Origin of the sequence: Paraburkholderia sp. UCT31 (assembly GCF_014397655.1) — a bacterium.
Taxonomy (GTDB): domain Bacteria; phylum Pseudomonadota; class Gammaproteobacteria; order Burkholderiales; family Burkholderiaceae; genus Paraburkholderia; species Paraburkholderia tuberum.
Map to the genome: position 1 here is coordinate 56,770 of NZ_VZQP01000013.1, position 111,818 is coordinate 168,587.

The following is a 111,818-nucleotide window of genomic DNA, read 5'->3' on the forward strand; positions in this document are numbered from 1 at the left end:
CGGCTTCGACCTGATGGACCGCAAGCTGCTCGAAGCGATCCTGTACAAGTTCGACGGCGGCCCGGTTGGTGTCGACAATCTCGCGGCGGCAATCGGCGAGGAGCGCGACACGATCGAAGACGTGCTCGAGCCGTATCTGATCCAGCAGGGCTTCCTGCAGCGCACGCCGCGCGGCCGCATCGCCACGCTGCTCACGTACCGGCATTTCGGACTGGCCGCGCCGGATTCGGCGAGCGCGCGGCCGGGTCTGTGGGATTCCACGAACTGAGTCACGCGACGAGGCCGACCAGGATGTCAGACCAGACCCAGCAACCCGGCCCTTCCAATCGTTCACCTGTCAATCCCGCCGGCGACCCGTCCGGCAATTTCACGCAGCGCCTCACCCACCGCCTGCGCTCGAAGCTCGCCTCCGGCGTCACGCATCTGACGACCGGCAGCGGACCGGTGCTCGACTACTCGTCGCCGCCGGGCGACCCCGGTCTGTTCGGGCCGGACTCCGTCTGCTGGAAGGTCCACGCCGACTTCACGTCGATGATGACCGGCGGCATCAGCGCGCTGCTGCTTCAGGCGCTGCATCCGCTCGCGCTCGCGGGCGTCTGGGATCACTCGAGCTTTCGCACCGACATCCTGGGCCGGCTGCGTCGCACGGCGACGTTCATCGCCGGCACGACGTACGGCAGCAAGAACGATGCGCTCGCGCTGATCGAGCGCGTGAAGCGCATTCATCTCGACGTGACCGGCGTCGCACCGGACGGCCAGTCGTATCGCGCGAGCGAGCCCGCGCTGCTGACGTGGGTGCACGTCGCGGAAGTGTCGAGCTTCATGACCGCGCACCTGCGCTATGTGAATCCGGTGCTGTCCGTCGCGGCGCAGGATCAATACTTCGCGGAAACCGCGCGCATCGCGGAAATGCTCGGCGCCGTCGATATTCCGCGCTCGCGCGCCGAGATCGAGGCGTACCTGCTCGCGATGCGGCCCGCGCTCGTCGCGAGCGAGCGCACGCGCGAAGTCGTGAGGATTCTGATGAACGCGCCGGCACCGAGCTTCGCGATGCGACCCGCCGGCACGCTGATGCTCAACGCGGGGGTCGATCTGTTGCCCGACTGGGCGCAGACGATGCTCGGCTTGAATCGCCACGCGGCGCTGCGTCGAATCTTCGCGCGGCCTGCCGTGCGGGTCGTCGCGCCGGTGATCCGCTGGGCGCTGGTCAATGGAGTATCGAAGCGGGCTCGGCGGCGCGCGGCGGCGGCGGTGCGGGAGCAGGATTGATTGCGCCACGCGTCTCGGGCCATTGCCCGCCTTTGCTTACCGCCCCGGTCCCTTCCTGAAACCATCATCGTCGGCGCTGCCCCCGTCGAGATGCGTTACGTCCGCCCACGACACGATCGTCGCGCGACCGTCCCCGTAATCGACGACGTTCAGGCTGGTGTTCAGCAGCGGGTAGTCGCGCGGTGCGTCGAGCCGCATGCCGGTTGCAAAGCGGCGCACGCAGTCGAGCACGCCACCATGCGTGACACAGGCGATGCGCCCACCCGGATGCGCGGCGACGAGCGGCTCGATCGCATGCACGATGCGGTGGTAGAACACGCGGTGCGACTCGCCCTCGGGCGGCGCAAAGCCGGGATCGCGGGTTTGCCACTGCGCGTATTCGTCGGGGAAACGCAGCGCGATCTCGTCGCTGTCATGGCCCTGGAACGCGCCGTACGAGCGCTCGCGCAAGTTCTCGCGCGACTGCAGCGGCAGGCCAAGCGCCTCGCCGATCGGCTGCGCGGTCTGCTGCGCGCGCTGCAAGTCGCTCGAATAGATCGCGTCGAGCCGCGCGCCCTGCTTCGCCTCGTCGGCGAGGCGCTGCGCGAGACGTCGCGCCTGCGCGACGCCGGTCGTCGCAAGCGGAATGTCGATGTGGCCTTGAATGCGCTTGATGCGGTTCCAGTCGGTCTCGCCGTGCCGGATAAACAGGATCTGCGTCGTCATGAGAGAGGTGCCGTTCGCGGTTGTGTCGAGCGACTATTGTCGCAAAAAGCAGCGGCACGGCTCGCCTGCGGCGACGGCATGCTCGAACGTTTGCGTTCTTTTACGCGTTGGTCTGCAACCAGAACGTGACCGGCCCGTCGTTGACGAGCGACACCTGCATATCCGCGCCGAACTCGCCAGTCTCGACGATCGGATGCTTCGCGCGCGCGGCCGCGACGAAGTAGTCGAACAGGCGCTTGCCCTCGTCGGGCGGCGCGGCTGGCGTGAAGCTCGGGCGCAGGCCGCTGTTGGTATCGGCCGCGAGCGTGAACTGCGACACGAGCAGCAGGCCGCCCGCGCGTCCGGCGCCGTCGATATTCTGCACCGACAGGTTCATCTTGCCGGCCGCGTCGCTGAACACGCGGTAACCGAGCACCTTGGCGAGCAGCTTGTCGGCCGTGGCCTCGGTGTCGCCGCGCTCCGCGCAGATGAGCGCGAGCAGGCCCGCGTCGATCGCGCCGGTCACGCGATCGGCGACGCGCACTTCGGCGCGCCGCACGCGTTGGATCAGCGCGATCACGCCGTCAGCGTCACGCGCGCGAAACGGCGCTTGCCGACCTGCACGACGTACTCGCCCGCTTCGACCTTCAGGCCCTTGTCGGACACCGCGGTGCCGTCGATCTTCACGCCGCCTTGCTCGATGTTGCGCAGCGCCTCGCTCGTCGACGGTACGAGGTTCGCCTGCTTCAGCAACTGGCCGATCGCGAGCGGTGCGCCCGCGAGCGTCACGGCCGGGATGTCGTCGGGCACGCCGCCCTTCGCGCGATGGTTGAAGTCCTCGAGCGCGCGTTCGGCGTCCGCCTGCGAGTGGAAACGCGCGACGATTTCCTGGCCGAGCATCACCTTGAAATCGCGCGGATTACGGCCCGCGTCGGCCTCGCGCCTGAAGCCGGCGATTTCGTCCATCGGACGGAACGACAGCAGTTCGAAGTACCGCCACATCAGCGTGTCGGAGATGCTCATCAGCTTGCCGAACATGTCGGTCGGCTTTTCGCTGATGCCGATGTAGTTGTTCTTCGACTTCGACATCTTCTCGACGCCGTCGAGCCCTTCGAGCAGCGGCATCGTCAGGATGCACTGCTGCTCCTGGCCGTACTGCTTCTGCAACTCGCGACCAACCAGCAGGTTGAACTTCTGATCCGTGCCGCCGAGCTCCAGGTCCGCGTTCAGCGCGACCGAGTCGTAGCCCTGCATCAGCGGGTACAGGAATTCGTGGATCGAGATCGGCACGCCGCCCTGGAAGCGCTTCGTGAAGTCCTCGCGCTCGAGAATGCGAGCGACCGTGTAGCGCGACGCAAGCTTGATCATGCCGTCGGCGCCTAGCGGCATCGACCATTCACTGTTGTAGCGAATCTCGGTCTTGTCGCGATCGAGCACGAGCGCGGCTTGCTCGAAATAGGTCTTCGCGTTCGATTCGATCTGCTCGCGCGTGAGCGGCGGGCGGGTCGCGTTGCGCCCGGACGGGTCGCCGATCAGCGACGTGAAGTCGCCGATCAGGAAAATCACCGTGTGGCCGAGGTCCTGCAACTGGCGCATCTTGTTCAGCACGACCGTGTGGCCGATGTGGATGTCGGGTGCAGTCGGATCGAGCCCGAGCTTGATGCGCAGCGGCTTGGCCGTCGCCGCGCTGCGCGCGAGCTTTTGCGCGAATTCGTCTTCGATCAGCAGTTCGTCGACGCCGCGCCTGGTCACGGCGAGCGCGTGACGGACTTCGTCGGTGATCGGGAAGGCGGAAGCGGGATTGGGCTGGGTGGACTCGGTGCTCATGCTGGAAACGTGAAGTCGCGAAAAAACAGGATTGTCCCATAGATGCGCGCCGCCGCGCCCACTCACGCGCCCCGCACGGCCCCGCGACGGGCCAATTCGTTGCGGCTCGCGTCACCTTCGCCGTTTGCGCCGATAATCTGCTACAACGAATCGGAATGAACATCGACAGGAGCAGCGACGTGGCGCAAGATCCCGCAGACGGCATCTATTTCGGACTGATGTCGGGAACCAGCATGGACGGTGTGGACGGCGTGGCCGTCCGGTTTGCCAATGGGAAGCCGCCCGAGGTGCTGGCCGAGGCGTTCGTCGGCTTTTCGGCCGGCATCCGCGAAGCGCTGTTCGCGCTGCAACAGCCGGGGGACAACGAGATCGAGCGCGAGGCGCTCGCCGCCAACGCGCTCGCGACGCGCTACACGGTGTGCTGCCACGATCTGCTGCGCGACAGCCGCGTATCGGCCGATGACGTCCGTGCGATCGGCGTGCATGGGCAGACCGTGCGGCATCGGCCGGAAAAGGGGTATACGCGACAGATCAACAACCCGGCGCTGCTCGCGGAAATGCTCCATATCGACGTGGTCGCCGATTTCCGCAGCCGCGACGTCGCGGCAGGCGGCCAGGGCGCGCCGCTCGTGCCCGCTTTTCACGCGACGATCTTCGGTGCGAAGGACGAAACGCGCGTCGTCTGCAATCTTGGCGGAATCAGCAACATCACGATCCTGAACGCGACCGGCGGCGTACGCGGCTTCGACTGCGGGCCGGCGAACGCGCTGCTCGACGCGTGGGCCGAGCGCCAGCTCGGCAAGCCATTCGACGAAAACGGTCATTTCGCGGCGACTGGCCAGGTCGATCGCAAGCTGCTGAACGCGTTGCTCGACGAACCATTCTTCGCGGAGCAGCCGCCCAAGAGCACCGGCCGCGATCTGTTCAACACCGCATGGCTCGATGCGAAGCTCGAGCCGTTCTCCGCGCTCGCACCAGCCGACGTACAGGCGACGCTCGTCGCGCTGACCGCGGTGACGGTCGCGCGCGAGATTGAGCGGCATGCATCCGATGCGCGGGCCGTGTACGTGTGCGGCGGCGGCGCGCGCAATCCGGAGATCATGAAGGCGTTGCAGCAGGCGCTCGAAGACAGCGGCGTAAGCGGCGTGCCCGTGATGACGACCGACGCGCTCGGCGTGCCGCCGAGCCAGGTCGAGCCGCTCGCGTTCGCGTGGCTCGCGATGCGCTGCATCGCGCGTCTGCCGGGCAGTCTGCCAAGCGTGACGGGGGCATCCGCGGAGCGGGTGTTGGGGGCTATTTATCCGCGCTGAGAAAAGGCAGATGCGAACAAACCCACGCCTCTTGATGTCGCGGGTTGCCTCTGCGGCGCGAAAACAATAAAAAAACGGCGCCGAGGCACCGTTTTCACTGTGGCACGAAGAGCCTGTCCGCTCAGACCGAGAACGACGAACCGCAACCGCAGGTCGTGCTCGCGTTCGGGTTTTTGATGACGAACTGCGCGCCGTTGATGTCGTCCTTGTAGTCGATCTCTGCGCCGACCAGGTACTGGTAGCTCATCGAGTCGATCAGCAGCTGGACGCCGCTCTTGTTCATCACGGTGTCGTCTTCGTTGATCGCTTCATCAAACGTGAAGCCGTACTGGAAGCCCGAGCAGCCGCCGCCCTGCACGAACACGCGCAGCTTGAGCTCCGGGTTGCCTTCCTCATCGATCAGTTGCTTGACCTTGTCAGCCGCTGCGTCGGTGAAGACGAAGGGGGCCGGCATCTCGGTCACGGGGGTGTCGGTGACTGCGTTCATTCGAACTCTCCAAATAGCTTTAGCCGATATTGTAGGGCTGTTCCGGATATCGTGCTGAAGCCCACAAAATCAATGGGTTCTTGCTGCAAGGTCGATGCAAGGCGAGCCGATGCCGCTTGGGCGAACGAGATCGGCCCGCGAACCCCGGCGAACCATAAAAAAAGCCGCCTTCGCGCGTGGCGTTGGCGGCTTTTGCTGCAAACCGGCGTGAAGGCCGGTTCGCGCCCGAAACGATTAACGCTTCGAGAATTGCTTGCGGCGACGCGCCTTGTGGAAGCCGACCTTCTTACGTTCGACTTCACGAGCGTCACGCGTGACGAAGCCAGCCTTCGACAGTTGCGGCTTCAGCGTTGCGTCGTAGTCCATCAGCGCGCGGGTGATGCCGTGGCGAACCGCACCGGCTTGCCCCGTTTCACCGCCGCCGGTCACGTTGACCTTGATGTCGAACGTGACACCGTGGTTCGTGAGCTCCAGCGGTTGACGCACGATCATCAGCGACGTTTCGCGCGAGAAGTAGTCGGCGATGGGCTTGCCGTTCACAACGATGTCGCCCTTGCCTGCCTTGATGAACACGCGAGCGACGGCGCTCTTGCGGCGGCCCGTGCCGTAATTCCAGTTACCGATCATGTGGGCTCCCCTTAGATCTCGAGCGCCTTCGGCTGTTGTGCCGAATGCGGATGCGTTGCGTCAGCGTAGACCTTCAGCTTCTTGATCATCGCGTAGCCGAGCGGACCCTTCGGCAGCATGCCCTTGACCGCTTTCTCGAGCGCACGGCCCGGGAAGCGTTCCTGCATCTTGCCGAACGTCGTTTCATAGATACCGCCCGGGTAGCCCGAGTGACGGTAGTACTTCTTGTCGGTAACCTTGTTGCCCGTGACCTTCAGCTTGCCGGCGTTGATGACGATGATGAAATCACCGGTGTCGACGTGGGGAGTGAATTCAGGCTTGTGCTTGCCGCGAAGACGGTGTGCCACTTCGCTGGCGACACGCCCGAGAACCTTATCCGTCGCGTCAATCACGTACCATTCGCGCGTCACCTCATGGGCTTTTGCGGAAAACGTCTTCATGATCGATCCAAAAAAATTGCTGCGCCCAATGTGTTCTTTCCTGCTTGTAGTGTGCGCATCGAGGCGCGTGCAGGCTCTCCCTGGTTCTTCTTCCGCGGGCGCGGATGCGGAAAAGCCCTGAATTATAAAGGAATTTGTGCTGGCAAGTCAAAACGTGCGATGCGCTCGCCGCGAGCGGCCAGGAAACGGGGCGAAACGCCTGACAAACGGGGGCGAAAAAAACCCGAACGAGCGGCTCGGGTTTAATCCACCAAAGGAGGAGGTGGAGGAGACAGCGGAGGTTGCAGAACTGCTGCAACGATGGAGTAGATTATAAGAGTCACCCTTGTGCAACGCAAGAAGATTTGCATTGTGAAATGAGTTTTCATAATGTGACAGATTCGATGCACGGAGGACATTTGACGAAACTCCTTTTGGATCAAGCACTAAAGGCCAAAGAATTCGAATCGCATCAGGCATGCCCAAGAGTAAGGACCCTAAACTGCCCGAGGAATTCTGGAACCGCCCGCCCATTCCGCACCGCAACAAGAAAGCAATCGCCGTGCATGGACGCGGGATGCGCTCAGCGTGCGCCAATCGTCAGACACCGGGCTACAATGCCGTCTCGACAAAGCGATGCGCGGTGGGAGTGACAGCATGGAATGCAAAGTAAGCTGGATGGGACAAGACGGGATGGCGTTCGCGGCCGAGACGGGCAGCGGTCATCTGGTCGCGATGGACGGCGCACCCGAGGGTGGCGGACGCAACCTCGCGCCGCGCCCGATGGAAATGGTGCTGCTCGGCACCGGCGGCTGCACCGCCTACGACGTCGTGATGATCCTGAAGAAGAGCCGCCAGGAGATCGCCGGCTGCTCGGTGACGCTGAAGGCCGAGCGCGCGAGCGAAGATCCGAAGGTGTTCACGAAGATCCACTTCCACTTCACGGTGACGGGCAAGAATCTGAACCCGGCGACCGTCGAGCGCGCGATCAACCTCTCGCACGACAAATACTGCTCGGCGTCGATCATGATCGCGAAGACCGCCGAGCTCACGCATTCGTTCGACATCGTCGCGCTCTGAGCGCGAAAGCGATGGCGGCGACGGCCGCCACCCCGCCCCAAATGAAAAAGCCGGCGTCCCAACGGACGCCGGCTTTCCTTATTCAGCGGCAAAGCAGGCCGATAAGCCGGATTCTGTGCACGCGCCGCGCCCGAAGACTCGACCCGCGTGGCAGCCATTCCTCTAGGCGCGCCATTACTGACGCGCTCAAGCTTCCTACCCGCAGACGAGACGGGGGCCCCGTCCTGCATCGCGAAGATGCGCGCCTGCCTACTTGGAATTGCTCCGGGTGGAGGTTACCGTGCCGGTCTGCCTTGCGACAGCCGCGGTGCGCTCTTACCGCACCGTTTCACCCTTACCTGATCCCGACTTGCGCCGGGCCATCGGCGGTTTGCTTTCTGTTGCCCTGTTCCGCGTGTCGCCACGGATGGCCGTTAGCCATCACCCTGCCCTGTGGAGTCCGGACTTTCCTCGCCCTCGTTGGCCGAAGCCGTCGAGGCCGCGACTGCCTGGCCTGCTTTGCTGGCGCGAATTTTAACACCGAACTTGGAAGCGCCTAGCGCTTGCGCCGCCCCGTGCGGAACACGGACGTGTCGTCGTAGAACGCCGGCGATTCGTTCTCGGGCCACCAGCCCGGAATGCCGAGCACCGGCAGCGGCGCGAACATGCGGCTCGTCAAAGCGTCGGGGCCGAGCAGCGCCGCGCTGACGGCTTCATCGAGGTATGCGTCGCGCGTCGGGGTGTCCCATTCGAAATACTCTGCCGGAACGTCGACGATCCATGCATGGCCGGTGCAGCCCTTGAACGGCGCGATCAGCTTTTCGAGCAGCGCATGGCCGAAGCACCGCACTTCGCAGCTCCGCCCCCACGCATCGCGCCACGCGACAAACAGCGTCTGCCACTCGAAGCCGCGTAGCGCGGCGCTCAGCGAAGAATCGGCGCAAGCGAACAGCAGCGCGTTTTCGTCGAAGAGGGTCAGCATGTCGCGCACACCGCCACGCGTCGGGCCGACGCCGAGCACGTCGAGTTCCGCCGACTGGCGCGCGTTCAGCGCCGCCTTGATGCGCGGAAACGCGAACCACATCGAACCGTTGAAGAAGTCGTGCAGATTGTGGCGCGTCGGCACGCAACCGGTCGACGCTATATGCCCCTCGTACGCGGCACCCGGTGGCAGGTCGTCCTGCGCGATGAACGCAAGAGGCTGGCCGCGGCCGGTGGTCTGTTGCATCTGGGCGGCGTCGGCGTTCATCGCGGCGAGAAGGTCCGCGTAGCCGGTCAGCGCGGCTTGCTGCCAACGCTGACCGCGTGTGGCGAATTGCGCGAACCACGGCTTCGACCAGTCGATTGCGGCGAAGCACGGTGGCAGAGGCTCGGGTGCCATGCCGCGCGCAGCTTTGGTCGCCGCGGCTTCATGGTCTGCCGCGGAGCCCGCTTTCGCCGCCTTATCAATATTGGCAGCGCGCTGCCCCGCCTCACGCTCCCGCATCTACCGCAGCCTCAAACGAGACGCCAGCCAATCGACTCCCCGCCTCGCAGCGGCACGACCGGCGTATCGCCGGCCGGCAGCTCGGCCGGCAGCGTCCATTCCTCGCGACGCAGCGTGACCTTCTCCGTATTGCGCGGCAGACGGTAGAAGTCCGGACCATGGAAGCTCGCGAAGCCTTCGAGCTTGTCGAGCGCGCCGGCCTTCTCGAATGCTTCGGTATAGAGCTCGAGCGCGTGCAGCGCGGTGTAGCAGCCCGCGCAACCGCACGCGTGTTCCTTCAGCCCCTTCGGATGCGGCGCGCTGTCGGTGCCGAGGAAGAAGCGCGGATCGCCCGAGGTCGCCGCCTCGACCAGCGCGACGCGATGCGTCTCGCGTTTGAGCACCGGCAGGCAGTAGTAATGCGGACGGATGCCGCCCTGGAAAATCGCGTTGCGGTTGTACAGCAGATGGTGCGCGGTGATCGTAGCGCCAAGCAGTTCCGGCGCGACGCCCGCTTCGCGGACGTAGTCGGCCGCGTCCTTCGTCGTGATGTGCTCGAACACGACCTTCAGCGCCGGAAATGCGCGGCGCAGCGGCATCATCACGCGATCGATGAAGACCTTTTCGCGATCGAACAGATCGATGTCCGAATCGGTCACCTCGCCATGCACGAGCAGCGGCATGCCGACTTCCTGCATCACTTCCAGCGTCTTCGCGCACTTCATCAGATCGGTGACGCCCGCGTCGGAGTTCGTCGTCGCGCCCGCCGGGTACAGCTTCACGCCGTGCACGAAGCCGCTCTCGCGCGCGCGGCGGATCTCGTCGGGCGGCGTGTTGTCGGTCAGGTACAGCGTCATCAGCGGCTCGAATTTCGCGCCCTCGGGAATCGCGGCGATGATGCGCTCGCGATATGCCTTCGCCATCGCGGTCGTCGTGACCGGCGGCTTCAGGTTCGGCATGATGATCGCGCGACCGAACTGGCGCGCGGTGTCAGGCAGCACGGCCGCGAGCATCGCGCCGTCGCGCACGTGCAGATGCCAGTCGTCCGGACGGACCAGTGTGACGGAATCGGGGGAAACGTTGGAAGCAGTCATGGCAGGAATACGAGACTTCGCGCGCCTCGCTGATCGACCGGTCAAACCGCGTTGTAGCGGCCCAAACACATGTCAATTTCGCTATTTGGCGTCTCCGGCTCGGTGATATGCTTGGAAGATCATCATTGTAACGGCTCGCTCCGTTCACAGGCTCACCTGCAACATGTGCCAACTTCTCGGAATGAACTGCGCCGCGCCGACGGACGTCACGTTTTCCTTTACCGGCTTTGCGGCGCGTGGCGGCGTCACCGATCACCACGCCGACGGCTGGGGCATCGCTTTCTTTGAAGACAAGGCGTGCCGCTTGTTCATCGATCATCAATCGTCGGCCACGTCGCCGATCGCCGAGATGGTCAAGCGCTATCCGATCAAATCGAAAAACACGATCGCGCACATCCGCAAGGCGACGCAAGGGCACATCCTGCTCGAAAACTGCCACCCGTTCATGCGCGAACTGTGGGGGCGTCACTGGATCTTCGCGCATAACGGCGATCTGCAGGCTTACGCGCCGGAACTGAACGGCGTGTATCAGCCGGTCGGCACGACCGACAGCGAACTCTCGTTCTGCGCGCTGCTGGAAGGTTTGCGTAAGGCTTTTCCGGGCGCGCAGCAGCCGCCGCTTCACGAGCTGTTCGCCGCGCTCGAGACGCTCACGCGTGAAATCACGCAGTACGGCGTGTTCAATTTCCTGATGTCTAACGGCCAGGCCCTGTTCGCGCATTGCTCGACGCATCTGCATTACGTCGTGCGTCGCTGGCCGTTTTCGACCGCGCATCTGGTCGACGCGGACGTGTCGATCGATTTCGCCAAATACACGACACCCGAAGACCGCGTCGCAGTCATCGCGACCAAGCCGCTGACCGACAACGAAGTGTGGACCGCGTTCAAGCCCGGCGATCTGCTGATGTTCCAGCATGGCGACGTGATCGGCCGCGCCAATATCCCGGTGCCGCAGTCGGTGCTCGAAAAGTTGCGCAATCCGGCACTCGACGCATCGGCGTCTGCCACGACGATCGCGGCGTCGAACGGCGCGCACGCGGTGGGCACGAGCGCAACCACGCTTTCACCCGACAGCGAAACCGATCTCGAAGCCGCCGATGACACGGCAGCGTTCGAGTCGTAAGCCGCCGCGTCACCCTACGCGTGCGAAACAAAAAGCCGCTCCACGGAGCGGCTTTTTTTCGTCCCGCGCGAGCCCCGAAACGAGGCCTGCGCACCCACCCTCAGTGCAGAATCTTCGCGAGAAAATCCTTCGCGCGATCCGACTTCGGATTCGCGAAGAAGTCTTCCTTGCGGTCGTCTTCGACGATCAAACCCTTGTCCATGAAAATCACGCGATGCGCGACCTTCTTCGCGAAGCCCATTTCGTGCGTCACGCACATCATCGTCATGCCTTCCTGCGCGAGTTCGACCATCACGTCGAGCACTTCGTTGATCATCTCCGGATCGAGCGCCGAGGTCGGCTCGTCGAACAGCATCGCGATCGGGTCCATGGAGAGCGCACGCGCAATCGCCACGCGCTGCTGCTGACCACCGGACAGCTGCCCCGGATACTTGTCCGCATGTGCGCGCAGACCGACGCGATCGAGCAGCTTCAGGGCCTTCGCGGTCGCCTCGTCGTTCGAGCGGCCGAGCACCTTGACCTGCGCGAGCGTCAGGTTCTGCACGATCGACAGATGCGGAAACAGTTCGAAGTGCTGGAACACCATGCCGACCTTCGAGCGCAGCTTCGACAGATTGGTTTTCTTGTCGGTCAGTGACTGGCCGTTGATGACGATCTCGCCCTTCTGGAACGGCTCGAGTCCGTTGACGGTCTTGATCAGCGTGGACTTGCCCGAACCGGACGGCCCGCACACCACGACCACTTCGCCCTTTTTGACTTCCGTCGTGCAGTCGGTCAGCACCTGGAAATGGCCGTACCACTTCGAAACATTCTTGATAGAGATCATCTTGCGACCTTTTTCTGAAGACCTTTGACGAGGCTCGACGCGATCACGCAGATCACGAAATAACACGCGCCCGCGAACAGTACCATCTCGACGTTCGTGCCGTCACGATCGCCAATATTCGTAGCCGTGCGGAAGAAGTCGGCGAGGCTGATCACGTAGACGAGCGACGTATCCTGAAACAGCACGATACCCTGCGTGAGCAGCAGCGGCACCATCGCGCGGAACGCCTGCGGCAGCACGATCAGGCGCATCGCCTGCCCATAGGTCATGCCGAGCGCGAACGACGCGTTGACCTGACCACGCGGCACCGCCTGAATGCCAGCGCGGATGATCTCCGAATAATACGCGGCCTCGAACAGCGAGAACGCGACCATCGCCGAGGCGAGCCGGATGTCGATGTCGGCCGACAGACCGAGCACGCTTTGCAGCACCTGCGGCACGATCAGGAAGAACCACAGCAGCACCATCACGAGCGGGATCGAACGGAAGAGCGTCACGTAAGCCTGCGCGAACCATCCGAGCGGCTTGATCGGCGACAGTCGAAACATCGCGAGAATGGTGCCCCAGATGATGCCGAATACGATCGCGATCAGCGTGATCTTGAACGTGATGATCGCGCCGGTCCATAGCGTAGGCAGCGCGCCCGGAATACCGCTCCAGTCGAAATGATGCATCACTTTCCTCCGATATAGCCGGGCAGCCGGGCCTTCACTTCGACCCAGCGCATCAGTTGCATCACGATCAGATTGATCAGCATGTATGCGACCGTGACCGCGATGAACGACTCGTAAGTTTGCGACGTGTAGTCGACGAGCTGGCGCGCCTGCGCGGACAGATCGAGCAGACCGATCGTCGAGGCAACCGCGGAGTTCTTGAAGATGTTCAGAAACTCGGAGGTGAGCGGCGGCACGATGATGCGGTACGCGACCGGCAGCAGCACGTAGCGATACGTCTGCCACTGCGTGAAGCCCACCGCCAGACCGGCCGCGCGCTGCCCGCGCGGCAACGCGTTGATGCCCGAGCGCACCTGCTCGCACACGCGCGCGGCGGTGAAGAGGCCCAGACACACGATCGACGACGAGAAGAACTGCGCGCCCGGCGGCAATTGCTTGAACCAGTTGCCGATCGACACGGGCAGCAGCTCGGGTATCACCAGATACCAGATGAAGAACTGCACGATCAGCGGAATGTTACGGAAAATCGCGACGTAGACGGTGCCGACGCCCGACGCCCATTTGTTGGGCACCGTGCGCAGCACACCGAAGAGCGAGCCGACGATCAGCGCGATCACCCATGCCGACAGCGACACGGTGACCGTCACCCACAGCCCTGAGAACAGCCAGCCCAGATAGGTGGTGGGCTCGCCCGTGGAGACGGGACTCAGCAGAATGCCCCAGTTCCAGTGATATGACATGACCAAGACTCCGGCAAAAAGAAACGGAAGAAGCGCGTGGCCCCTTCCGTTCCATTCAGCGTTTCGAAAGTGTCGAAAAAGCAGCTAGGGTTTAGTCGATTGCCTTGTCGTTCGGATTTTTGAACAGCGCACGCATATCGTCGCTCATCGGGAAGTTCAGGTTCAGGCCCTTCGGCGGGATCGGCGATTCGAACCAGCGCTTGTAGATCTGTTCGCCTTCGCCCGACGTTTGCACCTTCGCGATGGCGTCATCGGCGACCTTCTTGAAGTCGGGGTCGTTCTTGCGCAGCATGCAGCCGTACGCCTCCCGCGATTGCGGCGTGCCGACGATCACGAAATCGCCCGGGTTGCTCGACTTCGCGCGCTCGCCGGCGAGCAGCGCGTCGTCCATCATGAACGCGGCGGCACGGCCCGTCGACAGCGTCAGGAACGATTCGCCGTGATCCTTCGCGCTGATGATGTTCATGCCCATGTTCTTCTCCTGGTTCATCTTGCGAAGCAGGCGCTCGGACGTGGTGCCGGCGGTCGTGACGACCGTCTTGCCCTTCAGGTCCGGGAAGTCCTTGATGCCGGAATCTTTCTTGGTCATCAGGCGCGTGCCGATCACGAAGATCGTGTTCGTGAAGGCAGCCTGCTGCTGACGCTCGAGGTTATTCGTGGTGGAGCCGCACTCGATGTCGACCGTGCCGTTCTGCACGAGCGGAATGCGGTTCTGCGACGTGACCGGCACGAGCTTCACCTTCAGGTTCGGCATGTTCAGCTTCTGCTTGACGGCCTCGACGATCTTCATCGCGTAATCCTGCGAGTAGCCGATCACGTTCTGCTTTTCGTCGTAATAGGAGAACGGGATCGACGATTCGCGATGGCCCAGCGAAATGACGCCCGTATCCTTGATCTTTTTCAGCGTGCCCGAGTCTTGCGCATGCGCGCCAACCGTAAACAGTCCGAGAGTCGCGAGCAGCAGCGCAGCTTTTTTAATCTTCATCCTGATCTCCTTGGCAAGAACCGGCGCCAGTGTAACAAAGTAATTTTTCTGAAAGTATCGCAATTAACCATTCTGTTGCGCGCACGCCGCGATGGGCTCGCGGCGCCGCGGCACGGCCGTTTCGCGCATATGAGAAGGCGGGCGGCATCGATAGGATGCCGCCCGCCGGTCAAACACGCCGTCTTGTGGACCGCGTTGATGCACGAAGTTTCGACGGTGTGCGCCTCCCGGCCCGGATACCGGGCCGCGTCACCGCCGTTTCAAACAAGATAGGACACGGTCCATCAGGGATACAAGCCGCGCATCTCGCGCGCCTGCAAAATCCGCTTACACGCGACGATGAACGCAGCCGTGCGCACCGACACGTTCTGCTCGCTCGACACCTGCCACACCGCCGCGAACGCTTCGCGCATCACGCGCTCGAGGCGCTCGTTGATCTCGTCTTCGGTCCAGAAGAAGCTCGAGAAGTCCTGGACCCATTCGAAATATGACACTGTCACACCGCCGGCATTTGCGACCACGTCCGGAATCACGAGGATGCCGCGATCGTGCAGGATGTCGTCCGCCGCCGTGGTGGTCGGGCCGTTCGCGCCCTCGACGATGATCCTGGTCTTGATCTTGCCGGCGTTTTTTTCGGTGATCTGATTTTCCAGCGCCGCCGGAATCAGGATGTCCGACTCGACGGTCCAGAACTCATCACCGGTGATCGCGTCCGCTTCGGGGAAACCGCCGACGCCGCCCGTCTTCGCGACGTAGTCGAGCAGCGCGACCGCGTCGATGCCGGTGGACTTGTACACCGAGCCTGTATGGTCCTGCACCGCGACGACCTTCGCGCCCGCCTCCTGGAACAGACGCGCGGCGATGCCGCCGACGTTGCCGAAGCCCTGCACCGCGATACGCGCGCCTTCGATGTCGAAGCCGATGCGGCGAGCCGCTTCGCAGCCCACCACGAACACGCCGCGGCCGGTCGCCTCGCGACGGCCGAGCGAGCCGCCGAGCGTGATCGGCTTGCCAGTCACGACGCCGGTGGCCGTCTGGCCCTGATTCATCGAGTACGTGTCCATCATCCACGCCATGATCTGCTCGTTCGTGTTCACGTCCGGCGCGGGGATGTCGGTATTCGGTCCGATGATGATGCCGATCTCGCTCGTGTAGCGGCGCGTCACGCGCTCGAGCTCGCCACGCGACAGCGTGCGCGGATCGACGCGGATGCCGCCCTTCGCGCCGCCGTACGGCACGTTCACCGCCGCATTCTTCACCGACATCCACGCGGACAGCGCCATCACTTCGGATAGCGTAACGTCCTGGTGATAACGCACGCCGCCCTTGCCCGGACCGCGCGACACGTTGTGTTGCACGCGATAACCCTCGAAGTGCGCGACCGTGCCGTTGTCGAGTTCGATGGGCACGTCGACGACGAGAATGCGCTTCGGGCGTTTCAGGGTTTCGAGCCAGCGGGACAGCGAACCGAGATACGGCGCGACGCGGTCGACCTGGCGCAGATAGTTGCCCCAAGGGCCGAGGTCTTCCTTATTGAGGTAGGAGGGAACGGCTTGCAACGTTGAGGCGGCTTGTACCGATTCTGCGGCTTGTTGCTGGGATGACATGAACGCTCCGGCGTTTGATCGAGTACGGGCATTGTGGAAAAACGCCGTATCGAAATCCAATGCCGTTTCCTTATCCCGTTATGTCTTTCTTGCATAACGTTCGCAAAGCCGCAAATTCGCGTCGTCGCGACGCAGGTTCGAGTTTGAGTTTTATGCCGCGGCTCAGGCGGCGCTCTGCCGGAGTTCCTCCGACACCACGTCCCACAACTGGCGCACGAGAATCTGGCGCGCGTCGTCGCTTTTCGCGGCGAGCTTGTCGCGATACAGGCGAATCTCCATGCTGAGCGTCAGCTGCCCTTCGGGCGTGCCGCGCGTCGCGCGATCGAGGCGGATCAGCCGGCCTTCGGCCACCGCATCTTCGACCGCGCTATGCGGCAGAAACGCGATGCCGTGACCAGCGAGCGCCATCGCCTTGAGCCCCTCGGCCATGTCGGTTTCGTAGAGCCGGTCGAGGTACAGGCGCTCCGGCGCGTTCGCGAGAATCACCTCGGTCATGCGCCCGAGGTACGCGTTCGGCGTGTACGACAGATACGGCGCGGGCGCATCGGCCGAGCCTGGCAGCGTGTGACGCGGCCGCCCCGCGCGGGCCGGCGCCGAGAACGGGCTGATCGGCTCGTGGCCGAGCGTCAGCATGTCGTAGCGCGCCGGATCGAGCGCGACCGGGTGGCTCGGATGGTGGTAGCCCATCATCAGATCGCAGCCGCCTTCCACCAGCGAGAGCGCCGCGTCGTGCACGTTCAGCGCGCGCAGCCGCGTGTGGATCGGGCCCATCTGCGCCTCGATGCGCTGCAGCCAGCGCGGGAAGTAAGTGAGCGACAGCGTGTGGGGGACCGCGAATTCGATCGTCGCCTGCGGCGTCGCCGTGTGGCCGCGCAGCAGCGCGCGCGCCTCGTGGAATTGCGACAGCATCGCGAGCGCCTGCTCGTTGAACACCTGGCCGGCCGCCGTGAGCCGCGTCGGATAAACAGAACGGTCGATCAGTTCCGTGCCGAGCCACGCTTCGAGCGCCTGGATGCGGCGCGAGAAAGCCGGCTGCGTGATGTGGCGCAACTCGGCCGAGCGGCTGAAGCTGCGCGTTTCCGCGAGCGAAATGAAGTCTTCGAGCCATTTCAGTTCCATGCGCTTGCGCTTGCCGTCGAGAGGGAAGAAGCCTGCATTCTAGCGGCGCGGATTGCGACCGACGCATCCGGGCGGGCCGATCGCGTCACAGTGGTAAAATCCACGGTTCCCTCCGTTCCCGACCCGCTCGCTGAGCGCTCAACCGCTTCAACCCGGTCCTCATCATGTCCGACACCCGCCCCGACACCCTGTTCGCGCTGAACGCGCTTTCCCCGCTCGACGGCCGCTACGCCGCCAAAACCGAAGCCCTGCGCGACTGGCTCTCGGAAGCCGCCTTCATGCGCAATCGCGTGACGGTCGAAATCCACTGGCTGATCGCGCTGTCGCGCGCCGGCTTCGCTGAAGTGCCGCGCTTCTCCGAGGCGTCCGAGCAATTCCTGCTGCAACTGGCCGAACGCTTCACCGCGCACGATGCCGCGCGCATCAAGGAAATCGAGCGCGTGACGAACCACGACGTGAAGGCCGTCGAATACTGGCTGAAGGAATCGGTGAAGGGCCATGAAGAACTGGAGCGCGCGAGCGAGTTCATCCACTTCGCGTGCACGTCGGAAGACATCAACAACACGTCGCACGGACTGATGCTCGCCGGCGCGCGCGAACACGTGATCCTGCCGGCGCTGCGCTCGGTGCATCAACGCCTCGTCGCGCTCGCGCACGCGCAAGCCGCCCAGCCGATGCTGTCGCGCACGCACGGCCAGCCGGCCAGCCCGACCACGCTCGGCAAGGAAATCGCCAACGTCGCCGCGCGGCTCGCGCGTGCGATCGAGCGGGTCGCGAAGGTCGAACTGCTCGGCAAGATGAACGGCGCGGTCGGCAACTTCAACGCGCACCTGTCCGCGTATCCGGAGTTCGACTGGGAAGCATTCTCGAAGGACGTCGTCGAGAACCGCCTGAAGCTCGCGTTCAATCCGTACACGATCCAGATCGAGCCGCACGACTACATGGCCGAGCTGTTCGACGCGATCTCGCGCGCGAACACGATCCTGCTGGATCTGGACCGCGACGTGTGGGGCTACATCTCGCTCGGCTACTTCAAGCAGCGCACGAAGGCCGGCGAAATCGGTTCGTCGACGATGCCGCACAAGGTCAACCCGATCGACTTCGAAAACTCGGAAGGCAACCTCGGCCTCGCGAACGCCACGTTGCGTCACCTCGCCGACAAGCTGCCGGTGTCGCGCTGGCAGCGCGACCTGACCGACTCGACGGTGCTGCGCAACATCGGCGTCGCGTTCGGCTACTCGCTGCTCGCGTACGACTCGCTGATCCGCGGCCTCGACAAGCTCGAAGTGAATGCGCAGCGTCTGAACGAAGACCTCGACAACTGCTGGGAAGTGCTGGCCGAGCCGGTGCAGACCGTGATGCGCCGTTACGGCATCGAGAATCCGTACGAGCAGCTGAAGGAGCTCACGCGCGGCAAGGGCATCACGCGCGAGGCGCTGCAGAGCTTCATTGGCGGCCTGGCGATTGCGCAGGACGCGAAGGACCGCCTGCTCGCGATGACGCCCGGCTCGTACATCGGCCGGGCCGTCGAACTGGCGAAGCGGATCGGCTGATCTGCTGGCCCAGCTTCTTCAATGCATAAAAAAAGCCGCTCCGAGGAGCGGCTTTTTTTTCGTCCCGCGTTCGAAGCTGGAACGCGAAGCAATCAGAGACTCAGCGCGCTTCGACCTGCCTGAGCACCTCGTCGACGATCTGTTCCGGCGTCAGATCGATGCTGACCGTGATCGCTTCGTCGTCACCGGGCTCCTCGAGCGTATCGAGCTGGCTTTGCAGCAGCGACGGATCGAAGAAATGCCCGGTGCGATCCCCGAGACGCTCCGCGAGCACCTCGCGCGAACCCTTCAGGTAGACGAAGCACACGTCCTTGTCGCCGGCACGCAGAATGTCGCGATATGAGCGCTTCAGCGACGAACACGTGAACACCGCCGTCTCGCCCGCTTTCTGCTTTTCCTCGATCGCCGCGCGGATCGTCTTCAGCCACGGCCAGCGGTCTTCGTCGGTGAGCGGAATGCCGTGGTGCATCTTCTCCTTGTTCGCCGCGCTATGGAACGCGTCGCCGTCGGTGAACGCGCAATGCAGGCGCTCGGCCAGCATTTCGCCAATCCTCGTCTTGCCGGCGCCCGACACGCCCATTGCGATCAGAATCATTTGAAACTCCTTACAGGACCGCCGCGAGTGCGAAGGTCAGGCCCAGCCCCATCACCGAAATGATGGTTTCGAGGAGCGACCACGTCTTGAAGGTCTGCACCACCGTCATGCCGAAATATTCCTTGATCAGCCAGAAGCCGCCGTCGTTCACGTGCGAGAAGATCAGCGAGCCCGAGCCGGTCGCGAGCACCATCAGTTCCGGCTTCACCTGCACCGCGCCCGCCGCGGCGATCGGCGCGACGATGCCGCAGGCGGTCGTCATCGCGACGGTGGCCGAGCCGGTCGCGAGACGCATCATCGCCGCGACGAGCCAGCCGAACAGCAGCGGCGACAGATGCACCGCGGTCGCCACGTTGGTGATTTCCTTCGAAATGCCGCTATCCATCAGTACGCGGCCAAAACCGCCGCCCGCACCGACGATCAGTGTAATACCCGCGATCGGCGCCAGACATTCTCCGCAGAACTTCTGAATCTGCTCGCGGTTAAAGCCGCGGCTCGCGCCGAAGGTCCAGAAGCTGACCAGCACGGCCGTCAGCAGCGCGACGTCGGTGTTGCCGAAGAAGCGCAGCAGATCGTTCGGCAGCGTCTTCGGCTCGAAGACCAGGTCGGCCCAGCTGCCGACCAGCATCAGGACCACCGGCAACAGGATCGTGACCAGCGTGATGCCGAAGCCCGGCAGTTCGCGCTTCGGCGCAGCGGCCTTCGCGGCGTTACCACTTTGCACGCCGTTGGCGTCCTTCACGTCGCTGCCCAGAAATTGCGCGGCAAGCGGATTTTCCTTCGGCAACTGGACATGACGGCTCACCAGCAACGCGAACAGCGGACCGGCGACGATCGCGCACGGCACGCCGACGATCAGACCGTAGGCGATCGTCTTGCCGATGTCCGCGTGATACGCCTGCACGGCGAGCAGTGCGGCCGGGTGCGGCGGAATCAGCCCGTGCACGACGGACAGACCCGCGACCATCGGCAGGCCGACCAGCAGCAGCGATTTGTTGGTGCGCTTGGCGACGTTGAACGCGATCGGAATCAGCAGCACGAAGCCGACTTCGAAGAACACCGGCAAGCCGACGATGATCGCGACCACCATCATCGCCCAGTGAATGTGTTTCTCACCGAACCAGTTGATCAGCGTGGTCGCGACGCGCTCGGCGCCGCCCGATTCGGCCATCATCTTGCCGAGCATCGTACCGAGACCGACGACGATGGCAATGTGCCCGAGCGTGTTGCCGTTCCCCGTTTCGAACGATTTGACGATGGTCTGCATCGGCATGCCGGCCACGAGGCCCAGCAGCAACGACACGATGATCAGAACGAGAAACGGATAGACCTTGAAGCGCGTGATCATCAAGATCAGCAGCGCGATCGCGATCAATGCGTAGACCAGCAGCAAGCTGCCGTGGGCAGATTCCATGAAGCCCCTCCTTTGGTTTATTGATTTCAGAGTGCGGATGCGGCCGGCACTTCGTCTCACGGCAACCTGCGCGATGCCTGAAAACCCGGCTAGCCGCGCGGACGCTGAATTTTACTGTTTGTTTCCAGAAAGCGCGTGCAAATCCAGCACGCATATCAAGCAAAAAAAGAGCCTCGGCGCGACAGCCTGATGCGGCTGTATCGACGAGACTCCTGGGCCCGGTTCAGTTGACCGATGCGCTATTGGGTTGTGGGGCTTAGTGCGCGGGTGCCGCCAGCTGGCTCGCGGCGCGCGCGAGGCGCGTGAGCTCGTCCCAGTTCTGCGCGGCGAGCGCGGCCTTCGGCGTGAGCCACGAACCGCCGACACAGACCACGTTCGGCAGCGACAGGAAGTGCGGCGCGCTTTCCGGCGTGATGCCGCCGGTCGGGCAGAACTTCAGCGCCGGGAACGGGCCGTGGAACGCCTGCAGCATCGGCACGCCGCCCGCCTGCTGTGCGGGGAAGAACTTGACGATCTCGTAGCCGAGCTCGAGCGCGAGGATGATGTCCGACGGCGTCATCACGCCGGGCAACAGCGGCAGACCCACATCCTGCGCGGCCTTGTGCATGTCCTTGGTCAGACCCGGCGACACGCCGAACTGCGCGCCCGCCTTCTTCGCCTGGGCGCAATGCTCGGGCTTCGTGATCGTGCCGACACCGACCACGATGTCGTCCGCGAGTTCGCACGCACGCTCGATCGCGCCGAGGCCCGCCGGCGTGCGCAGCGTGATTTCGAGCACCTTCACGCCGCCCGCGTGCAACGCGCGCGACACGTGTTCGCCCTGTTCGACCGTGTCGAACGCGAGCACCGGAATCACCGGGCCGAGGCGCACGATATCGCTTACTGTTTTCGACGTCATAGTCAGACTCCTTGTTTCTGCGGCGCCGCGCCGGCTTGCGCGGTGCTCGTGTGATGGTCGCTGGGTTGATGGCCGTGCTGATGGTCACCGTCGTGGCCGTGCTTGCGATGGCTGCCGGTGCCGTGCTGGCCGTCGACCGTGCCGCCCTCGCCGACCAGCTTGCCGAACACCGACGCGCCCTGCTCCGCCGGCGCCGCCGCCGCACGGAACACGCCGAACAGCTCGCGGCCGAAGCCGACTTCGTTGTCCGCCTGATGCTGCGGCTCGGCGTTCGGACGCGCGGCCCACTCGGCTGCGTCGATTTCGATGTCGAGCACGCCCGCTTCGGCGTCGATCACCAGCATGTCGCCCGTGCGCACTTTGCCGATCGGGCCTTGCAGCAACGCTTCCGGCGACAGATGGATGACCGCCGGCACCTTGCCCGACGCGCCCGACATACGGCCATCGGTCACCAGCGCGACATGGAAACCCTGATCCTGCAGCACACCGAGCAGCGGCGTCAAACGATGCAACTCGGGCATGCCGTTTGCGCGTGCGCCCTGGAAGCGCACCACCGCGATGAAGTCGCGCTTGAGCTCGCCCTTGTCGAACGCTTCCTGCACCGCTTCCTGCGAATCGAACACGATTGCCGGCGCCTTCACCTTGCGATGCTGCGCCGCGACCGCCGAAATCTTGATTACGCCGCGGCCGAGCTTGCCCTGCATCAGACGCAGGCCGCCGTCCGGCTGGAACGGCTCCTTGATGCCGCGCAGCACCGCCGTGTCCGCGCTCGCCTCGACACCTGCAACCCATTGCAGCTTGCCGTCGAGCAGCTTCGGCTCCTCGGTGTAGCGCTTCAGGCCCTTGCCCGCGACCGTGTTCACGTCTTCATGCAGCAGACCGCCTTCGAGCAGATTGCGCACGAGGAACGCGACGCCGCCCGCCGCGTGGAAGTGGTTCACGTCGGCCTTGCCGTTCGGATAGATCTTCGCAAGCAGCGGTACCGCCTGCGACAGCGTGTCGAAGTCGTCCCAGTCGATCACGATGCCGGCCGCGCGCGCGATTGCGACGAGGTGCAGCGTGTGATTGGTCGAGCCGCCGGTCGCCAGCAGCGCGACGATGCCGTTGACGATCGCCTTCTCGTCGACCACATGGCCGATCGGCATGTAGTGGCCGCGCTCGACCGTCAGATCGAGCACGCGGCGCGCGGCCTGCGCGGTCAGCGCGTCGCGCAGCGGCGTGTGCGGATGCACGAAGGCCGAGCCCGGCAGATGCAGGCCCATCACTTCCATCAGCATCTGGTTACTGTTCGCGGTGCCGTAGAACGTGCAGGTGCCGTGGCTGTGATAGGCGGCCGCTTCCGCTTCGAGCAGCGCGTCGCGGCCGCACTGGCCGGTCGCGAACTGCTGACGCGTCCTGGCTTTGTCGTCGTTCGACAGGCCGCTTGCCATCGGGCCGGCCGGCACGAAGATGGTCGGCAAATGGCCGAACTGCAGCGCGCCGATCAGCAGGCCCGGCACGATCTTGTCGCAGATGCCGAGGCACAGCGCCGCGTCGAACATGTTGTGGGTAAGCGCGACGGCCGTGCTCATCGCGATCACTTCGCGCGAGAACAGCGACAGCTCCATGCCCGCGTTGCCCTGCGTGACGCCGTCGCACATCGCCGGCACGCCGCCCGCGAATTGCGCGACGCCGCCGTTTTCGCGCGCGGCCTGCTTGATGATGTCCGGGTAGTTTTTGTACGGCGCGTGCGCCGACAGCATCTCGTTGTACGACGAGACGATGCCGATATTCGGCTCGCGAATCTGCTTGATCACGAGCTTGTCGTTGCCCTCGAGGCCGGCGAAACCGTGAGCGAGGTTCGCGCACGACAACGCGCCGCGCGCCGGAAAGCGCCCCTGCGCATGCTCGATGCGGGCCAGATACGCTTCGCGCGTGGGCTTGCTGCGCTCGATCACGCGTTGCGTGACCTTCAACAATTGCGAATGCGGGGAAACCATCGGAGCTCCTTCGTCGCTGGCGGCAGGCGCACGCATGACACCTGGCGGTATCGCGGGGTTGTGATATCGAACGACGTCATCTTAGTAGAAAAACTACACGATCGCAATGACGAACTCTGTTGCGGCGCCGCACGGCGCGGATCGCCAAGTCGCCCTACTGACGTGCCTCAGCGCTTTACAGCAGAAACCCAGGGAATACACTTACTCGCCGATATGTAGTTTTTGTACCTAGCTTTTGTGCGCCAACGACCAATCGGATATAGTCCACACGTTCTTCAGCATAGTGCGAGTTTTCCGATGATGCTGTCCCAGGTGGAAGAGATGCGCGACCAGCTGCGCCCGTCCGAGCGCAAGCTGGCCGATTACGTGATCGAGGCGCCGCGCGAGGTGCTCGATCTGTCGATGACCGAGGTCGCCGCGCGCGCGGGCGTGAGTCAGCCGACGATCGCGCGCTTCTGTCACGCACTCGGTTTCTCCGGCTTTCGCGAATTCAAGATCCGTCTCGCGCAGGGCATCGCCAGCGAAGTGCCCGCCGTCTATCGCGACGTGCGGCCCGACGAGCCGACGCCGGGCGTCGCCGCGAAGGTGCTCGACCGGACGATCGGCGCGCTGATTCAGGTGCGCAACAATCTGTCGTCGGATAGCGTCGCCGCGGCGATCGACATGCTCGCGCAAGCGAAGCGCATCGAGTTCTACGGGGCGGGCGGCTCAGGCATCGCCGCGCTCGACGTGCAGCACAAGTTCTTTCGGCTCGGCATGCCGAGCGTCGCGTATTCGGACCCGCATACGTTTCTGATGTCGGCCGCGCTACTCGGACCTGGGGACGTGGTCGTCGCGATTTCCAATACGGGCCGCACGCGCGACATCATCGATGCCGCAAAGGCCGCGCTGAACGCGGGCGCGAAGGTGATCGCGATCACGCACGGCAATTCGCCGCTCGCGCGGCTCGCAACCGTGGGCCTCTTTGCGAACGTCGACGAAGACACCGACATCTTCTCCCCGATGACCTCGCGCGTGTCACATCTGGCGATCGGCGACATTCTGGCGGTCGGCGTCGCGCTGACCCGCGGGCCCGAACTGCTGGAGAAGCTCGCGCAAACGAAGGAAGTGATCCACCGGCGGCGGGTGGATTCGCAGGGGTGAACCGCTGCGATGGAATGCGGAACGACGGGATAACGCAAAAGGGCGGTGTGCCATTCAACCGGCATACCGCCCTTTGGTCTTTTCCAGCGCCCTGCTTAACGCCGTCAGCCGCTCAGAACGGCTTGATCACCACCAGCGCGACCGCCGCGAGCATACCGAGCACCGGCAGCTCGTTGAACATCCGATACCACTTGTCCGAGCGGCGATTCTCGCCGCGCTCGAACCTGCGCAACAGCACGCCGCAATACGCGTGATAGATGACGAGGAGCACGACCACGCCGACCTTCGCGTGAATCCAGGCCTGCCCGCTGCCGATGCCGATCACGAGCCACAACCACAGGCCGCACGCGATCGCGGGCACGGCGATGAAGCTCATGAAGCGGAACAGCTTGCGCGCCATCAGCAGAAGACGCGCCGTCGCGGCGGGTTCCGTTTCCATCGCCAGATTGACGAAGATGCGCGGCAGATAGAACAGGCCGGCAAACCAGGAGGCAATCAATACGATGTGAAACGTCTTTACCCAAAGCATCGGCGGGGGTCCTTGTGGTCCTTGTTGTTGAGGCGCTTCGATTCGTGCTTTATTGACGGCCTTCGCCATGACCCAGCACGACGTATTTCAGCGACGTCAGCCCTTCGAGGCCGACCGGGCCGCGCGCGTGCAGCTTGTCGTTCGAAATGCCGATCTCGGCGCCGAGGCCGAACTCGAAGCCGTCCGCGAAACGCGTCGACGCGTTGACCATCACGCTCGCCGAATCGACTTCGCGCAGGAAGCGCATCGCGCGATCGTGGTCTTCGGTGACGATCGCGTCGGTGTGCTGCGAGCTATACGTGTTGATGTGCTCGATCGCCGCGTCGATGCCGTCGACCACCTTGATCGCGAGCACCGGTGCGAGATATTCGGTGCGCCAGTCTTCCTCGCTCGCATCGACGAGCGGACCGACGCCCGCATCGGCCAGCACCGCGCGCGCCGCCGCATCGACGCGCAGCTCGACGTCCTTGCCGCGATACAGCTTGCCCAGCGGCGGCAGCACTTCGGCCGCAATGCCGCGCGCGACCAGCAGCGTCTCCATCGTGTTGCAGGTGCCGTAGCGGTGCGTCTTCGCGTTGTCGCAGACGTTCAGCGCCTTCGGCAGGTCCGCGCGATCGTCGACATAAACGTGGCAGATGCCGTCGAGGTGCTTGATCATCGGCACGCGCGCTTCGTTCATCAAACGCTCGATCAGGCTCTTGCCGCCGCGCGGCACGATCACATCGACGTACTCGGTCATCGTGATGAGCTTGCCGACCGCCGCGCGGTCCGACGTCGCGACCACCTGCACCGCGTCCTGCGGCAGACCGGCCGCTTCGAGGCCCTCGCCGATCAGCTTCGCGAGCGCGGTATTGCATTCGAGCGCTTCCGAGCCGCCGCGCAAAATGGTCGCGTTGCCGGACTTCAGGCACAGCGCGGCCGCGTCGATCGTCACGTTCGGGCGCGATTCGTAGATGATGCCGATCACCCCGAGCGGCACACGCATCTGGCCGACCTGGATGCCGCTCGGCCGGTACTTCAGATTGCTGATCTCGCCGATCGGGTCGGCCAGCGCCGCGACCTGGCGCAGGCCTTCGACCATCGTTTTCAGCGCCTTGTCGGACAGCGTCAACCGGTCGATGAACGCGGCATCGTGGCCCTTGCCGCGGGCGCGTTCGAGGTCGCGCGCGTTGGCGGCCTTCAGCAGATCGGCATCGCGCTCGATCGCCTCGGCAACGGCCGCCAGCGCCGCATTCTTCGCGGCGGTCGACGCCCGCGCCATCGCGCGCGAAGCCTGACGGGCGCGTTGGCCGAGGTCGGTCATGTACTGGTCGATATCCATGGTCATTCTCGTGATGCCCCGCACGTTGGCATGCGGTGGTCGGGCAGGATTAGCGAAAGATCAAACGATTGTAAGTCGGGTACCGGGGCTTTGCTCGCACGCGGGCGGCGGGCGCACTGTGCTGTCGCAGGTTCGCCGATGCGTTTCGTTCGGCGCGTGGCACGCGAAACGCGCTGGTCTGTATGTGTGGAACGACTGGCAGTCGGTACACGATTGCTCGCGTCAGCCACTGCTTCGACGCTCGCGCGAATCAGCTGTGCCGCTTCAGACTGGCCGCCGCGCTGGCGCCGCAGTCGGCACCCGAGGTCGCGGCGGCGGCACTGGCGAAGCTGCCGACGGTTTTGGCGCCGCCACCGTCATCGCGAGTTCGAACAGGCCGTCCCACGGATCGGGCGGCGGATCGTTGCGATGATTACCCCGCGTGCCGCCCGACAGCCCCTTCACCTGCCAGTCGAGCCGCGCCGCCAGCGCGAGTGCCGTCTCGAGCGCCGCTTCGCTGACGCGCGACAGCGCAGGTCCGATCAGCCGTTCGCGCGGACCCCATACGCGGTTCTCGCGCGTGAGCATCGCGAGCGGCTTGCCGGCCGCGACGCCGCGCTTGATCCGCAGCAGCGTGCGCACTTCTTCGACGACCGCCCACAGCACGAGCACCGCGGCCTCGCCTTCACCGCGCAGCCCGTCGAGCATGCGCGCGAGACGGCCGACGTCGCCCGCGAGCATCGCCTCGTTGAGCTTGAACACGTCGTAGCGCGCGACGTTGAGCACCGCGTCCTGAACCTGATCGAAGCTCAGCGAGCCGTTCGGATACAGCAGCCCGAGCTTCTGGATTTCCTGATGCGCGGCGAGCAGATTGCCCTCGACGCGCTCGGCGATGAACGCGAGCGCACGCCGCCCCTCCTCGCCGGCTGCGACGCGCTGACCCTGGGCCGCGAGCCGCTGCCCGACCCAGTTCGGCAGCTGCGCGCGCTCGACCGGATCGATCTTCAGCGCGACGCCGGCGTCGGCGAGCGCGGTGAACCATGCCGACTTTTGCGTGGCCGCATCGAGGCGCGGCAGCGTAATCATCGTCAGCACGTCGTCGTTGACGGTGGATGCGAGCGCCTTCAGCGCATCGGCGCCTTCCTTACCGGGTTTGCCCGACGGAATGCGCAACTCGACCAGCTGACGGTCGCCGAACAGCGACATCGACTGGCTCGCGCCGAGCAGCGAGCTCCAGTCGAAACCGCGCTCGACCGTGAACACCGAGCGGTCGGTGAAGCCGGCCGCGCGCGCCGCCGCGCGGATGCGATCGCACGCTTCCTGCGCGAGCAGATGCTCGTCGCCGTATACGACGTACAGTCCGGCGAGGCCGCGGGCGAGATGCGCTTCGAGCGCGTCAGGTCGCAGTTGCATGGCTGGCGGTTGACGGGATGAATGAGATTCGACGAATCACGAACGGTGCGATGCTCACAGCGGCGGCGGCGGCAGCGGTGCGCGCGGCGCGATGGGCGCCACGGCCTCGGCCGGCGTCGGATGCAGCGAGCGCACCACGCCGAGACGGCGGACCAGCTGATCGACCGCGTCGTTTTCCATGTCGGCGAACAGGATGTCGGACTCGGCGGCCTTCGCCTGCGAGAACTGGTCGCTATAGGTCATCGCCCGGTTCAGCGCGATCACGCTGCCCGGAATCAACACGGTGCCGTCCTTGCCGGTCAGCGTGTAGGTCATCTGCAGATTCAGCTGATACTCGGCGACGACGCCCAGCGAATTCAGCGTCAGCGTGCTGACGTTGCGGTTCTGCGTGATCTGCAGCAGCGCATCGGCATTGGCGGGCGAGCTGACCACCACGGTGTCGCTACCGCCCTGCACGATGCGCGTGAAGCGCGCCATGGCCGCGGGCGAGCCGCCCGCCACATAGAGGCGCTTGAACGCGAAGTCCTGCTGGCCGCGCAACTGGAAGCCGCAGGCCGACAACATCATTACGCTGCAAGCGAGCGTCAAAAACGATCTGCGAGTCACATTCGCTCCCGGTTCGCAGTGGATTCGCGGTGCCGAGGAACGCCGCCGGGCGGGCGGCGCTCCGTCTGCCGGATGAGGGCCTGGAACGTCAAACGACCACGTTCACGAGACGGCCCGGCACCACGATGATCTTCTTAGGCGCCTTGCCTTCGCTGAATTTCGCGACCATTTCGTGCGCGACCGCTTGTTGCTCGATCGCTTCGCGCGACGCGTCCTTCGCGACCGTGATCGCGCCGCGCACCTTACCGTTCACCTGCAGCACGAGTTCGATCTCGGCCTGTTCGAGCGCCTTCTCGTCGACCTTCGGCCACGACGCGTCGAGCAGTGGGCCGAATTCGTCGGCATAGCCGAGCTCCTGCCACAGCTGGAACGTCAGGTGCGGCACGACCGGGTACAGCACGCGCAGCATCACACCGTAGGTTTCACGCAGCACGGCGGTCTGCGCGCCCTTCGCGCCGTCGAGCGCGTTGAGCATCTTCATCGCGGCCGATACCACCGTGTTGTACTGAAGACGCTGATAGTCGAAATCGGCCTGCTTCAGCACGCTATAGATCTCACGACGCAGCGCCTTGTCGGTGTCGTTGAAGCGTGCGGCGTCCAACTGGCCGCCCGCGCGCAGCGCGGCTTCGTTCGTATAGCCGAAGTTCCACACGCGACGCAGGAAGCGGCTCGCGCCTTCGACGCCCGAACCCGACCACTCGAGCTGCTGCTCGGGCGGCGCCGCGAACATCACGAACAGACGCGCGGTGTCCGCGCCGTGCTGATCGATCAGCATCTGCGGGTCGACGCCGTTGTTCTTCGACTTCGACATCTTCTCGACGCCGCCGAGCACGACCGGCTGGCCGTCAGCGTTGAGCACCGCGCCGACCGGGCGGCCCTTGTCGTCGAACGACACGGTCACTTCCGCCGGGTTGTACCAGGTCTTCTTGCCCGCTTCGTTTTCGCGGTAATAGGTTTCGTTGAGCACCATGCCCTGCGTGAGCAGGTTCTTCGCCGGTTCGCCGAACTTCACGAGACCGAGGTCGCGCATCACCTTCGCCCAGAAACGCGAGTACAGCAGGTGCAGGATCGCGTGTTCGATACCGCCGATGTATTGATCCATCGGCGCCCAGTAGTCGGTGCGCTCGTCGACCATCGTCTTCGCATCCGGCGACGCGTAGCGGTAGAAGTACCACGACGAATCGACGAAGGTGTCCATCGTGTCGGTTTCGCGCTTTGCCGCGCCGCCGCAGCTCGGGCACGTGCAGTTCAGGAACGCTTCGGACTTCGCGAGCGGATTGCCCGTGCCGTCCGGCACCAGGTCTTCCGGCAGCACGACCGGCAGGTCTTTTTCCGGCACCGGCACGTCGCCGCACTTCGGGCAGTGGATGATCGGGATCGGCGTGCCCCAGTAACGCTGGCGCGAGACGCCCCAGTCACGCAGACGCCACGTGATCTGCTTGTCGCCGAGGCCCAGTTCCTTGAGATCGGCGGCGATGCGGTCTACGGCTTCGTCGTAGGCGAGGCCGTCGTACTTGCCGCTGTTCACCAGCGTGCCGGTCTTCTCGCCGTACCACTCCGCCCACGCTTCGGTCGAGAATTCCTTGCCCTCGACCGCGACGACCTGCCTGACCGGCAGACCGTACTTCTTCACGAACGCGAAGTCGCGCTCGTCGTGCGCCGGCACGCCCATCACCGCGCCTTCGCCGTAAGTCATCAGCACGTAGTTGCCGATCCACACCTCGACCTTCGCCTGCGTCAGCGGATGCGTGACGTAGAAGCCGGTGGCCATGCCTTTCTTTTCCATCGTCGCGACGTCGGCTTCGGCGACGCCGCCGCGCTTGCATTCGTCGATGAACGGCTGCAGTTCCGGCTTGTCTTGCGCGAGACGCGTGGCGAGCGGATGCTCGGCGGCGATCGCGCAGAACGTGACGCCCATGATCGTGTCGGCGCGCGTCGTGAACACGCGCAGCAGCTTCTGTTCGCCGTCGATTTCATACGGGAAGCCGAAGTTCACGCCGAAGCTCTTGCCGATCCAGTTCTGCTGCATGATCTTCACGCGCTCGGGCCAGCCGAGGCCTTCGAGATCGTTCAGCAGTTCATCCGCGTACTGCGTGATGCGCATGTAGTACATCGGGATTTCGCGCTTTTCGACGAGCGCGCCCGAGCGCCAGCCGCGCCCGTCGATCACCTGCTCGTTCGCGAGCACGGTCTGGTCGACCGGGTCCCAGTTCACGGTGCCGGTTTTCTTGTACGCGATGCCCTTTTCGAGCATCTTCAGGAACAGCCACTGGTTCCACTTGTAGTAGTCAGGGCTGCAGGTCGCGACTTCGCGCGACCAGTCGATCGCGAGGCCCATCGACTGCATCTGCTTCTTCATGTAAGCGATGTTGTCGTAGGTCCACTGCGCGGGCGGCACGTTGTTGGCCATCGCGGCGTTCTCCGCCGGCATGCCGAAGGCGTCCCAACCCATCGGCATCAGCACGTTGTAGCCGTTCATCCGCAGATAGCGGTACATCACGTCGTTGATCGTGTAGTTGCGCACATGCCCCATGTGCAGCTTGCCCGACGGATACGGCAGCATCGAGACGCAGTAGAACTTGGGCTTGTCGGTGGTTTCCGTCGTCTTGTAGGCGTCGATGGCGCGCCATTGCCCTTGCGCGGCGGCTTCGACGTCGGAGGGAACGTATTTTTCGTGCATGGTGTGATGGGATCGCCAGGTTCGGTGCTTTCGCACCGGCCCGGTGCTCTGCAGAATGTCGTTGCGTCGTTTCCCCTTCGGCGGGGAAAGGGCTGATTATACCGTTCGCGGACGGGTGCGCCGCGCGACGTGGCGCGGGACTGGGTATGCCGGATTGGTGAACGCGGTGCGCACCCGGTGGCGCTCAGTGCTGCGCGGCAGGCGGCGGCGGGTCCGTCACGAAGCCGATCCGCTCGAGCCCCGCCTGCTGCGCGGCGCCCATCACCTGCGCGATCACTTCGTAGCGCGTCGAGCGCTCCGCGCGCAACTGGATGTCCGGCTGGTCCGCCCGCTTGCCGGCCTCGGCGAACTGCGCGCGCATCTGCGCGAGCGTGATCGGCTTGCCGTTCCAGTAGAGCTTGCCGGCGCCGTCGATCGAAAGGGAGATGGTTTGCGGGGTCTGGCGCGCGGGCGCCGCCGCGACCTTCGGCAGATCGAGCCGGATCGCGTGCGAGAACAGCGGCGCGGTGATGATGAAAATCACCAGCAGCACCAGCATCACGTCGATCAGCGGCGTCATGTTGATCTCGGCCATCGGCGCGGCCGTCTGCTTCTTCTCGAGTCCGCCGAATGCCATGTCGCCTCCTTGCGTCTGAGCTTGCCCGTGCGATGGGCGGTGTGTCGTGCGAGGAAGATCGCGATGTGCCGAGCCCGCCGCGCGTGACAAGTCAGCGGTGCGCCTCGTGCGCCGCCTGCTGCGCGCGCGGAGGCGTCGGCGCGTGCTCGGTTGGGGAGCACACGTACGCATGCAGATCGTGCGCGAAGCCGTCCAACTCCTCGGACAATTGCCGCACGAGGCGGCCCAGCACGTTGTACGCGAGCACCGCCGGAATCGCCACCACCAGACCGAACGCGGTCATGATCAGCGCCTCGCCCACCGGTCCCGCGACGTTCTCGATCTGCGCCTGCCCGCTCGCCGCGATGCTGCCGAGCGCGTGATAGATACCCCATACGGTGCCGAGCAGACCGACGAACGGCGCGGTGCTGCCAACCGACGCAAGCAGCACCTGACCGAACTCGAGCCGCCGCTGCGACGCATTGAGCGCCTGGCGCAGCGCGCGCAGCACCCGTTCGCTGCGCTCGACGCGCGCGAGCAGGGCGCCCGGAATGTCGACCTCGGCCGCATTGAGCGCCGCTTCGGCGAGCGGCGCGAACACGCGCTCACGATCAGTGCGGCGCAGGATGGCGACGCCTTCGGCGAGCGTCGGCGCCTGCCAGAAGCGCGCGATCGCCCGGTTGGCCTGGCGTTTCGCGCGCGTCAGAATCCAGCTCTTGACGATCAGAAAACACCAGCTCGCAATCGACATGGCCAGCAGCACATAGGCGACGCCATGCGTGATTGCGTCGCTCGTTTGCAGGTAATGGATGATGCCACTGCTGCCTGCCATCTGACCTCGCCTTGGGAAAGTGACTTCGGGAGGGCGCGCTCGGGATGCGCTACTCCGCCTACGCGCAACGGGCTTCGCTCAACGCAGTCCGAGCACGTCCTGCATGTCGAAGAAGCCGTTGTCGTGGCCTTCGAGGAAGCGTACAGCACGAAGCGCGCCTTGTGCATATGACAGGCGGCTTGCCGATTTGTGCGTGATCTCGATGCGCTCGCCGATGCCCGCGAACAGCACCGTATGATCGCCGACGATATCGCCGCCGCGAATCGCCGAGAAGCCGATCGTCGACGGATCGCGCTCGCCGGTCACGCCTTCGCGGCCGTAGATCGCGCAGTCGTCGAGATTGCGGCCGAGCGCGTTGGCGATCACTTCGCCCATCGTCAGCGCGGTGCCGGACGGCGCGTCGACCTTGTGACGATGATGTGCCTCGATGATCTCGATGTCGTAGCCGGTCGAGAAGTGCCGCGCCGCGTATTCGAGCAGCTTCAGCGTGACGTTCACGCCGACGCTCATGTTCGACGCGAACACGACGCCGATCTTCCGCGCCGCCGCTCGCAGCTGCGCTTTTTGCGCGTTGTCGAAGCCGGTCGTGCCGATCACCATTTTCACGTCGTGGCGCTGCGCGGCTTCGAGATGCGCGAGCGTCGCGTCGGGACGCGTGAAGTCGATCAGGTAGTCGGATTCGGCGAACACACGCTCGATGTCGTCGGACAGCAGCACGCCGGTCTCTTTGCCGAGGAACGCGCCGGCGTCCTGGCCAAGCTGCGCAGCGCCCGTGCGGCAGAGCGCGCCGGACAGCGTCGCGTCGGCATCGTTGAGGACGGTTTCGATGAGCATGCGGCCCATTCGGCCCGATGCGCCCGCAATGGCAATTTTCATGACGATGAGGATTCGAAAAGAGTCAACCGGTATGGAGCCCGGCAAACGCGGCCCGGCGAATGCCCGGACCAGTGTGCCGGGGAATGCGCCCGGTCGATATAGGGACATGCGGCGGCAGGGAGCGAAATCGCCCGGCTCGCTGCTGGAGCCAATGGGGGCGGCCGATCGGGACGGCTCGCTCAGGTGACTGACCGATACGGCCCGCTGCGGCGACCCACTGCCGCGGCAACACGTTCATGCGGCCCAAGCGGCGCATTTCCGACCTCGCCTGGTGACGGACAAACACACATCTGGCGGGCGCCGCACATGTGGCGCGCAGCCCGCCTCACAACACCGACGAGCAAATCAGTTGCTCGTTCCCGGCGTCGCCGGCGAAGTGTTCAACGTCGGGCTGCCGCTGCTTTGCGAGCCCGTCGGGCCGACCGGGTTGCTCTCGTTCTCCTGAGCGGGCGGCGGCGGACGCTTGAACTGGAACTGCGGCTGACCGCCGGACGTCGGGCCTTGCGTCGGGATCCCGCCAGCGCCCGCTCTCGGCACGGCCGACCGCACGGACGGCGCGCGGCTCGGCGTCGGCACCGCGCTCGTTGCGCGATTGGCCGCCTGGGCGGCTTCCGCGTTGGCGTCCATGGACGGCGTGGCGGCCTGCTGGGCGCCTTCGACCGACGGCGAGCGCGTCGTATCCACGGTAGCCGGTGCCGCGGCGGCCGCCGCGCTGGCGGCGGCTGCGTCGCTGGCGGCCACGGCGTTGGCGGCCTCGGCCGCGCTCGTCGCGCGCGGCGGCGTCGCGTTCGGGTGGCGGCCACGGCGATCACCGTCGATTTCGGCCAGCAATTCGAGATTGGTCGGCAGATCCTCGCCGCCCGTCCAGTGGGTCACGAGGTCGCCGGAGAAGTACACGACGAAGTCACGCTGCTGCACGATCGACGTCGAGCCGCGCTTGAAATAGAACACGTAATCCCAGCGATTCGCGTGGAACATGTCGGTCAACAGCGGCGTGCCGAGCAACTGACGCACCTGCGCGCGCGTCATGCCGACCTTCATCTGGTCGGCCATTTCCTGCGACACGAAATTACCTTGCACAACCGTAATCCGATACGGCGTAATGCGTTGGGCAATGCGCTGGGTCAGGCTGTCGTATGTGGAACATCCGGCAAGAACCGCGACAGTCGCAACAGCGATCAAGGTACCCCGCATGCGGCTCCCCCGGTAGATCAATTGAGATTTAGAAATCATTTCACTCACCGTGCGGGCCCGCTTGCGGGCCGCGCTCATTCCATCGAAAATGACCAGAACGCCAAAACACATTACTATGAGAGCCCAGCATTGTACTCTAGGGATCCCTTGTCATGACCAATCCAACCGATCTCAAGAATATCGGGCTCAAGGCGACCCTTCCGCGCCTCAAAATCCTTGAGATTTTCCAGCATAGCCCGGTGCGTCACCTGACCGCCGAAGACGTGTACCGCAACCTCCTGCACGAGGAGCTCGATATCGGTCTCGCCACCGTCTATCGTGTGCTGACGCAATTCGAGCAGGCCGGCCTGCTCTCGCGCAGCAATTTCGAATCGGGCAAGGCGGTGTTCGAACTGAACGAGGGGTCGCACCACGACCACCTCGTGTGCCTCGATTGCGGGCTGGTCGAGGAATTTTTCGACCCCGAAATCGAAAGCCGTCAGCAGTCCATCGCCAAGGCACGCGGCTTCAAGCTGCAGGAACACGCGCTGGCACTGTATGGGGCGTGCACGAAGGAGAATTGCCCGCATCGTAAGCACTGATGCGTCGCGGGTCGCCTGCCAACGCGACCTGGCAAGTCAGAAAAAAGACCCGGCCGATGGGCATCGGCCGGGTCTTTTTTATTCAGGCGGCGGCAATCGCCGCTATCCGACCAGTTCCGCGCTCGGCTCGAAGGCGAGCCGCCACCGCTCGGCCAACTGCAATTCGTCGCAATTCGGCGCATCGCCGCCGCGATCGACGACGATGAAGTCGCTGACCTGATCCAGCGCGAGCAGCGGATGGTGCCAGACCCCTTTGGCGTAATTGACGCCCTGCCACGCATCGGTCCAGAACGCGCGCATGCGCGCGGCGTCGAACTCGCCGGCCGGCGCGACCACCATCAGATATCGGCCCGCGCGTAACGGAATGAAAGCCTGGCTGCCGAGCGGATGCCGCTCCATCATCGTGATCTCGACGGGCAGCGCGCGCGGCTGCGCGCGAAACAGACTGACGAGCGGCCGGCCGCCCTGCTCCACCACGTCGACGCGCGCGAGGTCGTGATAGCGCTCGGTGGTACCGCCGTTGATCGGAAAACGACGCGCGCCGTCGAGTTCGATCACGTCGCCGAACGGCGCGAAGGCCGCGCGCGTCAGGCGTTCCATCTGCAGGATCTTCATGCGTGCCGCTCCATGACGTTGCTTGCGTTAAGCGATCTCGCCCCACAGACGCAGGCGCGACACGCCGCCGTCCGGGAAGATGTTGAAGCGCACGTGCGTGAGCGGCCCGAGCGCGGCGAGGTCGTCCGCGAACGCGTGCACATGATCCATTTGCAGTTTCTGTTCGCCGAGCAGCACCGGCCAGAACATCGCCTGCGTGACGAGGGAATCGTCGGTGCCGCCCGTCACCGATGCCGCCTGCAGCGAGCAGCGATCCGGGAAGTTGCCCTTGAAGTGCGCGGTGTCCACTTCGATCTTGCGGATCACGCCGGGCCGCGCGAGCGCGACGATCGCCCAGTCGTTGCCCGGCTCGCGACGCCGCCGCGTTTCCCAGCCGTCGCCCATGTTCACGCCACGGCCCGGCATCAGCATCTGCGAGGCCGGCCCGAAATGCTGGTTGTTCGCGGCGACGAGGTACGCGCCGTTTTCGATCGCGGCGAGATCGAGCAGCGTGCCGCGCTCGACGCGGCTCCAGTCGCGCTGCGGCTGGCCATACACGCGCAGTCGCGCGAGCCCGCCGTCCGGATACAGATTCACGCGCAGATGGGTGACCGGGCGCGCGTCTTTCACCTCGACGTAGTGATGCTGGTTGCCCTGTAGCGTTGTCGCCGGCACGAGCGGCTGCCAGTCGGCGTGCTCGGGCGGCACGTCAGCGTCGCTATGACAGGCATCGATCGACGCCGCCGGCGGGAAATTGCCGGTGAAGTGGCTCGTATCGAGATCGACCCCATGCACGACGCCCGGCCGCGCGAGCTGGATCACGCAATGGTCATGGCCGGTCGTGCGCTTGCGACGCGTCTCCCAGCCGTCCATCCACTTGCCGTGGTCGTCGTATTTGCCGGGGATGAACACCGCCGGCTGCGGGTCGAGCATGCGCTCTTTCGGCGCGAAGAATTCGTCGCTGGCGAACAGCGCCTTCGCGCCGAGGCGCGGATCGGCGAGGTTCATGTAGCGGCGTGTGAAGGCGGGAGCGTTCGGGTCGAGGATCGGGTTGGCCATGATGTCGGTCGGTGTCGAAGAGGTCGGAAACAGCCGGCGGCGCCACGGCAACCGCCGGCTTTGCGAAAAAAGGTCGAGGAGCTGTCTAGGAAGCGATGCCGGTTCGTCTGGTCAGACCAGATACCCGCGCAGCCGTCAGACCGCCGGCGCGGGTTCGGCCGCACCGGGTTCGACGAGCGTGTCGTCGACGACGGGCACGTAGCGCAGCGCCGCGTCGCGATTCAGCACGCGATGCGCGCGCGCCTTGTCGATATCGTTTTCCCACACGGCGACCACCACCGTCGCGACGCAGTTGCCGATCAGGTTGGTGAGCGCCCGGGCGATGCCGACAAACCAGTCGACCGGCAGAATCAGCACGAGACCGAGCACAGGAATCGCGGGAATCGCGGAGAGCGTCGCCGCGAGAATCACGATCGCAGAGCCCGGAATGCCGTGCGCGCCCTTCGACGTCACCAGCGACACCAGCACGACGACGATCAGGTCATGAATAGACAGCGGCGTGTTGGTCGCCTGCGCGATGAACAGCACGGCGAGCGTCAGATAGATCGAGAAGCCGTCGAGGTTGAACGAGTAGCCGGTCGGAATCACGAGACCGACCGTCGAATCCTTGACGCCCATCCATTCGAGCTTGCGCATGATCTGCGGCAGCACGGCGTCGGACGACGCGGTGCCGAGCACGATCGACAGTTCTTCGCGCAGATAGCGGATCAGCTTGAAGATGCTGAAGCCGGCGAGCCGCATCACCGCGCCGAGCACGACCACGACGAACACCGCGCAGCTCGCGTAGAACACCAGCACGAGCATGCCGAGCTGCTTCAGCGACTCGACGCCGTAGGTGCCGGTCGTGAACGCGATCGCGCCGAGCACGCCGAGCGGCGCGAGCTTGATGATGAAGCCCATCACGCGGAAGAACACCTGCGACAGCTCATCGATCAACCCGCTCACGCGCTGCGCGCGCTTGCCGAGCAGCGACAGCGCCGAGCCGAACAGCACCGAGAACACGAGGATCTGCAGAATGTCGCCGGTCGCGAACGCGTTGATCGCCGTGTCGGGGATGATCTTCAGCAGAAAGCCCGCTGTGTCCTTCAGGCTCTTCGCGTGCTCGGTATAGGTCGCGAGCGACGCCGCATCGAGCGACTTCAGGTTCACGTTCATACCTGCACCAGGACGCGTCGCGTAAGCGAGCACCGCGCCGATCACGAGCGCGATCGTCGTCATCGCCTCGAAGTAGATCACCGACTTCAAGCCGACGCGGCCGACCTTGCGCAGATCGCCCGCGTGCGCCATGCCGCTCACCACCACGCAGAACACGATCGGCCCGATCACCATCTTGATCAGCTTCAGAAAGCCGTCGCCAAGCGGCCGCAAGGACTGCGCGAAATGCGGAAACACGGCACCGAGCACGATGCCGACCACGAGCGCTATCACGACCCGGCCAAATAGCGAATTGAAGAATTTCAACACGGCTTCCTCCTGCGGATGGTTGTCTCGGTCACTTCTGTTCAGACTGGTCCGACCAGTGCTGTTATGGCGAATAGTAGGAAGCCGATATACCCGCGTCAAGGACTCATCGAGCAGTGTTTACCCGTTGTTTTTTCGGCGATTTCGGGTCGGATTCGGGATTTCAGACGGCGCGCGGCGCGCCTTCTCGCGCGCAAGGATTAGAATTGCGGTCAGACCACGCTACCGAGCGATCCCTCATGAAAAACGTCCCGCACACCGTCACCGACGCGGCCATCGCGACCATCCGCGAGCGTATCGAGGGGGGCGTCTATCCGGTGGGCAGTCTGCTGCCGGCGCAGCGCCAGCTATCCGATGAACTGTCGATCAGCCGCGCGTCACTGCGCGAAGCGCTTTCCACGCTGGAAGCGCTTGGTCTGCTGGTGATCCGCCCCGGCAAGGGCGTCTACGTGGAAAGCGCGCAGGCGAAAAACGCGCAGGCGTGGCGCTTCGCCGAGCAGTCGTCGCTGCCCGACACGTATCAGATGCGCTACGCGCTCGAAGGCTTCGTCGCGCGCATGGCGGTGCTCGCGGTCACCAACGACGACCTCGCGTGGCTCGAGGAAAACATCACCGCGATGCAAAGCGCGCTCGCCTGCGAGGAACTCGACGAAGCGGCTCGGCTCGACTACGCGTTCCATATGCGCATCGTCAGCATCGCGGGCAATGCGGCGATCGAGTCGATCCTGCGCAGCAGCGCCGAGATCATGCAGGAAAGCCAGCGCATGCCGTTCTACCGGCGCGAGCGGGTGCTGTCCACCTACACCGAACATCGCGCGATTCTCGACGCGTTGAAGGCCCGCGATTCGCTCGCCGCGGGCAAGGCGATCGAGACGCACATCGCGAACGCCGCGCAGCGCGCCGGCGTCTATTTCCCCACGCCGTAGACGGCAAAAATCGCAGACGAAAAAAAACCGCTCCGAAGAGCGGCTTTTTCATGCAGCGTGAAACCCGAAACTTACTTCGCGTTCGCGAGCGCCACAGCCGTGTCCAGCATGCGGTTCGAGAAGCCCCACTCGTTGTCGTACCAGCTCGACACCTTCACGAGACGGCCCGACACCTTGGTCAGCGTCGAGTCGAACGTCGACGAAGCCGGATTGTGGTTGTAGTCGATCGACACGAGCGGTGCGTCGTTGTAACCGAGGACGCCCTTCAGCGCGCCTTCCGATGCTTCCTTCATGATCGCGTTGACTTCCTCGACCGTCGTGTCGCGCGCAGCGATGAACGACAGGTCGACGACCGACACGTTGATCGTCGGGACGCGGATGGCGTAGCCGTCGAGCTTGCCGTTCAGTTCCGGCAGCACGAGGCCGACCGCCGATGCCGCGCCGGTCTTGGTCGGGATCTGGCTATGCGTGGCCGAACGCGCGCGGCGCAGGTCTTCGTGGTACACGTCGGTCAGAACCTGGTCGTTCGTGTACGCGTGGATCGTCGTCATCAGGCCGTTCACGAGGCCGATCTTGTCGTTCAGCGGCTTGACCAGCGGCGCGAGGCAGTTGGTCGTGCACGATGCGTTCGAGATGACCGTGTCCGATGCCTTCAGCACGTTGTGGTTCACGCCGTAGACGACGGTCGCGTCGACGTCCTTACCGCCCGGCGCCGAGATGATGACCTTCTTCGCGCCGCCCTTGATGTGCGCGCTCGCCTTTTCCTTGGTCGTGAAAAAGCCCGTGCACTCCATCACGACGTCGACGCCCAGCTCGCCCCACGGCAGTTCGGCCGGGTTGCGGTTCGCCAGCACGCGGATCTTGTCGCCGTTCACGACGAGGTAGTCGCCGTCCACCGACACGTCGCCCGGGAACTTGCCGTGCGCGGTGTCGTACTGCGTCAGGTGGGCGTTGGTCTTCGCATCGCCCAGATCGTTGATGGCGACGATTTCGATATCGTGCTTCTTGCCGTTTTCATAGAAGGCGCGCAGGGTATTGCGGCCGATCCGGCCGTAGCCGTTGATTGCGACGCGAATCGTCATGATTTATCTCCTGATGGCTAAAAAATCCGTCTATGTTCGCCTGGTCGGACTTCCGGTTCGGTGCGTTGCCGCGCGCAGCCACGAGGGGCGCAACGGCAATGCGACGCAACCATCAGCCGAGCGCGGCCTTGACCGTCGCCACCACGTGCTCGACGGTGAAACCGAAATGCTTGAACAGCACGCCTGCCGGGGCCGATTCGCCGAACGTGTCGATGCCGACCACGCCGCCTTCCAGACCCACGTACTTGCGCCAGAAATCCGACACGCCCGCTTCGATCGCGACGCGACGCACGCCATGCGGCAGCACGCGTTCGCGGTACTCGGCGTCCTGCCTGTCGAACACGGTCGTCGACGGAATCGACACGACGCGGGCGGCGATGCCTTCGCGCGCGAGCGGCTCGACGGCTTTCATCGCGAGTTCGACTTCCGAGCCCGTCGCGATCAGGATGATCTTACGCGCGACGATCTCTTCATCCCAGTCGCGCAGCACGTAGCCGCCCTTCTCGATGTTGGCGATCTGCGCGTCGGTGCGCTCGTTGAACTGCAGGTTCTGGCGACTGAAGATCAGGCACGACGGACCTTCATGCTCGATCGCATGGGTCCAGGCCACCGCGGTTTCGACCGTGTCGGCCGGGCGCCACGTTTGCAGATTCGGGATCAGACGCAGGCTCGCGACGTGTTCGATCGACTGGTGGGTCGGGCCGTCTTCGCCGAGACCGATCGAGTCGTGCGTGAACACGAAGATCGACGGCGACTTCATCAGCGCGGCGACGCGCAGCGCGTTGCGGCTGTAGTCGGAGAACGTCAGGAACGTGCCGCCGAACGCCTTGTAGCCGCCGTGCAGCGCGACGCCGTTGATCGCCGCGCTCATGCCGAATTCGCGCACGCCGTAATTCACGTAGTTGCCGGCGGCACGGCCTTCGGCATTCACGCGCACCGGCTTGGCGGCCTTCCAGTTGGTGAGGTTCGAGCCGGTCAGGTCGGCGGAACCGCCGAGCAGTTCGGGCAACACGGCCGACAGACCTTCGATGGCCTGCTGCGATGCCTTACGCGTCGCCACGGTCTCAGCGCGCTCGTTCGCGCCGGCGATGATCGCTTTCGCCTTATCTTTCCAGTCGGCCGGCAGTTGCTTCGCGCTGCGGCGCTTGAATTCGGCCGCTTCCTGCGGGTACTTCGCCGCGTAGGCAGCGAACGCCTCGTCCCATTCCGCTTCGAAGCGCGCGCCCGCTTCCTTCGCGTCCCATGCCGTGTAGACTTCCTGCGGGATCACGAACGGCTCCCACTTCCAGCCGATCGCTTCGCGCGTCGCCGCGATTTCCTTGTCGCCGAGCGGCGCGCCGTGCGAATCGTGCGAGCCCGCCTTGGTCGGCGCGCCTTCACCGATCACGGTCTTGCAGCAGATCAGCGTCGGCTTGTCCGATAGCTTCGCCTGCCTGATCGCCGCGTCGACCGCGTCGACGTCATGGCCGACCACGTTCGGGATCACGTTCCAGCCGTATGCTTCGAAGCGCTTCGGCGTGTCGTCGTGGAACCAGTGCACCACTTCGCCGTCGATCGAAATGCCGTTGTCGTCGTAGAACGCGATCAGCTTGTTCAGCTTCAGCACGCCCGCGAGCGAGCAGGCTTCGTGCGAGATGCCTTCCATCAGGCAGCCGTCGCCGACGAACACGTACGTGTGGTGATCGACGATCCTGGCGTCGGGCTTGTTGAATTCGGTGGCGAGCAGCGATTCGGCGAGCGCCATGCCGACCGCGTTCGCGAGACCCTGGCCGAGCGGGCCGGTGGTCGTCTCGACGCCCGGCGTGATGCCGTATTCCGGGTGACCCGGCGTCTTCGAATGGAGCTGGCGGAAGTTCTTCAGCTCGTCCATCGGCAGGTCGTAGCCGGTCAGATGCAGCAGCGAGTACAGCAGCATCGAGCCGTGACCGTTCGACAGCACGAAGCGGTCGCGATCGGCCCATTGCGGGTTCTTCGGGTTATGGCGCAGATGACGCGACCACAGGGCGACGCCGATTTCGGCCATGCCCATCGGCATGCCGGGGTGACCGGAGTTCGCCTTTTGAACGGCGTCCATGGCCAACGCGCGGATCGCGTTGGCCATCAGGGAGGTGGGTGCGGGAGACGGGGTCGTCATGTCGAGTCCGGAGACAGAGTCAGAAAGCGGGGGCGCGCTTGAGGCCCGGAAGCTCGGCGGTCACTTCGCTACGGCGCACGATGCGGCGCCAGGAGACGCGAAACGGGCAGAGCAAGCGGACAAGGCTGAAAGCGTCACATTCTAGCAGAAGGTTAACCCCTACCCGGCCGGAAAGCCGCCTGGCCGCGAGGTTCAACGCACACCGCCAGGCGGCGGCATTTACAATTCGAGCAGCTGTGTGCCCGCACTACCGATCGAGCCCGTCCGCCGTGAACGCCCCGCTATTGTTCCAGCCTTGTCCCGACGCCGTCTACGGCTTTCCTCACGCGCGCCTCGTCGAGCGTGTCGAATCCCGTTATCAGACGATCGAGATCTGGGACACGCCGCAGCTCGGCGCGCTGTTCACGCTCGACGGCCGTCCGATGACGTCCGCAGGCGACGAGTTCATCTACCACGAATGCATGGTGCATCCGGCCGCGCTCGCGCATCCGGCGCCGCGCGCGGCGCTGGTGCTCGGCGGCGGCGATGGCGGGGCCGCGAGGCAATTGCTCAGGCATCCGGGCATCGAGCGGATCGTCGTCGCGGAGCTCGATCCCGAGGTCGTGCGGCTCACGCGCGGACATTTGCCGCAGGTGCATGGCGGTGCGTTCGACGATCCGCGCGTCGAGCTGGTGATCGGCGATGCGGCGGACTACGTCGCGGCGGCGGCCCGCGCGACGCAGGGTGCAACGAACGTCGCGGCCGCGCAGTTCGACCTCGTCGTATTCGACCTGACGCCACCCGATTCGCCCGCGGCCGGCCTGTACACGCCGACCTTCTACGCGCAGTTGAAGCGCGTGCTACGTGCTGAGGCGTTGCTGTCGCTCCATCTCGGCTCGCCGTACCACCACGCGCCGCGCATCGCCGCGCTGCTCGGCGATCTGCACGCCGCGTTCGCACAGGTGCGCACGCTAGGCACCTTCGTGCCGCTCTACGGCTCGCTATGGCTGATGGCGATCGCCAGCGACACGCTCGACCCCGCCGCGCTCACCGCCGACACGCTCACCGAGCGTCTCGCCGCGCGCGGCATCGATTCGCTGCGTCATTACGAACCAGCCCTGCACGCGGGGCTATTCTCGGCGGCGCGATCGGCGCGCGATAAACTGAGCCCGTTGACGAAGTCGTCCTTTTGAAGCGCGGACACCTTGCGCGAATCGGTTCGTGTGATGCCGGCGTGCCGCGCCCGACCGAAACCCGCAACCGTGGCCTCGCCGCCTCACGAGATCCGGAGAACTCCATGACCGCCCCCCACCCCGCCGGTGTGCCCTGGCTCACCCCCTATCTGACGGTGCGCGACGCGCGCGCGTCGACGGCATTCTTCTCGGCGGCGTTCGGTTTCGACGTGCGCGACAGCGTGCAGGACGACGGCGTCGTCATGCACGTCGAGATGACCTATCAAGGCCAGCTGATCGTGATGTTCGCGCCTGAAGGCGCGTTCGGCTCGACCGCGAAGACGCCGAAAAGCGCGGGCACGATCGCGCCGCAATCGTTCTATGTCTATGTCGAGGACGTCGACGCCGTGTATGCTCGCGCGCTCGCGGCCGGCGCGAAGTCGCTGAGCGAGCCACAGGACCAGTTCTGGGGCGACCGCTTCGCGCAGGTCGAGGATATCGACGGCTATCGCTGGGCACTCGCCCGCCACCTGTCCTGAATTCAAGAGTCTCCCGTCGATGCCCCGTTTTTTTGTTGATATCCCGCTTTACGCCGACGACGTGGTCGCACTGCCCGACGACGTCGTGCGCCACGTGGCCGTGCTGCGTCTGCAGCCAGGCGATTCCCTGACGTTGTTCAACGGCCAGGGCGGCGAATACGGCGCCGAACTCGTCGAGGTCGAGCGTCGTGCGGCTCGCGTGAAAATCGGCGAATTTCGCGCGATCGAGGTCGAGCCGCCGTATCGGCTGACGCTCGCCCAAGGCATCGCCGGCGGCGACAAGATGGACTGGCTGATCGAGAAGGCGGTCGAACTCGGCGCCTCGGGCTTCGTGCCGCTCGCGACCGCCCGCAGCGTCGTGCGGCTTACCGGCGAGCGCGCGCAGCGGCGGCAGCAGCACTGGCAGGGTGTGGTGCGGGCGTCGTGCGAACAGTGCGGACGTAATCGGCTTCCGGACGTGATGCCGGTGTGCGAGATTGGCGCGTGGCTCGATACGCTGTCGCGCGAGCCGGCGCCTGACGAGCTGCGCCTGCTGTTATCGCCGCGCGCGAGCATCGGCTTTGCGGCGCTGCCTGACGCGCCGCCGCCTGGTGGCGTGACGCTGCTGATCGGCCCCGAAGGCGGCCTTTGCGCCGACGAGGAAGCCGCCGCCGGCGAACAGGGCTTTACCGCGATTGGCTTGGGACCGCGTGTGCTGCGCACAGAGACCGTCGGAATCGCAGTGTTGGCGGGGCTCGCGGCGCGCTGGGGCGGCTGGTGAGCGGGTGCTTGCCCAAGCAGCGCGACAAAAGCAAAGGCCCGCCAATTAGCGGGCCTTTGCCGTTTATGCCGCGACGTTCACTGTCAGACTCAAGCAGCTACGCCTGAACAGGCGAAAATCCGGCGAACTTCAAGCGAACGAGTAGAACACCCGGAACGCGACCTTACGCTCGGCCCAGAATTCGGCCGCTTCACGGAACACGTCGAGCAGCGTCTCGCGCCCTTCCTTGTCGAATTTCTGCGCGATCGGCAGGTGTTCGAGCACGATCACGAAGCCGGGCTGCGCGCCGGCCTTGTGCACGAGGTCGGTCAGGCAGTCGTAGAGCGCGTCGTAGTTCTTGCCGAAATGCTTGGGAAACAGGAACGACGTCGCGATCGTCTCGAGCACTTCCTGCTTCGAGGCGGCGTTCGCGCAGTACGCATACAGAAAGTGCTGGCCGAGCAGGTTGGCCTCGTCGGCGAGATCCTGCACGCGGAACGCGCGGATCGACTGCACGATGTTCGGCCGCACCGTCCTGAAAAGGCTCATGGGCTCCTCGTTCGATGAAACCACCGTGGCAGCCTCGCTTTGATTGTCGCGACCCTGCTCGCCGGCGCGCATCTTCATGACGCGTTGGAACAAATTGCCGTCGCCGGCCGCGAAAAGATCCGTCGCGACTCCGGAATCGTGCGCGTAGATGTTGTCGCTCATGCCGTTCATCCCAATGTCATTCAACAATATGGTTAAAACTGGTGTAATGGTCGTCCGAGTAATAACAATTGTCGGTCCGCTGTAGCGGACCTCCGCAGACGATGCGGCGCGCCCCGCGATTACGCGCGTGAGGCGTGGGGACGGTGTATTCGTGGTAATAGCCGCGCCGATGGGCGGGCAGCACCCGTTCGTAGTTGCCGAATACGATGCCGTCCTTCTGATACGGGTAAGGCCCGCCCGCGGCAATGAGGTTCAACGTATCGACCGCCTCGCGCGGCAATTGCGCCAGCGCGATGGTGCCCACCTGCGCTTCCACCCCAGTTGGCGCCGAGTAATCTCGCGCCAGCGCTTCGGGCGCGGAACTGGACAACGCGCAGAGTGCGGCGGCAGCGATCAGCACGCCTTTCATGCGCAACCAGTTGCGTGCCATGTATCAGGTTTCCCCGCTGTCAGATCACGAGTTTGACGACCATGAAAGTCGTAAGGGTATCGCTAATAGCCTTTGGAATCAACGTTCGACGGCCGATGGCACCCCGCCTCACCCCGCGGAAAAGCCGGTGGCGGGGACTTTGACGACTTTTGACAGAATGTTTAGCTCGATCAGGCTAAACTGAGCTCAATCGTGATCGAATGCAGTGCGGGCGGTGCAAGCGGCCGCTGGCAGAGGCGCTCGATTGCGGTTGTTAGAGCCTGAAACCACTGAGCCGAAAGGCCGTGTCATTGCCATTTTTCGGGGTGGCGATCCCCAGCTTGCCCTGAGGGCGTGCCCATTGCGGGCACGCCTTTTTTTTCAGGTACGCCGGTTGGAAAACCGGCGCCGGGCCCGTCGCGGCCCGATCACGATGCGCAGTTAGCGGGTTGCGCTGACGTCCGCGACCAGCAGTGCCGTCATGTTGACGATCCGGCGCACCGTCGCCGACGGCGTCAGCACGTGCACCGGCTTGGCCGCGCCAAGCAGAATTGGGCCAATCGCAATGTTGTTGCCGGCCGCCGTCTTCAGCAGGTTGTACGAGATATTGGCCGCGTCGATGTTCGGCAGCACCAGCAGGTTCGCGTCGCCTTCGAGCGTCGAATCGGGCAATACCTCACGGCGCAGGTTGGCGTCGAGCGCGACGTCGCCGTGCATTTCGCCGTCAACTTGCAGCCCCGGCGCGCGTTCGCGCAGGATCTCGAGCGTATCGCGCATCTTCTGCGCCGTCGGCGCGTTGCTCGAACCGAAGTTCGAGTGCGACACGAGTGCAACCTTCGGCTCGATGCCGAAACGGCGCACTTCCTCGGCTGCCATGATCGTGATCTCAGCCAGCTCGGCCGGTGTCGGATCGACGTTCACGTGCGTATCGACGAGGAAAATCTGCCGATTCGGCAGCACCAGCGCGTTCATCGCCGCATAGACTTTCGCGCCGGGCTTCTTGCCGATCACCTGATCGATGAAGTGCAGGTGGCGGTGTGTGGTGCTGACCGTACCGCAGATCATGCCGTCCGCCTCGCCCTTGTTGACCATCATCGAGCCAATCAGCGTGGTGCGGCGGCGCATCTCGAGCTTGGCCATCTGCGTCGTGATGCCCTTGCGCGACATCATCTTCGCGTATTCCTGCCAGAACTCGCGGTAACGTTCGTCATGATCGGTGTTGACGACCGTGTAGTCCTGCCCCGCGACGAGCCGCAGGCCATAACGCGCGATCCGCTGCTCGATCACGGCCGGCCGGCCGATCAGGATCGGCTTCGCGAGCTTTTCGTCGACGATGATCTGCATCGCGCGCAGCACACGCTCTTCTTCGCCTTCCGCGAACACGATGCGCTTCTTCTCCGGCTCGACGCTGCGCGCGAGCTGGAAGATCGGCTTCATCGTCGTGCCGCTGTGATAAACGAACTGCTGCAGATGCTGCGCGTACGCGTCCATGTCCTCGATTGGACGCTCGGCGACGCCGCATTCCATCGCGGCCTTCGCCACCGCGGGCGCGACCTTCACGATCAGACGCGGATCGAAGGGTTTCGGAATCAGGTATTCCGGTCCGAACGATAGATCCTGGATGCCGTACGCGGTCGCGACGATGTCGCTCTGCTCCTGGCGCGCCAGCTCGGCGATCGCGTTGACGGCGGCGATTTCCATTTCGCGCGTGACCGTCGTCGCGCCGGCGTCGAGCGCGCCGCGGAACAGAAACGGGAACACGAGCACGTTGTTGACCTGGTTCGGGTAGTCGGTGCGGCCCGTGCACAGCACCGCGTCCGGACGCACTTCGAGCGCGAGTTCCGGCAGGATTTCCGGCGTCGGGTTCGCAAGCGCGAGGATCAGCGGCCTGGCGGCCATCTGCTTGACCATGTCCTGCTTGAGCACGCCGCCAGCCGACAACCCGAGGAACACGTCCGCGCCTTCGATCACCTCGGCAAGCGAGCGCGCGTCGGTTTCACGCGCGAAACGCTCCTTGTCCGGGTCCATCAGTTCGGTGCGGCCCTTGTACACGACGCCCGCGAGGTCGGTCACGGTGATGTTTTCGAGCGGCAGGCCGATGTCGACCAGCAGGTCCAGACACGCGAGCGCCGCCGCGCCCGCGCCCGACGCGACCAGCTTGACTTCCTTGATGTCCTTGCCGACGACCTTCAGGCCGTTCGTGACCGCCGCCGCGACGACGATTGCGGTGCCGTGCTGGTCGTCGTGGAAGACCGGAATCTTCATGCGCTTGCGGCATTCGCGCTCGACGATGAAGCAGTCCGGCGCCTTGATGTCTTCGAGGTTGATGCCGCCGAAGGTCGGTTCGAGCGCGGCGATCACCTCGACCAGCTTGTGCGGATCGCTCTCGTTGATCTCGATATCGAACACGTCGATGCCGGCGAACTTCTTGAACAGGACGGCCTTGCCTTCCATGACCGGCTTCGACGCGAGCGGCCCGATGTTGCCGAGGCCCAGCACCGCGGTCCCGTTCGTGACGACGCCAACGAGGTTGCTGCGCGCGGTGAAGCGCGCGGCGTTCAGCGGGCTCTCGACGATTTCCTCGCACGCGAACGCGACGCCAGGCGAATACGCCAGCGCGAGGTCGCGCTGGTTGATCATCTGCTTGGTCGGGGCGATCGCGATTTTGCCGGGAGTCGGGAACTCGTGGTAATCGAGAGCTGCTTCGCGGAGTTTGGTATTGACGGGATTCGACATAAGGCGGGCTTCGGAGGGCAGATTAGAATAGACGTTCGACGGCATTGTAGCCCCAATTGCCTACGCAATTCCTTCAATACGGGTACAACAGCCGCGACTGAAACAGCGTGAAAGCGCGCGTTGCCCGTTGTCCGGATGGTCCGGCGCTTGCGACGGGGCATCACGCTCAATCACCCTGATCCGCGCCATTTCTCCAATCGTTCTCCGCTCACGGTCCGCCATCATGCTTTCCGAGTTTTCGCTGATCGATCGTTTCTTTGCCCGCCGCGCCGCCGCCGTGCGGCCCGCCAATGCCGAAGGCGGCACGCTCGGCATCGGCGACGATTGCGCGTTGCTGGCGCCGCCTGCCGGCGAAATGCTGGCGATATCGACGGACATGCTGGTCGAAGGCCGTCATTTCTTCGCCGATATCGATCCCGAAGCGCTCGGTCACAAGGCGCTTGCCGTCAATCTGTCTGACCTCGCCGCAATGGGCGCGCAGCCGCGGGCGTTCACGCTGGCCTTCTCGCTGCCGAAAGCCGACGAAGCCTGGCTTGCCGGTTTCAGCGAAGGCCTGTTCGCGCTCGCCGAGCGCTACGGTTGCGAGCTGATCGGCGGCGATACGACAGGCGGGCCGCTCAATCTGTGCATTACGGTATTCGGCAGCGTGCCGCCACGAACAGCCTTGCGCCGCGATGCCGCGCAACCCGGCGACGACATCTGGATCTCCGGCACTCTCGGCGACGCGCGCGCCGGCCTCGGCGCGCAGCGCGGCGAATGGTCCGCCACCCCGAATGACGCCGCGACGTTCCGCCGGGCGCTCGAACGCCCCGAGCCGCGCATCGCGCTCGGCCTCGCGCTGCGCGGCATCGCACACGCGGCGCTCGACCTGTCGGATGGACTCGCCGGCGATCTGCGGCACATCCTCGAACGCTCGTCGGTGGGCGCGAGCGTCGACGTCGATGCGGTGCCGCGCTCGGCCGCGCTACGCCGCCTGCCGCCCGACGTCCAGCAGCGCTGCACGCTCGCCGGCGGCGACGACTACGAGCTGTGCTTCACCGCGCCCGCCGCCGCGCGCGCCGCGGTCGAGGCCGCCGCGCAGAAGGCTGCCGTGCCGGTCACCCGCATCGGTACAATAAGCGCACTGGAGGCGGCCACCGACCGCCCGGCCATCGCGTGGCGCAACGCCAGCGGCGCGCCGCTCACTCTGACCTTGCAAGGTTTCGATCACTTTCATGCAGAATGACCCCCCGCTCGGCCCCGCCGACGACTTCCTCGGCGGCGAGCCGCCCCAGCCGCCTGGACCGCGCGAGCCGAAGCCTGCTCAGCCGCGCCGCGCGACCGCGCGCTTCATGCTGTCGCATCCAGTCCACCTTCTGTCGCTCGGCTTCGGCAGCGGGCTGTCGCCCGTCGCACCGGGCACGATGGGCACGCTGCTCGGGTGGGCCTCGTTCGCGGTGCTGAGTCGTTATCTGACAGTTATCGAATGGGGCGTGCTGATCGGCGTCGGCTTTCTCGGCGGCATCGCGTTGTGCGGCTTTACCGCGAAGCGGCTCGGCGTCGAGGATCCGTCGGCGGTCGTGTGGGACGAAATCGTCGCGTTCTGGCTCGTGCTGCTGATGGTCACGCCTGCCACGCTCGCCGGCCAGGTGGGGGCGTTCCTGATCTTCCGCTTCTTCGACATGGTGAAGCCGCCGCCGATCGGCTACTTCGACCGCCGGCTGAAAGGTGGCTTTGGCATCATGTTCGATGACCTGATCGCCGCATTTTTTACGTTGCTGGTGATTGCGCTGTGGCGGATGTCGGTTTGAGCGCTGCCTGTTCACCGTTCGAGTACCGTTCGACTCTTTTGGTCGCCGCCCGGCCCCTGCCGTTCGCCGCGCCGCCCGGCCGGCTTCGTTTTCCGGATTGACTGACGCCATGCCTACCGATTCCGTCGTTCACCAGCTTGCGATCCGCGTGAGCAACCGTCTGCGCGACGAGCGCCTGATGCTCGTGACCGCCGAGTCCTGCACGGGCGGCATGGTCGCGACCGCGATCACCGACATCTCCGGCAGCAGCGGCTGGTTCGAACGCGGCTTCGTCACGTATTCGAACCAGGCGAAAAGCGAAATGATCGGTGTGCCGGCCGACCTGATCGAAAAGCACGGCGCGGTCAGCGAGCCGGTCGCACGAGCGATGGCCGAAGGCGCGCTGCGCAACAGCCGAGCGCAGGTGTCGCTGTCGATCACCGGCGTCGCCGGCCCCGGCGGCGGCACGGAAACCAAGCCGGTCGGCATGGTGTCGTTCAGTTGGAGCAACCGGCTGCACACATCGGTGGAAACGAAGATTTTCAAGGGCGACCGCGACCAGATCCGCGTGCAGGCCGCGGCGCACGCGCTGCGCGGCCTGCTGGCGCTACTCGACGAACGCGAGCATTGAGCGGCGGCTAACTATCGCCGAGGAGGCGGACAATGCCGGATTCGCGCGCGATCGCAGACGAACTGATCCGCCGCTTCGATCTGAAGCCCCATCCTGAAGGCGGCTTTTTTGCGGAGACCTACCGCTCGGCCGCGCGCGTGCTGCGCGTCGGCGAACCGAGCGAGGTTGGGAACGCCCGTGCGGCGTCGACTGCGATCCATTACTTGCTGTGCGACGGCGCGCATTCGGCGTGGCATCGGATCCGTTCCGATGAAGTCTGGCATTTCTATGCCGGCGAGCCGCTGCTGGTCCACGTGCTCGATGAAAGCGATGCCGGCGGTGCGCTCGTCACGCACCGGCTCGGCAATCCGCTCACGCATCCCGATACGGTCTGTCAGGCCGTCGTGCCGGCCGGCTTGTGGTTCGCGGCCGAGTGCGCCGATCCGGCATCGTTCGCGCTGGTCGGCTGCACGGTCGCGCCGGGTTTCGAATTCAGCGAGTTCGAACTCGCGGAGGTGGACGCGCTGAAGGCGCGGCATCCGCGGCATGCGGGGTTGATCGGGCGGCTCGCACCGGCGCGCTGACGCGCCGCGCCGGCCGCCGCGGGATCGCCCACCGCGGGATCGCCCGCCGCGGGATCGCCCGCCGGTTCAACGAAACGCGTTGATCCGGTCGCGGGTGTCCTTCGCGGCCTGCGCGGCCGCTTGCGGGAAATCGTCGCCCCTGCCCGCGTAGATGATCGCGCGCGAAGAGTTGATCAGCATGCCGGTGCCGTTCGCGGTGCGTCCGGCGCTCACGGTGGCCTGCACGTCGCCGCCTTGCGCGCCGATGCCCGGAATCAGCAGCGGCATGTCGCCGACGATTCCGCGCACCACTTCGATTTCCTTCGGAAACGTCGCGCCGACCACGAGCCCAAGCTGGCCGCTCGCATTCCACTTCTGCGCGGCCAGTTGCGCGACAACCTGATACAACGGCCGACCGCTTGTCTCGAGAAACTGCAGATCCGAGCCACCCGCGTTCGACGTGCGACACAGCACGATCACGCCCTTGCCTGCGTGCTCGAGATACGGCTCGATCGAATCGAAACCCATGTACGGATTGACCGTCACCGCGTCGGCCTGGTAGCGCTCGAAGGCCTCGCGTGCGTATTGCCCGGCCGTGCTGCCGATATCGCCGCGCTTGGCGTCGAGAATCACCGGCAGGCCCGGATGGTTCGCTTGAATGTGGGCGATCAGCTGCTCGAGCTGGTCCTCCGCGCGATGCGCGGCGAAGTAGGCGATCTGCGGCTTGAACGACGACGCGTACGGCGCGGTTGCATCGACGATCGTGCGGCAGAACTCGAAGATCGCGTCGGCGCGGCCCGCGAGCGCGCCGGGAAATTTGCTGGGCTCGGGATCGAGGCCAACGCACAGCAGCGAGTTCGTGCGCTGCCAGGCGTCGTTGAGTGTCTGGATGAAATTGGACATGGTGAGTCTCGCGGCGAGCCGGTAATCGGAGGAGGCGCGTATTTTACCTGTCCCACGAACGCCGTCCGTCGATGGCGGTCACCGCGCGGCCCGCGCCTCATAGGCGATAGCAGCGCCAGGCCGCCCGTTCGTCCGGCCGGCGGCCCGGCGGCTACGACTGCGGCTACTGCCTGCGCCGCGCGCCGCGCCCGCCCGGCATCGAGCGCAGTCCAGTCCGCTCGACCGTGAAGCGGAACGTGCGCGCCAACCGCTCGCCGCGCTTGAGCAGCGTCATGCCGTTTTCGCTTGCGCCGCCCGCCAGGTTCATCGCATTGATCGGATGATCGACCGGTTCGAAGCAGAAGAAGTCTTCGCCGGGCGGCGTGTACAGCACGTAATAGTCGGTGTCGGCGGCGATGTTCAGCGACAGACGGCGCTTCGGCCATACCACTGCCGCCTGGCCGCTCCAGCCGGTGAACGCGTGATTGACGATCGTCTCCGGCAGCGGATACGCGACGCCGAACTGCCACGCGGGGGGCGCCGGCACGTGGCGCACCGGCAGCCAGTCGTCGCCCGAGAGCCACAGGCCGCCGGCCGCCGCCGACAGCTCGGTGTCCGCGTCGCGCACGAAGAACGGATGCACGCCGAGCCCGAACGGCAGCGTCTCGCGGCCAGCGTTTTCGATGTCGAGCGAGACGACCAGCGTTGGGCCGTCCAGCGTGTAGGTTTGTGTCGCGCGGAACGCGTACGGCTTGCCGTCGCTGCGGTCGAGCGCGAGACGCACGTGCTCGCGGCCCGCGTCGAGCACCTGCCATTGCGCGAGCCAGCCGTCGCCATGAATCGGCAGCGGCTCGTCGGCGCGGTTGCGCGGCACCTCGACGCGCCGCCCGGCCACGCTGAAATGGCCGCCGCCGATGCGGTTCGAGTACGGCAAGAGCGGATAGCAGGCCAGCTGGTTCGGTTGCGTATCGCCACCGACGTGACTGCAGCGCCGGAAGATCGGCGTCAGCGCGCCGTCGTCGCGCCAGTCGAAGCGGGTCACGCCGCCGCCGAGCGTCGGCGCGACATCGAGACGCAATTGCGAGTTGGCGAGCGTGATGCACGCGACATCGCCGGCGCTGCCTTCGCCGAGGGCCACCGCCGACGTGCTCGGGCCCGCCAGCACGGGATTGGCGGCCGCGGCGAGTCGCGAGCGTCGCGTTTGAGAGGTTGGGGATGAGGCTGAAACGAGATTCGCAACAGTCATATCTGGCTCCATCGAGAGGCGTGGGACGTTGCCGTCAGGGTTGACGGGAGTGGCGGGCGACTTTTTGTGACCAATTCGCCTCGAGTCCGAACTGCATGTTGCCGATTCGTTGCCGGCCGGTCGCGGGCGTATTGCTCGCGGACCGAAACTGCCACATCGACTTCTGCTTCACCTTCAGGATCGCGGCCCCGGCGTGCGGCCGGGGCTGCGTCATTCTGCGCTAGATAGGCGCGCCCTGGAACAGCGGCTCCGCAACACCGCGCCGCGCGAGCGTCGCGACGAACAGGTCGCCCGCGAGCGTGTCGGCCGCGCGCGCCGTCGCATCGAGCTCGGCGTAGGCGCTCGTGATGTACAGCGTGTCGAGCGCCGGCTCGCCCTGGGCGCTGCCCGTGGTCTGGCCGAGCGCGGCACCGCCGATCGCGACGCAGCTCGGCTGCGTGGTCGGCACGTCGATGCGCTCGGTTTCCACGCCATCGGGACCGTAACGCACCACGCGCGCGCCGCCCCATTGCGCGTTCCACAGGCCGCCGTCGCTGTCGACGGTCGAGCCGTCGGGGATACCGTTCGCATCGGTCAGGCGAGTGAACAGGCGATCGTTCGCGATGCCGCCGTCCGCGCGATAGTCGCACGCGCGGATTTCACGCGTCGGCGAATCGCAGTAGTACATCGTCGCGCCGTCGGGACTGAATGCGATGCTGTTCGAAATCGCCGGCGCTGGCAACGGTAAACGTTCGAGCGACAGATCGTGATTCAACCGATAAAAGCCGGCGACCGTCTGCCGTTGCCCGCTTTCGTCCTTGGTGCCGAACACGAAACGCCCTTGCCGATCGCAGCGGCCGTCGTTGACGCGTGTATTCATGCCTGGCTCGACGTCGACGATGCGCTGTGTGCTGCCTGTCTGCAGATCGAAAAACGCGAGGTGCGATGCGAGCCCGAGCAGCACGTAGCGCGGGTTTTCGCACAGTGCGAAGGTGGCGAGCCGCTCGGGCATGTCGAACGAATCGCTGCGGCCGTCGGCCGGATCGTAGCGCCACAGCCGCGCGCCTTCGATGTCGGTCCAGTAGAAGCGGGCGCTCCTCGCGCACCAGGTCGCGCCTTCGCCGAGCTCGCATTGCGCGTCGAGCAGCAGCGTGGCCCGCTGCACGCGCGGGCTGGCGCTCACGCCCAGCCTCCGTCGACGACGATGTCCTGCGCGGTGATCATGCGGCTGTCGTCGGCGGCGAGGAACAGCGCCATGCGCGCGAGGTCGGCCGGCATCAGCTCGGCGTCGATGCACTGGCCTTCCTTGATCTGGCGGCGGCCGTTGTCGTCGAGCCACAGGCGCAGCTGCTTGTCGGTCATCACCCAGCCCGGCACCAGCGTGTTGACGCGGATATTGAAGTGGCCGAGGTCGCGCGCGAGTCCGCGCGTCAAACCCTGCACCGCCGACTTCGACATCACGTACACCGGATAGCCGCCGTTCTTCAGCATCCAGCTGATCGAGCCGAGGTTGATGATCGAGCCGCTACGCGCGGCCTTCATGTCCTCCATCACGGCCTGCGCCGCGAAGAACTGATGGCGGATGTTCACGGCGATGCCCGCGTCGAACGACTCGCGCGTCACGTCGCCGATCTGATGGCGCTTGTCGTTCGCAGCGTTGTTGATGAGCACCTGGATCGGACCCAGCGCGGCCTTCACGTCGGCGATCGCTTTTTGCAGCGCGTCGACGTCGGTCAGATCGCAGGCCAGAAACAGCGGCTTGTGTTTCGAATCGCCGAGCTGGTCGGCGAGCGCTTCGCCCGCGCTCGCGTCGATATCGAAGAACGCGACGCGCGCGCCCTGCGCCGCGAAGTGCTCGACGAACGATGCGCCGATGCCGGTCGCGCCGCCCGTGATCAGCACCGTACGGTCGACGAGGCTCGGATAGCGCGCGTACGCGGTGTCAGCGAGGCTGGCGTTTGCATTGGCCGGAGACGACATCGTTCGATTCCTTTATGAGCTTGGATGTGCTTGGGATGGGGTGAAAGCGACTCAATCGCGCGAGCCGCGGTTCTTCAACTGGTCGAGCAACACGGCCGCGAGCAGGATCGCGCCGCGCACCAGGTACTGATAGAACGCGTCGATGTTCAGCAGGTTCATCACGTTCTCGACCGTACCCATGATCAGCACGCCGATCACGACGCCGGAGATCGTCGCGCGGCCGCCCAGCAGCGACACGCCGCCGAGCACGCACGCGGAGATCACGTTCAGCTCGAAGCCTTCGGCGGCGTTCGGCTGACCCGACGTGATACGCGACGCGAGAATCACGCCGGCAAGCGCGGTGACGGCACCCTGGATCAGAAAGATGTAGACGCGCGTGCGCTCCACGTTGATACCGGCGAGCCGCGACGCTTCCGGATTACCGCCGATCGCCAGCGTATTGCGGCCGTACACGGTCTGGTTCAGCATCACGCCGAACACGATGAAGCAGATCAGCGTGACCCAGATCGGCAGCGACACGCCGAAGAACGTCAGGCCGCCGAGCGCGATGAACGTATCCGACGACACGCCGACCGCCTGCCCATGCGACACGATGAAGCCGAGGCCGCGCACGATTTCCATCGTCGCGAGCGTCGTGATCAGCGCGTTGATGCGCAGATAAGCGATCACCGCGCCGTTGACGAAGCCGATCACCGCGCCCGCCGCGACCGCCGCGATGATCGCGATGACCGTGCTGTTGGTCGCGTTGAGCACCATCGCGCACAGCACGCCGGCGAACGCGACGGTCGAGCCGACCGACAGGTCGAAGTCGCGCGACGCGAGGCAGAACATCATCGTGCACGCGACCATGCCGATCTGCGAGATCGACAGCGCGAGGCCGAGCATGTTCTCGATCGAAAAGAAATGATCGACGGTCAGCGACATCGTGACGAACATCAGGATGAAGATCACGATCAGGCTGTATTCGGTGATCTGCTGCCACCATTTGGCCTTGTCGCCGGTCTGCGGAATCAGCGCGTCGGCCGCGCTCTTGGCGGTCTGCTGCGCGAGGTTTTCTCTGGCTTGCATGTTCAATACTCCTCCCCGTTCCCCACGGGTTGCGGACTCGCGTCCGGATAAGGTTCAGGCCGCGCGCGACGCGCTCTGGTTGGCGGCGTTGGCGTTCGCGTTTTCAGGCAGCGCGGTCGAGCTTTGCGGCAGCGCGAGGCTCAGCACCGACTGCTCGGTCGCGTCCTTGCGCGCGAGCTCGCCGGAAATGCGGCCCTGGCGCATCACGACGATCCGGTCAGACACGCCGAGCACTTCCGGCAATTCCGACGAAATCATCACGATCGCGCAGCCGCGCTCCGCGAGCTGATAGATCACGTTATAGATCTCGTGTTTCGCGCCGACGTCGATGCCGCGTGTCGGTTCGTCGAGAATCACGACTTTCAGATCGGGCTCGGCGAGCCAGCGCGACAGAATCGCCTTCTGCTGGTTGCCGCCCGACAGGAAGCGGATCTTCTGCCGCCGATGCGGCGTCTTGATCTTCAGCAGCTTGATGAAACGATCCGCCGTCTGCGCCTCCTTCTTGCGATCGAGAAACACGCCCGCGCGCAGATAGTGACGGCGGCAGCTGATGTTGATGTTCTCCGCGACGCTCGCCATCGCGACGATGCCCTCTTCCTTGCGATCCTCGGGGCACAGCACGATGCCGTGCTTAATGGCCTCGCCCGCGCTGCGCACCTTGATTGGCTTGCCGTCGAGTATGAGTTCGCCGCCCTTGCGATGCTCGGCGCCGTACACCAGATGCATCAGCTCGCTGCGGCCCGCGCCGACGAGTCCGAAGAAGCCGACGATCTCGCCGCGCCGCACCTCGAAGCTCGCCGGCTGCGCGAGCGGATGACCTTCGATCGCCTTCGCCGCGAAACGCACTTCGCCGAGCGGCCGCGCCGAATAGCTATAGATGTCCGAAATTTCGCGCCCGACCATCTCGCTGACGATCGTGTCGCGCGACACGCCTTCTAGCGTCGGATGCGACGCGACCTTGCGGCCGTCGCGGAAGATCGTGCACGCGTCGCACAGCTCGTAGATCTCGTCCATCCGATGTGAGATGTAGATCATCGCGCGGTTGTCGGCGCGCAGATCGCGCACCAGCTTGAACAGCACCTCGGTCTCGCGGTGCGACAGCGAGCTGGTCGGCTCGTCGAGCGCGATCACGCGCGCGTTGCGCATCAGCGCCTTGCAGATTTCGACCATCTGCCGCTGCGCGATCGACAGCTTGCGCAGCTTGGCGTTCGGATCGAGCGCGACGCCCATCGCTTCGAGCCGCTCGCGCACGAAGCGCTTCGCCTCGCGCTTGTTGACCCAGCCGAGCGCATTGGGCAACTGGCCGAGCAGCAGATTCTCCGCGACCGTGAGGTCGGGCACGTACTGCAGTTCCTGGTGAATCACCGCGATGCCGGCACCGATCGACGCGGCCGCGCTCGGAAAGCGCACCTCGTTGCCGTCGATCAGCATGCGGCCCGAATCGGGCTGATACTCGCCGCCGAGAATTTTCAGCAGCGTCGATTTCCCGGCGCCGTTTTCGCCCATCAGGCCGTGCACCTGGCCGACGTTGACGTCGAAGGACACGCCGTCGAGCGCACGCACGCCTGGAAAAACCTTGCCGATATTGTCAAACCGTAGCGTCGCTGACACTTCGCCTCCTTGTCGACCGGAGTTAGCGCTTTAGCGCTTACTCCGGTCCCATGCAGTTTCATCGCGGTCGACCGGAGTTAGCGCTTTAGCGCTTACTCCGGTCCCACGCAAGATATTGCTGCTTCATGTTGACCGTACGCGTATCGCACGCGGTCCGTCTGTCTACCGCAGATCGTCTCTCGCCGTCGGCGCGCCGTCCCCTGCGCCAGGCAGGGAAAGCGACGCGCCGGCGGTGTACTTCATACCACCGCAAGTCTTGCGATTACTTCGACGCGAGGCCCATCTTCTCGCGCACTTCGCCGACGTTGTCGCGCGTCGCCAGCATGCCGGTCGTCAGCGTCAGCAGCGGCGGCTCCTTGCCCTGCGTGATCCACGCGTACATCAGTTCCGAGGTTTCCTCGCCGTGGCGCTTCGGGCTGATGATCACGGTGCCGTAGAAGCCCGTCGGCTGCGGCTTCTTGAACTCGTTCATCGCGGACTCCGAACCGCCGATGCCGATGCCGATCATGTTGTCGGCCTTGAAGCCACGGCCTTCCGCCGCGCGCACCGCGCCGAGCACGCCTTCGTCGTTCAGCGCGTAAGCGACCCAGTGCTTGAACTGCGGGTTCTTCGTCAGCGCGATGTTGGCGGCGTTGAACGCGTTTTCCGTGTCGGTCTTCGCCTGCGGCGCGGTGACGATGTTCGCTTTCGGGAAGCCCGCGGCGACCAGCGCGTCGGTCGCGCCAGTGGTGCGGTCATGCGCGGTCGGCAGCTGCTCGTAGGTCACGTCGATCGCGCCGACGTCCTTCATGTCCCAGCCGCGCTTCTTGATTTCAGCCGCGATGCCGTCGCCAACCTGCTTGCCGATGTTATACGCCGAGATGCCCATATGCGGCACCGCCTCGATCGGCTTGCCCGCGCCGTCGACGAGGCGGTCGTCGACCGTCATCATCTTCAGGCCGTCCGCCTTCGCCTTGGCGACGATGCCCGGCCCGAGCTTGACGTCGGGCGTGCAGATCACGAAGCCTTGCGCCTTCTGGGCGGCGAGGTTATCGATTGCGCTCATCACCTTCTCGCCCGACGGCGCGCCGATCTTCACGAGCGTGAAGCCCTTCTGCCTGGCGGCCATCTCGGCGAACTTCCATTCGTCCTGGAACCACGGTTCTTCCGGCTGCTTCACGAGGAAGCCGATCTTGACTGAATCGGCGGCCTGGACGACCGGTGCGTTGAAGAGCACACCCGCCGCCGCCGCTGCCAGCGTGAGGAAAATTCTGCGTTTCATAATGCGTGTCTCCTGACTAATTGATAACGAGAAGGTAATCGGCCGCGTCTTCTTGTACCGGTCTGACACACGCGGCCAGCGCGTCGTCCGGTGTTCTGTGCGTCTTCTGGCGATGCGAATTCAGTCGTGGTAAAGCACCGAGCGCCCGCCATCGACGGTGATGCAGCTCGCATTGATGAACGGCGCTTCGTCCGACGCGAGGAACACCGCGGTCATCGCCACCTCCTCCGGACGGCCGATGCGCTTCATCGGCTGCAGATCGAGTGTCGCCTGCTGCGCGGCGGCCGGATCGGACTGCTCGTTCCACCAGTCGTGCGTCAGCTGCGTCTCGATGTAGCCCGGCGCGATCGCGTTCACGCGCACGTTGCGCGGCGCGTACTCGATGCCGAGCGCGCGCGTGAGGCCAATCACGCCGTGCTTCGCGACCGGGTACGGAAAGCAGCCCGGAATGATCTTGAACGCGTGCGTCGACGCGATGTTCACGATGCTGCCCGCGCCACGCTCGACCATGCCCGGCAGCACCGCGCGACAGCCGTTCCACACGCCGTCGAGATCGACCGCGAAGCAGCGCCGCCAATCGGCTTCGGTCATCGTCAGCGGATCGCAGAACACGTTGATGCCCGCGTTGTTGACGAGGATGTCGAGCGCGCCGAACGCGCGTTCGCCTTCGCTGACCGCGTGCCGCACCGACGCCGGTTGCGTCACGTCGGTCTGCACCGCGAGCACGCGCGCGCCGGCGCCGGTGCCAACTTCCGCCTCGATCTGCGCGGCCGTGCGCTGCGCCGTGTCGAAGTCGAGTTCCGCCAGCACGACCGCCGCGCCTTCGCGCGCGAACGCCAGCGCGATCGCCGCGCCTATGCCACGTCCAGCGCCCGTCACGAGAGCGGCTTTGCCGGCGAGCCGGTTCATTTCTTCACGCCCGCGCGGGCGATCCGCAGACCGTTGATGAACGCCTTCGCATGCGACGCGGTCACCGCCGCGCTCTGGCCCGGCTTGTACAGCGCCGAGCCGAGGCCGAAACCGTTCGCGCCGGCGCTCAGGAACGGCCCCATGTTGTCCGGCGTGACGCCGCCGACCGGCACGAGCGGCACCTGCGCGGCGATCACCGCGCGCCATGCCTTGACGACCTGGCAGCCGAGCTGCTCGGCGGGGAACATCTTCAGCACGTCCGCGCCGTTCTTCAGCGCGATGAACGCCTCGGTCGGCGTCGCGACGCCGGGCGCGCAGGCGAGGCCCCGCGCCTTCGCGGCGATCACGACTTCCGGATCGCTGTGCGGCATCACGATGAGTTCGCCGCCCGCGGCCTTCACGTCGTCCACCAACAGCGGATGCAGCACCGTGCCCGCGCCGACGATCGCGTCGGCCGGCAGCACCTTGCGGATCGCCGAGATGCTGTCGAACGGCTGCGGCGAATTGAGCGGTACTTCGACGATGCGAAAACCGGCTTCGTACAGGGCCTGACCGTGATCGGCCGCGTCGGCGGGCGTGACGCCGCGCAGGATCGCGATCAGCGGACAGGCTTCGAACGCGGCGATCAGACCCGCGTGCGGCATGTACGGTGCGGGCAGATTGATGTGTGGTTGCATGTCGGTTCCTTGTTTCGTGAGCGTCGTAAAGGGCTCTGCCGCCGGTCAGCCTGCGCGCGCCGCCTGGGCGGACGGCCGGACGAGCCCCGCTTCGACGGCGACGCGCCACAGGCCGCGTTCGGTTGCATGCCTGACCGGCTCCGCGCGCAGACAGCCGAATTGCGCGAGCGCGAGGCGGTAGCGCTCGCACAGCGCGTCGTTGCCGATCAGCCGCAGACTCTGCTGCGCGAGCGAGCTGCCTTGCTGCGCGAGTACCGCTTCGAGGCCGGCGAGTTCGTGCCCGATCAGCAGGCCCGACAGATAGTCCGGCTGTGCCTCGCTCGACAGCGCGCCGGTCAAGCCGAGCGTGCGCGTGCTGAACACGGTCGCGAGCACGCCTGCCTGGCCCTTCTCGCGCGCGATGTTCACGCCGCGCAGAAATGCTTCGGTATCCGGGCGATCGGGCGTGATCATCGTGCGGCCGAGAATCGTGTGCTCGCGCAGCGCGGCGAACACCTCGCCGGTCATGAACGTATGAAAACGCTCGATGCGCTCCGCCTGCACGACCGCCCATTTCGCGTGCGTGCCGGGCAGGCCGATCAGCGAGCGGGCGTTGCTGTCGACCGAGTTCGCGTCGTGCGCGCCGTCCGCGTCCGCGCTGAGCGCGCCGAAAATTTGCGTCTCCTCGCCGCGCATCACGTTCGGCAATTCCCCGCGTTGCAGCACGCCCGGCACGATATGCAGCGTCGCGCCGCGCGCGGTCTGCACGCGGACGATACCGGCCACCAGCGCATTGGCGTTCGCGGGTGTCTCGACATACGGCGCTTCGAGCCAGCCCTGCGCGCTGCCGACCATCCCCGCCGCGATCACCGGCACGCCGCGCGCATGGTCGAGCCATGCGCCGCAGGCGTCGTCGAACGCGGCGTCGAAGCCGCCCTCGGCCGCGCCACGCGGCAGATTCATGATGCCGGCCGTCGATGCGCGCGTCGCCAGCACGCGACCGTGCGCGTCGAACAGATAGGCGCGCAGCGACGTCGTGCCCCAGTCGAGCCCGATCAGCGCGGCGTGCGTGAAATCGACGGCGGCGGTATCGGCGGCGGCGGTCGCGTCCGGCTTCACGCCCGAGGTGGGCGCGGCGGGCGCCCGGTGGTTCGCCAGCGTGGCGGTGCCCGCTTGTTTCATCGCTTGATCCTGCGCGTGGCCGGTCGCGGTGCGCGCCAACCGAGTTCTTCCGATATCGCGCGCGCCTCGCGCTGCACGACCGGAATCAGTTCGTCCATCCGTTCGAGCGGCATATAGGGAATCGTGCTGGCCACCGACAACGCCGCGACGATCGCGCCCGACGCATCGCGCACCGGCGCCGCGACGCAACGGATCGCCGCTTCGTTCTCTTCGAGATCGAACGTGTAGCCGCCGGCCGCGTAGTTCGTCATGCGCTGCAGGAAGGTCGGCGCATCGGGGCGGTTGTCCGGCTTGAAGCTGACGCCTGCGAGCGCGCGGCGCGACGCGTCGAACAGCGACTGCCATGCGTCCGGCGCGAGGTCGAGCATCATCGCCTTGCCGATGCCGGTCGACGCGAGCGGCATCCGATGGCCGACGCGCGAGCGCATTTCGAGGCCGCGCGTGCCGGGGATCTTGTCGATGTACAGCACGTCGTCGCCGTCGCGCACGCCGAGGTGGATCGTGTCGAGCGTCTGCTCGGCCAGCGACTCGAGGTGCGGACGCGCGACGGCCGTCAGCGGCATCTGTTCGAGCGCGATCGTGCCGAGCTCGATCAGCTTCGGCCCGAGCAGATAGCCGCCCTGCACCTGGCGCAGATAGCGCGCCTGCACGAGGCTGCTGACGAGCCGGTGCGTGGTGCTGCGGGTCGTGCCGAGCGCGGCGCCGAAGCTGCGCAGATCGCGCACACCGGCCGCGGCGGCCTCGAGAATCGCAAGGCCGCGCAACAGTGTCTGCGTGCCGGCCTGCTGCGGCGTGATTTCCAGCAGCGTGACCGGCAGCCCGAGACCGTCGACGGTCGCCGCGCGCGCCACCGGGCGCGACGCCCTCGCGGTAACGGACGCACCGGCGGCGACATTGGCGGTGACGGCTGAAGCCTCGCGCGGCGCGGAATTCAGCGCCGGATTCGCGGCGCTGTTCGGCCCGCCGTTCGAGCCCTGCGCGGCCTCGGTCGCGCTGGCGGCGGGAGTGGGCATCGCTTTGTTCATGGCGATTCGCCTTCGGATGGTTTCTGCGCTTAGCGCGCGGGGCCGGAGAACAGGGCGGAAACGGGTGCGGCGCCGCGCTCGCGCGGCTGCCGTGGTTGGCTGCCAGACATGGTCGGTCTCGTCTCCGGTTTTTTTCTGTCGCAGTTCGCTGTTTCGGCGCGCTGGGGCGCCGACTCGCGATGCATGTTGGCTTGGATTGTAGGGCGACTTTTGAGAATCACCAATATGTGAATGTTGAGTCCATATAGTGAGATTTTAGTGGGCGATCGAGTGTTTAGCGAACTGTCGCGGTCGCGGTCTGCTGACGCAAAAAAGCCCGCGCGAGGCGGGCTTCGAAGCAGGACAACGGGATCGAGGGCTCTTTCAATCCGGCAATTCAGCCGCGCCCATCCGCCGCGCAATCACGCGCGCGCGTTGCGTGAGATACGCCGAATTCCTGTGTTCATCGAAATACCTGGGGCGTGGCAGCATCACCGCGAGCCGCGCCGACTGCGCGGCCGTGAGCTTGCTCGCCGAGGTCTTGAAGTAGTACTGCGCGGCCGCCTCGGCGCCGTACACGCCGCTGCCCCATTCGACCGAGTTCAGATAGATCTCGAAGATGCGCTGCTTGTCCATCAGCGTTTCGAGCATCCACGTGATGATCAGCTCCTGGCCTTTGCGGATATAGCTTTTCTCGCGCGACAGAAACAGGTTGCGCGCAAGCTGCTGCGAGATCGTCGAGCCGCCGCGCACGATCCGGCCTTGCGCCTTGTTGCGCTCCCACGCCTGCAGGATCGCGTCGGTTTCGTAGCCTTTGTTGTTGACGAAGTTCGCGTCTTCGGACGCGATGATCGCGCGCTTCAGGTTGCGCGAAATCTGATCGTACGGCACCCACGTTCGCTGCACCGACAGATCCGGCCGGTCCTGCGACAGACGCCATGCGTCCGAGCGCATGAACGCGGTCGAGCGCGGATTGACGACGTTCCAGATTGCGATCTGCGCGAAGTAGTACGCCTGCGTCGCGAGCCAGGCGATGGCCACGACCGCGGTCAACCAGGCGAGCCAGCGCAGCGGGCCGGACTGGCCGCGCGAACCGCTGGCGCGCCGCGTCGCTGTCATGGTGCGTGCTATCCGCGCGCCGACGTTACGCGGGCGACGGCGCCGTCAGCAGCGCGCGCAATTCGGCGAGCACCGCCGCACTGTCCGGACGCACGCCGCGCCACACATGGAACGATTCGGCGGCCTGCTCGACCAGCATGCCGAGTCCGTCGGCGCCGCGCGCGCCGAGTTTCGCCGCGTGCTGCATGAAGATGGTCGGATGCGCGCCGTACATCATGTCGTAGGCGAGCGTGCCGTTGCCGAACGCGCGATCGTCGCACTCGGGCAGCGACGCATCGAGGCTGCCCGCGGTCGCGTTGACGATCACGTCGTACTGGCCCGCTTCGATCGCGCGGGCGCTGCCGCCGGTCAGACGGCAATGCGCGCCGCTGGCAGCCTGCGCGAACTGGTCGACCAGCGCTTCGGCCTTCTGCGCCGTGCGATTGACGATCGTCAGCGTATGCGGTGCGCGCTCGAGCATCGGCAGCACGACACCGCGCGCGGCCCCGCCCGCGCCGAGCAGCAGGATGCGCGCGCCCTTCAGCGACACGCCGAGATTCACCTCGATGTCGCGCACGAGGCCGAAGCCATCAGTGTTGTCGCCGTAGATGCCGTCGGCGTCGACCCGCAGCGTGTTCACCGCGCCGGCCGCCGCCGCGCGCGGCGACAGCGTGTTCGCGAATGCATGCGCGTCGAGCTTGAACGGCACCGTCACGTTCAGGCCGCGTCCGCCCGCTTCGATGAACGCGCGCACGTGCGGCACGAACGCGTCGAGCGGCGCGAGCAGATGACCGTACTCGACCGGCTCGCCGGTTTGCGCGGCGAAGCGGCCGTGGATGAACGGCGACTTGCTATGCCCGACGGGGTTGCCGATGACCGCGTAGCGCTCGCGCGTTGGGTTGCCGCTCATCGTCCCGGCTCCGTGATGTGTTGGTCGCGGTCGGCGTTGTTCGCGGCGTCGTTGCCGTCGCCGGTCGCCGCGGATTCGTCTGCGCTGGGGTTGTCGTTGGGATTGCCGCCGTCGGCTTCCGCTTCGGCTTCGGCTTCGCTTTCGGCGCTGTCGTCGGATGCCTCGAGCAACTCTTCCTCGCTCTCGTCCTCGCCTTCTTCGGCTTCGCCGCCGCTCGTCACGGTCGGTGCATCGAGCACGTGCAACAGACGCACCGACGCTTCGATCGTCAGCTCATCGATCGACATGACTTCCATCTGCAAACGCGTGCCGCGCGCATGCACGCCGAGGCCCGGCACGTGCAGCAGCAGCGGAATTTCCTCGAGACGCACGAGATCGCCCTTCACGACCGACGCGACCACCTGCTTGCGGTTTTCCTGCCTGAGCCAGCGCAGACACCAGAAGTACTCCATGCGACGCTGATAGTCGGCGTACGCGGTGTAGGTGTCGTCGAAGCCTTGCACGACCGCGAACAGATCGGCGTCCTTCGGCTTGAACGGCGCGGCGAGCTTGGCGGTCACGCCATGCTGCACGCACGCGATCAGCTGCCACTGATTCACGAGGTCGACGTAGCGGCGCAGCGGCGACGTGCTCCACGCGTACTGCGTGACGCCGAGCCCTTCGTGCGGCGCGGCGTTGGTCTGCATGCGCGTGCGCTTCGGGCCGCTCGGCACGCCGAACGCGCGCTGCGTGCGATAGATGCCCGGCACGCCGTGATCGTGCAGGAACCCGCCCCACGACGAGTTCGCGAGAATCGCCAGCTCGGCGACGATCGTGTCGAGCGGCGAGCCGCGCCGGCGCGGCGTAATCGTGACATGCTCGCCGTCGACGTAGAAATTGAAGTCGGTATTGCGCTGCACTTCGCGGCGCAGGCCGTAGCCGGCGCGCGCGGTCTGGCGCTTTTCGAACAGCGCTTGCGCGAACGGCCACAGCACGGCGATATCGTCCTTGTGCGGATACTCGCCGGTGCCCTCGGCGAGCGCCTTCTCGGTGACGATTTCGTCGAGCGTGTTGTGGCGCAGATTGTTCTTCACGAACACGCGCTCGGCGCGCGTTTCGCTCGCGACGATCTCCTGCGTCTCGCGATTGACGATCACGTACAGCGACAGCGCCGGCCGATACCCACCCTCGGCAAGCGTGAAGGTGTCGACGACGCTGTCGGGCAGCATCGTGATCTTGTCGCCGGGCATGTAGACCGTCGACAGACGCGCGCGCGCAATCGCATCGACCTCGTCGCCACGCTGGATGCCGAGCGCCGGCGCGGCGATGTGCACGCCGATGCGCACACGGCCGTCGGCCAGATGCTCGACCGAGAACGCGTCGTCGATTTCGGTCGTGGTGATGTCGTCGATCGAGAACGCCTCGACGTCGGCCTGCGGCAGATCGTCGGGCACGTTCGCGGCCGCGACGGACGGGAAGCCGGTGCCGTGCGGGAAGAACTCGGACAGGAACTTCGCTTCGTGCAGCGCGCGCGGCGACGCGATCGCGCCGCATTCGAGCATCAGCCGCGCCTGCGAGATGCCGCGCGCGGCCGCGGCGCCCTCGAGCGCCTTGTACTCGATGGTGTTCTTGTCGGGCTTCGTCAAGAGCGCGAGCCCCTTGCCGCCCGCGAACGCTTCAGGCAGACGGCCTGCCTTCAGCTCTTCCTCGTACTGCGCCTGCACGAGCGCCTGCTGACGCTTGCGCTCGAGGCCCGCGAGCGCCATCTTCAGTTGCTCCTGCGGCGCGCGCTGGTACATGCCGCGGCCCTTGCGGCGGAAGTACACCGGCGAGCCCTGCATGCGCAGCACCAGCGCCGCGCGCTCGATCGCGCCGAAGCTCGCGCCGAAGTACTCGGCGCCCAGCGTCGCGAACGAAAATTCATCGTCCGGCGCGCATTCCCACAGGAAGTCCAGATCGATCTCTTGCGCCAACGCGTCGGCCTGCTGCATCAGTTCGGCCGCGCTGGGCTTCTCGAACTCGATCAGCACATCCTTCGCGCGCACCTTCGCGCGCCGCCCGCCCGGCAACTCGACCTGAAACGCGTCGCCCTGGCGCGACAGCACGCTGCCGGCCTTGAAACTGCCCGATTCCTCGAAGAAAACGTTCACTCAATACTCTCGTTCTGACTTGCGTCTGCCGTCGCGCCCGACGCCCTGTGGCGATCGATCACTGCATGCGCGGCACGGCAACCTGTTCGTGATAGTGAATCCGCGGCGCGCACTGCGCGTGCCAGCGGGTTGAATCTTGCGACCAGCGGTGGCGGTCGGTGTGCCTCTCTGACTGACGTCCTGGCAGGGTTTCGGTGCCGCCGCCCTTGCGTGCCGTCAGGCCGCCGCGCACGGCGCCGGCGGCTCGACGTGTTCGGCGTCGCAAAAGGCCAGCACGTCGTCGAGATACTGCGCGAACTCGCTGATCGCGTGGTCGCTGCCCTCGATCAGCGTGGTGCGCGCGCCCGGATAGTGCGCGAGCATTTCGCGGTAGTCGAGCACTTCGTCGCCGGTGGCTGCCATCAAATAATAGCGTTCGGGCCGCGTGATCGACGCGACGCCGAGCGCGCGCAATTCATCCAGATGATGCGGCTCGACGACGATGCTGCCGCCACCGTGCCACAACGGCTGCTCGCCGAGATACGCGCTCAGGTCGCGCTGCGGCACGACCGCCGGGTTCAGCAACACGGCCGGCCAGCCGTGTTTCTCGGCCAGATGGGTGGCGAAGTAGCCGCCGAGCGAACTGCCGATCACGGTCACCTGCCGCGCATCGCCCTTCGCGCGTGCGTCGGCGACCAGCGATTCGGCGAGCGCCACGGTTTCGAACGGCGACACCGGCAGCATCGGGCAGCACCACTCGTCGGCGCGACCCAGCTCGGCGAGACGCGCCGCGAGCAGGCGCGCCTTGAACGAATTCGGCGACGAACGGAAACCGTGCAGATACAGAATCACGACGCGCCTCGCGTCGAAAGACCGTCGAGCAGTTTCTGATGCACGCCGCCGAAACCGCCGTTGCTCATCACCAGAATCTGGTCGCCGGGGCGCGCCGCGTGGACCACCGCCTTCACGAGCGCGTCGAGGTTGTCGAACGCCTGCGCCTTGCCGTCGAGCGGCGCGAGCGCTTCGCCGAGGTTCCAGCCGAGCGCGTCGCGCCCGCTCGGCGCGCCGTAGCCGAACACGAGATCGGCGTCGGCGAGGCTCGCCGGCAGTTGCGCTTTCATCACGCCGAGCTTCATCGTGTTCGAGCGCGGTTCCAGCACCGCAAGGATTCGCGTGTTGTCGCGGCCGACCCGCGCGCGCAGGCCGGCCACCGTCGTCTCGATCGCGGTGGGGTGATGCGCGAAGTCGTCGTACACGGTCACACCCTCGACGCTGCCACGCACTTCCATGCGGCGCTTCACGTTGCGAAAGCCGGACAGCGACTTCGCGGCCTGCGCGGGCGGCACGCCGACATGGCGCGCGGCGGCGAGCGCGGCGAGCGCGTTCAGGCGGTTATGCTCGCCCTGCACCTGCCAGTCGACCACGCCGACGCGCTCGCCGTTGTGATAGACGGCGAAGCGTTCGTCGACGGGCACGCCCTGCTCCGCCGCCTGGATCTCCCAGCCGCCCTGGACGCCGAAGCGCTCGACCTCGCTCCAGCAGCCGCGCGTCAGTACGCGCTCGAGCGCGTCCTCGCGGCCGTTCGTGACGACGCGGCCGAGGCGTGGCACCGTGCGGATCAGATGATGGAACTGCGTTTCGATCGCGGCGAGATCAGGGAAGATGTCGGCGTGATCGAATTCGAGATTGTTCAGCACCGCCGTTTTCGGGCGGTAATGGACGAACTTCGAGCGTTTGTCGAAGAATGCGGTGTCGTATTCGTCCGCTTCGATCACGAAAAAGCTCGAATCGGTGAGCCGCGCCGACACGCCGAAATTCAGCGGCACACCGCCGATCAGGAAGCCGGGGTTCAGGCCCGCGTCTTCGAGCAGCCAGGTCAGCATCGAGCTCGTGGTGGTCTTGCCGTGCGTGCCGGCCACGGCCAGCACCCATTTGCCGTTCAGCACGTGCTCGCCGAGCCACTGCGGACCGGACACGTACGGCAGGCCGCGGTCCAGAATCGCTTCCATCAGCGGGTTGCCGCGCGTGACCACGTTGCCGATCACGAATAGATCCGCGTTCAGGCCGTTCAGTTGGTCCGCGTCATAACCCTCGATCAGACCGATGCCTTGCGCCTCGAGCTGCGTGCTCATCGGCGGATAGACGCCGGCGTCGCAGCCGGTCACGGTGTGGCCCGCATTGCGCGCGAGCACCGCGAGACCGCCCATGAAGGTGCCGCAGATGCCGAGGATGTGGATATGCATAAGCCTGTCGTGCCGCGGGGGCGTTTCTTGCGAGGGATGAGAGAGCCACAGGACGGTCGGAACGACCGTCTGCAAAGGACGCCTATTGTAACCGACGCGACGCGCGCTGCCCCCTGCCGGCCACGCCCGGCGCCGCCCCGTGCGGGCCGCCGAACCGCGTCGCAGGCTCGATCGAGTATCATGCAAGGATGGTCCGCAAATCACATTTCGATCCGCAGCGCCTGCGCGAGGAAATCGCAATCGCGGCGGCACGCCTGATTGCCGAAGACGGCCTGGATTACGCCAGCGCGAAGCGCAAGGCGGCCCGGCAGGTCGTCGGCGAGACTCGTGTTGCCGGCGAATGGCTGCCGGACAACGATCAGATCGAAGAAGAAATCCGCGAATATCAGTCGCTGTTCCAGAGCGACAGCCAGCCGGCGCTGCTGCGGCGCCTGCGCATGATCGCGGTCGACTGGATGGAGCGGCTCGCGCCGTTCAATCCGTATCTGACGGGCGCGGTGCTCGGCGGTACGGCCGGCGAGCATTCGGATGTGCATCTGCAGGTGTTTTGCGACAACCCGAAGGAAGTCGCGATCTACATGCTCAATGCAAACATCCAGTACGACGTGTCGGAAACGCGCCACTTCGCGGGCCGCGGCTACGTGGAGACGCTGAGCTTTCTGTGGCGCCCCGCGGGCGAGCGCAACGCCGAGCCGGTCGGCATCCACGTCGCGCTGTACGAAACCGACGACCTGCGTGGCGCGGTACGCGCCGACGCGCGCGGCCGCACGGCGCGGGCCAATTTGCCGGCGGTGCAGGCGCTGCTCGACGGCGACGAAGTGCCGTCCTTCACCAATTGATCAGACAGAACGGAGCACGATGAACACGAGACGTATGCTGGCGGGCGCGGTCGTCGCGCTGATTGCCGCGGGCGGCGGCGTACTGGCCAATCACTGGCTCAATCGCGGTTCCGACGTCGCGTACGCGGCGCAGGCCGGGGCGCAGCCTGCCACCTCTGCGAGTCCCGTGCAGCAACTGTGGACCGCCCCGGTCACGAACGTCGACGGCAAACCGCAGTCGCTGAGCCTGCTCAAGGGCCACCCGATCGTCGTCAACTTCTGGGCGTCGTGGTGCGCTCCGTGCGTCGAGGAAATGCCCGCGCTGTCGCAGATCCAGCGCGAGTATGCGAAGAAAGGCATCCAGTTCGTCGGCCTCGGCGTCGACTCGGAAAAGAACATCCAGACCTTCCTGCAGAAGGTCAAGGTCGCGTACCCCATCTACGTGACCGGCTTCGGGGGCGCCGACCTCGCGCGCGCGTTCGGCAACAATGCGGGCGGTTTGCCGTTTACCGTCGTGATCGACGCAAAAGGCAACATCCGCTCGACAAAATTGGGCCAGATCGACCCGACGGCGCTGCGTCAGACGCTCGACGCGCTGTAAATTTCCCGATTTCCCACGCTGCGCTTTTTGGCATGCGATTCCGTGCAGAACGAGCAAAAATACACGGATAATTCCCGAATTTGAGTGAAGTTGGACCCAAGGCTGCGCCGCGGCCCGCGCCGGCCGTCGCCGCGTACACGCGCGAAACTAGACAAGTTTCTCTAATCAGCGCTAAAGTGCGCGCAATTCCACGGAAAAAGAAGCGACCATGACGCGACTGCTGGTACTGCACGGACCCAACCTCAATCTTCTCGGCAGCCGGGAACCCGAGGTCTACGGTCGCGTGACCCTGCCGCAGATCGATCAGGCGCTGGCGGACCGCGCAGCCGACGCAGGCGTCGAATTCGCGTCGTTTCAGAGCAATCACGAAGGCGCACTGGTCGACCGTATTCAGGCGGCCCGCACCGAGCAAACCGATTTCATCCTGATCAATCCCGCCGCGTACACACACACGAGCGTGGCCATTCGCGACGCACTGGCGGGGGTCGGCATCCCGTTCGTCGAGATTCATCTGTCGAACGTGCATCGCCGTGAACCGTTCCGGCATCACTCGTATTTCTCCGACCAGGCTGAGGGCGTCATTTGCGGCCTGGGCTGGAAGGGGTATCTGTACGCGCTCGAATTCGCGCTCGACCGGCTCGCGGCCGGGTCGTCGCGCGGCTGAATCCAAACACGTCCAATTTGAGCCGGCTACTGCGACTTGCACACGCCGGCACACTACGCATTGAAAAGGGGCACCCTGATGGATCTACGTAAACTCAAAACTCTGATCGACCTCGTCTCGGAGTCCGGTATTTCCGAACTCGAAGTGACCGAGGGCGAAGGCAAGGTCCGCATCGTCAAGAATGCGCCGCCGGTTTACGTCCAACCGTCCGCCTCATACGCCGTACCGCAATTCGCACAACCGGCACCGTTCGGCGCTGTCGAAGCACCGGCAGCCCCCGCGGGCGCTCCGGCCACGCCGGCCGCCGCCGCACCGCAGGGTCACGTCGTCACCTCGCCGATGGTCGGCACGTTCTACCGCGCGCCGTCGCCGGGCGCCGATCCGTTCGTGCAGGTCGGTGACACGGTCAAGGAAGGCCAGACCATCTGCATCATCGAAGCGATGAAGCTGCTCAACGAGATCGAGTCGGACAAGTCCGGCGTGGTCAAGGAAATCCTCGTCGAAAACGGCCAGGCGGTCGAATACGGCCAACCGCTGTTCGTGGTCGGCTAACGCGGCACGCACTATTTGCCGCCCGCGCGCCGCTCGTCCCGAGGCGCGCGACCGATCCTCTGCGGCAGCCGGCGTCGTGACCGACCCGGCGCCCATTGATGAGTCGAAAACCCGCTATGTTTGAAAAAATCCTCATTGCCAATCGTGGCGAGATCGCGCTTCGTATCCAGCGCGCCTGCCGCGAGCTCGGCGTCAAGACGGTCGTCGTCTATTCGGAAGCCGACAAGGAAGCCAAGTACGTGAAGCTCGCCGACGAGGCGGTCTGCATCGGCCCGGCACCGTCGAATCTGAGCTATCTGAACATGCCCGCGCTGATCAGCGCGGCCGAAGTCACCGACGCCGAAGCGATCCACCCCGGCTACGGCTTCCTGTCGGAGAACGCCGACTTCGCCGAGCGCGTCGAGCAGTCCGGCTTTACCTTCATCGGCCCGCGTCCGGAAACGATCCGCATGATGGGCGACAAGGTCACGGCCAAGCAGACCATGATCAAGACCGGCGTGCCTTGCGTGCCGGGTTCGGAAGGCGCGCTGCCGGACGATCCGAAGGAGATCGTGAAGATCGCCCGCCAGATCGGTTATCCGGTCATCATCAAGGCGGCTGGCGGCGGCGGCGGCCGCGGCATGCGCGTGGTCCACACGGAAGCGGCGCTCGTCAACGCGGTCATCATGACCCGCGAGGAAGCCGGCCGCGCGTTCGGCAACCCGCAGGTCTACATGGAGAAATTCCTCGAGAACCCGCGGCACATCGAAATCCAGGTGCTGGCCGACTCGTTCAAGAACGCCGTGTGGCTCGGCGAGCGCGACTGCTCGATGCAACGCCGTCACCAGAAGGTGATCGAGGAAGCGCCGGCGCCGGGCATCGCGCGTCGCCTGATCGACCGTATCGGCGATCGTTGCGCGGACGCGTGCAAGAAGATGGGCTATCTCGGCGCGGGCACCTTCGAGTTCCTGTATGAAAACGGCGAGTTCTACTTCATCGAGATGAACACGCGCGTACAGGTCGAGCATCCGGTGACCGAACTGATCACCGGTGTCGACATCGTGCAGGAACAGATCCGCATCGCGGCCGGCGAGAAGCTCACGTTCCGTCAGCGCGACATCCAGTTCCGCGGCCATGCGATCGAATGCCGGATCAACGCCGAAGATCCGTTCAAGTTCACGCCGTCACCGGGACGCCTGACCTCGTGGCATATGCCGGGCGGTCCCGGCATCCGCGTCGATTCGCACGCCTACAATGGTTATTTCGTGCCGCCGAACTACGATTCGATGATCGGCAAGCTGATCGCTTACGGCGCCACGCGCGAACAGGCGATCATGCGGATGCGCATCGCGCTGTCGGAAATGGTGGTCGAAGGTATTCAGACCAACATCCCGCTGCACCGTGAGCTGATGCTCGACGCGAAGTTCGTCGAAGGCGGCACCAGCATCCACTACCTCGAAAACCGGCTGGCCGCGCGTCAGCAGGTCGCGGAAGAAGCGTAAGTCATGAGCTATCGGGAACTGGTTGCCGAACTGGCGCGCGAGCACGCGGAGGAGTTGTCCGACGCGCTGCTCGAGCTGGGCGCGTTGTCGGTGTCGGTCGAAGACGCCGACGCCGACACGCCCGACGAGCAGCCGCTGTTCGGCGAGCCCGGCCTCACGCCGGATCGCACGGCATGGCAGCATTCGCGTGTGATCGCGCTGCTCGCGCCGGAACACGATCCGGCCGTGCTGCTAACCGCCGCGGCCAACGAGATCGGACTCGATGCCGCGCCGGCATATACCGTGCGCGAGGTCGAGGAGCAGGACTGGGTGCGACTCACGCAGTCGCAGTTCGATCCGATCCAGATCGGCGAGCGCATCTGGGTCGTGCCGTCGTGGCACGATGCGCCGGACCCCGACGCGCTCGTGCTCGAACTCGATCCGGGTCTCGCGTTCGGCACCGGCAGCCACCCCACCACGCGTCTGTGCATGGAGTGGATCGAGCAGTCGATCAAGCCCGGCCAGTCCGTGCTCGACTACGGCTGCGGCTCGGGCATCCTCGCGATTCTCGCGAAGAAGTGCGGCGCCGCTCCGGTGATCGGCATCGATATCGATCCGCAGGCGGTCGAATCGGCGCGTCACAATAGCGAACGCAATCACGCCGAAGTCACCTATGGCCTGCCCGACGCCTGTCCGGCCGGCGAATTCGACGTCGTGGTCGCGAACATTCTCTCCAATCCGCTCAAGCTGATGGCGTCGATGCTGTCGTCGAAGGTGAAGCCGGGCGGCCACATCGCGCTGTCGGGCATTCTCGCCCGCCAGGCCGAGGAGGTCGCGCAGGTCTACGCGCGCTGGATCGATATCAGCGTGTGGCGCGAACATGAAGGTTGGGTGTGCCTCGCCGGAACGCGCCGCGAAAGCAATTAGAATAAGGCGTATTGTCAACCTAACGGCCTCAGGCTCAACGGCTCGATATGCACCTGGCAACGCGTTGCCCCTTCTGCGAAACTGTCTTCCTTCTGCAACCGGCGCAGCTTGCGCAGCGCCGCGGCCTCGTGCGGTGCGGGCATTGCCAGGAAGTCTTCGACGCGTCGAGCAGTCTGTTCGACGTCTCCGAAGGCGGCGATTTTTCCACGGCCAAACCGGTTGCCGCCGCGGCGGCAATCGAAGCGCTGTCGGGTGTGCGGCAACCCAAGCCGGACTTCAGCGGCAACGCGTGGGACCCGTGGGCGCCGGCTTCGGAACAAGACTCCACCAGCATTTCCCGCAGCACGCTCGATGCCCGTTTGCGCGACCACGCGAGCAGCGTGCCGCTCGCGCCGCTGCCGCTTGGCGGCAACGAGCACGCACCCGTCACATCGGGCACTCCTCGCCAGGCGACCGAACCGGAATTGCGCGCCGGCGCTTTCACGGCACCGCTGCCCGGGGACGATGAGCCGACGCTGGCCGACGCGCCGCTCGAACCCTTCGCCTATCCCGTCGACAACGCGGTCGATGAACCGCCTGTCGTCCCGCCCACCGCGCCTGCTTCCCCACCGCGAGTCGAAGACGAAGCGCCGCGCGTCTGGCACAAGATCGAACGCCCGGAGCCGTCCACGCTCGATGAACCGGCGCTGCGCGAACCGGCAAGTCTGCATGGCATGCCCGACAACGAGCCGCACTTCGGCCCGGTCGGTGGGGGCGTGGGCGGCTTCGGCGCCGCCGCAGGCATGGCTGCCGCAGGTGCTTCGGGCGCCGGCGGTCCCGGCGGCCCGCGCCCGCCGGGCGGTCCGTCGCTCGCCCCATCGAGCGGCGAGCCATTCTCGGTCAATCCTCCCGTCAGCGATGGCGACGATCCGTTCCCGGTCGTGCGCGAAACCCGCCCGGTGGACGCCAAACGCGTCGGCTGGATCGTCGCCGGTGTGGTGCTCGCCGCGCTGCTCGTCATTGCGCTGCTCGCGCAACTCGCGTGGTGGCAACGCGAGACCGTGATGGTCAACCTGCCGCGCTCGCAGATCCTGTACGCGCAGGCCTGCGCGCATCTCGGCTGTCAGCTGACGCCGCCGCACGACATCGAAGGCCTGCTGGTCGAGCCCTCCGATCTGCGGCAGATCGATGGCCCGCACAAGCTCGAGCTGAAGATGCCGCTGCACAACCGCCTGAACATCGCGCTCGCCTACCCCGCGATCGAACTCACGCTGCTCGACGATCAGAACAACGTCGCCGTGCGGCGCGTGCTGTGGCCGCAGGATTACGTGCCGCCCGGCACCGTGATCGCGTCCGGCCTGCCCGCGCACGCGACGCAGACGATGATCGTGCACCTCGACACCGGCAGCGCGATTGCCTCCAATTTTCGCGTACAGATTTTTTATCCGTAACGCACCCTCGCGCGCCCGCTCCCGAGCGGGCGCATCATTGTCATCACTGACGCCCTTTTCGGAGCACAACACATGAGTCAAGTCACGCTGGGTGGCAACCCGATCGAAGTAAGCGGCACGTTCCCGTCGGTCGGCCAGCAGGCCGCCGCATTCTCGCTGATCGGCCGAGACCTGAAGCCGCTGACGCTCGCCGACTTCGCCGGCAAGCGCAAGGTGCTCAATATCGTCCCGAGTCTCGACACGCCGACCTGCGCGACGTCGACGCGCAAGTTCAACGAAGCCGCCGCGAAGCTCAGCAACACGGCCGTGATCGTCGTGTCGGGCGACCTGCCGTTCGCGGCGTCGCGCTTCTGCACGACCGAGGGCATCGAGAACGTGGTGACCGCGTCGACGTTCCGCGGCCATGAGTTCGCGCAAGCGTACGGCGTCGACGTGACGAGCGGTCCGCTGACCGGCCTGACCGCGCGCGCGGTCGTCGTGCTCGACGAAAACGACAAGGTCGTGCACGCCGAGCTGGTCGGCGAGATCAAGAACGAGCCGAACTACGACGCAGCGCTCGCCGCGCTGAAGTAAGCCCTCTCGCGCGCGAACCACGGCGCCGCGCCTCGCGCGCGGCGCTGTCGGCGCGGCGCGTCTCTTCCCACCGCTTTCATACAGGAACGCTCGCCTTGGCTACGCTCATCTGCGGCTCGCTCGCGTACGACAACATCATGACCTTCGAAGGCCGCTTTCGGGAGCACATCCTGCCGGAGCAGGTCCACATTCTGAACGTAAGCTTTCTCGTGCCGACCATGCGTCGCGAGTTCGGCGGCTGCGCGGGCAACATCGCCTATGCGCTGAATCTGCTCGGCGGCGACGCACGCATCATGGGCGCGATCGGCGCCGTCGACGCACAGCTCTATCTGGACCGGCTCGCGCAGCTCGGCCTGTCGACGGAAAACGTGCTCGTCGTGCCCGACACCTACTCGGCGCAGGCGATGATCACGACCGACCTCGAGAACAACCAGATCACCGCTTTCCATCCGGGCGCGATGATGCAGTCGCATCAGAACCGCGCCGACGAAGTGGCGGGCCTGACGCTCGGCATCGTCGCGCCGGACGGCTATGACGGCATGGTCCAGCACTCCGAACAGCTTGCCGCCGCAGGCGTGCCGTTCATCTTCGATCCGGGCCAGGGCTTGCCGCTGTTCGACGGCGAGACGCTGCGGCGCATCATTGAACTTGCTACTTATGTAGCGGTCAACGATTACGAAGCCGCGCTGGTGAGCAACAAGACCGGCTGGTCGATCGAACAGATCGCCGGCAAGGTCGACGCGCTGATCATCACGCTCGGCGAGAAGGGTGCGCAGATCCATCACGGCGGCGGTATCGAAGAGATTCCGGCGGTAACGGCCAGGCAGGTGCTCGATCCCACCGGCTGCGGCGACGCGTTTCGCGGTGGCTTGCTCTACGGTATCGAGAAGGGTCTCGGGTGGGCCACGACCGGCCGTCTCGCCAGCCTGATGGGCGCACTGAAGATCGAGCATCAAGGCCCGCAAAACTACGCGCCCAGTCGGGCGGAAATCAACGAGCGGTTCAAGCAGGCCTTCGGATACGACCTGCACTGATATCGCGTGCTATGGGAGTTTGGGAATGAGAACATCGAGTCGCCTGATCGTCGTCACCTTGATCGCCGGTTCGCTGGCCATGTCGGGGTGTGCGGTCAACAGCAGCTCTCCCGACGTTTTCACCGCCTCGCAGGCGCAGCGTGAACAGACGGTTCGCATGGCCACGGTGGAGAGCGTGCGCGCGGTGCGGATCAGCACGAACGACGGTCAGCCGATCGGCATCGGCGCACTCGGTGGCGCGGCGCTCGGCGCGCTCGCCGGCAGCACGATCGGCGGCGGACGTGGCTCGGTCGCGACGGGTATCGTCGGCGGCATCGGCGGTGCGGTCGCCGGCAATGCAATCGAAAACCGCGTCGCCATGCGCGACGGTATCGAAATCACCGTGCGCCTCGACAACGGCGACATGCGCGCCGTCACCCAAACTGCTACCGGCGAAATCTTCCGCGCCGGCGATCGCGTGAGGCTGCTGTCGAGCGGCGGCGTCACGCGCGTCACACACTAAGCGCACCTCCCGCGCGGCGGCGCGTAGTTCAGCGCCGCGACGACGACTTCACACGCATGGGTCCTCACGGGTCCATGCGTGTTTTTTCTTTTCGGGACGACGGGCAAAAAAAACCCGCCACCAGCACACCGGTAACGGGTCATTGACCGGGTGGCGCCCGCAAGAAATCGAGCACGACCCGGTCATCCGACACATCGTACGATGTGTCGACTTACTGCTACTGCTTACGGACGGCTGCCCGTCGGGAACGGCCATGCCGCTGCCGGGTTCAGCGCGGTCTTCACCGTCGCCGCCGGTGCGCTCGAGACAGCAGGCGCAGCGGGAGCAGGCGCGGCCTTCTTGGCGACAGCCTTCTTCGCAGGGGCAGCCTTCTTCGCAGGCGCAGCGGCCTTCTTCGCGGCAGCCTTCTTGGCAGGTGCAGCTTTCTTGGCTGCAGCCTTTTTGGCAGGCGCCGCCTTCTTGGCAGCGGCCTTCTTCGCCGCGACCTTCTTCGCCGGTGCTGCCTTCTTCGCTGCGGCCTTCTTCGCCGGTGCTGCCTTCTTCGCTGCGACCTTCTTCGCTGCGACCTTCTTCACCGCGGCTTTCTTCGCCGGTGCTGCCTTCTTCGCCGCGACCTTCTTCGCTGCAACCTTCTTCGCCGCGACCTTCTTCACTGCGGCTTTCTTCGCCGGTGCTGCCTTCTTCGCCGCGACCTTCTTCGCTGCAACCTTCTTCGCGGCGACCTTCTTCACTGCGACCTTCTTCGCGGCGACCTTCTTGGCCGGAGCAGCCTTCTTAGCGGGAGCAGCCTTCTTTGCTGCGGTCTTCTTTGCTGCGGGCTTCTTGGCCGCGGCCTTCTTTGCAGTTGCCATCATTTTCTCCTTCAGGTTTTCAGATGAGGTCAGTTCAAACTACACCCTTCGTCAAAACCCGCTTCCCGCGGACGCTTCTCAGGGCGCGCGCTACGAAGCGGGCTATTCATCGGCGTACGCAGGTGCGGCGCGCTTACGCTAATGAATGCGGTAAGGCGCGCCGTGCCCGAAGGCACCGCGCGCCAAATCTGGTCGGCGTCGCAAGGCGACGCCGGCAATTGCTTGATCGGGCCGCCGGCAGCGACGCCAGCGGCTTTTTCCGGGGGGAAGTTTGCCCATCCCACTGAAGGGTCCGCAAAGTGCCTGTCATGTTGGTGGGCCGTCAAGGCACCGGGCACGCTTTGCATCAGGCCGTTCTGCTCCTAACCCGGGGCGCCGCGGCCACAGGCGGCGGCATCCCCATCAATGAATACATCCGCGATACGAATCCCGGCTTACTCCCAGGAAAGCGCACCGCCAGTCTGATATTCGATCACTCGCGTCTCGAAGAAATTGCGTTCCTTCTTCAGATCGATCATCTCGCTCATCCACGGGAACGGGTTTTCCTCGTTCGGGTAGAGCGGATCGAGACCGATCTGCTGGCAACGGCGGTTGCAAATGAAGCGCAGATAGCTCTTGAACATCGACGCGTTGAGGCCGAGCACGCCGCGCGGCATCGTATCTTCGGCGTAGCGGTATTCGAGCTCGACCGCCTGCTGGAAGATCGCGCGAATTTCGGCGCGGAATTCGGCCGTCCACAGGTGCGGGTTTTCGAGTTTGATCTGGTTGATCAGGTCGATGCCGAAGTTGCAGTGCATCGACTCGTCACGCAGGATGTACTGGTACTGCTCCGCCGCGCCGGTCATCTTGTTCTGGCGGCCGAGCGCCAGGATTTGCGTAAAGCCGACGTAGAAGAACAGGCCTTCCATCACACAGGCGAACACGATCAGCGAGCGCAGCAGCGTCTGGTCTGCTTCGAGCGTACCGGTCTTGAAGGCCGGGTCGGTCAGCACGTGGATGTACGGAATCAGGAATTCGTCTTTCGCGCGGATCGATGGAACCTCGTGATACGCGTTGAAGATTTCGCCCTCGTCCAGACCGAGCGACTCGACGATGTACTGGTAAGCGTGCGTGTGGATCGCCTCTTCGAACGCCTGGCGCAGCAGGAACTGGCGGCATTCGGGCGCCGTGATGTGGCGGTAGGTGCCCAGCACGATGTTGTTGGCGGCGAGGGAATCTGCCGTCACGAAGAAACCCAGGTTGCGCTTGACGACGCGGCGCTCGTCTTCGGTCAGGCCGTCCGGGTCTTTCCACAGGGCGATGTCGCGCGACATGTTCACTTCCTGCGGCATCCAGTGGTTGGCGCAACCCGCCAGATACTTTTCCCAAGCCCACTTGTACTTGAACGGCACCAACTGATTGACGTCAGTCTGGCCGTTGATGATGCGCTTGTCGGCGACATTGACGCGCGCTTCGGAAGCGGCCGCCGCGTTGGCAACCGCGTTGCCAATATGAGCGACGGGAGCGACAGCGACGTCGTTCGCGAAGACTTCTTGAGCGGAGGGAGCATGCGGCGCGGAACGCGTTCCGATTTGCGAATCCACAGCCGACCCCGCAGCGTTGCGCAACACGTTCGGTTGCGTCGCGCTCGAGGGAGTTACGGCAGTGATCTCGTCATCCCAGTTGAGCATAAATGTCACCATCAATTTAGAACGGTTTGTACCATCTTTTCACGAGCGATAAAAGAGTTCACTCGCGAAAATTCCTGTTTTCGATTCGCGTTGCTACGTTCATACAACACTTTGTTCGACATGCTGCGTGTGACCCATCCAGTGACGCGTGATGAACGCGAGTTCAACATGTGTTGCCGAGGTCCTTCGCGAACTCGAAGAGCAACGTTTTGACACGACGTTTCGTTGCTCTATCTATATGTATTGCGCAGTGCGTTCACGGCATCCGCCGACTGATCGATGGACTGATCGACTGATCGATGCCGCACGAGCCGCGCATCGCGAGAGTCGGCGGTGAGCCGTGTCGAGCGTGTTGCGTCAGCGTTGGCGGTCGAGGTGCGATGCCATGTCGTGCGATCGTCTGGTGTTGCCAACGGCTGGGTTGCTTCACTGCATCGACGAGCGGTGAGACTTCGATACTGCTCACCGCTCGTCGGCCTGCTTTCTACTTCATCGACGGGGCGCGTCGCTCACCGCCTGCGGATCACCACCTACGACCCTCGCGTGCAGTTAGCAAGCATCGCTCCCGCTGCTTGCCAATCTTTACTGGCAAGCCTCGCACTCGTCGAAGCCAGGATCGCCCGGACGCATCATGCAGACCGGACCATCCGCTTCGGGTGCCGCGTCGACAGCGACAGCGACCGCGACCGCGGCAGTCGCTGCGAGCGCTGCAGCAGCCTGCAAGCCGCCGCCCACACCACCCGCCGCGCCGCCGCCCACGCCGAAGCCGCCTGCCGCGCCGCCTGCGCCACCCGAGCCGTCATGACCCGAGCTCACCGCGTTCAGCGCGCCGTGCGCGACCGTCGACTTCTCGACGTGCGTCGCCGCCATCGTGCGCAGGTAGTAGGTGGTCTTCAGTCCGCGCAACCATGCGAGCTTGTAGATCTCGTCGAGCTTCTTGCCCGATGCGCCCGCCATGTAGATGTTCAGCGACTGCGCCTGGTCGATCCACTTCTGACGACGCGAAGCCGACTCGACGAGCCACACCGGATCGACTTCGAACGCGGTCGCGTAGATTGCGCGCAGGTCGGCCGGGATGCGGTCGATGCGCGACAGCGTGCCGTCGAAGTACTTCAGGTCGGCGACCATCACTTCGTCCCACAGGCCGCGCGCCTTCAGGTCGCGCACCAGGTAGTCGTTGACCACCGTGAACTCGCCCGACAGGTTCGACTTCACGTACAGGTTCTGATAGGTCGGCTCGATGCACGCCGACACGCCGATGATGTTCGAGATCGTCGCGGTCGGCGCGATCGCCACGCAGTTCGAGTTGCGCATGCCGTAGGTCGAGATACGCGAGCGCAGCGCGGGCCAGTCCATCGACTCGCTCGAATCGACCTCGACATAACCGCCGCGCGCCTCGGCGAGCAGCGCCACCGAATCCTGCGGGAGGATGCCGCGATCCCACAGCGAACCGCGGTAGCTCGAGTAGCGGCCGCGCTCTTCGGCGAGCTCGGTCGACGCGTAGTACGCGTAGTAGCAAACCGCTTCCATCGAGCGATCGGCGAACTCGACCGCTTCCTGCGACGCGTACGGCGTGCGCAGCACGTGCAGGCAGTCCTGGAAGCCCATGATGCCGAGGCCGACCGGACGGTGCTTCAGGTTCGAGTTACGCGCCTTGGCGACCGCGTAGTAGTTGATGTCGATCACGTTGTCGAGCATGCGCATCGCTATGCTGACCGTGCGCTTCAGCTTGTCGTGGTCGAGCGCGAGCGTGCCGTCGGCCTGCTCCTTCAGGTGCGCGACGAGGTTCACCGAGCCGAGGTTGCAGACGGCGATTTCGGCGTCGCTCGTGTTCAGCGTGATTTCCGTGCACAGGTTCGACGAGTGGACGACGCCGACGTGCTGCTGCGGCGAGCGCACGTTGCACGGATCCTTGAACGTGATCCACGGATGGCCGGTTTCGAACAGCATGCCCAGCATCTTGCGCCACAGCTGCGCCGCCGGGATCTTCTTGAACAGCTTGATCTCGCCGCGCGCGACCTTGTCTTCGTAAGCCGTGTAAGCCGTTTCGAACTCGGCGCCGAACTTGTCGTGCAGGTCCGGGCAGGTGGACGGCGAGAACAGCGTCCAGTCGCCGCCTTCCATCACGCGCTTCATGAACAGATCGGGAATCCAGTTCGCGGTGTTCATGTCGTGCGTGCGACGACGGTCGTCGCCGGTGTTCTTGCGCAGCTCGAGGAATTCCTCGATGTCGAGGTGCCACGATTCGAGGTACGCGCACACCGCGCCCTTGCGCTTGCCGCCCTGGTTCACGGCGACCGCCGTGTCGTTGACGACCTTCAGGAACGGCACCACGCCCTGCGACTTGCCGTTGGTGCCCTTGATGTGCGAGCCGAGCGCGCGCACACGGGTCCAGTCGTTGCCGAGGCCGCCGGCGAACTTCGACAGCAGCGCGTTTTCCTTCAGCGCTTCGTAGATGCCGTCGAGGTCGTCGTCGACCGTGGTCAGGTAGCAAGACGACAGCTGCGAGCGGCGCGTGCCGGAGTTGAACAGCGTCGGCGTCGAACTCATGAAGTCGAAGCTCGACAGCACGTTGTAGAACTCGATCGCGCGCGCTTCGCGGTCGATCTCGTTCAGCGACAGACCCATCGCGACACGCATAAAGAATGCCTGGGGCATTTCGATACGCACGTTGTCGTGATGCAGGAAGTAGCGGTCGTACAGTGTCTGCAGACCGAGGTAGCCGAACTGCAGGTCGCGGTTCGCATCGAGTGCGGCCCCGAGGCGCTTCAGGTCGAACTGCAGCAGCTTGTCGTCGAGCAGCTCGGCTTGCACGCCGCGCTTGATGAACTGCGGGAAGTACTCGACGTAGCGCTCGCCCATCTCGGCTTGCGTGACTTCCTCTTCGAGAATCTCGCGGCGGATCGTATGCAGCAGGATGCGCGCGGTGACCTGGCTGTAGGCCGGGTCCTTTTCGATCATCGTACGGGCAGCGAGGATCGCCGAGTCGTACACCTGGCTCATCGGCACGCCGTCGTACAGGTTCTTCACCGTTTCCGCGACGATCGGCTCGGCGCTTACGGCTTCGCCGAGGTTCGCGCACGCGGACTCGATGATGCCGCGCAGCGCAGCCATGTCCAGCGGACGCGTGATGCCGTTGTCGGTCACGTTCAGGTCCGGGGTGCCGGCGCTTTCCGCTGTCTGACCTTCATGGGCGTCATGCGCGCGCACCTGGTTGCGCTTCTCGCGATACAGCACGTAAGCGCGCGCGACGTTGTGTTCGCCGCCGCGCATCAGCGCGAGTTCGACCTGATCCTGAATGTCTTCGATATGGAACGTGCCGCCGTTCGGACGGCTGCGCACCAGCGCGCGCACCACGTTCAGCGTGAGTTGCTCGACCAGTTCGCGCACCCGTGCCGACGCCGCGCCCTGACCACCGTTGACGGCGAGGAACGCCTTCGTCACGGCGATCGCGATTTTCGACGGCTCGAACGACACCACGCTGCCGTTGCGGCGGATCACCTTGTAGTCGGCGTAATTCGCTTGCGGCGCGAGCGCCTGCGCGCCTTGGGTCTGGCCGAAGGTCTGGCCAGTCGGTGAGCCCTCGTAACGGGTCGTCACGTTGTCGGTGGTTTGCATGTGCAAAGCTCCTGGTCTTGGAAATATTGCGGCGAGTGCCGCGGATTAAATCGAACGCCGCGCCGCCGCGTGCGCGTGCGATGAGGTGCAGGAAGGCCGGCGACGCCGGTTGGTGGGATGCATCTGCGAGGAAGCCTGGTTCGATTTGATGACGGTCTTCATCGGGTCGGTCGCGATCACTGGCTGGTCCTTTCCTGAATGCTTCTGGATGCGGCCGGAGATCCCCTACCGGCTGCGCCCCAGGAATTTTTTTCGCTGTCCGGAATGCTTGCGGTGCCATGCTCGGGGAGCGGGACGCCGCAGACTTATCCACTCTTATTCACTCGGTTATGCACATGGTTATTCACAGCACAACACAAGATATAGTGCGAAACTCAGTTGCCGGCACCAAGTATAGTGGAGTTTCGAGACAGGTCAAAAGGTTTTATTTGCGCTCGCAGTCTTGACTTTTGCTTCACGCGGCGCGCAGAAGCTCCCCGGAGAAGCAGGCTGCGCCTCGTTCTCCGTGGATCACGCAAGATCGTGCGAAGGGGTTACCGCGTTTCGGGAAACTTGAGATAGGGGAAATACCGGCCGTCGAGCAACGTGTCGCGCTGCAGTCGCGGCCACTCGAAATACGGACCGGGATCGGTCTTGCGACCGGGTGCGATGTCGGAGTGGCCGGCAAGCGCGTCGATCGGATAGCGTGCCTTCAGTGCTCTGACGAGCGCGGCGAGCGTGCGGTATTGCGCCGCTTCGAAGGCGGTGGTGTCGCTGCCTTCGAGCTCGATGCCGATCGAGAAATCATTGCAGCGCTCGCGGCCGAAAAAATTCGACGGCCCCGCGTGCCACGCGCGCTCGTTGCACGACACGAACTGCTCGAGTGCGCCATCGCGATGAATCACGAAATGCGCGGACACGCGCACGCCGCGCAGATGCGTGTCGTAGTACGGGTGAGTGTTGCAGTCGAGCGCGTTCTGGAACAGCTCGGCAATCGCGGTGCCGCCGAACTGGTTCGGCGGCAGGCTGATGTTGTGAACGACGATCAGCGTCGGCAGCGCGCCTTGCGGCCGCGCTTCGAAGTTTGGCGAGGCAAGCTTGCGTGCGGCAGGAACCCAACCGTCGGCATCGACGGTGTACGCGCCGCTCATCGGGCGTCGCGGCCGCTCGGACGCGCGCCGTGGCGCTGCGCGTGCGCGGCGCAGCAGAACGCCTGCCCCGCGACGCTGACCGAGTCGCTCTTCGGTGCGTGCACGCCGCACTCGACGCAGCGGATCATCGGCTCGGCAAGCTGCGGCTGTTGCCCATTCGAAGAACGCGCGCCGCCATTCCCGGTGCCGGCAGCGTTGGCGCCGCCGGCACCGGTGCGTTGCGCGGATTGCGCGTCGTGGCGGCGCAGCGCCTTCACGAGCCATTGACCGACGATGAACAGCAGAATCAGCAAAAAGATTTGTCGCATGGGGACACTCACACCACGGGCCGGTGCAACAGCACCTCGAAAACAAAACGGCTGCCGACGTACGCGAGCAACAGCGCGACGAACGAGGCCAGCACCCAGCGCAATGCCGCACGGCCGCGCCAGCCGGACACCTTGCGCGCGGTCAGCAGCGCGCCGAACATCACCCACGAAAGAATCGCGAACACGGTCTTGTGATCGAGCCGCAACGCGCGGTCGACCAGCTGCTCGCTGAACAGGATGCCCGACAGCAGCGTCAGCGTGAGCAGCACGAAGCCGGCGCCGATCAGACGGAACAGCAGCTTCTCGAGCGTGAGCAGCGGCGGCAGCGCGTCGAGCCAACTCGACCACCAGCCATTGTCCGCCGCCGCGTGCCTTTGCGCGAGACCACCGCGCATCGAATGCAGACGCCGCTCGACCGCCAGCATCAGCACCGCGTGCAGCGCCGCGATCGCGAACAGACCGTACGCGATATTCGCAATCAGGAAGTGCAGCTTGAACATCGGCGCGGCCGCATACGGCAGCACGCGCACGCCGCCGAACGCGAGCGGCAGCAGCGACGCGACGCACGCGAGTGGCAACACCAGCAGGCGCAGTCCGTCGAGCGGGAAAAAGAAACTCTCGATCCAGTAGATGCCGGCGCCGAGCCAGAACATCGCCGACAGCGCGAACGCGAAGCCGAACACCATCGCGTTCTGCGGGAAGATCGTGGTATGGAGCAGCACGCCGTGAGCGAGCAGCGCGACGAACAGCAGCGCGCGCCCGGGCGCGCTCATGCCGGAGGCCACCAGAGCGCCCGCGTTGGCGGCATGACCGGGCAGCGGCGGCACGCTCTCGAGCAGCGGCCGCACGGCCGCGTGCCGGTGCGAGCGCCAGCCGGCCACGGCAAGACCGCCATAGAGAAGCGCGGTGAGGGCATACAGTACAATATCCATATTCGAAGTTTACACTAGGGCCCTACTCCGCGACGTCTTGCGCTTCGCGCGCTGCGCGGGCCCCACCGTTCATCGCTCCCCATGCTCGACAATCTGACTCAACGGATGGCGCGCGTCGTCAAGACGCTGCGCGGCGAAGCCCGGCTCACCGAGGCGAACACCCAGGAAATGCTGCGCGAGGTGCGTCTCGCACTGCTCGAGGCCGACGTGGCGCTGCCCGTCGTGCGAGAGTTCATCGCGAAGGTCAAGGAGAAGGCGCTCGGCGAAGAAGTGATCTCCAGCCTGTCGCCGGGTCAGGCGCTCGTCGGCGTCGTGCAGCGCGAACTGACCGCGGTGATCGGCGGCGATTACGAAGGCAAGGCCTCCGAGCTCAATCTCGCCGTCGCGCCGCCCGCGATCATCCTGATGGCGGGTCTGCAGGGCGCCGGCAAAACGACCACGGTCGGCAAGCTCGCCAAGCTGCTGCGCGAGAAGTACAAGAAGAAGGTGCTGACCGTTTCGTGCGACGTCTATCGTCCCGCCGCCATCGCGCAGCTGAAAACGGTGACCGAGCAGGTCGGCGCGGACTTCTTCCCGTCGGAGCTGAACCAGAAGCCGGTCGACATTGCCCGCGCCGCGCTCGACTGGGCCAAGCGCCATTATCACGACGTGCTGCTCGTCGACACGGCCGGCCGTCTCGGTATCGACGAGGTGATGATGAACGAAATCACCGCGCTGCACGCCGAGCTGAAGCCGGCGGAAACGCTGTTCGTCGTCGACGCGATGCTCGGCCAGGACGCGGTCAACACCGCGAAGGCGTTCAGCGACGCGCTGCCGCTCACCGGCGTCGTGCTCACCAAGCTCGACGGTGATTCGCGCGGTGGCGCGGCGCTCTCGGTGCGTCACGTGACGGGCAAGCCGGTCAAGTTCGTGGGCGTCGCCGAAAAACTCGACGGCCTCGAAGTGTTCCACCCGGACCGCATGGCGAGCCGGATTCTCGGCATGGGTGACATTCTCGCGCTGGTGGAGGAAGCGCAGCGCGGCGTCGACGTGCAGGCCGCGCAGAAGCTCGCCGACAAGGTCAAGAAAGGCGGCGACTTCGACCTCAACGATTTCCGCGCCCAGCTCACGCAAATGAAGGGCATGGGCGGCCTGTCGTCGCTGATGGACAAGCTGCCCGCGCAGTTTCAGCAAGCCGCGGCCGGCGCCGACATGAGTCAGGCCGAGAAGCAGATGCGCCGCATGGAAGGCATCATCAACTCGATGACGCCGGCCGAGCGCGCCAAGCCCGAACTGATCAAGGCGACCCGCAAGCGCCGCATCGCCGCGGGTGCGGGCGTGCAGGTGCAGGAAGTCAACCGCATGCTGAACCAGTACGAACAGATGCGCACAATGATGAAGAAGCTCAAGGGCGGCAACCTGCAGAAGATGATGCGCGGCATGAAGGGCATGATGCCCGGCATGCGCTAAGCTTGATGGGACCGGCGCGCGCTCGCGCCGAGTGCGGCGCGGCTGACTTCGGCATTGTGCGGGTTTATTCTGTAGCGCATTGCGCCGTCCCTCGCGGGAACGTCCCTCGGGACGTTGCCACTCACACTATGTATACAGTTACCGTCCGTCAGACGTCATGAACCGCGAAGAAGCCCTCCATATTTTTCAACACTCCGAAGAGATAGTTTCGGCCTCGGACGTCACTGCGTCGATCGCCCGCATGGCGGCCGCCATCCGCGACGAGATGAGCGAGGACTTCCCGCTCGTGCTGTCGGTGATGGGCGGCGCCGCGGTATTCACCGGCATGCTGCTGCCGCACCTCGATTTCCCGCTCGAGTTCGACTACATCCACCTGACGCGCTACCGCAATACGACGAAGGGCAGCAACGAGATGCAATGGCGCGTCGCGCCGGCGGAGTCGGTCAAGGATCGCGTGGTGCTCGTGCTCGACGACATCCTCGACGAAGGCGAGACGATGGCCGCAATCCGTGACCGCATCCTCGCGATGGGCGCGAAGCGCTTCCTGTCCGCGGTGCTGTGCGAGAAGATCATTCCGAAGGCGAAACCGCTGCGCCCCGATTACTGCGGCTTCGAAGTGCCGGACCGGTACGTGTTCGGCTGCGGGATGGATGCGAAGGGCTACTGGCGCAACCTGCCGACCATTCGGGCGTTGACCGAGGGAGCGTGAGCGGGGCATCCGCCCGCCCTACCGGCGAAAAAAAGCAGCCTGCCTGGCTGCTTTTTTATGGCTGCGACGGTGGCAATGCGCGCACCGGCTCGCGTTTCACAGCTTGTGCACGAAAGAGCGGATTCCACCGAGCATCATCTCGACTGAAATCGCGACGAGCACGAGCCCCATCAGCCGCTCGAACGCCGCCATCACACGTTCACCGAGCCACGCCTGAATGCGCTCGGCGAGCATCAGCACGATCGCACAGATGATCATCGTGACGGTCAGCGCGCCGACCCACTCGAACGTTTTGCCCGGCGCCTGCGAGGTCAGCAGCATGACCGTCGCCAACGCCGACGGACCCGCTAGCGCAGGAATCGCGAGCGGCACGATCAGCGGCTCGCCGCCGCGCGCGTCGCCGCCGAACGGACCGTCCGGATGCGGGAACACCATCCGCAGCGCAATCAGAAACAGCACGATGCCGCCGCCGATCCGCAACGACTGGTCGCTGAGGCTCATCATGCGCAGAAAGCTCTGCCCGAGCATCATGAACACCAGCAGGATCGCAAACGCGATCGCGACCTCGCGCAGGATCACGACCGTGCGACGCTCCGGCGACACACCGCGCAGACAGCTGACGAAGATCGGGATGTTGCCGAGCGGATCGGTGATCAGGATTAGCAGCACCGTCGCGGACAGGAAGGTGTACTCCACCGCCCGCTCCGCTTAGTTCACCAGCGCCGCGCGCACTTTGCCGATCACGGTGTGCGCGGCATCCGCGACCGGCAGCAGCGTCGCTTCGGCCTCGCGACGGCCCTGATACTCGATCTTGCCGTCCTTCAGACCACGGTCGCCGATCACCAGTCGATGCGGCACGCCGATCAGTTCCCAGTCGGCGAACATCACGCCCGGCCGCTCGCCGCGATCGTCGAGGATCACGTCGATACCGGCCGCGACGAGTTCCGCGTACAGCTTGTCGGCCTGCTCACGCACCGCGTCGCTGCGGTCATAGCCCATCGGGCACAGCACGACTTCGAACGGCGCAATCGACTCCGGCCAGATGATGCCCTTGTCGTCGAAATTCTGTTCGATCGCGGCGCCGAGAATCCGCGTGACGCCGATGCCGTAGCAGCCCATTTCCATCGGCCGAGGCTTTCCGGTTTCGTCGAGACAGGCCGCGTTCATCGCTTCGGAATACTTGGTGCCGAGCTGGAACACGTGGCCCACTTCGATGCCGCGGCAGATGTCGAGCACGCCCCTGCCGTCCGGCGACGGATCGCCCTTCTTCACATTGCGGATGTCGGCGACGACCGGCTCCGGCAGGTCGCGGCCCCAGTTCACGCCGGTGGTGTGATAGTCGACGTCGTTCGAGCCGACCACGAAGTCGCTCATGTTCGCGACCGTGCGGTCCGCGATCACCTTGATCGGCTTCTTCGTGTTGATCGGACCGAGATAGCCCGGCGGTGTGCCGAACGTCTCGACGATCTCGGCTTCGGTCGCCATGCGGAAATTACCGAGGCCCGGGAGCTTGGCCGCCTTGATCTCGTTCAGATCATGATCGCCACGCAGCATCAGCAGCCAGATCGTCGGCTCGGCGCCTTCGTTCTCGGTGGCGAGCACCACCGACTTGATCGTGCGTTCGAGCGGAATGTTCAGCAGTTCGGCAACCGCCTCGCACTTCGCTTTGCCGGGCGTCGCGGTCTTCTTCATCTCTTCTGCCGGCGCCGCGCGCTCTGCGATCAGCGGTAGCGCTTCGGCCGCCTCGACGTTCGCGGCGAAATCGGAGGTCGGGCAATACGCGATGTCGTCTTCGCCGGTGTCGGCGATCACATGGAACTCATGCGAGCCGCTGCCGCCGATCGAGCCGTTGTCGGCCGCCACCGCGCGGAAGTCCAGACCGAGGCGCGTGAAGATGCGCACGTACGCGTCGTACATCTTGCGATACGACTCGCGCAGACCCTGCGCGTCCTTGTCGAACGAGTACGCGTCTTTCATGATGAACTCGCGGCCGCGCATCACGCCGAAACGCGGACGGATCTCGTCGCGGAACTTCGTCTGGATCTGATAGAAGTTGACCGGCAGTTGGCGATAGCTCTTGATCTGATTGCGCGCGATGTCGGTGACGACTTCCTCGTGCGTCGGGCCCATCACGAAATCGGCCTGCTTGCGGTCCTTGAAGCGCAGCAGCTCTGGACCGTACTTCTCCCAGCGCCCCGATTCCTGCCACAGTTCGGCCGGCTGCACGGCCGGCATCAACAGCTCGATGGCGCCCGCCCGGTTCATTTCCTCACGCACGATCGCTTCCACCTTGCGGATCGAACGCAGGCCGACCGGCAGGTAGTTATAGATACCGCCCGCGACGCGACGGATCATGCCCGCGCGCACCATGAGCTTGTGGCTGATGATTTCGGCGTCGGCGGGCGCTTCTTTGAGAGTGCCGATAAAGAAACGGGAAGCTTTCATTCAAGGTGTCCAAAAGCGGCGGCTTCCGGTAGGACCGCCAGAAAAGGGGAAAATGAGGGAAATCGACACAGATCCGCGGCGAAGCCGGCAGGGTTCGCCCGACTGGCGGCGCCCTGCCCCCGTGCGGCGCCGAAACCGCCGCGCAAAGCCTCTCTCACAAGGGATAGGCACGGAAAACCGACAGGCTACCGCAAACCCGGGCCTATTGCGGCGAATCGCTCCATTCTTATGCGATTCGGTGCGTAGGGTCCGTTATCTGTTTATAATCAAAGCAATTTTAAAGGATTCGAAGGTGGTTGTATGCTGGATCGTGAAGGCTTTCGCCCGAACGTCGGCATCATCCTCTTGAACGCGCACAACGAGGTGTTTTGGGGCAAACGACTCCGTGAACATTCCTGGCAGTTTCCGCAAGGGGGCATCAAATATGGTGAGACCCCCGTGCAAGCGATGTATCGGGAGTTACACGAAGAGACCGGGCTGCTTCCTGAGCACGTCAAGGTGATCGGTCGCACGCGCGACTGGTTGCGTTATGAGGTGCCTGACAAGTTCATCAAGCGCGAAGTACGCGGTCATTACCGCGGCCAGAAACAAATCTGGTTTTTGCTCCGGATGGTAGGACGCGACTGCGACATCTGTTTGCGCGCCACCGACCACCCTGAGTTCGATGCGTGGCGTTGGAACGAGTATTGGGTGCCGCTCGACTGTGTGATCGAGTTCAAGCGGGATGTGTATCAGTTGGCGCTAACGGAGCTGTCCCGTTTCATGCGCCGGCCTGCGCCGCGTGCGGAAAAACCTGGGGGGCATCATGGGTCGCGTTATCCCCGGATAGCGTCGTCGATGCAAAGCCCGCCGGATTCCACGGTAAGCACGGTGGTCACCACCGTCACGACCGTAACTTCGGTCAGCGTCGAAACGTCGACGCACGTGCTGGTCGCGCCGGATTGCGGTCCCGGCTCACCGGATGCCAACATGAGATCGGAGGATGAGCGCGAAACGGCCGAAGCCGACGAGGCCGTCGCCCCGTTAGTACGACGATGCGTGCGCGATTAACCATTCCAGGCGGCGGCTCGCGCCGCCTCTCTCTGGCGCGGCTTTCGAGCCGCGTCTGTCTCTCGAGGGAATCAGATTGAAAGCACTTGCATTCGCCGTGGCGTGCGTCGCCACCGGCGCCCTGCTGGCAGGCTGTTCGAGCGCCGGCAAACCGACCAACAAAGACGACAGCGAGTTCACCTATCTGCTGGATCGCAAGAGCAACTGGGTTGAAAACAAGGTCGACACGTTGCCGCCGCTGCCCTCCGACGCGAACCTGCTGCCGTTCGAAGTCTCCGGCAATACGCCGCTGCAATTTGCGATCGACCCGAAGTCCGTCAGCGTCGGCAACGACGGCGTGGTGCGTTACACGGTGGTCGTCACGAGCCCGGGCGGTGCGCGCAACGTCAATTACGAGGGCATCCGTTGCGACACGTATGAATGGCGTCAGTATGCGGGCCTGAACGCCGATCACGACGGCTGGGACACGACGGTCGCAAACCCGTTTTCGCGGATAGAAAACGGCGCGCTGAATGCGTACCAGGCCGCGTTGTATCAGGACTATATGTGCGCAAACAAGATTCCGACCGGCAGCGCGCAGCACATCGTCGAGAACATTCGTTACAAGCGCACGCAGACGTCGCAGATTCATTGAGGCCGGTTGCGCGGCGCGCGCCCGACTCAGGCGCCGTTGCTTACCCGTGACGATTAAAAAGCCGTTCCAGCCTGCGCTGGAACGGCTTAATTGTTGGCTCTTCATACGCGCGATATGCGCGCCGCCGCGCAGATCAAAGCACCACGAGATTGTCGCGATGAATCAGTTCGGGCTCGAGCATATAGCCGAGCACTGACTCAATTTCGCCGCTCGGACGCCGCTGGATCAGTTTGGTTTCCGCGCTGCTGTAGTTCGTCAAACCACGTGCGACCTCGCGGCCTGACGCGCTCAGACACGCGATCACCTCGCCGCGCGCGAATGCACCCTGTACACCGACGATGCCGATCGGCAGCAAGCTCTTGCCGCCGGCGGTCAGTTTTTCGACCGCGCCGTCATCGATCACGACGTGGCCGCGCACCTGCAGGTGATCGGCCATCCATTGCTTGCGCGCCGCCATGCGCGCGGTGCGCGCGATCAGTTGGGTGCCGATCGCCTCGCCGGCCGCCAGTCTCACCAGCACGTCCGACTCGCGCCCACTCGCGATCACCGTATTGGCGCCGCTATGGGCCGCACGCTTCGCAGCGAGAATCTTGGTCAGCATGCCGCCGCGGCCGAGGCTCGAGCCCGCACCGCCCGCCATCGCCTCGAGCTCGGGCGCGCCGGCGTCGGCATGCTGGACGAGTGTCGCGGTCGGGTCCTTGCGCGGATCTGCGGTGAAGAGGCCTTGCTGGTCCGTCAGAATGATCAGCGCGTCGCCCTCGATCAGATTGGCAACCAGCGCGCCGAGCGTGTCGTTGTCGCCGAACTTGATTTCGTCGGTGACGACCGTGTCGTTCTCGTTGATGATCGGTACAACTCCGAGCCCCAGCAGCGTGAGCAGCGTGGAGCGAGCGTTCAGATAGCGCTCGCGATCAGCAAGGTCAGCGTGAGTAAGCAGGATCTGCGCAGTCTGGATGGAATGTTCGGCGAAGCGGCTTTCGTACACTTGCGCGAGACCCATCTGACCGACCGCCGCGGCCGCCTGCAGCTCATCGATTTCACGCGGCCGCTTCGTCCAGCCGAGCCGCTGCATGCCCTCGGCGATCGCGCCCGAGCTGACCAGCACGACTTCCTTGCCTTGCGCGCGCAGTGCGGCAATTTGCGCGGCCCAGCGGCCGATCGCCGCATGATCGAGGCCGCGCCCGTCGTTCGTGACGAGACTCGAACCGACTTTGACGACCAATCGCCGTGAATCTGCGATGACGGAACGCATTGTGCGCTGTCTCCCAAGATGACGCGTGATGCATACCGGCACCCGCCGCTGGCGCCGGCGCTCGAGTTGTTATTCCTGCGGATCGGTGCCGGCTTCGCGGGTCGCGGCCGGTACTTGCGTCCCGTCGCGGAAACGCACGTCGGAGGCCAGGTCTTCGGCTTCGGCCGCGCGTTGCGCGTCGGAGTGCTCGGCGAGGTAGTCGAACACGGCGTAGCAAAGATTTTCACAGCCCTGGCCAGTCAGCGCCGAGATCTCGAACACCGGACCGTCCCAGCCGAAGCCTTCGAGGAACGCCGCCACGCGCGCTTCGCGATCGTCCTCAGGCACCATGTCCAGCTTGTTCAGCACAAGCCAGCGCGGCTTCTGATAAAGCTCTTCGTCGTACTTGCGCAGTTCGTTGACGATCGCCTTCGCTTCCGCGACTGGATCGATCGATTCATCGAACGGTGCGATGTCGACGATGTGCAGCAGCAGCCCGGTGCGCTGCAGGTGACGCAGGAATTGATGGCCTAGGCCGGCGCCTTCCGCCGCGCCTTCGATCAGCCCCGGAATGTCGGCAATCACGAAGCTGCGGCTCGGCCCGACGCGCACGACGCCGAGGTTCGGCGCGAGCGTGGTGAACGGGTAATCGGCGATTTTCGGCTTCGCGTTCGACACCGACGAGATAAACGTCGACTTGCCCGCATTCGGCATGCCGAGCAGACCGACGTCGGCCAGCACTTTCAGTTCGAGGCGGACCATGCGGCGCTCGCCCGGCTTGCCGTCGGTCTTCTGACGCGGCGCGCGGTTCGTGCTGGACTTGAAATGGAGGTTGCCGAGGCCGCCGGCTCCCCCTTGCGCGATTTGCACGCTCTGGTTGTGCTCGGTCAGATCGGCGATCAGCTCGCCGGTTTCCATGTCCGTGATGGTGGTGCCGACCGGCATGCGCAGCGTGATGTCATCACCGCCCTTGCCGTAGCAATCCGAGCCGCGGCCGTTTTCGCCGTTGCGCGCCAGATGTTTTTTCGCGTAGCGGTAATCGATCAGCGTGTTGATGTTGCGGTCAGCCACCGCGATCACGCTGCCGCCCCGGCCGCCGTCACCGCCATCGGGGCCGCCGAACGGGACGAACTTCTCGCGGCGCATCGACGCGCTGCCATCCCCTCCGTCGCCGGCGATGACTTCAATCCTCGCTTCGTCAATGAACTTCATGTGTTACTCCGTCCCGTGGTGTACTGCCCGATTCGATGCAGGGGTTGATACTGATTGGATGCTGCTATTTTGCCGCGCGCGCCGCGCGTTGATCAATCGACCGAACGGCATAGTCCGCCGATGAGGAGCGGTCGGCTGCGCGGCTTCGGCGCCAAGCTAAAGAGGCGCCGCAATAAAAAAAGGCCCCGCGAACTTCGCGGGGCCTTTTTCCGGTCCTGAAGCCCGTGCCTAATTAAACTCAGGCTGCCGGGACGACAGAAACGGTGTGCTTCTTCGCCGCGCCCTTCGTCGAGAACTGGACGTGGCCGTCCTTCAGAGCGAACAGGGTGTGATCCTTGCCCATGCCGACGTTCTCGCCAGCGTGCATGCGCGTACCGCGCTGACGCACGATGATGCCACCAGCGTTGATAGCCTGGCCGCCGTAAACCTTAACGCCGAGGCGCTTCGATTCGGAGTCGCGGCCGTTCCGGGACGATCCGCCTGCCTTTTTGTGTGCCATTTGATTTGCTCCTTAACCGGTGCGCTTACGCGTTGATCGCGTCGATGCGCAGTTCGGTATAGTTCTGGCGGTGGCCGCCATGCTTCTGGTAGTGCTTCCGGCGACGCATCTTGAAGATCGTCACTTTGGCGTGACGACCTTGCGACACGACGGTAGCCTTGACGGAAGCCCCACTGACCAGCGGCGTACCGAACTTAATCGATTCGCCTTCGCCCACTGCGAGAACCTGGTCGAGCGTGATTTCAGCGTCAATGTCTGCCGGTATCTGTTCTACTTTAAGTTTTTCGCCGACGGCAACCTTGTACTGCTTGCCACCGGTTTTTATGACCGCGTACATTGAGAACCTCACTCTGTATTCATTTTTCCCACGCACCGCGCGCGGAAACTCTCAATTATACATAGAGTTAGCTGCTCGGTCAAAACCTGCTTACCAAACCGTCTACCGTCCGGCTTCGCCCTCCCTCGCAGGCGCTCGCAGATGGCAAACCTGTAACGCGCGGCGCCCCGCAGACGGCCTTGGCAGGCGCCCCGCGCGCCATGCGGACCGCATCCACGCCGCAGCCGACGACCCAGAAGCGCCCCGATCGCCTTATAATTCGCGGCACTACCCAATTCAGCCATCATGTCGTCGACTGCCACCACCTCCCCCAACGTCGCCAGCCTGCTTGCTCCGATCGCCGAAGACATGCAGCAGGTCAATCGCGTCATCCGGCAACGTCTTGCGTCGGACGTGATGCTGATCAATCAGATTTCCGAGTACATCATCAGCGCCGGCGGCAAGCGGCTGCGGCCCGCGCTGCTGTTGCTGGTGGCGGGCGCGCTGGGCGATACGACGGGGCACCGGCACGAGCTGGCAGCGGTCGTCGAATTCATCCACACGGCCACGCTGCTGCATGACGACGTGGTCGACGAGTCCGACCTGAGGCGCGGCCGCCAGACCGCCAATGCGCTGTTCGGCAACGCGGCGAGCGTGCTGGTCGGTGACTTTCTTTACTCACGGTCGTTCCAGATGATGGTCGGCGTGGGCAAGATGCGCGTGATGGAAATTCTGTCGGAGGCGACCAACATCATCTCTGAAGGCGAAGTGCTGCAGCTGTTGAACATGCACGATGCCGACGTCGACGAAGCCCGTTACATGCAGGTGATCCGCTACAAGACCGCAAAGTTGTTCGAGGCGGCCGCCCAGCTCGGCGCGGTGCTGGCCGGCGCGGACGCGAAAACCGAAGCCGCCGCCGCCGAGTACGGTCGTCGCATCGGCACCGCGTTCCAGATCATGGACGACTGGCTCGACTACACGGGCACGGCCGAGTCGATGGGCAAGAACGCCGGCGACGATCTGCGCGAAGGCAAACCGACGCTTCCGCTCATCTATCTGATCGAACGCGGCACGCCCGAGCAGTCGGCGCTCGCGCGCGAAGCCATCGAGCAAGGTGGCACCGACCGTTTCGATACCATTTTCGACGCGATCACGCGCTCGGGCGCGCTGGATCACACGCTCGAGTGCGCGAAACAGGAGGCGCAGGCAGCCGCGGCAGCAATTTCGTCATTTCCCCATTCCATTTTCAAGGAGAGCCTGCTAGAATTATGCTCTTACTCGACGGCAAGACAGTCTTGAACGAGACTGGAACACCGAATTAGTCTGAATCGAGTCAGCAGTACCCAATCGGGGTGTAGCTTAGCCTGGTAGAGCGCTACGTTCGGGACGTAGAGGCCGGAGGTTCGAATCCTCTCACCCCGACCAGATTCTCCTTGTTAGCTCAGGGTTCAAAACCGCCGCAGCGTTGCTGGGCGGTTTTTTGTTTTGCGCGGCGCTTTTTTCGTTGCTCTCGTGCTGCCCTTCGCCGCTTTCTTTCCTCCGGCTCGTCAGGCACAGCGCGTACGTTGCCACGTTGTCGTCCTGGCGACGTCAGCCGTCGTCCACACCGGAGCGCGCGGCCCCCTCTGCTATATTCTCTCCATCCTTTCCCTTATTTTTCACGACGCGTGGAACAACTTCCCTTATGGGCGCAGATCGGCGCCGTCCTTCTGCTGCTTGTCTGCTCCGCCTTCTTTTCCATTTCCGAGACAGCGATGATGGCGCTCAATCGTCATCGCCTCAAACATCTCGCCAGCAAGAACACGCTCGGCGCAAAGACGACTCAGGGCCTGCTCGCAAAAACCGATCAGCTGCTCAGCGTGATCCTCATCGGCAACAACCTGTTCAACACGATCATTCCGGTACTGACGACATCGCTCGCGCTGCATACGTTCGGCCGCAATAGCCTCGTGCTGTCGATCGCGACCGGTATCGTCGCGTTCCTCATTATCGTGTTCGCGGAGATCACACCGAAGATCGTCGGCGCGACGTTTCCCGAGAAAATCGCGCTGCCCGCGAGCCTGCTGATCGCGCCGTTGATGCGCGTCGCGAGACCACTGATCTGGTTTGTCAACCTGTTCGCGACCGGCATCCTGCGCGTGCTGCACATCAATACGAAGGGCTCGCGCGACCAGCGGCTGTCCACCGAAGAACTGCGCACCATCGTGCTCGAGTCGGGAAGCTTCATGCCCACCAAGCACCGCAGCATCCTGCTGAACCTGTTCGACCTCGAAAACATCTCCGTCGATGACGTGATGATCCCGCGTCGCCGTATCGAGGCCCTCGACTTCAATGCCCCGTTCGAACAGATCCTGCATCAACTGGAGACCTGCTATCACAACAAGCTGATCGTCTACCAGGGCGACATCGACCGCGTGCTCGGTGTGCTGCACGTGCGCAAGACGCTCTCAGCGCTGCACAACCAGGAGCTCGAGCGCGATACCTTGCGCGAGCTGCTCGCCGAGCCGTACTTCGTGCCAAGCGGCACGCCGGTGTTCCAGCAGTTGCAATACTTTCAGGAGAGCCGGCAACGCATCGCGCTCGTCGTCAACGAATACGGCGAACTGCAAGGCCTCGTCACACCGGAAGACATCATCGAGGAACTGATCGGCGAATTCACCACGTCGATTCCGCGCAGCGCCAGCTCACGCGGCGGCTGGAACGAGGCGGGCGAATGCATCGTCGCGGGAAGCATGCCGTTGCGCGAGCTGAACCGCTGGCTGCAACTCGGGCTGCCCACCGATGGCCCCAAAACGCTGAACGGCCTGATTCTCGAAATCCTCGAAGACATCCCCGACGGCGACGTCTGCGTGCGCATCGGAGACACCAAGCTCGAAGTGATGCGCAGCGACGATCAGGCGATCCGCACCGTCAAGCTTTTCAAACCGCCGTCGCGCACGAAGGCCGGTAAAGCAAGGTCAGGCTGAACTTCGCGCCGCCGCACGCTGATTTACGGTCAGCATCGCACAGGCTCGCGAAACGCGCCATTAGCCGAATGGCCGAATGGCATTCGGACGCCCGCAACCGGAAGATGAAGCCGTCATGTTCTAAAGGCGGTTCATCACCGGTCTCTCATGCAAACACCCTTTGCCACCGCCGCGGCATTGCCGCGCCCACTCGCTATCGACGGCGAATCCAGCGCAACGAGTCTGAACGATCCCGACAACGCCCCAGCCGTGCGTCTGTTGACCGACACGTTGCACGAAGCGACGCGGCGCAATGCGTCGGATATCCACATCGAGCCGGCCGAGCATGGCTGGCGTGTGCGCCTGCGTATCGACGGCGTGCTGCATGAAATCCCGCGGCCGCCCGCCCATCTGCGCGACGCGTTCGTCACGCGTGTGAAAGTGCTCGCGCGCATGGACATCGCCGAGCGACGCGTGCCGCAGGACGGCCGGCTACGCCTAGCGACGTCGCCAGGGCGGCTCGAGGATTACCGCGTCAATTCGCTGCCGACACTGTTCGGCGAAAAGCTCGTGCTACGACGGCTCGACGCGTTGCCCACCGATCTTTCGCTCGATTCGCTCGGCCTCGATCCGCGGCAGCGCGAATCCGTCGACGCCGCGATCCGCGCGCCGCACGGTCTGATGCTCGTCACCGGACCGACGGGCAGCGGCAAGACACTATCGCTGTACTGCTTCCTGAACCTGCTCAATGGCGAAGCACGCAACCTCTGCTCGGTGGAAGACCCAGCCGAGATCCAGCTGGCCGGCATCAACCAGGTCAGCGTGCGCGAAAAATCCGGACTGACTTTCGCGGTCGCGCTGCGGGCTTTTCTGCGTCAGGACCCGGACGTGATCATGGTCGGCGAAATCCGCGACAACGAAACCGCCGACGTTGCCGTGAAGGCCGCCCAAACCGGTCACCTCGTGCTGTCCACGCTGCATACGAACGACGCGCCCGCGGCCATCGCGCGGCTCATCGACATCGGTGTCGAGGCGTACAACCTTGCCGCCGCGCTGCGCATGGTGACCGCGCAGCGGCTGGTGCGGCGACTGTGCGTCGCATGCCGCGCGCCCGCGCCGCATTCGCCGGCGGCACTCCTCGCCGCGGGCTTTGCCGAACATGAGCTCGACGGCTGGCAACCGTATGCGGCGACCGGCTGCGCGGTTTGTCATGGCATCGGCTATCGGGGGCGCGTCGGCATTCATCAGGTGATGCCCGTCTCCGACGCGATGCGTGAGCAGATCGTCGCAAGCGCGGGCGCGCACGAGCTGGCCCGCCTCGCGCAGATGGAACAGGTCGCGACGTTACGCGACGCGGCGCTTGCGCGCGTGCGCGACGGCACCACGAGTCTCGCCGAAGCGCTCGCCGCCACGGAGGTCGCATGAGTACCGCCGCGCTGTCACCAACCCGGTCCGTCTCAGCCGACCTACGCTTCAGATGGCGCGGCGTCGACGCGGACGGCACGCGCCAAAGCGGCACGCTGATCGCGCCCGACGCGAGCGCCGCACGCACGATGCTCAAACGCGACAACCTCTTTATCGTCGAACTCGCAACGCAAGGGCCGGCGCCACGCCCGAAGACCAGCGCGGCCGCTGTCACGCTGTTCACGCGACAACTGTCCAGTCTGCTGCGTGCCGGTTTGCCGCTCGCGCCCGCGCTCGAACTACTCGCGCAGGCGTCGACGTCGGGTCAGCGGCAAGGCATGCCGCGCATCGTCGGCACTATCGCGCGCGACATCACCGCCGGCCTGCGGTTTTCGGCGGCCTTGCAGCGGCACCCGGCGCAGTTCAATGCGCTGTATTGCCAGCTCGTCGAGGTGGGCGAAGCGGCGGGCGCGCTCGTCACCGTGCTCGCCCGCCTCGCCGACGATCGCGAACGCGCCGCTGCGCAGCGCGCCAAGGTGCGCGCGGCTCTCACCTATCCAGCCGCGATCCTGCTGCTCGCGCTCGCGATAACTGCCGCATTGCTGGTGTGGGTCGTGCCGACGTTCAAGCAGATCTTCGATGGCTTCGGCGCGAAGCTGCCCGCGCCGACGCAGTTCGTGCTGGCGCTCTCGGCGGCCGCCGCGCGCTGGAGTGTGCCGCTGTTCATACTGATGCTCGCAATGAGCTCGGCCATCACGCTCGTGCTGCGTCGTTCGGTAAGCGCGCGCATCCGCTTCGCGCGCCTGTCGCTCGACCTGCCGGTGGCCGGCCCGCTGCTGCGCACGCTGTGCGCGGCGCGCTGGAGTCGCGCGCTTGGCACCTTGCTGTCCGCCGGCACGCCGCTCGCCGACGCATTCGATTCGCTCACTCAGGCGACCGGCAATGCCTTCTTCGATCGCGCGACGGCAAGCATCGCCATCAGATTGCGGCGCGGCGAACGGCTCGCCGCGGCTATGCTCGCGGCCCGCTGCTTTCCTCCCGAAGTCGTGCAGCCCGTTGCGGTCGCGGAGGAATCCGGCGCGCTCGACAGCATGTTGCTCGATGTCGCGTCGCTTGCGGATCGCCAGGTCGACGACAGGATCGGCACGCTATCGAGCCTGTGTGAACCGCTCGTGATCGTCGTGCTCGGCACACTGGTCGGCGGCCTCGTCATCGCGATGTATCTTCCCATTATTCAACTCGGCAACGTGGTGTAGCATCGCAGCCGAATCCACTTCGTCACCATGCAGGCTCCTCTTCCGCTCGTGTCACAAACTTCCTCCAGCCTGCTCGCGGGCTTACTGCCGGGCCGCTTTGCCAGCGATATCGGCCTCGCGCTCGCGAGCCTGCCCGCCGGCGTGCAGATCGCATTCGCGATCGTGCTTGGCCTCGTGATTGGCAGCTTCCTGAACGTGGTCGTGCATCGATTGCCGATCATGCTCGAGCGTGCATGGCGCGCCGAAATCAGCGAGACCACCGACGTGCCGCCGCCCGACCACGGACTGCCCGCGCGCTACAACCTGTGGGTGCCGCGCAGCGCGTGCCCGCATTGCGGCCATGTGCTAAGCGCGTGGGAAAACTTGCCGGTGCTGAGCTACCTGCTGTTACGCGGCCGTTGTTCCGCGTGCGGCACGCATATCAGCGCACGCTATCCGCTGCTCGAAATCGCGAGCGCCGCTTTCGCGGCAGGCGCACTGATAGCGTTCGGCCCGACGCTGATGGCACTCGCCGCGTTCGGCCTGTGCGCGACGTTGCTCGCGATGAGCGCGATCGACGTCGACACGCATTTGCTGCCCGACTCCTTGACGCTGCCGCTGTTGTGGGCCGGCCTGATCGTCAATTTCAACGGCATGTTCACGAATCTGCATGATGCGGTGCTCGGCGCTATCTTCGGATATCTGGCGTTGTGGGCCGTGCATTGGGCGTTCAAGCTCGTGCGTGGTATCGAAGGCATGGGCTATGGCGACTTCAAGCTGCTCGCCGCGCTCGGCGCGTGGCTCGGCTGGCCCGCGCTGCCGCAGATCGTGCTGGTCGCCGCGGTGGCCGGTGCCGTGATCGGCCTCGCGGCGACGTGGCGCGGCCGAATGCGCTTCGAGGAGCCGCTGCCGTTCGGGCCGTTTCTCGCGGCGGGCGGTGTGTTGACGCTGTTTGCCGGCACGCCGCTTTATCTGGCTCTGGGGGGCTGAACCATGTTCGTTGTGGGACTCACTGGCGGCATCGGCAGCGGCAAATCGACGGTGGCCGATCTGTTCGCCGCGCGCGGCGTGCCGCTCGTCGACACGGACGTGATCGCGCATCGCATCACCGCGCCGCATGGCCTCGCAATGCCGCACATCGCCGCCGAATTCGGCGCGCAATTCGTCGCCGCCGACGGCTCCCTCGATCGCGCGCGCATGCGCACGCTCGTGTTCAGCGACGAGATCGCGCGCAAACGTCTCGAAGGCATCACGCATCCGCTGATTCGCGCGGAAACCGAGCGCGAAGAGCGCGAAGCGAAAGGACCGTATGTGATCGTCGTGGTGCCGTTGCTGGTCGAGTCCGGGACCTGGAAGAACCGCGTGAATCGCGTGCTCACCGTCGATTGCAGCGTCGACACGCAGATCGCGCGTGTGATGAGCCGCAACGGCTTCAGCCGTGAGCAGGTGCTCGCAATCATTGCGCGCCAGGCCACGCGCGAAGCGCGGCTCGCCGCCGCCGACGACGTGATCGTCAATGACAATGCGCCGCTCGAAGAACTCGAGGCGCAGGTGGACGCTCACCATCAAGCCTATCTGTCGCTGGCGAAGGGCGATGCCGAGTTGTAGCGCGCGCAGACGCGTCGTCACCGGCACATTGAACTTTGCGCGCACGCGGGAGCCGAAGCGCTCATAACACCCGGAACTCACAAAAAAGTTGCGAAAGCGCGCAGAAAAAGTGCGTGATTGCTTGGGTAGTCCCACGGCATTAGAATGTTTTGCATTCCTGTCACCGACCACGCCCGAGGCGAGCCCGCTTGATCCTTTACGAGTACCCCTTCAATGAGCGAATCCGGACGCTGTTGCGGCTCGAAGATCTGTTCGAGCGCTTCACGTTCTTTCTGACTCAGGAAGACGCGCGGGAACATCACGTCGCACTGACAACGCTGTTCGAAATCTCCGAAGTGGCGGGCCGCGCGGATCTGAAATCGGATCTGATGAAAGAGCTCGAGCGGCAGCGGCAAACGCTCGCGCCATTTCGCGGCAATCCGGGCATCGAGCAGAACGCGCTCGAAGCGGTGCTCGGCGAAATCGAGCAGACGCTTGCGGGGCTCACGCAGATGCAAGGCAAGACCGGCCAGCATCTTGCAGACAACGAGTGGCTCGCGAGCATTCGCAGCCGCGCAATCATCCCCGGTGGTACCTGCAAATTCGACCTGCCCTCGTATTACGCGTGGCAACAGTTGCATCCCGATCAGCGTCGCCAGGACATCGCCAAGTGGGTGACACCGCTTTTGCCGCTGCGCGACGCGGCCACCATCGTGCTGCGGCTCGCGCGTGAGTCGGGCCAGGCGTCGAAGGTGATGGCGATGCAAGGCAGCTATCAGCAAATGCTGTCGGGCCGCTCGTATCAATTGATGCAGGTTCGCGTCGCTCCCGAATTGCGCGTGATTCCCGAAGCGAGCGCCAACAAGTACATGCTGTGGGTGCGCTTTACGGTGCAGGACGGCGATCTGCGGCCGCGCGCGGTCGACGTCGACGTGCCGTTCCAACTCACGCTCTGCAGCCTGTAATCGCCTGTCAATCACCGCCGCATTGAGCAGCGCACACCGGATTTGACCGAACGCGCCTTTGAACCGGCGCGAAATAGCCCTATATTCGTTACTTGTTCCGTTTGCGATTGACCGTCCGACCGTATGCCTACCGTCGTCAAATGTCCTACCTGCGGTAAAGATGTCCGCTGGACCTCCGAGAGCCGCTTCCGTCCGTTCTGCTCCGAGCGCTGCAAACAGATCGATCTGGGCGCATGGGCCGCCGAAAAATACAGGATTGGCGGCAACGAACAGGAAGGATCTTCGTCCGAAGAGGAAACGCCGCGCGGCGACTACAACCCGCACTGAGCGAGTCAGTAAAAAAGCCACGCGAACCGGCGCTGCCGATACAGCGCCCGCTACCGCGTGGCTTTTTCAGTCGTTGCCTTCAATCAACACTTCTTCTCAGCCGCGAGCCACTCCAGCACCGGGATCGTGGCCGGCAGCAACGGCGAGACATCCGCAGGCAAGCTCTGCCAGACGAAGGCCTGGCCTTCACGCCCGTGCGGCTCGCCCGACCAGTGCGTCACCTTGCAGAAGAAGAGGCGCACATAGGCGTGCGGATAATCGTGTTCGAGCGTATGCCACAGATGGCTCGCCTCGACCTCGATTCCCAGCTCCTCGTGCAGCTCGCGCGCGAGCGCGGCCTCGACCGATTCGCCCGCTTCGAGCTTGCCGCCCGGAAACTCCCAGTAGCCCTCGTACGGCTTGCCCGTCGGACGCTGCGCGAGCAGATACCGCCCATCCGGCTGCACCAGCACGCCGACCGCGACTTCGGTGACCGGACGGCCAGCGCCGTTGGCGCCGACGCTATTGCCGGTGCTTTTGTTAGCGGCGCTCATGCCGGCGTCTTACGGCCGGACCAGTCGCGCGCGAACTGCCATGCGACCCGTCCCGAGCGCGAGCCACGTTCGAGCGCCCACACGAGCGCATCGCCGCGCGCCGATTCGATCTCGGCGTCGTCGCAACCGAAATGGCGCAGCCAGTGCGCGATGATCGTCAGGTAGTCGTCCTGCTTGAACGGATAGAAGCTGACCCACAGCCCGAAACGCTCGGACAGCGAAATCTTCTCTTCGACCAGTTCACCCGGATGAATCTCGCCGTCCGAAGTGTGCTTGTACGTCTCGTTGTCGCTCATGTACTCGGGCAGCAGATGGCGGCGGTTCGACGTCGCATAGATCAGTACGTTGTCGGACTGCGCGGCCACCGAGCCGTCGAGCGCGACCTTCAGCGCCTTGTAGCCCGACTCGCCTTCTTCGAACGACAGGTCGTCGCAGAACACGACGAAGCGCTCCGGCCGCTTCGCGATCAGATCGACGATGTCGCCGAGGTCGTGCAGATCGTCCTTGTCCACTTCGATCAGGCGCAAGCCGTCTTTCGCATACGCGTTCAGGCACGCCTTGATCAGCGACGACTTGCCGGTACCGCGCGCGCCCGTCAGCAGCACGTTGTTGGCCGGCTGACCGCGTACGAACTGGCGCGTGTTCTGTTCGATCAACCCCTTCTGGCGATCGATGTTCTGCAGGTCGTCGAGCGTGATCGGCGAAATGGCATGCACCGGCTGCAAGTAGCCGCGACCCTGGCGCTTGCGCCAGCGGAAGGCGACCGCGGCCGACCAGTCGATCTCCGGCGCGGCGGGCGGAAGCATCGCTTCCAGGCGGCCGAGCACGGCTTCGGCCCGGTTCAGAAACTGTTCGAGTTTGTCCATGGTGAGTAGGCGGCCCGTGGCCGCGCTTTGAAGCTGATTACGAGCGGTAGTCGGCGTTGATGCTCACGTAGTCGTGCGACAGATCGCAGGTCCAGATCGTGGCTTGCGCATTACCGCGGCCGAGCACGACGCGAATGCCGATCTCGCTTTTTTTCATCACGCGCTGGCCGTCTTCTTCGCGGTAGGCCGGGTTGCGGCCGCCGGCAGTCGCGACCAGCACGTCGTCCAGATACAGATCGATCTTGCCGACGTCGAGATCGTCAACGCCGGCATAGCCGATGGCCGCAAGAATACGGCCGAGGTTCGGGTCCGATGCATAGAAGGCCGTCTTGACGAGCGGCGAGTGGCCGATCGCGTAGGCGATCTGGCGGCATTCGCCGACGCTCGAGCCGCCTTCGACATGCACGGTCATGAATTTGGTCGCGCCCTCGCCGTCGCGCACGATCAGTTGCGCGAGGTTCTGCGCGACCTCGGTCACCGCGTCGCGCAGCGCTCCATAAGCGGGCGAATCGGCGGACGTGATCGCGGGCAGGCTCGATTTGCCCGACGCGATCAGGATGAACGAATCGTTGGTCGACGTATCGCCATCGATCGTGATGCAGTTGAACGAGCGATCCGCGACGTGCTTCACAAGCTCGTCGAGGACCGGCTGCGCGACGGCTGCGTCGAACGCGAGGAAGCCGAGCATGGTCGCCATGTTCGGCTTGATCATGCCGGCGCCCTTGCTAATGCCGGTCAGCGTGACGGTATGACCGCCGATCGTGACCTGGCGCGAGCTCGCCTTCGGCAGCGTGTCGGTCGTCATGATCGACTGCGCCGCGTCGTACCAGTTCGCTTCCTTGCGGTTCGCGAGCGCGGCCGGCAAGCCCGCCTTCAGACGATCGACCGGCAGCGGTTCGAGAATCACGCCCGTCGAGAACGGCAGCACCTGCTCGGGCACGATGTCGGCGAGACGCGCGAGTTCCGCGCAGGTTTCGCGCGTCGCCGCGAGGCCCGGCTCACCGGTGCCCGCGTTCGCGTTGCCGGTGTTGATCACCAGCGCGCGAATCGGCTTGCCGCCCGCGCGCACGCGCTGCAGGTTCTCGCGGCAGACCGTGACGGGCGCCGCGCAGAAGCGGTTCTGCGTGAACACGCCGCCTACCGTCGCGCCTTCGTCGACGGAAATGACGAGCACGTCCTTGCGGTTCGGTTTGCGGATATTCGCTTCCGCCCAGCCTAGCGTGACGCCGGCGACGGGGTGGAGTTGAGCGGGATCGATCGAGGGAAAGTTGACAGCCATGGTCGCGACCTGTCGAAGAAAATGCCGGCGGACGCCGGCATCGGGGAAACGGAACTGATGACCCGGGTGTGTTGCCGGGTCACCCGCGAAATCAAAACGGCCAAACGGCGCTTAAAAACGACACGGCGCGCCCGGAAGCGCGCCGCATCGCCATCAGGCGATCTTGCCGTGGCACTGCTTGTACTTCTTGCCGCTGCCGCACGGGCACGGGTCGTTGCGGCCGACCTTCGGCACGTTGTCGGCATTCATGTGCACGGCCGCCTGCGGCGCTGCGCCGTGGCCGTGGCTCATCGCGTCGCCGATCATCGCGGCGGTGGCCGCTTCGGCCGCGACCGGCGCGGCGGCGCCGGCTTCCGCGAACTCGGCATGACGGAACTCGACGTTCTCCAGATGACCGCCCTGCTCTTCCATCTGCTCCGCGGCCGCTTCGAGCTGCTCCGGCGACTGGATCTGCACGTTCATCACGATGCGCGTGACTTCGAGCTTCACGGCGTCGAGCATCGCGGCGAACAGTTCGAACGCCTCGCGCTTGTATTCCTGCTTCGGGTTCTTCTGCGCATAGCCGCGCAGATGGATGCCCTGACGCAGATGATCGAGCGCGGCCAGATGCTCGCGCCACGCGCGGTCGAGCGTCTGCAGCATGATCGAGCGCTCGAACGCGCTGAACGATTCGCGGCCGACCAACTGGACCTTCGCCTCGTACCCTTCGTCCGCGGCGGCCTCGACCGCTTCGAGAATCTCTTCCGCGCTGATCGAGTTCGACTCGTTGATCATTTCCTGAATCGCGAGGTCGAGCTGCCATTCGTTGCGCAGCACTTCCTCGAGTTCGGGCACGTCCCACTGCTCTTCGATGCTGCCCACCGGCACGAACTGATGCACGATGTCGCCGACCACGCCGTGACGCATCGCGCTGATGGTCTCGGTGATGTCGTTCGCTTCGAGCAGTTCGTTGCGCTGCTGGTAGATCACCTTGCGCTGGTCGTTCGATACGTCGTCGTATTCGAGCAATTGCTTACGAATATCGAAGTTGCGCGCCTCGACCTTGCGTTGCGCCGATTCAATCGAGCGCGACACGATGCCCGCTTCGATCGCCTCGCCTTCCGGCATCTTCAGGCGGTCCATGATCGCGCGCACGCGGTCGCCCGCGAAAATGCGCAGCAGCGGATCTTCCAGCGACAGATAGAAGCGCGACGAACCCGGGTCGCCCTGACGGCCCGCACGGCCGCGCAGCTGGTTGTCGATCCGGCGCGACTCGTGACGCTCGGTGCCGATGATGTGCAGACCGCCTGCGGCCTTCACCTGATCGTGCAGCGTCTGCCATTCGTCGTGCAGCTTCTGGATGCGGCGCTGCTTTTCGTCGGCGGCGAGCGTTTCGTCCTGCTCGATGAACGACGCCTGCTTCTCCGCGTTGCCGCCGAGCACGATGTCCGTACCACGGCCGGCCATGTTGGTCGCGATCGTGATGCGCTGCGGACGGCCCGCTTCGGCGACGATCTCCGCTTCGCGCGCGTGCTGCTTCGCGTTCAGCACTTCGTGCGGCAAGCTGACCTGCTTCAGCAGATGCGACAGCAGCTCCGAGTTCTCGATCGACGTCGTGCCAACCAGCACCGGCTGACCTCGTTCGAAGCACTCGCGAATGTCGCGGATCACCGCGTCGTAGCGTTCCTTCGCGGTCTTGTAGATCTGATCCTGCTTGTCGATCCGCTTCGGCGGACGGTTGGTCGGGATCACGACCGTTTCGAGACCGTAGATCTCGTTGAATTCGTACGCTTCGGTGTCGGCCGTGCCGGTCATGCCGGCCAGCTTCGCGTACATGCGGAAGTAGTTCTGGAACGTGATCGATGCGAGCGTCTGGTTCTCGCTCTGGATCTTCACGTGTTCCTTCGCCTCGACCGCCTGGTGCAGACCGTCAGACCAACGGCGGCCGGCCATCAGACGGCCGGTAAATTCGTCGACGATGATCACTTCGCCGTTCTGCACGACGTAGTGCTGATCCTTGAAGAACAGCGTGTGCGCGCGCAACGCCGCGTACACGTGGTGCATCAGCGTGATGTTCTGCGGCGCGTACAGGCTTTCGCCGTCGCCGATCAGGCCCCACTCGGAGAGCAGGCGCTCGGCCTTTTCGTGGCCCGACTCGGTCAGGAAGACCTGACGGCCTTTTTCGTCCAGTGTGTAGTCGCCCGGCTTCTCGACGCCGGTGCCGTCCGCCTTCTCTTCGCCGATCTGGCGCTCGAGCAGCGGCGGCAACGCGTTCATGCGCACGTAGAGTTCGGTGTGATCTTCGGCCTGGCCGGAGATGATCAGCGGCGTACGCGCTTCGTCGATCAGGATCGAGTCCACCTCGTCGACGACCGCGAAGTTCAGGCTACGCTGCACGCGCGCGTCGGTCTCGTAGACCATGTTGTCGCGCAGGTAGTCGAAGCCGAATTCGTTGTTGGTGCCGTAGGTGATGTCGGCGGCGTAGGCTTGCTGCTTCGCCGTGTGCTCCATTTGCGACAGGTTGATACCGACCGACAGACCGAGGAAGTTGTAGAGACGCGCCATCCATTCGGCGTCGCGCTGCGCGAGGTAGTCGTTGACCGTGACCACGTGGACGCCGCGGCCCGACAGCGCGTTCAGGTAGACCGGCAGCGTCGCGACGAGCGTCTTGCCCTCGCCGGTGCGCATTTCGCTGATCTTGCCGTAGTGCAGCGCCATACCGCCGATCAGCTGCACGTCGAAGTGGCGCATCTTCAGCACCCGCTTGCTGGCCTCGCGGCAGACCGCGAACGCTTCCGGCAGGATCTTGTCGAGCGATTCGCCGCTCGCGACGCGCTGGCGGAATTCACCCGTTTTGGCGCGCAGTTGGTCATCCGTCAATTGCTCGATCTGCGGCTCGAGCGCATTGATCGCCGCGACGGTCCTTTGATATTGCTTGACTAGCCGCTGATTACGGCTGCCAAAAATCTTCTGTAGAAAACCGGTGGTCATCGGATCGGTGTCTGCGTCGCGGCTTCGGCTGGCTCGCGGTATGCACTATGCGCATACCGCGCCTGGGTCGGAAAGTCCTCGGCGGCTTAGTCCAAGAGTGAATTCGAATCGGGCATTTTAGCACGCGCCTCCGGCCGCGCTCGTGTCGCAGGCGTGACGGCGCCGGCCTCCGCCAGCCCCGCCCGGCAACCTCCGGCGCGGCGCGGACCGACTTCGCAAGCTGCCCGCGCGGTACAATCGCGGCGTGAGCGCGCATGGGGCGAGCTCACGTCGTCAATCCCAAACATGAGCCGTTTTTCGTCCTTTTCAAGGCCGCCGAAGCAGTTCGATCGGCGCCGTCCGCAACCGCTTGCCGAGGTACTCGGCCGCACGGACGCGTTCGCTGCGCTGCGCGCAGGCGTCGAGCAGATCGCCGCGCTCGAGAAGGATCTGCGCGAGCTGCTGCCCGATTATCTGGCGACGAGCGTCGAGCCTGGCTTCATCAAGGAGGGCGTGCTGGCCCTGTTCGCCGCGCACAACGCGCTCGCGGCGCGTCTGCGGCATCTGGAGCCGCGGCTGCTGGCGGATTTGCAGCAGCGCGGCTGGCCCGTGCAGGCGCTGAAGATTCGCGTGCGGCCGCAGCCGCTGAAAGAACCGCCGCCCGTAAAACAGGCGCGCATGACGCCGGCCGGCGCCGCCGCGCTGCAGGCGTTGAGCGAATCGCTCGAGCCTTCGCCGTTGCAGGAGGCGCTCGCGCGCATGGCCGCGCGGCATCGGCGCAATCGCTGAACGCTCGACGAAAAAAAAACAGCCCCGAGGGGCTAATGCCGTTCAGTTAAGGTCTTTTTTGAGGTATCGAACGGTATAACGGAAAGGTCTGGATTTGACGGCCCGAGCGCAAGTGCGCCCGGGCCGTTTTTCGTTGAGAAGCTGCTTGAGCCGCTCGCGCAAGCGAGTCAGCAGCATGGGAAGTTTGCCGTACGAGCGCGT

General features: G+C 64.9%; 108 protein-coding genes, 1 tRNA gene, 1 other RNA gene and 1 pseudogene (1 of these 111 running past the window's edge). 40 read left to right on the top strand and 71 right to left on the bottom strand.

What is annotated here, in order from left to right; translation table 11 throughout:
- A protein-coding gene (gene ruvB / locus F6X40_RS13415; RefSeq protein WP_184022944.1) for a Holliday junction branch migration DNA helicase RuvB crosses the window boundary here: on the top strand, nt 1-268 show its final stretch. Its footprint begins 794 nt before the window's first position; the window shows 268 of its 1,062 coding nt (coding positions 795-1,062); its start codon lies off the left edge, out of view; the stop codon is at nt 266-268.
- Between the two features lie 23 nt (nt 269-291).
- On the top strand, nt 292-1,269 hold the full coding sequence (locus tag F6X40_RS13420; protein WP_184066704.1) for an oxygenase MpaB family protein: 978 nt from the start codon (nt 292-294) through the stop codon (nt 1,267-1,269).
- A gap of 36 nt (nt 1,270-1,305) precedes the next feature.
- Here F6X40_RS13420 and F6X40_RS13425 read toward each other — a convergent pair whose 3' ends face one another.
- The 3 genes from F6X40_RS13425 to tyrS form a co-directional block, all read right to left on the bottom strand.
- Nucleotides 1,306-1,974: a histidine phosphatase family protein gene (locus tag F6X40_RS13425; protein WP_187628202.1), complete on the bottom strand. Its 669-nt coding sequence runs from the start codon at nt 1,972-1,974 to the stop codon at nt 1,306-1,308.
- A 100-nt stretch (nt 1,975-2,074) separates the two neighbouring features.
- A complete protein-coding gene (gene dtd, locus F6X40_RS13430; protein WP_187628203.1) occupies nt 2,075-2,533 on the bottom strand; it encodes a D-aminoacyl-tRNA deacylase in 459 nt (152 codons plus the stop codon).
- The gene (gene tyrS, locus F6X40_RS13435) at nt 2,530-3,780 is read right to left on the bottom strand and encodes a tyrosine--tRNA ligase (protein ID WP_184022940.1); all 1,251 of its coding nucleotides are present in this window, start codon (nt 3,778-3,780) and stop codon (nt 2,530-2,532) included. Before tyrS ends, dtd begins: the two co-directional genes overlap by 4 nt.
- Nucleotides 3,781-3,959: 179 nt before the next feature.
- Between tyrS and F6X40_RS13440 the strand changes: the two genes are divergently transcribed.
- The gene (locus tag F6X40_RS13440) at nt 3,960-5,090 is read left to right on the top strand and encodes an anhydro-N-acetylmuramic acid kinase (RefSeq protein ID WP_187628246.1); all 1,131 of its coding nucleotides are present in this window, start codon (nt 3,960-3,962) and stop codon (nt 5,088-5,090) included.
- A gap of 121 nt (nt 5,091-5,211) precedes the next feature.
- Here the strand turns inward: F6X40_RS13440 and erpA are convergent, their stop codons facing one another.
- From erpA to rplM, 3 genes are all read right to left on the bottom strand, one after another.
- Nucleotides 5,212-5,577, bottom strand: coding sequence for an iron-sulfur cluster insertion protein ErpA (gene erpA, locus F6X40_RS13445; RefSeq protein ID WP_027198818.1), 366 nt, complete (start codon nt 5,575-5,577; stop codon nt 5,212-5,214).
- Nucleotides 5,578-5,811: 234 nt separating this feature from the next.
- Nucleotides 5,812-6,204: a 30S ribosomal protein S9 gene (gene rpsI / locus F6X40_RS13450; protein WP_184066716.1), complete on the bottom strand. Its 393-nt coding sequence runs from the start codon at nt 6,202-6,204 to the stop codon at nt 5,812-5,814.
- An 11-nt stretch (nt 6,205-6,215) separates the two neighbouring features.
- A complete protein-coding gene (gene rplM, locus F6X40_RS13455; protein ID WP_013090508.1) occupies nt 6,216-6,644 on the bottom strand; it encodes a 50S ribosomal protein L13 in 429 nt (142 codons plus the stop codon).
- A 636-nt stretch (nt 6,645-7,280) separates the two neighbouring features.
- Here rplM and F6X40_RS13460 point away from each other — a divergent pair.
- Nucleotides 7,281-7,703, top strand: a complete 423-nt coding sequence (locus F6X40_RS13460) for an OsmC family protein (RefSeq protein ID WP_026226035.1) — start codon at nt 7,281-7,283, stop codon at nt 7,701-7,703.
- Nucleotides 7,704-7,789: 86 nt separating this feature from the next.
- Here the strand turns inward: F6X40_RS13460 and rnpB are convergent.
- The 3 genes from rnpB to pyrC form a co-directional block, all read right to left on the bottom strand.
- Nucleotides 7,790-8,203: RNase P RNA component class A (gene rnpB, locus F6X40_RS13465), an RNA gene on the bottom strand.
- 35 nt (nt 8,204-8,238) lie between these two features.
- Nucleotides 8,239-9,168, bottom strand: a complete 930-nt coding sequence (locus tag F6X40_RS13470; RefSeq protein ID WP_187628204.1) for a DUF3025 domain-containing protein — start codon at nt 9,166-9,168, stop codon at nt 8,239-8,241.
- Nucleotides 9,169-9,179: 11 nt separating this feature from the next.
- The gene (pyrC, locus tag F6X40_RS13475) at nt 9,180-10,241 is read right to left on the bottom strand and encodes a dihydroorotase (protein ID WP_184066722.1); all 1,062 of its coding nucleotides are present in this window, start codon (nt 10,239-10,241) and stop codon (nt 9,180-9,182) included.
- Between the two features lie 163 nt (nt 10,242-10,404).
- On the opposite strand from pyrC, the gene F6X40_RS13480 reads away from it, so the two are divergent.
- Nucleotides 10,405-11,364, top strand: coding sequence for a class II glutamine amidotransferase (locus F6X40_RS13480; protein WP_184050901.1), 960 nt, complete (start codon nt 10,405-10,407; stop codon nt 11,362-11,364).
- Between the two features lie 100 nt (nt 11,365-11,464).
- Here F6X40_RS13480 and F6X40_RS13485 read toward each other — a convergent pair whose 3' ends face one another.
- The 6 genes from F6X40_RS13485 to F6X40_RS13510 all read right to left on the bottom strand — a co-directional run bounded on the left by F6X40_RS13485 (nt 11,465) and on the right by F6X40_RS13510 (nt 17,315).
- Nucleotides 11,465-12,190: an amino acid ABC transporter ATP-binding protein gene (locus F6X40_RS13485; RefSeq protein WP_090801826.1), complete on the bottom strand. Its 726-nt coding sequence runs from the start codon at nt 12,188-12,190 to the stop codon at nt 11,465-11,467.
- The gene (gene gltK, locus F6X40_RS13490; RefSeq protein ID WP_018421788.1) at nt 12,187-12,864 is read right to left on the bottom strand and encodes a glutamate/aspartate ABC transporter permease GltK; all 678 of its coding nucleotides are present in this window, start codon (nt 12,862-12,864) and stop codon (nt 12,187-12,189) included. Before gltK ends, F6X40_RS13485 begins: the two co-directional genes overlap by 4 nt.
- Nucleotides 12,864-13,604: an amino acid ABC transporter permease gene (locus tag F6X40_RS13495; RefSeq protein ID WP_184066728.1), complete on the bottom strand. Its 741-nt coding sequence runs from the start codon at nt 13,602-13,604 to the stop codon at nt 12,864-12,866. Before F6X40_RS13495 ends, gltK begins: the two co-directional genes overlap by 1 nt.
- 91 nt (nt 13,605-13,695) lie before the next feature.
- On the bottom strand, nt 13,696-14,589 hold the full coding sequence (locus tag F6X40_RS13500; RefSeq protein ID WP_184022934.1) for a glutamate/aspartate ABC transporter substrate-binding protein: 894 nt from the start codon (nt 14,587-14,589) through the stop codon (nt 13,696-13,698).
- Nucleotides 14,590-14,873: 284 nt separating this feature from the next.
- The gene (locus tag F6X40_RS13505) at nt 14,874-16,196 is read right to left on the bottom strand and encodes a Glu/Leu/Phe/Val family dehydrogenase (protein WP_184022933.1); all 1,323 of its coding nucleotides are present in this window, start codon (nt 16,194-16,196) and stop codon (nt 14,874-14,876) included.
- Nucleotides 16,197-16,358: 162 nt separating this feature from the next.
- Entirely contained in the window at nt 16,359-17,315 is a 957-nt protein-coding gene (locus tag F6X40_RS13510) for a LysR family transcriptional regulator (RefSeq protein WP_187628205.1), read from the bottom strand.
- 164 nt (nt 17,316-17,479) lie between these two features.
- Between F6X40_RS13510 and purB the strand changes: the two genes are divergently transcribed.
- Nucleotides 17,480-18,868 (top strand): adenylosuccinate lyase, encoded by a 1,389-nt coding sequence (purB, locus tag F6X40_RS13515; protein ID WP_187628206.1) that lies wholly within the window; start codon nt 17,480-17,482, stop codon nt 18,866-18,868.
- Between the two features lie 100 nt (nt 18,869-18,968).
- Here the strand turns inward: purB and F6X40_RS13520 are convergent, their stop codons facing one another.
- From F6X40_RS13520 to edd, 4 genes are all read right to left on the bottom strand, one after another.
- Nucleotides 18,969-19,463: a gluconokinase gene (locus tag F6X40_RS13520; protein WP_090801834.1), complete on the bottom strand. Its 495-nt coding sequence runs from the start codon at nt 19,461-19,463 to the stop codon at nt 18,969-18,971.
- A gap of 10 nt (nt 19,464-19,473) precedes the next feature.
- Nucleotides 19,474-20,877 carry a gluconate:H+ symporter gene (locus tag F6X40_RS13525; RefSeq protein ID WP_184066737.1) on the bottom strand — a complete coding sequence of 468 codons (1,404 nt, stop codon included), beginning with the start codon at nt 20,875-20,877 and terminating at the stop codon, nt 19,474-19,476.
- A gap of 256 nt (nt 20,878-21,133) precedes the next feature.
- The gene (gene eda / locus F6X40_RS13530; RefSeq protein ID WP_090801837.1) at nt 21,134-21,775 is read right to left on the bottom strand and encodes a bifunctional 4-hydroxy-2-oxoglutarate aldolase/2-dehydro-3-deoxy-phosphogluconate aldolase; all 642 of its coding nucleotides are present in this window, start codon (nt 21,773-21,775) and stop codon (nt 21,134-21,136) included.
- A 2-nt stretch (nt 21,776-21,777) separates the two neighbouring features.
- A complete protein-coding gene (edd, locus tag F6X40_RS13535) occupies nt 21,778-23,754 on the bottom strand; it encodes a phosphogluconate dehydratase (protein ID WP_187628207.1) in 1,977 nt (658 codons plus the stop codon).
- A 297-nt stretch (nt 23,755-24,051) separates the two neighbouring features.
- Here edd and F6X40_RS13540 point away from each other — a divergent pair, with 297 nt between their 5' ends.
- On the top strand, nt 24,052-24,897 hold the full coding sequence (locus F6X40_RS13540) for a MurR/RpiR family transcriptional regulator (RefSeq protein ID WP_184066743.1): 846 nt from the start codon (nt 24,052-24,054) through the stop codon (nt 24,895-24,897).
- 112 nt (nt 24,898-25,009) lie between these two features.
- On the opposite strand, the gene F6X40_RS13545 is transcribed toward F6X40_RS13540, so the two are convergent.
- The 9 genes from F6X40_RS13545 to F6X40_RS13585 form a co-directional block, all read right to left on the bottom strand.
- On the bottom strand, nt 25,010-25,426 hold the full coding sequence (locus F6X40_RS13545; protein WP_184066746.1) for a CopD family protein: 417 nt from the start codon (nt 25,424-25,426) through the stop codon (nt 25,010-25,012).
- A 49-nt stretch (nt 25,427-25,475) separates the two neighbouring features.
- Entirely contained in the window at nt 25,476-26,747 is a 1,272-nt protein-coding gene (locus tag F6X40_RS13550) for a glutamate-5-semialdehyde dehydrogenase (protein WP_184050922.1), read from the bottom strand.
- A 264-nt stretch (nt 26,748-27,011) separates the two neighbouring features.
- Entirely contained in the window at nt 27,012-28,139 is a 1,128-nt protein-coding gene (gene holA, locus F6X40_RS13555) for a DNA polymerase III subunit delta (RefSeq protein WP_187628208.1), read from the bottom strand.
- 54 nt (nt 28,140-28,193) lie between these two features.
- Nucleotides 28,194-28,745 carry an LPS assembly lipoprotein LptE gene (lptE, locus tag F6X40_RS13560; RefSeq protein WP_187628209.1) on the bottom strand — a complete coding sequence of 184 codons (552 nt, stop codon included), beginning with the start codon at nt 28,743-28,745 and terminating at the stop codon, nt 28,194-28,196.
- Nucleotides 28,746-28,833: 88 nt separating this feature from the next.
- Nucleotides 28,834-31,425: a leucine--tRNA ligase gene (gene leuS, locus F6X40_RS13565; RefSeq protein ID WP_187628210.1), complete on the bottom strand. Its 2,592-nt coding sequence runs from the start codon at nt 31,423-31,425 to the stop codon at nt 28,834-28,836.
- Between the two features lie 184 nt (nt 31,426-31,609).
- A complete protein-coding gene (locus tag F6X40_RS13570) occupies nt 31,610-32,041 on the bottom strand; it encodes an ExbD/TolR family protein (RefSeq protein WP_018421805.1) in 432 nt (143 codons plus the stop codon).
- 91 nt (nt 32,042-32,132) lie between these two features.
- Nucleotides 32,133-32,852, bottom strand: a complete 720-nt coding sequence (locus tag F6X40_RS13575; protein WP_187628211.1) for a MotA/TolQ/ExbB proton channel family protein — start codon at nt 32,850-32,852, stop codon at nt 32,133-32,135.
- A gap of 78 nt (nt 32,853-32,930) precedes the next feature.
- Complete coding sequence (gene dapB / locus F6X40_RS13580) at nt 32,931-33,728, bottom strand: 4-hydroxy-tetrahydrodipicolinate reductase (RefSeq protein WP_187628212.1); 798 nt, start codon at nt 33,726-33,728, stop codon at nt 32,931-32,933.
- Between the two features lie 345 nt (nt 33,729-34,073).
- Nucleotides 34,074-34,922 carry an outer membrane protein assembly factor BamE gene (locus tag F6X40_RS13585; protein WP_187628247.1) on the bottom strand — a complete coding sequence of 283 codons (849 nt, stop codon included), beginning with the start codon at nt 34,920-34,922 and terminating at the stop codon, nt 34,074-34,076.
- Between the two features lie 152 nt (nt 34,923-35,074).
- Between F6X40_RS13585 and fur the strand changes: the two genes are divergently transcribed.
- Nucleotides 35,075-35,503: a ferric iron uptake transcriptional regulator gene (gene fur, locus F6X40_RS13590; RefSeq protein WP_013090534.1), complete on the top strand. Its 429-nt coding sequence runs from the start codon at nt 35,075-35,077 to the stop codon at nt 35,501-35,503.
- Nucleotides 35,504-35,605: 102 nt separating this feature from the next.
- Here the strand turns inward: fur and F6X40_RS13595 are convergent, their stop codons facing one another.
- The 3 genes from F6X40_RS13595 to F6X40_RS13605 all read right to left on the bottom strand — a co-directional run bounded on the left by F6X40_RS13595 (nt 35,606) and on the right by F6X40_RS13605 (nt 38,620).
- Entirely contained in the window at nt 35,606-36,118 is a 513-nt protein-coding gene (locus F6X40_RS13595) for an ureidoglycolate lyase (RefSeq protein ID WP_184066767.1), read from the bottom strand.
- A gap of 27 nt (nt 36,119-36,145) precedes the next feature.
- Nucleotides 36,146-37,156, bottom strand: coding sequence for an allantoicase (gene alc / locus F6X40_RS13600; protein ID WP_187628213.1), 1,011 nt, complete (start codon nt 37,154-37,156; stop codon nt 36,146-36,148).
- Nucleotides 37,157-37,291: 135 nt separating this feature from the next.
- Complete coding sequence (locus tag F6X40_RS13605) at nt 37,292-38,620, bottom strand: C4-dicarboxylate transporter DctA (RefSeq protein WP_187628214.1); 1,329 nt, start codon at nt 38,618-38,620, stop codon at nt 37,292-37,294.
- 236 nt (nt 38,621-38,856) lie between these two features.
- Here F6X40_RS13605 and F6X40_RS13610 point away from each other — a divergent pair, with 236 nt between their 5' ends.
- On the top strand, nt 38,857-39,543 hold the full coding sequence (locus F6X40_RS13610; protein WP_090801859.1) for a FadR/GntR family transcriptional regulator: 687 nt from the start codon (nt 38,857-38,859) through the stop codon (nt 39,541-39,543).
- Between the two features lie 71 nt (nt 39,544-39,614).
- On the opposite strand, the gene gap is transcribed toward F6X40_RS13610, so the two are convergent.
- Nucleotides 39,615-40,625 (bottom strand): type I glyceraldehyde-3-phosphate dehydrogenase, encoded by a 1,011-nt coding sequence (gene gap, locus F6X40_RS13615; RefSeq protein WP_184066779.1) that lies wholly within the window; start codon nt 40,623-40,625, stop codon nt 39,615-39,617.
- A 112-nt stretch (nt 40,626-40,737) separates the two neighbouring features.
- Nucleotides 40,738-42,759, bottom strand: a complete 2,022-nt coding sequence (gene tkt, locus F6X40_RS13620) for a transketolase (RefSeq protein WP_184058466.1) — start codon at nt 42,757-42,759, stop codon at nt 40,738-40,740.
- 269 nt (nt 42,760-43,028) lie between these two features.
- Between tkt and speE the strand changes: the two genes are divergently transcribed.
- From speE to F6X40_RS13635, 3 genes are all read left to right on the top strand, one after another.
- Nucleotides 43,029-43,931, top strand: a complete 903-nt coding sequence (gene speE, locus F6X40_RS13625) for a polyamine aminopropyltransferase (RefSeq protein WP_187628215.1) — start codon at nt 43,029-43,031, stop codon at nt 43,929-43,931.
- Between the two features lie 104 nt (nt 43,932-44,035).
- Nucleotides 44,036-44,449, top strand: coding sequence for a VOC family protein (locus tag F6X40_RS13630; RefSeq protein WP_090801864.1), 414 nt, complete (start codon nt 44,036-44,038; stop codon nt 44,447-44,449).
- A gap of 19 nt (nt 44,450-44,468) precedes the next feature.
- Entirely contained in the window at nt 44,469-45,209 is a 741-nt protein-coding gene (locus F6X40_RS13635; RefSeq protein WP_187628216.1) for a 16S rRNA (uracil(1498)-N(3))-methyltransferase, read from the top strand.
- 129 nt (nt 45,210-45,338) lie between these two features.
- On the opposite strand, the gene F6X40_RS13640 is transcribed toward F6X40_RS13635, so the two are convergent.
- The 3 genes from F6X40_RS13640 to F6X40_RS13650 form a co-directional block, all read right to left on the bottom strand.
- Nucleotides 45,339-45,899 carry a barstar family protein gene (locus F6X40_RS13640; protein ID WP_187628217.1) on the bottom strand — a complete coding sequence of 187 codons (561 nt, stop codon included), beginning with the start codon at nt 45,897-45,899 and terminating at the stop codon, nt 45,339-45,341.
- A gap of 16 nt (nt 45,900-45,915) precedes the next feature.
- A complete protein-coding gene (locus F6X40_RS13645) occupies nt 45,916-46,329 on the bottom strand; it encodes a ribonuclease (protein ID WP_187628218.1) in 414 nt (137 codons plus the stop codon).
- 420 nt (nt 46,330-46,749) lie between these two features.
- Nucleotides 46,750-49,089 carry an NADP-dependent malic enzyme gene (locus F6X40_RS13650; protein ID WP_187628219.1) on the bottom strand — a complete coding sequence of 780 codons (2,340 nt, stop codon included), beginning with the start codon at nt 49,087-49,089 and terminating at the stop codon, nt 46,750-46,752.
- Nucleotides 49,090-49,267: 178 nt separating this feature from the next.
- Here F6X40_RS13650 and thiL point away from each other — a divergent pair, with 178 nt between their 5' ends.
- From thiL to F6X40_RS13670, 4 genes are all read left to right on the top strand, one after another.
- Nucleotides 49,268-50,269 (top strand): thiamine-phosphate kinase, encoded by a 1,002-nt coding sequence (thiL, locus tag F6X40_RS13655; RefSeq protein WP_187628220.1) that lies wholly within the window; start codon nt 49,268-49,270, stop codon nt 50,267-50,269.
- Nucleotides 50,259-50,834 (top strand): phosphatidylglycerophosphatase A, encoded by a 576-nt coding sequence (locus F6X40_RS13660; protein ID WP_184066802.1) that lies wholly within the window; start codon nt 50,259-50,261, stop codon nt 50,832-50,834. The genes thiL and F6X40_RS13660 overlap by 11 nt, the downstream gene beginning before the upstream one ends.
- A 109-nt stretch (nt 50,835-50,943) precedes the next feature.
- The gene (locus tag F6X40_RS13665) at nt 50,944-51,444 is read left to right on the top strand and encodes a CinA family protein (protein ID WP_184022908.1); all 501 of its coding nucleotides are present in this window, start codon (nt 50,944-50,946) and stop codon (nt 51,442-51,444) included.
- A 32-nt stretch (nt 51,445-51,476) separates the two neighbouring features.
- Nucleotides 51,477-52,007, top strand: a complete 531-nt coding sequence (locus F6X40_RS13670; protein WP_187609983.1) for a cupin domain-containing protein — start codon at nt 51,477-51,479, stop codon at nt 52,005-52,007.
- Between the two features lie 66 nt (nt 52,008-52,073).
- On the opposite strand, the gene pyrF is transcribed toward F6X40_RS13670, so the two are convergent.
- The 16 genes from pyrF to mpl all read right to left on the bottom strand — a co-directional run bounded on the left by pyrF (nt 52,074) and on the right by mpl (nt 70,123).
- Entirely contained in the window at nt 52,074-52,889 is an 816-nt protein-coding gene (gene pyrF, locus F6X40_RS13675) for an orotidine-5'-phosphate decarboxylase (protein WP_187628221.1), read from the bottom strand.
- Between the two features lie 163 nt (nt 52,890-53,052).
- Nucleotides 53,053-54,114, bottom strand: a complete 1,062-nt coding sequence (locus F6X40_RS13680) for an aldose 1-epimerase (protein ID WP_187628222.1) — start codon at nt 54,112-54,114, stop codon at nt 53,053-53,055.
- Nucleotides 54,115-54,334: 220 nt separating this feature from the next.
- On the bottom strand, nt 54,335-55,276 hold the full coding sequence (locus tag F6X40_RS13685; RefSeq protein ID WP_187628223.1) for an SMP-30/gluconolactonase/LRE family protein: 942 nt from the start codon (nt 55,274-55,276) through the stop codon (nt 54,335-54,337).
- Nucleotides 55,273-56,073, bottom strand: a complete 801-nt coding sequence (locus F6X40_RS13690; protein WP_090801880.1) for an SDR family NAD(P)-dependent oxidoreductase — start codon at nt 56,071-56,073, stop codon at nt 55,273-55,275. Before F6X40_RS13690 ends, F6X40_RS13685 begins: the two co-directional genes overlap by 4 nt.
- A 51-nt stretch (nt 56,074-56,124) precedes the next feature.
- Complete coding sequence (gene araH / locus F6X40_RS13695; protein ID WP_184022903.1) at nt 56,125-57,141, bottom strand: L-arabinose ABC transporter permease AraH; 1,017 nt, start codon at nt 57,139-57,141, stop codon at nt 56,125-56,127.
- A gap of 54 nt (nt 57,142-57,195) precedes the next feature.
- On the bottom strand, nt 57,196-58,752 hold the full coding sequence (araG, locus tag F6X40_RS13700) for an L-arabinose ABC transporter ATP-binding protein AraG (protein ID WP_184022902.1): 1,557 nt from the start codon (nt 58,750-58,752) through the stop codon (nt 57,196-57,198).
- Nucleotides 58,753-59,014: 262 nt separating this feature from the next.
- Nucleotides 59,015-60,013, bottom strand: a complete 999-nt coding sequence (locus F6X40_RS13705; RefSeq protein WP_187628224.1) for an arabinose ABC transporter substrate-binding protein — start codon at nt 60,011-60,013, stop codon at nt 59,015-59,017.
- 120 nt (nt 60,014-60,133) lie between these two features.
- Complete coding sequence (locus F6X40_RS13710) at nt 60,134-60,922, bottom strand: SDR family oxidoreductase (RefSeq protein WP_187628225.1); 789 nt, start codon at nt 60,920-60,922, stop codon at nt 60,134-60,136.
- Nucleotides 60,919-61,599, bottom strand: a complete 681-nt coding sequence (locus F6X40_RS13715; RefSeq protein ID WP_184066819.1) for a 2-dehydro-3-deoxy-6-phosphogalactonate aldolase — start codon at nt 61,597-61,599, stop codon at nt 60,919-60,921. The genes F6X40_RS13710 and F6X40_RS13715 overlap by 4 nt, the downstream gene beginning before the upstream one ends.
- A gap of 45 nt (nt 61,600-61,644) precedes the next feature.
- Nucleotides 61,645-62,760 (bottom strand): 2-dehydro-3-deoxygalactonokinase, encoded by a 1,116-nt coding sequence (locus F6X40_RS13720; protein ID WP_187628226.1) that lies wholly within the window; start codon nt 62,758-62,760, stop codon nt 61,645-61,647.
- Nucleotides 62,757-63,785 (bottom strand): IclR family transcriptional regulator, encoded by a 1,029-nt coding sequence (locus F6X40_RS13725; RefSeq protein WP_187628227.1) that lies wholly within the window; start codon nt 63,783-63,785, stop codon nt 62,757-62,759. The genes F6X40_RS13720 and F6X40_RS13725 overlap by 4 nt, the downstream gene beginning before the upstream one ends.
- Before the next feature lie 363 nt (nt 63,786-64,148).
- On the bottom strand, nt 64,149-64,883 hold the full coding sequence (gene mtgA / locus F6X40_RS13730) for a monofunctional biosynthetic peptidoglycan transglycosylase (protein WP_184022897.1): 735 nt from the start codon (nt 64,881-64,883) through the stop codon (nt 64,149-64,151).
- A gap of 25 nt (nt 64,884-64,908) precedes the next feature.
- Entirely contained in the window at nt 64,909-65,772 is an 864-nt protein-coding gene (gene aroE, locus F6X40_RS13735; protein WP_187628228.1) for a shikimate dehydrogenase, read from the bottom strand.
- Complete coding sequence (locus tag F6X40_RS13740) at nt 65,769-67,901, bottom strand: ribonuclease catalytic domain-containing protein (protein WP_187628229.1); 2,133 nt, start codon at nt 67,899-67,901, stop codon at nt 65,769-65,771. Before F6X40_RS13740 ends, aroE begins: the two co-directional genes overlap by 4 nt.
- Nucleotides 67,902-68,117: 216 nt before the next feature.
- Nucleotides 68,118-68,732 carry a YqiA/YcfP family alpha/beta fold hydrolase gene (locus tag F6X40_RS13745; RefSeq protein ID WP_184066831.1) on the bottom strand — a complete coding sequence of 205 codons (615 nt, stop codon included), beginning with the start codon at nt 68,730-68,732 and terminating at the stop codon, nt 68,118-68,120.
- A complete protein-coding gene (gene mpl / locus F6X40_RS13750) occupies nt 68,729-70,123 on the bottom strand; it encodes a UDP-N-acetylmuramate:L-alanyl-gamma-D-glutamyl-meso-diaminopimelate ligase (protein ID WP_187628230.1) in 1,395 nt (464 codons plus the stop codon). The genes F6X40_RS13745 and mpl overlap by 4 nt, the downstream gene beginning before the upstream one ends.
- A gap of 188 nt (nt 70,124-70,311) precedes the next feature.
- Between mpl and F6X40_RS13755 the strand changes: the two genes are divergently transcribed.
- The 10 genes from F6X40_RS13755 to F6X40_RS13800 all read left to right on the top strand — a co-directional run bounded on the left by F6X40_RS13755 (nt 70,312) and on the right by F6X40_RS13800 (nt 78,684).
- A complete protein-coding gene (locus F6X40_RS13755; protein WP_184066837.1) occupies nt 70,312-70,962 on the top strand; it encodes a UDP-N-acetylmuramate--alanine ligase in 651 nt (216 codons plus the stop codon).
- A gap of 19 nt (nt 70,963-70,981) precedes the next feature.
- Nucleotides 70,982-71,542: a TlpA family protein disulfide reductase gene (locus tag F6X40_RS13760; protein ID WP_187628231.1), complete on the top strand. Its 561-nt coding sequence runs from the start codon at nt 70,982-70,984 to the stop codon at nt 71,540-71,542.
- 208 nt (nt 71,543-71,750) lie between these two features.
- Nucleotides 71,751-72,206 (top strand): type II 3-dehydroquinate dehydratase, encoded by a 456-nt coding sequence (gene aroQ / locus F6X40_RS13765; protein ID WP_187628232.1) that lies wholly within the window; start codon nt 71,751-71,753, stop codon nt 72,204-72,206.
- A 78-nt stretch (nt 72,207-72,284) separates the two neighbouring features.
- A complete protein-coding gene (gene accB / locus F6X40_RS13770; protein ID WP_090801903.1) occupies nt 72,285-72,758 on the top strand; it encodes an acetyl-CoA carboxylase biotin carboxyl carrier protein in 474 nt (157 codons plus the stop codon).
- Between the two features lie 116 nt (nt 72,759-72,874).
- Nucleotides 72,875-74,239 (top strand): acetyl-CoA carboxylase biotin carboxylase subunit, encoded by a 1,365-nt coding sequence (gene accC / locus F6X40_RS13775; protein WP_184006568.1) that lies wholly within the window; start codon nt 72,875-72,877, stop codon nt 74,237-74,239.
- Between the two features lie 3 nt (nt 74,240-74,242).
- On the top strand, nt 74,243-75,145 hold the full coding sequence (prmA, locus tag F6X40_RS13780; protein WP_184066844.1) for a 50S ribosomal protein L11 methyltransferase: 903 nt from the start codon (nt 74,243-74,245) through the stop codon (nt 75,143-75,145).
- A 47-nt stretch (nt 75,146-75,192) separates the two neighbouring features.
- Nucleotides 75,193-76,575 (top strand): zinc-ribbon and DUF3426 domain-containing protein, encoded by a 1,383-nt coding sequence (locus F6X40_RS13785; RefSeq protein ID WP_187628233.1) that lies wholly within the window; start codon nt 75,193-75,195, stop codon nt 76,573-76,575.
- A 72-nt stretch (nt 76,576-76,647) separates the two neighbouring features.
- On the top strand, nt 76,648-77,148 hold the full coding sequence (gene tpx / locus F6X40_RS13790) for a thiol peroxidase (protein ID WP_090801909.1): 501 nt from the start codon (nt 76,648-76,650) through the stop codon (nt 77,146-77,148).
- A gap of 95 nt (nt 77,149-77,243) precedes the next feature.
- Entirely contained in the window at nt 77,244-78,182 is a 939-nt protein-coding gene (locus F6X40_RS13795) for a carbohydrate kinase family protein (protein WP_090801910.1), read from the top strand.
- Nucleotides 78,183-78,207: 25 nt separating this feature from the next.
- Nucleotides 78,208-78,684, top strand: a complete 477-nt coding sequence (locus F6X40_RS13800) for a glycine zipper 2TM domain-containing protein (protein WP_184006573.1) — start codon at nt 78,208-78,210, stop codon at nt 78,682-78,684.
- 224 nt (nt 78,685-78,908) lie between these two features.
- Here F6X40_RS13800 and F6X40_RS13805 read toward each other — a convergent pair whose 3' ends face one another.
- The 7 genes from F6X40_RS13805 to F6X40_RS13835 form a co-directional block, all read right to left on the bottom strand.
- Nucleotides 78,909-79,535, bottom strand: a complete 627-nt coding sequence (locus F6X40_RS13805) for a histone H1-like DNA-binding protein (protein ID WP_184066851.1) — start codon at nt 79,533-79,535, stop codon at nt 78,909-78,911.
- 29 nt (nt 79,536-79,564) lie between these two features.
- On the bottom strand, nt 79,565-79,882 hold the full coding sequence (locus F6X40_RS13810) for a hypothetical protein (protein ID WP_184066854.1): 318 nt from the start codon (nt 79,880-79,882) through the stop codon (nt 79,565-79,567).
- Between the two features lie 87 nt (nt 79,883-79,969).
- On the bottom strand, nt 79,970-81,205 hold the full coding sequence (locus F6X40_RS13815) for a ribonucleotide-diphosphate reductase subunit beta (RefSeq protein ID WP_187628234.1): 1,236 nt from the start codon (nt 81,203-81,205) through the stop codon (nt 79,970-79,972).
- Between the two features lie 582 nt (nt 81,206-81,787).
- Nucleotides 81,788-84,823: a ribonucleoside-diphosphate reductase subunit alpha gene (locus F6X40_RS13820; RefSeq protein ID WP_187628235.1), complete on the bottom strand. Its 3,036-nt coding sequence runs from the start codon at nt 84,821-84,823 to the stop codon at nt 81,788-81,790.
- A 533-nt stretch (nt 84,824-85,356) separates the two neighbouring features.
- Nucleotides 85,357-85,953 carry a 1,6-anhydro-N-acetylmuramyl-L-alanine amidase AmpD gene (ampD, locus tag F6X40_RS13825; RefSeq protein WP_187628236.1) on the bottom strand — a complete coding sequence of 199 codons (597 nt, stop codon included), beginning with the start codon at nt 85,951-85,953 and terminating at the stop codon, nt 85,357-85,359.
- A complete protein-coding gene (locus F6X40_RS13830) occupies nt 85,950-86,261 on the bottom strand; it encodes a PP0621 family protein (RefSeq protein WP_187628237.1) in 312 nt (103 codons plus the stop codon). The genes ampD and F6X40_RS13830 overlap by 4 nt, the downstream gene beginning before the upstream one ends.
- Before the next feature lie 8 nt (nt 86,262-86,269).
- Complete coding sequence (locus tag F6X40_RS13835) at nt 86,270-87,193, bottom strand: inner membrane protein YpjD (RefSeq protein WP_184066863.1); 924 nt, start codon at nt 87,191-87,193, stop codon at nt 86,270-86,272.
- Between the two features lie 81 nt (nt 87,194-87,274).
- Between F6X40_RS13835 and ffh the strand changes: the two genes are divergently transcribed.
- Both ffh and F6X40_RS13845 read left to right on the top strand, forming a co-directional pair.
- Complete coding sequence (gene ffh / locus F6X40_RS13840; RefSeq protein ID WP_090801921.1) at nt 87,275-88,642, top strand: signal recognition particle protein; 1,368 nt, start codon at nt 87,275-87,277, stop codon at nt 88,640-88,642.
- Between the two features lie 157 nt (nt 88,643-88,799).
- Nucleotides 88,800-89,351 (top strand): hypoxanthine-guanine phosphoribosyltransferase, encoded by a 552-nt coding sequence (locus tag F6X40_RS13845; RefSeq protein WP_008923084.1) that lies wholly within the window; start codon nt 88,800-88,802, stop codon nt 89,349-89,351.
- A 96-nt stretch (nt 89,352-89,447) separates the two neighbouring features.
- On the opposite strand, the gene F6X40_RS13850 is transcribed toward F6X40_RS13845, so the two are convergent.
- Both F6X40_RS13850 and F6X40_RS13855 read right to left on the bottom strand, forming a co-directional pair.
- Nucleotides 89,448-90,047 carry a MarC family protein gene (locus F6X40_RS13850; RefSeq protein ID WP_018421862.1) on the bottom strand — a complete coding sequence of 200 codons (600 nt, stop codon included), beginning with the start codon at nt 90,045-90,047 and terminating at the stop codon, nt 89,448-89,450.
- A gap of 12 nt (nt 90,048-90,059) precedes the next feature.
- The gene (locus F6X40_RS13855; protein WP_187628238.1) at nt 90,060-91,796 is read right to left on the bottom strand and encodes a proline--tRNA ligase; all 1,737 of its coding nucleotides are present in this window, start codon (nt 91,794-91,796) and stop codon (nt 90,060-90,062) included.
- A gap of 300 nt (nt 91,797-92,096) precedes the next feature.
- Between F6X40_RS13855 and F6X40_RS13860 the strand changes: the two genes are divergently transcribed.
- Both F6X40_RS13860 and F6X40_RS13865 read left to right on the top strand, forming a co-directional pair.
- Nucleotides 92,097-92,846, top strand: coding sequence for an RNA pyrophosphohydrolase (locus tag F6X40_RS13860; RefSeq protein WP_187628239.1), 750 nt, complete (start codon nt 92,097-92,099; stop codon nt 92,844-92,846).
- Nucleotides 92,847-92,922: 76 nt separating this feature from the next.
- Nucleotides 92,923-93,480 (top strand): CNP1-like family protein, encoded by a 558-nt coding sequence (locus tag F6X40_RS13865; RefSeq protein ID WP_184022883.1) that lies wholly within the window; start codon nt 92,923-92,925, stop codon nt 93,478-93,480.
- Between the two features lie 133 nt (nt 93,481-93,613).
- Here F6X40_RS13865 and proB read toward each other — a convergent pair whose 3' ends face one another.
- From proB to rplU, 4 genes are all read right to left on the bottom strand, one after another.
- Nucleotides 93,614-94,732 carry a glutamate 5-kinase gene (gene proB, locus F6X40_RS13870; protein WP_184066875.1) on the bottom strand — a complete coding sequence of 373 codons (1,119 nt, stop codon included), beginning with the start codon at nt 94,730-94,732 and terminating at the stop codon, nt 93,614-93,616.
- 69 nt (nt 94,733-94,801) lie between these two features.
- Complete coding sequence (cgtA, locus tag F6X40_RS13875) at nt 94,802-95,923, bottom strand: Obg family GTPase CgtA (protein WP_184051016.1); 1,122 nt, start codon at nt 95,921-95,923, stop codon at nt 94,802-94,804.
- Nucleotides 95,924-96,161: 238 nt separating this feature from the next.
- On the bottom strand, nt 96,162-96,422 hold the full coding sequence (gene rpmA / locus F6X40_RS13880; RefSeq protein ID WP_008923994.1) for a 50S ribosomal protein L27: 261 nt from the start codon (nt 96,420-96,422) through the stop codon (nt 96,162-96,164).
- Nucleotides 96,423-96,447: 25 nt separating this feature from the next.
- Entirely contained in the window at nt 96,448-96,759 is a 312-nt protein-coding gene (rplU, locus tag F6X40_RS13885; RefSeq protein WP_007180329.1) for a 50S ribosomal protein L21, read from the bottom strand.
- A 285-nt stretch (nt 96,760-97,044) separates the two neighbouring features.
- Here rplU and F6X40_RS13890 point away from each other — a divergent pair, with 285 nt between their 5' ends.
- Nucleotides 97,045-98,037: a polyprenyl synthetase family protein gene (locus F6X40_RS13890; RefSeq protein ID WP_026229109.1), complete on the top strand. Its 993-nt coding sequence runs from the start codon at nt 97,045-97,047 to the stop codon at nt 98,035-98,037.
- Between the two features lie 49 nt (nt 98,038-98,086).
- Nucleotides 98,087-98,163: transfer RNA gene (locus F6X40_RS13895), tRNA-Pro, on the top strand.
- Between the two features lie 16 nt (nt 98,164-98,179).
- Here F6X40_RS13895 and F6X40_RS43505 read toward each other — a convergent pair.
- On the bottom strand, nt 98,180-98,293 hold the full coding sequence (locus F6X40_RS43505) for a hypothetical protein (protein WP_409340021.1): 114 nt from the start codon (nt 98,291-98,293) through the stop codon (nt 98,180-98,182).
- Between the two features lie 112 nt (nt 98,294-98,405).
- Here F6X40_RS43505 and F6X40_RS13900 point away from each other — a divergent pair, with 112 nt between their 5' ends.
- The 7 genes from F6X40_RS13900 to yacG all read left to right on the top strand — a co-directional run bounded on the left by F6X40_RS13900 (nt 98,406) and on the right by yacG (nt 105,201).
- Nucleotides 98,406-99,704, top strand: a complete 1,299-nt coding sequence (locus F6X40_RS13900; protein ID WP_187628240.1) for an HlyC/CorC family transporter — start codon at nt 98,406-98,408, stop codon at nt 99,702-99,704.
- A 147-nt stretch (nt 99,705-99,851) separates the two neighbouring features.
- On the top strand, nt 99,852-101,108 hold the full coding sequence (locus tag F6X40_RS13905; protein ID WP_187628241.1) for a GspE/PulE family protein: 1,257 nt from the start codon (nt 99,852-99,854) through the stop codon (nt 101,106-101,108).
- Entirely contained in the window at nt 101,105-102,343 is a 1,239-nt protein-coding gene (locus tag F6X40_RS13910; RefSeq protein WP_187628242.1) for a type II secretion system F family protein, read from the top strand. Before F6X40_RS13905 ends, F6X40_RS13910 begins: the two co-directional genes overlap by 4 nt.
- 27 nt (nt 102,344-102,370) lie before the next feature.
- A complete protein-coding gene (locus F6X40_RS13915) occupies nt 102,371-103,312 on the top strand; it encodes a prepilin peptidase (protein ID WP_184058556.1) in 942 nt (313 codons plus the stop codon).
- A 3-nt stretch (nt 103,313-103,315) separates the two neighbouring features.
- Nucleotides 103,316-103,930 (top strand): dephospho-CoA kinase, encoded by a 615-nt coding sequence (coaE, locus tag F6X40_RS13920; RefSeq protein ID WP_187628243.1) that lies wholly within the window; start codon nt 103,316-103,318, stop codon nt 103,928-103,930.
- A gap of 188 nt (nt 103,931-104,118) precedes the next feature.
- On the top strand, nt 104,119-104,874 hold the full coding sequence (gene zapD / locus F6X40_RS13925; RefSeq protein ID WP_008921182.1) for a cell division protein ZapD: 756 nt from the start codon (nt 104,119-104,121) through the stop codon (nt 104,872-104,874).
- Between the two features lie 123 nt (nt 104,875-104,997).
- Nucleotides 104,998-105,201 (top strand): DNA gyrase inhibitor YacG, encoded by a 204-nt coding sequence (yacG, locus tag F6X40_RS13930; RefSeq protein ID WP_090801947.1) that lies wholly within the window; start codon nt 104,998-105,000, stop codon nt 105,199-105,201.
- An 83-nt stretch (nt 105,202-105,284) separates the two neighbouring features.
- On the opposite strand, the gene F6X40_RS13935 is transcribed toward yacG, so the two are convergent.
- From F6X40_RS13935 to secA, 4 genes are all read right to left on the bottom strand, one after another.
- Nucleotides 105,285-105,734 (bottom strand): NUDIX domain-containing protein, encoded by a 450-nt coding sequence (locus tag F6X40_RS13935; protein WP_187628244.1) that lies wholly within the window; start codon nt 105,732-105,734, stop codon nt 105,285-105,287.
- Nucleotides 105,731-106,600, bottom strand: coding sequence for an ATP-binding protein (locus F6X40_RS13940; protein WP_184058562.1), 870 nt, complete (start codon nt 106,598-106,600; stop codon nt 105,731-105,733). The genes F6X40_RS13935 and F6X40_RS13940 overlap by 4 nt, the downstream gene beginning before the upstream one ends.
- A 37-nt stretch (nt 106,601-106,637) precedes the next feature.
- Nucleotides 106,638-107,879, bottom strand: coding sequence for a bifunctional glutamate N-acetyltransferase/amino-acid acetyltransferase ArgJ (argJ, locus tag F6X40_RS13945; protein ID WP_187628245.1), 1,242 nt, complete (start codon nt 107,877-107,879; stop codon nt 106,638-106,640).
- Nucleotides 107,880-108,032: 153 nt separating this feature from the next.
- Nucleotides 108,033-110,849 carry a preprotein translocase subunit SecA gene (gene secA, locus F6X40_RS13950; RefSeq protein WP_184066900.1) on the bottom strand — a complete coding sequence of 939 codons (2,817 nt, stop codon included), beginning with the start codon at nt 110,847-110,849 and terminating at the stop codon, nt 108,033-108,035.
- 285 nt (nt 110,850-111,134) lie between these two features.
- Between secA and F6X40_RS13955 the strand changes: the two genes are divergently transcribed.
- A complete protein-coding gene (locus F6X40_RS13955) occupies nt 111,135-111,617 on the top strand; it encodes a DciA family protein (protein WP_090801953.1) in 483 nt (160 codons plus the stop codon).
- A gap of 42 nt (nt 111,618-111,659) precedes the next feature.
- Here the strand turns inward: F6X40_RS13955 and F6X40_RS42270 are convergent.
- Nucleotides 111,660-111,818 (bottom strand): annotated as a pseudogene (locus F6X40_RS42270) (DDE transposase); the annotation flags it as partial.

Bases quoted from the DNA above. Each gene is read 5' to 3' on its own strand.
- F6X40_RS13420 (WP_184066704.1), top strand. From the start codon at position 292: ATGTCAGACCAGACCCAGCAACCCGGCCCTTCCAATCGTTCACCTGTC.
- F6X40_RS13425 (WP_187628202.1), bottom strand. From the start codon at position 1,974: ATGACGACGCAGATCCTGTTTATCCGGCACGGCGAGACCGACTGGAAC.
- tyrS (WP_184022940.1), bottom strand. From the start codon at position 3,780: ATGAGCACCGAGTCCACCCAGCCCAATCCCGCTTCCGCCTTCCCGATC.
- erpA (WP_027198818.1), bottom strand. From the start codon at position 5,577: ATGAACGCAGTCACCGACACCCCCGTGACCGAGATGCCGGCCCCCTTC.
- rpsI (WP_184066716.1), bottom strand. From the start codon at position 6,204: ATGATCGGTAACTGGAATTACGGCACGGGCCGCCGCAAGAGCGCCGTC.
- rplM (WP_013090508.1), bottom strand. From the start codon at position 6,644: ATGAAGACGTTTTCCGCAAAAGCCCATGAGGTGACGCGCGAATGGTAC.
- F6X40_RS13460 (WP_026226035.1), top strand. From the start codon at position 7,281: ATGGAATGCAAAGTAAGCTGGATGGGACAAGACGGGATGGCGTTCGCG.
- F6X40_RS13470 (WP_187628204.1), bottom strand. From the start codon at position 9,168: ATGCGGGAGCGTGAGGCGGGGCAGCGCGCTGCCAATATTGATAAGGCG.
- pyrC (WP_184066722.1), bottom strand. From the start codon at position 10,241: ATGACTGCTTCCAACGTTTCCCCCGATTCCGTCACACTGGTCCGTCCG.
- F6X40_RS13480 (WP_184050901.1), top strand. From the start codon at position 10,405: ATGTGCCAACTTCTCGGAATGAACTGCGCCGCGCCGACGGACGTCACG.
- F6X40_RS13485 (WP_090801826.1), bottom strand. From the start codon at position 12,190: ATGATCTCTATCAAGAATGTTTCGAAGTGGTACGGCCATTTCCAGGTG.
- gltK (WP_018421788.1), bottom strand. From the start codon at position 12,864: ATGCATCATTTCGACTGGAGCGGTATTCCGGGCGCGCTGCCTACGCTA.
- F6X40_RS13495 (WP_184066728.1), bottom strand. From the start codon at position 13,604: ATGTCATATCACTGGAACTGGGGCATTCTGCTGAGTCCCGTCTCCACG.
- F6X40_RS13500 (WP_184022934.1), bottom strand. From the start codon at position 14,589: ATGAAGATTAAAAAAGCTGCGCTGCTGCTCGCGACTCTCGGACTGTTT.
- F6X40_RS13505 (WP_184022933.1), bottom strand. From the start codon at position 16,196: ATGTCATCCCAGCAACAAGCCGCAGAATCGGTACAAGCCGCCTCAACG.
- F6X40_RS13510 (WP_187628205.1), bottom strand. From the start codon at position 17,315: ATGGAACTGAAATGGCTCGAAGACTTCATTTCGCTCGCGGAAACGCGC.
- purB (WP_187628206.1), top strand. From the start codon at position 17,480: ATGTCCGACACCCGCCCCGACACCCTGTTCGCGCTGAACGCGCTTTCC.
- F6X40_RS13520 (WP_090801834.1), bottom strand. From the start codon at position 19,463: ATGATTCTGATCGCAATGGGCGTGTCGGGCGCCGGCAAGACGAGGATT.
- F6X40_RS13525 (WP_184066737.1), bottom strand. From the start codon at position 20,877: ATGGAATCTGCCCACGGCAGCTTGCTGCTGGTCTACGCATTGATCGCG.
- eda (WP_090801837.1), bottom strand. From the start codon at position 21,775: ATGACGTCGAAAACAGTAAGCGATATCGTGCGCCTCGGCCCGGTGATT.
- edd (WP_187628207.1), bottom strand. From the start codon at position 23,754: ATGGTTTCCCCGCATTCGCAATTGTTGAAGGTCACGCAACGCGTGATC.
- F6X40_RS13540 (WP_184066743.1), top strand. From the start codon at position 24,052: ATGATGCTGTCCCAGGTGGAAGAGATGCGCGACCAGCTGCGCCCGTCC.
- F6X40_RS13545 (WP_184066746.1), bottom strand. From the start codon at position 25,426: ATGCTTTGGGTAAAGACGTTTCACATCGTATTGATTGCCTCCTGGTTT.
- F6X40_RS13550 (WP_184050922.1), bottom strand. From the start codon at position 26,747: ATGGATATCGACCAGTACATGACCGACCTCGGCCAACGCGCCCGTCAG.
- holA (WP_187628208.1), bottom strand. From the start codon at position 28,139: ATGCAACTGCGACCTGACGCGCTCGAAGCGCATCTCGCCCGCGGCCTC.
- leuS (WP_187628210.1), bottom strand. From the start codon at position 31,425: ATGCACGAAAAATACGTTCCCTCCGACGTCGAAGCCGCCGCGCAAGGG.
- F6X40_RS13570 (WP_018421805.1), bottom strand. From the start codon at position 32,041: ATGGCATTCGGCGGACTCGAGAAGAAGCAGACGGCCGCGCCGATGGCC.
- F6X40_RS13575 (WP_187628211.1), bottom strand. From the start codon at position 32,852: ATGGCAGGCAGCAGTGGCATCATCCATTACCTGCAAACGAGCGACGCA.
- dapB (WP_187628212.1), bottom strand. From the start codon at position 33,728: ATGAAAATTGCCATTGCGGGCGCATCGGGCCGAATGGGCCGCATGCTC.
- F6X40_RS13585 (WP_187628247.1), bottom strand. From the start codon at position 34,922: ATGCGGGGTACCTTGATCGCTGTTGCGACTGTCGCGGTTCTTGCCGGA.
- fur (WP_013090534.1), top strand. From the start codon at position 35,075: ATGACCAATCCAACCGATCTCAAGAATATCGGGCTCAAGGCGACCCTT.
- F6X40_RS13595 (WP_184066767.1), bottom strand. From the start codon at position 36,118: ATGAAGATCCTGCAGATGGAACGCCTGACGCGCGCGGCCTTCGCGCCG.
- alc (WP_187628213.1), bottom strand. From the start codon at position 37,156: ATGGCCAACCCGATCCTCGACCCGAACGCTCCCGCCTTCACACGCCGC.
- F6X40_RS13610 (WP_090801859.1), top strand. From the start codon at position 38,857: ATGAAAAACGTCCCGCACACCGTCACCGACGCGGCCATCGCGACCATC.
- gap (WP_184066779.1), bottom strand. From the start codon at position 40,625: ATGACGATTCGCGTCGCAATCAACGGCTACGGCCGGATCGGCCGCAAT.
- tkt (WP_184058466.1), bottom strand. From the start codon at position 42,759: ATGACGACCCCGTCTCCCGCACCCACCTCCCTGATGGCCAACGCGATC.
- F6X40_RS13630 (WP_090801864.1), top strand. From the start codon at position 44,036: ATGACCGCCCCCCACCCCGCCGGTGTGCCCTGGCTCACCCCCTATCTG.
- F6X40_RS13635 (WP_187628216.1), top strand. From the start codon at position 44,469: ATGCCCCGTTTTTTTGTTGATATCCCGCTTTACGCCGACGACGTGGTC.
- F6X40_RS13640 (WP_187628217.1), bottom strand. From the start codon at position 45,899: ATGAGCGACAACATCTACGCGCACGATTCCGGAGTCGCGACGGATCTT.
- F6X40_RS13645 (WP_187628218.1), bottom strand. From the start codon at position 46,329: ATGGCACGCAACTGGTTGCGCATGAAAGGCGTGCTGATCGCTGCCGCC.
- F6X40_RS13650 (WP_187628219.1), bottom strand. From the start codon at position 49,089: ATGCCGTCGAACGTCTATTCTAATCTGCCCTCCGAAGCCCGCCTTATG.
- thiL (WP_187628220.1), top strand. From the start codon at position 49,268: ATGCTTTCCGAGTTTTCGCTGATCGATCGTTTCTTTGCCCGCCGCGCC.
- F6X40_RS13660 (WP_184066802.1), top strand. From the start codon at position 50,259: ATGCAGAATGACCCCCCGCTCGGCCCCGCCGACGACTTCCTCGGCGGC.
- F6X40_RS13665 (WP_184022908.1), top strand. From the start codon at position 50,944: ATGCCTACCGATTCCGTCGTTCACCAGCTTGCGATCCGCGTGAGCAAC.
- F6X40_RS13670 (WP_187609983.1), top strand. From the start codon at position 51,477: ATGCCGGATTCGCGCGCGATCGCAGACGAACTGATCCGCCGCTTCGAT.
- pyrF (WP_187628221.1), bottom strand. From the start codon at position 52,889: ATGTCCAATTTCATCCAGACACTCAACGACGCCTGGCAGCGCACGAAC.
- F6X40_RS13680 (WP_187628222.1), bottom strand. From the start codon at position 54,114: ATGACTGTTGCGAATCTCGTTTCAGCCTCATCCCCAACCTCTCAAACG.
- F6X40_RS13690 (WP_090801880.1), bottom strand. From the start codon at position 56,073: ATGTCGTCTCCGGCCAATGCAAACGCCAGCCTCGCTGACACCGCGTAC.
- araH (WP_184022903.1), bottom strand. From the start codon at position 57,141: ATGCAAGCCAGAGAAAACCTCGCGCAGCAGACCGCCAAGAGCGCGGCC.
- F6X40_RS13705 (WP_187628224.1), bottom strand. From the start codon at position 60,013: ATGAAACGCAGAATTTTCCTCACGCTGGCAGCGGCGGCGGCGGGTGTG.
- F6X40_RS13710 (WP_187628225.1), bottom strand. From the start codon at position 60,922: ATGAACCGGCTCGCCGGCAAAGCCGCTCTCGTGACGGGCGCTGGACGT.
- F6X40_RS13715 (WP_184066819.1), bottom strand. From the start codon at position 61,599: ATGCAACCACACATCAATCTGCCCGCACCGTACATGCCGCACGCGGGT.
- F6X40_RS13720 (WP_187628226.1), bottom strand. From the start codon at position 62,760: ATGAAACAAGCGGGCACCGCCACGCTGGCGAACCACCGGGCGCCCGCC.
- F6X40_RS13725 (WP_187628227.1), bottom strand. From the start codon at position 63,785: ATGAACAAAGCGATGCCCACTCCCGCCGCCAGCGCGACCGAGGCCGCG.
- mtgA (WP_184022897.1), bottom strand. From the start codon at position 64,883: ATGACAGCGACGCGGCGCGCCAGCGGTTCGCGCGGCCAGTCCGGCCCG.
- aroE (WP_187628228.1), bottom strand. From the start codon at position 65,772: ATGAGCGGCAACCCAACGCGCGAGCGCTACGCGGTCATCGGCAACCCC.
- mpl (WP_187628230.1), bottom strand. From the start codon at position 70,123: ATGCATATCCACATCCTCGGCATCTGCGGCACCTTCATGGGCGGTCTC.
- F6X40_RS13755 (WP_184066837.1), top strand. From the start codon at position 70,312: ATGGTCCGCAAATCACATTTCGATCCGCAGCGCCTGCGCGAGGAAATC.
- F6X40_RS13760 (WP_187628231.1), top strand. From the start codon at position 70,982: ATGAACACGAGACGTATGCTGGCGGGCGCGGTCGTCGCGCTGATTGCC.
- aroQ (WP_187628232.1), top strand. From the start codon at position 71,751: ATGACGCGACTGCTGGTACTGCACGGACCCAACCTCAATCTTCTCGGC.
- accB (WP_090801903.1), top strand. From the start codon at position 72,285: ATGGATCTACGTAAACTCAAAACTCTGATCGACCTCGTCTCGGAGTCC.
- accC (WP_184006568.1), top strand. From the start codon at position 72,875: ATGTTTGAAAAAATCCTCATTGCCAATCGTGGCGAGATCGCGCTTCGT.
- prmA (WP_184066844.1), top strand. From the start codon at position 74,243: ATGAGCTATCGGGAACTGGTTGCCGAACTGGCGCGCGAGCACGCGGAG.
- F6X40_RS13785 (WP_187628233.1), top strand. From the start codon at position 75,193: ATGCACCTGGCAACGCGTTGCCCCTTCTGCGAAACTGTCTTCCTTCTG.
- tpx (WP_090801909.1), top strand. From the start codon at position 76,648: ATGAGTCAAGTCACGCTGGGTGGCAACCCGATCGAAGTAAGCGGCACG.
- F6X40_RS13800 (WP_184006573.1), top strand. From the start codon at position 78,208: ATGAGAACATCGAGTCGCCTGATCGTCGTCACCTTGATCGCCGGTTCG.
- F6X40_RS13805 (WP_184066851.1), bottom strand. From the start codon at position 79,535: ATGGCAACTGCAAAGAAGGCCGCGGCCAAGAAGCCCGCAGCAAAGAAG.
- F6X40_RS13810 (WP_184066854.1), bottom strand. From the start codon at position 79,882: ATGCAAAGCGTGCCCGGTGCCTTGACGGCCCACCAACATGACAGGCAC.
- F6X40_RS13815 (WP_187628234.1), bottom strand. From the start codon at position 81,205: ATGCTCAACTGGGATGACGAGATCACTGCCGTAACTCCCTCGAGCGCG.
- F6X40_RS13820 (WP_187628235.1), bottom strand. From the start codon at position 84,823: ATGCAAACCACCGACAACGTGACGACCCGTTACGAGGGCTCACCGACT.
- ampD (WP_187628236.1), bottom strand. From the start codon at position 85,953: ATGAGCGGCGCGTACACCGTCGATGCCGACGGTTGGGTTCCTGCCGCA.
- F6X40_RS13830 (WP_187628237.1), bottom strand. From the start codon at position 86,261: ATGCGACAAATCTTTTTGCTGATTCTGCTGTTCATCGTCGGTCAATGG.
- F6X40_RS13835 (WP_184066863.1), bottom strand. From the start codon at position 87,193: ATGGATATTGTACTGTATGCCCTCACCGCGCTTCTCTATGGCGGTCTT.
- ffh (WP_090801921.1), top strand. From the start codon at position 87,275: ATGCTCGACAATCTGACTCAACGGATGGCGCGCGTCGTCAAGACGCTG.
- F6X40_RS13845 (WP_008923084.1), top strand. From the start codon at position 88,800: ATGAACCGCGAAGAAGCCCTCCATATTTTTCAACACTCCGAAGAGATA.
- F6X40_RS13855 (WP_187628238.1), bottom strand. From the start codon at position 91,796: ATGAAAGCTTCCCGTTTCTTTATCGGCACTCTCAAAGAAGCGCCCGCC.
- F6X40_RS13860 (WP_187628239.1), top strand. From the start codon at position 92,097: ATGCTGGATCGTGAAGGCTTTCGCCCGAACGTCGGCATCATCCTCTTG.
- proB (WP_184066875.1), bottom strand. From the start codon at position 94,732: ATGCGTTCCGTCATCGCAGATTCACGGCGATTGGTCGTCAAAGTCGGT.
- cgtA (WP_184051016.1), bottom strand. From the start codon at position 95,923: ATGAAGTTCATTGACGAAGCGAGGATTGAAGTCATCGCCGGCGACGGA.
- rpmA (WP_008923994.1), bottom strand. From the start codon at position 96,422: ATGGCACACAAAAAGGCAGGCGGATCGTCCCGGAACGGCCGCGACTCC.
- rplU (WP_007180329.1), bottom strand. From the start codon at position 96,759: ATGTACGCGGTCATAAAAACCGGTGGCAAGCAGTACAAGGTTGCCGTC.
- F6X40_RS13890 (WP_026229109.1), top strand. From the start codon at position 97,045: ATGTCGTCGACTGCCACCACCTCCCCCAACGTCGCCAGCCTGCTTGCT.
- F6X40_RS13905 (WP_187628241.1), top strand. From the start codon at position 99,852: ATGCAAACACCCTTTGCCACCGCCGCGGCATTGCCGCGCCCACTCGCT.
- F6X40_RS13910 (WP_187628242.1), top strand. From the start codon at position 101,105: ATGAGTACCGCCGCGCTGTCACCAACCCGGTCCGTCTCAGCCGACCTA.
- F6X40_RS13915 (WP_184058556.1), top strand. From the start codon at position 102,371: ATGCAGGCTCCTCTTCCGCTCGTGTCACAAACTTCCTCCAGCCTGCTC.
- coaE (WP_187628243.1), top strand. From the start codon at position 103,316: ATGTTCGTTGTGGGACTCACTGGCGGCATCGGCAGCGGCAAATCGACG.
- yacG (WP_090801947.1), top strand. From the start codon at position 104,998: ATGCCTACCGTCGTCAAATGTCCTACCTGCGGTAAAGATGTCCGCTGG.
- F6X40_RS13935 (WP_187628244.1), bottom strand. From the start codon at position 105,734: ATGAGCGCCGCTAACAAAAGCACCGGCAATAGCGTCGGCGCCAACGGC.
- F6X40_RS13940 (WP_184058562.1), bottom strand. From the start codon at position 106,600: ATGGACAAACTCGAACAGTTTCTGAACCGGGCCGAAGCCGTGCTCGGC.
- argJ (WP_187628245.1), bottom strand. From the start codon at position 107,879: ATGGCTGTCAACTTTCCCTCGATCGATCCCGCTCAACTCCACCCCGTC.
- secA (WP_184066900.1), bottom strand. From the start codon at position 110,849: ATGACCACCGGTTTTCTACAGAAGATTTTTGGCAGCCGTAATCAGCGG.
- F6X40_RS13955 (WP_090801953.1), top strand. From the start codon at position 111,135: ATGAGCCGTTTTTCGTCCTTTTCAAGGCCGCCGAAGCAGTTCGATCGG.